This is a genomic window from Mycolicibacterium canariasense (assembly GCF_002101555.1).
GTDB lineage: Bacteria > Actinomycetota > Actinomycetes > Mycobacteriales > Mycobacteriaceae > Mycobacterium > Mycobacterium canariasense.
This window is the reverse complement of the sequence record NZ_LQOL01000049.1, coordinates 54,950-159,931: the sequence shown is the minus strand read 5'-3', so window position 1 is coordinate 159,931 and position 104,982 is coordinate 54,950. Positions and strand designations below refer to the sequence as shown.

General features: G+C 67.2%; 145 protein-coding genes and 4 tRNA genes (2 of these 149 only partly in view). 41 read left to right on the top strand and 108 right to left on the bottom strand.

Annotation, left to right across the window (positions count from 1 at the left end; translation table 11 throughout):
* A protein-coding gene (locus tag AWB94_RS13465; RefSeq protein WP_062655798.1) for a phosphatase PAP2 family protein crosses the window boundary here: on the bottom strand, positions 1-164 show its 5' portion. The gene continues 430 nt to the left of window position 1, outside the view; the window shows 164 of its 594 coding nt (coding positions 1-164); the start codon lies at positions 162-164; its stop codon lies off the left edge, out of view.
* 47 nt (positions 165-211) lie between these two features.
* On the bottom strand, positions 212-865 hold the full coding sequence (locus AWB94_RS13460) for an MBL fold metallo-hydrolase (RefSeq protein ID WP_062655797.1): 654 nt from the start codon (positions 863-865) through the stop codon (positions 212-214).
* 79 nt (positions 866-944) lie between these two features.
* On the opposite strand from AWB94_RS13460, the gene purS reads away from it, so the two are divergent.
* A complete protein-coding gene (gene purS, locus AWB94_RS13455; protein WP_062655796.1) occupies positions 945-1,184 on the top strand; it encodes a phosphoribosylformylglycinamidine synthase subunit PurS in 240 nt (79 codons plus the stop codon).
* Positions 1,181-1,858 carry a phosphoribosylformylglycinamidine synthase subunit PurQ gene (purQ, locus tag AWB94_RS13450; protein ID WP_062655795.1) on the top strand — a complete coding sequence of 226 codons (678 nt, stop codon included), beginning with the start codon at positions 1,181-1,183 and terminating at the stop codon, positions 1,856-1,858. The genes purS and purQ overlap by 4 nt, the downstream gene beginning before the upstream one ends.
* Positions 1,859-1,919: 61 nt before the next feature.
* Here the strand turns inward: purQ and AWB94_RS13445 are convergent, their stop codons facing one another.
* Together AWB94_RS13445 and AWB94_RS13440 are read right to left on the bottom strand one after the other, a co-directional pair.
* Entirely contained in the window at positions 1,920-2,717 is a 798-nt protein-coding gene (locus AWB94_RS13445; protein ID WP_062655794.1) for a family 1 encapsulin nanocompartment shell protein, read from the bottom strand.
* A complete protein-coding gene (locus tag AWB94_RS13440; RefSeq protein WP_109762071.1) occupies positions 2,714-3,739 on the bottom strand; it encodes a Dyp-type peroxidase in 1,026 nt (341 codons plus the stop codon). The genes AWB94_RS13445 and AWB94_RS13440 overlap by 4 nt, the downstream gene beginning before the upstream one ends.
* Before the next feature lie 51 nt (positions 3,740-3,790).
* Here AWB94_RS13440 and AWB94_RS13435 point away from each other — a divergent pair, with 51 nt between their 5' ends.
* Genes AWB94_RS13435 through AWB94_RS13410 form a run of 6 tightly spaced genes read left to right on the top strand, consistent with a single transcriptional unit; the run spans position 3,791 to position 11,291 of the window.
* Positions 3,791-5,065 (top strand): M18 family aminopeptidase, encoded by a 1,275-nt coding sequence (locus tag AWB94_RS13435; RefSeq protein ID WP_062655793.1) that lies wholly within the window; start codon positions 3,791-3,793, stop codon positions 5,063-5,065.
* A 16-nt stretch (positions 5,066-5,081) separates the two neighbouring features.
* Positions 5,082-5,429 (top strand): VOC family protein, encoded by a 348-nt coding sequence (locus AWB94_RS13430; RefSeq protein ID WP_062655792.1) that lies wholly within the window; start codon positions 5,082-5,084, stop codon positions 5,427-5,429.
* Between the two features lie 11 nt (positions 5,430-5,440).
* Positions 5,441-6,634 (top strand): cation:proton antiporter domain-containing protein, encoded by a 1,194-nt coding sequence (locus tag AWB94_RS13425; protein WP_062655791.1) that lies wholly within the window; start codon positions 5,441-5,443, stop codon positions 6,632-6,634.
* A 9-nt stretch (positions 6,635-6,643) separates the two neighbouring features.
* On the top strand, positions 6,644-8,941 hold the full coding sequence (gene purL, locus AWB94_RS13420) for a phosphoribosylformylglycinamidine synthase subunit PurL (protein ID WP_062656124.1): 2,298 nt from the start codon (positions 6,644-6,646) through the stop codon (positions 8,939-8,941).
* The gene (locus AWB94_RS13415) at positions 8,938-10,656 is read left to right on the top strand and encodes an alpha/beta hydrolase (protein WP_062655790.1); all 1,719 of its coding nucleotides are present in this window, start codon (positions 8,938-8,940) and stop codon (positions 10,654-10,656) included. The genes purL and AWB94_RS13415 overlap by 4 nt, the downstream gene beginning before the upstream one ends.
* Complete coding sequence (locus tag AWB94_RS13410; RefSeq protein ID WP_062655789.1) at positions 10,656-11,291, top strand: Rv0804 family intramembrane glutamic endopeptidase; 636 nt, start codon at positions 10,656-10,658, stop codon at positions 11,289-11,291. Before AWB94_RS13415 ends, AWB94_RS13410 begins: the two co-directional genes overlap by 1 nt.
* On the opposite strand, the gene AWB94_RS13405 is transcribed toward AWB94_RS13410, so the two are convergent.
* Together AWB94_RS13405 and AWB94_RS13400 are read right to left on the bottom strand one after the other, a co-directional pair.
* On the bottom strand, positions 11,288-11,701 hold the full coding sequence (locus AWB94_RS13405) for a PPOX class F420-dependent oxidoreductase (protein WP_062655788.1): 414 nt from the start codon (positions 11,699-11,701) through the stop codon (positions 11,288-11,290). The genes AWB94_RS13410 and AWB94_RS13405 overlap by 4 nt on opposite strands.
* Positions 11,702-11,742: 41 nt before the next feature.
* A complete protein-coding gene (locus tag AWB94_RS13400) occupies positions 11,743-12,954 on the bottom strand; it encodes an MCE family protein (protein WP_062655787.1) in 1,212 nt (403 codons plus the stop codon).
* Positions 12,955-12,971: 17 nt separating this feature from the next.
* On the opposite strand from AWB94_RS13400, the gene AWB94_RS13395 reads away from it, so the two are divergent.
* Entirely contained in the window at positions 12,972-13,355 is a 384-nt protein-coding gene (locus AWB94_RS13395) for a sterol carrier family protein (RefSeq protein ID WP_062655786.1), read from the top strand.
* A 6-nt stretch (positions 13,356-13,361) separates the two neighbouring features.
* On the opposite strand, the gene AWB94_RS13390 is transcribed toward AWB94_RS13395, so the two are convergent.
* Positions 13,362-14,726, bottom strand: coding sequence for a hypothetical protein (locus AWB94_RS13390; RefSeq protein ID WP_062655785.1), 1,365 nt, complete (start codon positions 14,724-14,726; stop codon positions 13,362-13,364).
* A 97-nt stretch (positions 14,727-14,823) separates the two neighbouring features.
* On the opposite strand from AWB94_RS13390, the gene purF reads away from it, so the two are divergent.
* Together purF and purM are read left to right on the top strand one after the other, a co-directional pair.
* Positions 14,824-16,419, top strand: coding sequence for an amidophosphoribosyltransferase (purF, locus tag AWB94_RS13385; RefSeq protein ID WP_234811732.1), 1,596 nt, complete (start codon positions 14,824-14,826; stop codon positions 16,417-16,419).
* A gap of 83 nt (positions 16,420-16,502) precedes the next feature.
* Entirely contained in the window at positions 16,503-17,579 is a 1,077-nt protein-coding gene (purM, locus tag AWB94_RS13380) for a phosphoribosylformylglycinamidine cyclo-ligase (protein ID WP_024450123.1), read from the top strand.
* A 39-nt stretch (positions 17,580-17,618) separates the two neighbouring features.
* On the opposite strand, the gene AWB94_RS13375 is transcribed toward purM, so the two are convergent.
* Both AWB94_RS13375 and ygfZ read right to left on the bottom strand, forming a co-directional pair.
* Positions 17,619-17,795 (bottom strand): DUF3073 domain-containing protein, encoded by a 177-nt coding sequence (locus AWB94_RS13375; protein ID WP_084395055.1) that lies wholly within the window; start codon positions 17,793-17,795, stop codon positions 17,619-17,621.
* A gap of 141 nt (positions 17,796-17,936) precedes the next feature.
* Positions 17,937-19,016: a CAF17-like 4Fe-4S cluster assembly/insertion protein YgfZ gene (ygfZ, locus tag AWB94_RS13370; protein WP_062655784.1), complete on the bottom strand. Its 1,080-nt coding sequence runs from the start codon at positions 19,014-19,016 to the stop codon at positions 17,937-17,939.
* A 41-nt stretch (positions 19,017-19,057) separates the two neighbouring features.
* Between ygfZ and AWB94_RS13365 the strand changes: the two genes are divergently transcribed.
* Positions 19,058-19,852 (top strand): aminotransferase class IV, encoded by a 795-nt coding sequence (locus AWB94_RS13365; protein ID WP_062655783.1) that lies wholly within the window; start codon positions 19,058-19,060, stop codon positions 19,850-19,852.
* A gap of 234 nt (positions 19,853-20,086) precedes the next feature.
* Here the strand turns inward: AWB94_RS13365 and AWB94_RS35135 are convergent, their stop codons facing one another.
* From AWB94_RS35135 to lmeA, 8 genes are all read right to left on the bottom strand, one after another.
* Positions 20,087-20,500 (bottom strand): hypothetical protein, encoded by a 414-nt coding sequence (locus AWB94_RS35135; protein ID WP_165605290.1) that lies wholly within the window; start codon positions 20,498-20,500, stop codon positions 20,087-20,089.
* A gap of 97 nt (positions 20,501-20,597) precedes the next feature.
* Positions 20,598-21,251, bottom strand: a complete 654-nt coding sequence (locus AWB94_RS13355; RefSeq protein WP_062655782.1) for a heme-binding beta-barrel domain-containing protein — start codon at positions 21,249-21,251, stop codon at positions 20,598-20,600.
* Between the two features lie 219 nt (positions 21,252-21,470).
* Complete coding sequence (locus tag AWB94_RS13350) at positions 21,471-21,773, bottom strand: DUF1416 domain-containing protein (protein WP_062655781.1); 303 nt, start codon at positions 21,771-21,773, stop codon at positions 21,471-21,473.
* Position 21,774: 1 nt separating this feature from the next.
* Positions 21,775-22,608 (bottom strand): sulfurtransferase, encoded by an 834-nt coding sequence (locus AWB94_RS13345; RefSeq protein WP_062655780.1) that lies wholly within the window; start codon positions 22,606-22,608, stop codon positions 21,775-21,777.
* Positions 22,609-22,637: 29 nt separating this feature from the next.
* Entirely contained in the window at positions 22,638-23,099 is a 462-nt protein-coding gene (locus AWB94_RS13340) for a DUF4395 domain-containing protein (RefSeq protein ID WP_062655779.1), read from the bottom strand.
* A gap of 101 nt (positions 23,100-23,200) precedes the next feature.
* Positions 23,201-23,293: an Ms5788A family Cys-rich leader peptide gene (locus tag AWB94_RS36275; protein WP_353961945.1), complete on the bottom strand. Its 93-nt coding sequence runs from the start codon at positions 23,291-23,293 to the stop codon at positions 23,201-23,203.
* Positions 23,294-23,322: 29 nt separating this feature from the next.
* A complete protein-coding gene (locus AWB94_RS13330; RefSeq protein WP_062655778.1) occupies positions 23,323-23,754 on the bottom strand; it encodes a thioredoxin family protein in 432 nt (143 codons plus the stop codon).
* Positions 23,751-24,566: a mannan chain length control protein LmeA gene (lmeA, locus tag AWB94_RS13325; protein WP_109762116.1), complete on the bottom strand. Its 816-nt coding sequence runs from the start codon at positions 24,564-24,566 to the stop codon at positions 23,751-23,753. The genes AWB94_RS13330 and lmeA overlap by 4 nt, the downstream gene beginning before the upstream one ends.
* 167 nt (positions 24,567-24,733) lie before the next feature.
* On the opposite strand from lmeA, the gene AWB94_RS13320 reads away from it, so the two are divergent.
* On the top strand, positions 24,734-25,504 hold the full coding sequence (locus AWB94_RS13320) for a winged helix-turn-helix transcriptional regulator (protein ID WP_062655777.1): 771 nt from the start codon (positions 24,734-24,736) through the stop codon (positions 25,502-25,504).
* Positions 25,501-26,346 carry a mycothiol synthase gene (gene mshD, locus AWB94_RS13315; RefSeq protein ID WP_062655776.1) on the top strand — a complete coding sequence of 282 codons (846 nt, stop codon included), beginning with the start codon at positions 25,501-25,503 and terminating at the stop codon, positions 26,344-26,346. Before AWB94_RS13320 ends, mshD begins: the two co-directional genes overlap by 4 nt.
* Positions 26,347-26,349: 3 nt before the next feature.
* Here the strand turns inward: mshD and AWB94_RS13310 are convergent, their stop codons facing one another.
* Positions 26,350-27,561, bottom strand: coding sequence for an MFS transporter (locus tag AWB94_RS13310; RefSeq protein WP_062655775.1), 1,212 nt, complete (start codon positions 27,559-27,561; stop codon positions 26,350-26,352).
* Between the two features lie 143 nt (positions 27,562-27,704).
* Between AWB94_RS13310 and AWB94_RS13305 the strand changes: the two genes are divergently transcribed.
* The 5 genes from AWB94_RS13305 to pstB all read left to right on the top strand — a co-directional run bounded on the left by AWB94_RS13305 (position 27,705) and on the right by pstB (position 32,242).
* Positions 27,705-28,151, top strand: a complete 447-nt coding sequence (locus AWB94_RS13305; RefSeq protein ID WP_062656121.1) for a MarR family winged helix-turn-helix transcriptional regulator — start codon at positions 27,705-27,707, stop codon at positions 28,149-28,151.
* 169 nt (positions 28,152-28,320) lie between these two features.
* Complete coding sequence (gene pstS, locus AWB94_RS13300) at positions 28,321-29,442, top strand: phosphate ABC transporter substrate-binding protein PstS (protein WP_062655774.1); 1,122 nt, start codon at positions 28,321-28,323, stop codon at positions 29,440-29,442.
* Positions 29,443-29,489: 47 nt separating this feature from the next.
* Positions 29,490-30,545, top strand: coding sequence for a phosphate ABC transporter permease subunit PstC (gene pstC / locus AWB94_RS13295; protein ID WP_062655773.1), 1,056 nt, complete (start codon positions 29,490-29,492; stop codon positions 30,543-30,545).
* Entirely contained in the window at positions 30,542-31,456 is a 915-nt protein-coding gene (pstA, locus tag AWB94_RS13290) for a phosphate ABC transporter permease PstA (RefSeq protein ID WP_062655772.1), read from the top strand. The genes pstC and pstA overlap by 4 nt, the downstream gene beginning before the upstream one ends.
* Before the next feature lie 9 nt (positions 31,457-31,465).
* Positions 31,466-32,242, top strand: coding sequence for a phosphate ABC transporter ATP-binding protein PstB (gene pstB / locus AWB94_RS13285; RefSeq protein ID WP_062655771.1), 777 nt, complete (start codon positions 31,466-31,468; stop codon positions 32,240-32,242).
* On the opposite strand, the gene AWB94_RS13280 is transcribed toward pstB, so the two are convergent.
* Positions 32,239-33,213, bottom strand: coding sequence for a quinone oxidoreductase family protein (locus tag AWB94_RS13280; RefSeq protein ID WP_062655770.1), 975 nt, complete (start codon positions 33,211-33,213; stop codon positions 32,239-32,241). The two genes, pstB and AWB94_RS13280, sit on opposite strands and share 4 nt — an antisense overlap.
* Positions 33,214-33,291: 78 nt before the next feature.
* Between AWB94_RS13280 and AWB94_RS13275 the strand changes: the two genes are divergently transcribed.
* Positions 33,292-33,801 carry a MarR family winged helix-turn-helix transcriptional regulator gene (locus AWB94_RS13275; protein WP_062655769.1) on the top strand — a complete coding sequence of 170 codons (510 nt, stop codon included), beginning with the start codon at positions 33,292-33,294 and terminating at the stop codon, positions 33,799-33,801.
* Between the two features lie 12 nt (positions 33,802-33,813).
* On the opposite strand, the gene phoU is transcribed toward AWB94_RS13275, so the two are convergent.
* The 4 genes from phoU to AWB94_RS13255 all read right to left on the bottom strand — a co-directional run bounded on the left by phoU (position 33,814) and on the right by AWB94_RS13255 (position 39,015).
* Positions 33,814-34,479, bottom strand: coding sequence for a phosphate signaling complex protein PhoU (gene phoU, locus AWB94_RS13270; protein WP_062655768.1), 666 nt, complete (start codon positions 34,477-34,479; stop codon positions 33,814-33,816).
* A gap of 85 nt (positions 34,480-34,564) precedes the next feature.
* Complete coding sequence (locus AWB94_RS13265) at positions 34,565-36,607, bottom strand: LCP family protein (protein WP_062655767.1); 2,043 nt, start codon at positions 36,605-36,607, stop codon at positions 34,565-34,567.
* A gap of 222 nt (positions 36,608-36,829) precedes the next feature.
* Complete coding sequence (gene dusB, locus AWB94_RS13260) at positions 36,830-38,008, bottom strand: tRNA dihydrouridine synthase DusB (RefSeq protein WP_062655766.1); 1,179 nt, start codon at positions 38,006-38,008, stop codon at positions 36,830-36,832.
* Positions 38,005-39,015, bottom strand: coding sequence for an acyl-ACP desaturase (locus tag AWB94_RS13255; RefSeq protein WP_062656120.1), 1,011 nt, complete (start codon positions 39,013-39,015; stop codon positions 38,005-38,007). The genes dusB and AWB94_RS13255 overlap by 4 nt, the downstream gene beginning before the upstream one ends.
* 210 nt (positions 39,016-39,225) lie before the next feature.
* On the opposite strand from AWB94_RS13255, the gene AWB94_RS13250 reads away from it, so the two are divergent.
* The gene (locus AWB94_RS13250; RefSeq protein ID WP_062655765.1) at positions 39,226-39,693 is read left to right on the top strand and encodes a hypothetical protein; all 468 of its coding nucleotides are present in this window, start codon (positions 39,226-39,228) and stop codon (positions 39,691-39,693) included.
* Here AWB94_RS13250 and AWB94_RS13245 read toward each other — a convergent pair whose 3' ends face one another.
* Positions 39,694-40,314, bottom strand: a complete 621-nt coding sequence (locus tag AWB94_RS13245; protein WP_084395054.1) for a TetR/AcrR family transcriptional regulator — start codon at positions 40,312-40,314, stop codon at positions 39,694-39,696. It lies immediately after the preceding gene.
* Positions 40,315-40,378: 64 nt separating this feature from the next.
* Here AWB94_RS13245 and AWB94_RS13240 point away from each other — a divergent pair, with 64 nt between their 5' ends.
* From AWB94_RS13240 to AWB94_RS13220, 4 genes are all read left to right on the top strand, one after another.
* On the top strand, positions 40,379-41,374 hold the full coding sequence (locus tag AWB94_RS13240) for an oxygenase MpaB family protein (RefSeq protein ID WP_201029526.1): 996 nt from the start codon (positions 40,379-40,381) through the stop codon (positions 41,372-41,374).
* A gap of 44 nt (positions 41,375-41,418) precedes the next feature.
* Positions 41,419-42,570, top strand: coding sequence for a serine/threonine-protein kinase (locus AWB94_RS13235; protein ID WP_062655762.1), 1,152 nt, complete (start codon positions 41,419-41,421; stop codon positions 42,568-42,570).
* 80 nt (positions 42,571-42,650) lie between these two features.
* Positions 42,651-43,013 (top strand): group I truncated hemoglobin, encoded by a 363-nt coding sequence (locus AWB94_RS13230; RefSeq protein WP_062655761.1) that lies wholly within the window; start codon positions 42,651-42,653, stop codon positions 43,011-43,013.
* Positions 43,014-43,111: 98 nt separating this feature from the next.
* Positions 43,112-44,101, top strand: a complete 990-nt coding sequence (locus AWB94_RS13220) for a tyrosine-type recombinase/integrase (RefSeq protein ID WP_234811731.1) — start codon at positions 43,112-43,114, stop codon at positions 44,099-44,101.
* Here the strand turns inward: AWB94_RS13220 and AWB94_RS13215 are convergent.
* Positions 44,098-44,289, bottom strand: a complete 192-nt coding sequence (locus AWB94_RS13215; protein WP_062655759.1) for a helix-turn-helix transcriptional regulator — start codon at positions 44,287-44,289, stop codon at positions 44,098-44,100. The two genes, AWB94_RS13220 and AWB94_RS13215, sit on opposite strands and share 4 nt — an antisense overlap.
* 146 nt (positions 44,290-44,435) lie before the next feature.
* On the opposite strand from AWB94_RS13215, the gene AWB94_RS13210 reads away from it, so the two are divergent.
* Together AWB94_RS13210 and AWB94_RS13205 are read left to right on the top strand one after the other, a co-directional pair.
* Positions 44,436-44,891 carry a DUF2510 domain-containing protein gene (locus AWB94_RS13210; protein ID WP_062655758.1) on the top strand — a complete coding sequence of 152 codons (456 nt, stop codon included), beginning with the start codon at positions 44,436-44,438 and terminating at the stop codon, positions 44,889-44,891.
* Positions 44,892-44,928: 37 nt separating this feature from the next.
* Complete coding sequence (locus AWB94_RS13205) at positions 44,929-45,135, top strand: hypothetical protein (RefSeq protein WP_062655757.1); 207 nt, start codon at positions 44,929-44,931, stop codon at positions 45,133-45,135.
* Positions 45,136-45,153: 18 nt separating this feature from the next.
* Here AWB94_RS13205 and AWB94_RS13200 read toward each other — a convergent pair whose 3' ends face one another.
* The 21 genes from AWB94_RS13200 to AWB94_RS13095 all read right to left on the bottom strand — a co-directional run bounded on the left by AWB94_RS13200 (position 45,154) and on the right by AWB94_RS13095 (position 63,340).
* On the bottom strand, positions 45,154-45,375 hold the full coding sequence (locus AWB94_RS13200; RefSeq protein WP_064961258.1) for a hypothetical protein: 222 nt from the start codon (positions 45,373-45,375) through the stop codon (positions 45,154-45,156).
* Positions 45,376-45,426: 51 nt separating this feature from the next.
* Positions 45,427-46,125: a hypothetical protein gene (locus tag AWB94_RS13195; RefSeq protein ID WP_062655755.1), complete on the bottom strand. Its 699-nt coding sequence runs from the start codon at positions 46,123-46,125 to the stop codon at positions 45,427-45,429.
* The gene (locus AWB94_RS13190) at positions 46,122-46,508 is read right to left on the bottom strand and encodes a hypothetical protein (RefSeq protein ID WP_062655754.1); all 387 of its coding nucleotides are present in this window, start codon (positions 46,506-46,508) and stop codon (positions 46,122-46,124) included. Before AWB94_RS13190 ends, AWB94_RS13195 begins: the two co-directional genes overlap by 4 nt.
* Entirely contained in the window at positions 46,508-47,305 is a 798-nt protein-coding gene (locus tag AWB94_RS13185; protein WP_062655753.1) for a hypothetical protein, read from the bottom strand. The genes AWB94_RS13190 and AWB94_RS13185 overlap by 1 nt, the downstream gene beginning before the upstream one ends.
* 12 nt (positions 47,306-47,317) lie before the next feature.
* Positions 47,318-48,175 (bottom strand): hypothetical protein, encoded by an 858-nt coding sequence (locus tag AWB94_RS13180; RefSeq protein WP_062655752.1) that lies wholly within the window; start codon positions 48,173-48,175, stop codon positions 47,318-47,320.
* Positions 48,168-48,533: a putative phage holin gene (locus AWB94_RS13175; RefSeq protein WP_131805236.1), complete on the bottom strand. Its 366-nt coding sequence runs from the start codon at positions 48,531-48,533 to the stop codon at positions 48,168-48,170. Before AWB94_RS13175 ends, AWB94_RS13180 begins: the two co-directional genes overlap by 8 nt.
* Before the next feature lie 26 nt (positions 48,534-48,559).
* Positions 48,560-48,748, bottom strand: a complete 189-nt coding sequence (locus tag AWB94_RS13170) for a DUF7620 family protein (RefSeq protein ID WP_062655750.1) — start codon at positions 48,746-48,748, stop codon at positions 48,560-48,562.
* A complete protein-coding gene (locus AWB94_RS13165) occupies positions 48,748-49,023 on the bottom strand; it encodes a hypothetical protein (protein WP_131805235.1) in 276 nt (91 codons plus the stop codon). The genes AWB94_RS13170 and AWB94_RS13165 overlap by 1 nt, the downstream gene beginning before the upstream one ends.
* Positions 49,020-49,283: a hypothetical protein gene (locus AWB94_RS13160; protein WP_062655748.1), complete on the bottom strand. Its 264-nt coding sequence runs from the start codon at positions 49,281-49,283 to the stop codon at positions 49,020-49,022. The genes AWB94_RS13165 and AWB94_RS13160 overlap by 4 nt, the downstream gene beginning before the upstream one ends.
* Positions 49,284-49,296: 13 nt before the next feature.
* The gene (locus AWB94_RS13155; protein ID WP_062655747.1) at positions 49,297-50,469 is read right to left on the bottom strand and encodes a hypothetical protein; all 1,173 of its coding nucleotides are present in this window, start codon (positions 50,467-50,469) and stop codon (positions 49,297-49,299) included.
* Positions 50,469-51,989 carry a peptidoglycan recognition protein family protein gene (locus AWB94_RS13150; protein ID WP_234811730.1) on the bottom strand — a complete coding sequence of 507 codons (1,521 nt, stop codon included), beginning with the start codon at positions 51,987-51,989 and terminating at the stop codon, positions 50,469-50,471. The genes AWB94_RS13155 and AWB94_RS13150 overlap by 1 nt, the downstream gene beginning before the upstream one ends.
* Before the next feature lie 33 nt (positions 51,990-52,022).
* Positions 52,023-52,229: a hypothetical protein gene (locus tag AWB94_RS13145; RefSeq protein WP_062655745.1), complete on the bottom strand. Its 207-nt coding sequence runs from the start codon at positions 52,227-52,229 to the stop codon at positions 52,023-52,025.
* Positions 52,226-52,552: a DUF7572 family protein gene (locus AWB94_RS13140; RefSeq protein WP_062656119.1), complete on the bottom strand. Its 327-nt coding sequence runs from the start codon at positions 52,550-52,552 to the stop codon at positions 52,226-52,228. The genes AWB94_RS13145 and AWB94_RS13140 overlap by 4 nt, the downstream gene beginning before the upstream one ends.
* Before the next feature lie 9 nt (positions 52,553-52,561).
* A complete protein-coding gene (locus AWB94_RS13135; protein ID WP_062655744.1) occupies positions 52,562-53,725 on the bottom strand; it encodes a hypothetical protein in 1,164 nt (387 codons plus the stop codon).
* Positions 53,725-54,822, bottom strand: a complete 1,098-nt coding sequence (locus AWB94_RS13130; RefSeq protein ID WP_062655743.1) for a hypothetical protein — start codon at positions 54,820-54,822, stop codon at positions 53,725-53,727. Before AWB94_RS13130 ends, AWB94_RS13135 begins: the two co-directional genes overlap by 1 nt.
* Positions 54,819-55,352, bottom strand: coding sequence for a phage gene 29 protein family protein (locus AWB94_RS13125; RefSeq protein WP_131805234.1), 534 nt, complete (start codon positions 55,350-55,352; stop codon positions 54,819-54,821). Before AWB94_RS13125 ends, AWB94_RS13130 begins: the two co-directional genes overlap by 4 nt.
* A gap of 259 nt (positions 55,353-55,611) precedes the next feature.
* Complete coding sequence (locus AWB94_RS13115; protein WP_062655740.1) at positions 55,612-57,327, bottom strand: Gp37-like protein; 1,716 nt, start codon at positions 57,325-57,327, stop codon at positions 55,612-55,614.
* The gene (locus AWB94_RS13110; protein WP_062655739.1) at positions 57,324-58,439 is read right to left on the bottom strand and encodes a hypothetical protein; all 1,116 of its coding nucleotides are present in this window, start codon (positions 58,437-58,439) and stop codon (positions 57,324-57,326) included. The genes AWB94_RS13115 and AWB94_RS13110 overlap by 4 nt, the downstream gene beginning before the upstream one ends.
* Positions 58,440-58,442: 3 nt before the next feature.
* The gene (locus AWB94_RS13105) at positions 58,443-62,072 is read right to left on the bottom strand and encodes a phage tail tape measure protein (protein ID WP_062655738.1); all 3,630 of its coding nucleotides are present in this window, start codon (positions 62,070-62,072) and stop codon (positions 58,443-58,445) included.
* Between the two features lie 6 nt (positions 62,073-62,078).
* Positions 62,079-62,507: a hypothetical protein gene (locus AWB94_RS13100; RefSeq protein WP_062655737.1), complete on the bottom strand. Its 429-nt coding sequence runs from the start codon at positions 62,505-62,507 to the stop codon at positions 62,079-62,081.
* Entirely contained in the window at positions 62,507-63,340 is an 834-nt protein-coding gene (locus AWB94_RS13095; RefSeq protein WP_062655736.1) for a hypothetical protein, read from the bottom strand. Before AWB94_RS13095 ends, AWB94_RS13100 begins: the two co-directional genes overlap by 1 nt.
* A 179-nt stretch (positions 63,341-63,519) precedes the next feature.
* Between AWB94_RS13095 and AWB94_RS13090 the strand changes: the two genes are divergently transcribed.
* The 3 genes from AWB94_RS13090 to AWB94_RS13080 all read left to right on the top strand — a co-directional run bounded on the left by AWB94_RS13090 (position 63,520) and on the right by AWB94_RS13080 (position 64,477).
* The gene (locus AWB94_RS13090) at positions 63,520-63,753 is read left to right on the top strand and encodes a hypothetical protein (RefSeq protein ID WP_062656118.1); all 234 of its coding nucleotides are present in this window, start codon (positions 63,520-63,522) and stop codon (positions 63,751-63,753) included.
* Positions 63,754-63,842: 89 nt separating this feature from the next.
* Complete coding sequence (locus tag AWB94_RS13085) at positions 63,843-64,097, top strand: hypothetical protein (protein WP_234811729.1); 255 nt, start codon at positions 63,843-63,845, stop codon at positions 64,095-64,097.
* Positions 64,094-64,477: a hypothetical protein gene (locus AWB94_RS13080; protein ID WP_062655735.1), complete on the top strand. Its 384-nt coding sequence runs from the start codon at positions 64,094-64,096 to the stop codon at positions 64,475-64,477. The genes AWB94_RS13085 and AWB94_RS13080 overlap by 4 nt, the downstream gene beginning before the upstream one ends.
* 54 nt (positions 64,478-64,531) lie before the next feature.
* Here the strand turns inward: AWB94_RS13080 and AWB94_RS13075 are convergent, their stop codons facing one another.
* The 60 genes from AWB94_RS13075 to AWB94_RS12800 form a co-directional block, all read right to left on the bottom strand.
* A complete protein-coding gene (locus AWB94_RS13075) occupies positions 64,532-64,945 on the bottom strand; it encodes a prolipoprotein diacylglyceryl transferase (protein ID WP_062655734.1) in 414 nt (137 codons plus the stop codon).
* A 21-nt stretch (positions 64,946-64,966) separates the two neighbouring features.
* On the bottom strand, positions 64,967-65,536 hold the full coding sequence (locus tag AWB94_RS13070; protein WP_062655733.1) for a hypothetical protein: 570 nt from the start codon (positions 65,534-65,536) through the stop codon (positions 64,967-64,969).
* 19 nt (positions 65,537-65,555) lie between these two features.
* On the bottom strand, positions 65,556-65,963 hold the full coding sequence (locus AWB94_RS13065) for a hypothetical protein (protein WP_064961257.1): 408 nt from the start codon (positions 65,961-65,963) through the stop codon (positions 65,556-65,558).
* Complete coding sequence (locus AWB94_RS13060) at positions 65,960-66,319, bottom strand: hypothetical protein (RefSeq protein ID WP_062655731.1); 360 nt, start codon at positions 66,317-66,319, stop codon at positions 65,960-65,962. The genes AWB94_RS13065 and AWB94_RS13060 overlap by 4 nt, the downstream gene beginning before the upstream one ends.
* Positions 66,319-67,023, bottom strand: a complete 705-nt coding sequence (locus tag AWB94_RS13055; protein WP_062655730.1) for a hypothetical protein — start codon at positions 67,021-67,023, stop codon at positions 66,319-66,321. The genes AWB94_RS13060 and AWB94_RS13055 overlap by 1 nt, the downstream gene beginning before the upstream one ends.
* The gene (locus AWB94_RS13050; protein ID WP_062655729.1) at positions 67,023-67,397 is read right to left on the bottom strand and encodes a hypothetical protein; all 375 of its coding nucleotides are present in this window, start codon (positions 67,395-67,397) and stop codon (positions 67,023-67,025) included. Before AWB94_RS13050 ends, AWB94_RS13055 begins: the two co-directional genes overlap by 1 nt.
* A 16-nt stretch (positions 67,398-67,413) precedes the next feature.
* A complete protein-coding gene (locus tag AWB94_RS13045) occupies positions 67,414-67,908 on the bottom strand; it encodes a hypothetical protein (protein WP_062655728.1) in 495 nt (164 codons plus the stop codon).
* A gap of 98 nt (positions 67,909-68,006) precedes the next feature.
* Positions 68,007-68,912, bottom strand: a complete 906-nt coding sequence (locus tag AWB94_RS13040; protein WP_062655727.1) for a major capsid protein — start codon at positions 68,910-68,912, stop codon at positions 68,007-68,009.
* A 21-nt stretch (positions 68,913-68,933) separates the two neighbouring features.
* The gene (locus AWB94_RS13035; protein WP_062655726.1) at positions 68,934-69,308 is read right to left on the bottom strand and encodes a capsid cement protein; all 375 of its coding nucleotides are present in this window, start codon (positions 69,306-69,308) and stop codon (positions 68,934-68,936) included.
* A gap of 36 nt (positions 69,309-69,344) precedes the next feature.
* Positions 69,345-70,778, bottom strand: coding sequence for a head maturation protease, ClpP-related (locus AWB94_RS13030; RefSeq protein ID WP_062655725.1), 1,434 nt, complete (start codon positions 70,776-70,778; stop codon positions 69,345-69,347).
* Positions 70,778-72,187: a phage portal protein family protein gene (locus AWB94_RS13025; protein WP_207626222.1), complete on the bottom strand. Its 1,410-nt coding sequence runs from the start codon at positions 72,185-72,187 to the stop codon at positions 70,778-70,780. The genes AWB94_RS13030 and AWB94_RS13025 overlap by 1 nt, the downstream gene beginning before the upstream one ends.
* Positions 72,188-72,480: 293 nt before the next feature.
* On the bottom strand, positions 72,481-74,148 hold the full coding sequence (locus AWB94_RS13020; RefSeq protein ID WP_062655724.1) for a terminase large subunit domain-containing protein: 1,668 nt from the start codon (positions 74,146-74,148) through the stop codon (positions 72,481-72,483).
* Positions 74,141-74,365, bottom strand: a complete 225-nt coding sequence (locus AWB94_RS13015) for a hypothetical protein (protein ID WP_062655723.1) — start codon at positions 74,363-74,365, stop codon at positions 74,141-74,143. The genes AWB94_RS13020 and AWB94_RS13015 overlap by 8 nt, the downstream gene beginning before the upstream one ends.
* Positions 74,353-74,712 (bottom strand): hypothetical protein, encoded by a 360-nt coding sequence (locus AWB94_RS13010; RefSeq protein ID WP_062655722.1) that lies wholly within the window; start codon positions 74,710-74,712, stop codon positions 74,353-74,355. Before AWB94_RS13010 ends, AWB94_RS13015 begins: the two co-directional genes overlap by 13 nt.
* The gene (locus tag AWB94_RS35130; RefSeq protein ID WP_062655721.1) at positions 74,709-75,041 is read right to left on the bottom strand and encodes a hypothetical protein; all 333 of its coding nucleotides are present in this window, start codon (positions 75,039-75,041) and stop codon (positions 74,709-74,711) included. Before AWB94_RS35130 ends, AWB94_RS13010 begins: the two co-directional genes overlap by 4 nt.
* Positions 75,042-75,320: 279 nt before the next feature.
* Positions 75,321-75,845 (bottom strand): hypothetical protein, encoded by a 525-nt coding sequence (locus AWB94_RS13000; RefSeq protein ID WP_062655720.1) that lies wholly within the window; start codon positions 75,843-75,845, stop codon positions 75,321-75,323.
* Positions 75,842-76,237: a hypothetical protein gene (locus AWB94_RS12995; protein WP_062655719.1), complete on the bottom strand. Its 396-nt coding sequence runs from the start codon at positions 76,235-76,237 to the stop codon at positions 75,842-75,844. The genes AWB94_RS13000 and AWB94_RS12995 overlap by 4 nt, the downstream gene beginning before the upstream one ends.
* Complete coding sequence (locus tag AWB94_RS35125; RefSeq protein WP_165605289.1) at positions 76,234-76,398, bottom strand: hypothetical protein; 165 nt, start codon at positions 76,396-76,398, stop codon at positions 76,234-76,236. The genes AWB94_RS12995 and AWB94_RS35125 overlap by 4 nt, the downstream gene beginning before the upstream one ends.
* Positions 76,395-76,607, bottom strand: coding sequence for a hypothetical protein (locus tag AWB94_RS12990; RefSeq protein WP_062655718.1), 213 nt, complete (start codon positions 76,605-76,607; stop codon positions 76,395-76,397). Before AWB94_RS12990 ends, AWB94_RS35125 begins: the two co-directional genes overlap by 4 nt.
* Positions 76,608-76,635: 28 nt before the next feature.
* On the bottom strand, positions 76,636-77,181 hold the full coding sequence (locus AWB94_RS12985) for a hypothetical protein (protein ID WP_062655717.1): 546 nt from the start codon (positions 77,179-77,181) through the stop codon (positions 76,636-76,638).
* A complete protein-coding gene (locus tag AWB94_RS12980) occupies positions 77,178-78,002 on the bottom strand; it encodes a hypothetical protein (RefSeq protein WP_062655716.1) in 825 nt (274 codons plus the stop codon). Before AWB94_RS12980 ends, AWB94_RS12985 begins: the two co-directional genes overlap by 4 nt.
* The gene (locus AWB94_RS12975) at positions 77,999-78,244 is read right to left on the bottom strand and encodes a hypothetical protein (RefSeq protein WP_062655715.1); all 246 of its coding nucleotides are present in this window, start codon (positions 78,242-78,244) and stop codon (positions 77,999-78,001) included. The genes AWB94_RS12980 and AWB94_RS12975 overlap by 4 nt, the downstream gene beginning before the upstream one ends.
* Before the next feature lie 423 nt (positions 78,245-78,667).
* Positions 78,668-78,790, bottom strand: coding sequence for a hypothetical protein (locus AWB94_RS36105; protein WP_264021026.1), 123 nt, complete (start codon positions 78,788-78,790; stop codon positions 78,668-78,670).
* A complete protein-coding gene (locus tag AWB94_RS12965) occupies positions 78,787-79,155 on the bottom strand; it encodes a hypothetical protein (protein ID WP_062655714.1) in 369 nt (122 codons plus the stop codon). The genes AWB94_RS36105 and AWB94_RS12965 overlap by 4 nt, the downstream gene beginning before the upstream one ends.
* A gap of 79 nt (positions 79,156-79,234) precedes the next feature.
* Complete coding sequence (locus AWB94_RS12960; RefSeq protein WP_062655713.1) at positions 79,235-79,621, bottom strand: hypothetical protein; 387 nt, start codon at positions 79,619-79,621, stop codon at positions 79,235-79,237.
* On the bottom strand, positions 79,605-79,952 hold the full coding sequence (locus AWB94_RS12955; RefSeq protein WP_062655712.1) for a hypothetical protein: 348 nt from the start codon (positions 79,950-79,952) through the stop codon (positions 79,605-79,607). The genes AWB94_RS12960 and AWB94_RS12955 overlap by 17 nt, the downstream gene beginning before the upstream one ends.
* On the bottom strand, positions 79,949-80,857 hold the full coding sequence (locus tag AWB94_RS12950; protein WP_062655711.1) for a hypothetical protein: 909 nt from the start codon (positions 80,855-80,857) through the stop codon (positions 79,949-79,951). The genes AWB94_RS12955 and AWB94_RS12950 overlap by 4 nt, the downstream gene beginning before the upstream one ends.
* On the bottom strand, positions 80,857-81,288 hold the full coding sequence (locus tag AWB94_RS12945; RefSeq protein WP_062655710.1) for a hypothetical protein: 432 nt from the start codon (positions 81,286-81,288) through the stop codon (positions 80,857-80,859). The genes AWB94_RS12950 and AWB94_RS12945 overlap by 1 nt, the downstream gene beginning before the upstream one ends.
* Positions 81,278-81,499, bottom strand: coding sequence for a hypothetical protein (locus tag AWB94_RS12940; protein WP_062655709.1), 222 nt, complete (start codon positions 81,497-81,499; stop codon positions 81,278-81,280). Before AWB94_RS12940 ends, AWB94_RS12945 begins: the two co-directional genes overlap by 11 nt.
* Positions 81,489-81,896 carry a hypothetical protein gene (locus AWB94_RS12935; protein ID WP_131805233.1) on the bottom strand — a complete coding sequence of 136 codons (408 nt, stop codon included), beginning with the start codon at positions 81,894-81,896 and terminating at the stop codon, positions 81,489-81,491. Before AWB94_RS12935 ends, AWB94_RS12940 begins: the two co-directional genes overlap by 11 nt.
* Positions 81,883-82,116 carry a hypothetical protein gene (locus AWB94_RS12930; protein ID WP_062655707.1) on the bottom strand — a complete coding sequence of 78 codons (234 nt, stop codon included), beginning with the start codon at positions 82,114-82,116 and terminating at the stop codon, positions 81,883-81,885. The genes AWB94_RS12935 and AWB94_RS12930 overlap by 14 nt, the downstream gene beginning before the upstream one ends.
* A complete protein-coding gene (locus tag AWB94_RS35120) occupies positions 82,113-82,505 on the bottom strand; it encodes a WhiB family transcriptional regulator (protein ID WP_062655706.1) in 393 nt (130 codons plus the stop codon). Before AWB94_RS35120 ends, AWB94_RS12930 begins: the two co-directional genes overlap by 4 nt.
* Positions 82,505-83,116 (bottom strand): RuvC family protein, encoded by a 612-nt coding sequence (locus tag AWB94_RS35115; RefSeq protein WP_062655705.1) that lies wholly within the window; start codon positions 83,114-83,116, stop codon positions 82,505-82,507. The genes AWB94_RS35120 and AWB94_RS35115 overlap by 1 nt, the downstream gene beginning before the upstream one ends.
* Entirely contained in the window at positions 83,113-83,343 is a 231-nt protein-coding gene (locus tag AWB94_RS12920; protein ID WP_062655704.1) for a hypothetical protein, read from the bottom strand. Before AWB94_RS12920 ends, AWB94_RS35115 begins: the two co-directional genes overlap by 4 nt.
* Positions 83,340-83,663 carry a hypothetical protein gene (locus tag AWB94_RS12915; RefSeq protein ID WP_062655703.1) on the bottom strand — a complete coding sequence of 108 codons (324 nt, stop codon included), beginning with the start codon at positions 83,661-83,663 and terminating at the stop codon, positions 83,340-83,342. Before AWB94_RS12915 ends, AWB94_RS12920 begins: the two co-directional genes overlap by 4 nt.
* Before the next feature lie 103 nt (positions 83,664-83,766).
* Positions 83,767-84,159, bottom strand: a complete 393-nt coding sequence (locus AWB94_RS12910) for a hypothetical protein (RefSeq protein WP_062655702.1) — start codon at positions 84,157-84,159, stop codon at positions 83,767-83,769.
* Entirely contained in the window at positions 84,159-84,479 is a 321-nt protein-coding gene (locus AWB94_RS12905) for a hypothetical protein (protein ID WP_131805232.1), read from the bottom strand. The genes AWB94_RS12910 and AWB94_RS12905 overlap by 1 nt, the downstream gene beginning before the upstream one ends.
* Entirely contained in the window at positions 84,476-84,670 is a 195-nt protein-coding gene (locus AWB94_RS12900) for a hypothetical protein (RefSeq protein ID WP_062655700.1), read from the bottom strand. Before AWB94_RS12900 ends, AWB94_RS12905 begins: the two co-directional genes overlap by 4 nt.
* A gap of 228 nt (positions 84,671-84,898) precedes the next feature.
* Complete coding sequence (locus AWB94_RS12895; RefSeq protein ID WP_062655699.1) at positions 84,899-85,273, bottom strand: hypothetical protein; 375 nt, start codon at positions 85,271-85,273, stop codon at positions 84,899-84,901.
* Between the two features lie 2 nt (positions 85,274-85,275).
* Positions 85,276-85,857 carry an HNH endonuclease gene (locus AWB94_RS12890; protein ID WP_062655698.1) on the bottom strand — a complete coding sequence of 194 codons (582 nt, stop codon included), beginning with the start codon at positions 85,855-85,857 and terminating at the stop codon, positions 85,276-85,278.
* Complete coding sequence (locus AWB94_RS35110; RefSeq protein WP_165605288.1) at positions 85,858-86,022, bottom strand: hypothetical protein; 165 nt, start codon at positions 86,020-86,022, stop codon at positions 85,858-85,860.
* Entirely contained in the window at positions 86,019-86,540 is a 522-nt protein-coding gene (locus tag AWB94_RS12885; protein ID WP_062656116.1) for a DUF1643 domain-containing protein, read from the bottom strand. Before AWB94_RS12885 ends, AWB94_RS35110 begins: the two co-directional genes overlap by 4 nt.
* A 355-nt stretch (positions 86,541-86,895) precedes the next feature.
* Positions 86,896-87,324, bottom strand: a complete 429-nt coding sequence (locus AWB94_RS12880; protein WP_062655697.1) for an ASCH domain-containing protein — start codon at positions 87,322-87,324, stop codon at positions 86,896-86,898.
* Entirely contained in the window at positions 87,321-88,565 is a 1,245-nt protein-coding gene (locus tag AWB94_RS12875) for a DNA cytosine methyltransferase (protein ID WP_062655696.1), read from the bottom strand. Before AWB94_RS12875 ends, AWB94_RS12880 begins: the two co-directional genes overlap by 4 nt.
* A complete protein-coding gene (locus tag AWB94_RS12870; protein WP_062655695.1) occupies positions 88,562-88,747 on the bottom strand; it encodes a hypothetical protein in 186 nt (61 codons plus the stop codon). Before AWB94_RS12870 ends, AWB94_RS12875 begins: the two co-directional genes overlap by 4 nt.
* Entirely contained in the window at positions 88,744-88,953 is a 210-nt protein-coding gene (locus AWB94_RS12865; RefSeq protein WP_062655694.1) for a hypothetical protein, read from the bottom strand. The genes AWB94_RS12870 and AWB94_RS12865 overlap by 4 nt, the downstream gene beginning before the upstream one ends.
* Positions 88,953-89,342 carry a hypothetical protein gene (locus AWB94_RS12860; RefSeq protein WP_062655693.1) on the bottom strand — a complete coding sequence of 130 codons (390 nt, stop codon included), beginning with the start codon at positions 89,340-89,342 and terminating at the stop codon, positions 88,953-88,955. Before AWB94_RS12860 ends, AWB94_RS12865 begins: the two co-directional genes overlap by 1 nt.
* Entirely contained in the window at positions 89,339-89,689 is a 351-nt protein-coding gene (locus AWB94_RS12855; protein WP_062655692.1) for a hypothetical protein, read from the bottom strand. The genes AWB94_RS12860 and AWB94_RS12855 overlap by 4 nt, the downstream gene beginning before the upstream one ends.
* Positions 89,689-90,057 carry a hypothetical protein gene (locus AWB94_RS12850; protein WP_062655691.1) on the bottom strand — a complete coding sequence of 123 codons (369 nt, stop codon included), beginning with the start codon at positions 90,055-90,057 and terminating at the stop codon, positions 89,689-89,691. The genes AWB94_RS12855 and AWB94_RS12850 overlap by 1 nt, the downstream gene beginning before the upstream one ends.
* On the bottom strand, positions 90,050-90,280 hold the full coding sequence (locus AWB94_RS12845) for a hypothetical protein (RefSeq protein ID WP_062655690.1): 231 nt from the start codon (positions 90,278-90,280) through the stop codon (positions 90,050-90,052). The genes AWB94_RS12850 and AWB94_RS12845 overlap by 8 nt, the downstream gene beginning before the upstream one ends.
* Entirely contained in the window at positions 90,277-91,575 is a 1,299-nt protein-coding gene (locus AWB94_RS12840) for a recombinase RecT (protein ID WP_062655689.1), read from the bottom strand. The genes AWB94_RS12845 and AWB94_RS12840 overlap by 4 nt, the downstream gene beginning before the upstream one ends.
* The gene (locus AWB94_RS12835) at positions 91,572-92,492 is read right to left on the bottom strand and encodes a YqaJ viral recombinase family protein (RefSeq protein ID WP_234811728.1); all 921 of its coding nucleotides are present in this window, start codon (positions 92,490-92,492) and stop codon (positions 91,572-91,574) included. The genes AWB94_RS12840 and AWB94_RS12835 overlap by 4 nt, the downstream gene beginning before the upstream one ends.
* Entirely contained in the window at positions 92,489-93,034 is a 546-nt protein-coding gene (locus AWB94_RS12830; RefSeq protein ID WP_064961271.1) for a 3'-5' exonuclease, read from the bottom strand. The genes AWB94_RS12835 and AWB94_RS12830 overlap by 4 nt, the downstream gene beginning before the upstream one ends.
* Positions 93,035-93,176: 142 nt before the next feature.
* Positions 93,177-93,497 carry a hypothetical protein gene (locus AWB94_RS12825; protein ID WP_062655686.1) on the bottom strand — a complete coding sequence of 107 codons (321 nt, stop codon included), beginning with the start codon at positions 93,495-93,497 and terminating at the stop codon, positions 93,177-93,179.
* Between the two features lie 160 nt (positions 93,498-93,657).
* Positions 93,658-94,440, bottom strand: coding sequence for a hypothetical protein (locus AWB94_RS12820; RefSeq protein WP_131805231.1), 783 nt, complete (start codon positions 94,438-94,440; stop codon positions 93,658-93,660).
* Entirely contained in the window at positions 94,437-94,565 is a 129-nt protein-coding gene (locus AWB94_RS36100) for a hypothetical protein (RefSeq protein ID WP_264021027.1), read from the bottom strand. The genes AWB94_RS12820 and AWB94_RS36100 overlap by 4 nt, the downstream gene beginning before the upstream one ends.
* A 67-nt stretch (positions 94,566-94,632) precedes the next feature.
* Positions 94,633-95,148 carry a hypothetical protein gene (locus tag AWB94_RS12815; protein WP_062655684.1) on the bottom strand — a complete coding sequence of 172 codons (516 nt, stop codon included), beginning with the start codon at positions 95,146-95,148 and terminating at the stop codon, positions 94,633-94,635.
* Entirely contained in the window at positions 95,148-95,558 is a 411-nt protein-coding gene (locus tag AWB94_RS12810) for a hypothetical protein (protein ID WP_062655683.1), read from the bottom strand. The genes AWB94_RS12815 and AWB94_RS12810 overlap by 1 nt, the downstream gene beginning before the upstream one ends.
* Positions 95,555-95,737 (bottom strand): MerR family transcriptional regulator, encoded by a 183-nt coding sequence (locus AWB94_RS12805; protein ID WP_062655682.1) that lies wholly within the window; start codon positions 95,735-95,737, stop codon positions 95,555-95,557. Before AWB94_RS12805 ends, AWB94_RS12810 begins: the two co-directional genes overlap by 4 nt.
* 399 nt (positions 95,738-96,136) lie before the next feature.
* Positions 96,137-96,212: transfer RNA gene (locus tag AWB94_RS12800), tRNA-Lys, on the bottom strand.
* 158 nt (positions 96,213-96,370) lie between these two features.
* On the opposite strand from AWB94_RS12800, the gene AWB94_RS12795 reads away from it, so the two are divergent.
* From AWB94_RS12795 to AWB94_RS12770, 6 genes are all read left to right on the top strand, one after another.
* Positions 96,371-96,443, top strand: a tRNA-Glu gene (locus AWB94_RS12795).
* Positions 96,444-96,479: 36 nt separating this feature from the next.
* Positions 96,480-96,553 (top strand) — tRNA-Asp (locus AWB94_RS12790).
* A gap of 47 nt (positions 96,554-96,600) precedes the next feature.
* Positions 96,601-96,677, top strand: a tRNA-Phe gene (locus tag AWB94_RS12785).
* Positions 96,678-96,923: 246 nt separating this feature from the next.
* Positions 96,924-97,238: a WXG100 family type VII secretion target gene (locus tag AWB94_RS12780; RefSeq protein ID WP_131805230.1), complete on the top strand. Its 315-nt coding sequence runs from the start codon at positions 96,924-96,926 to the stop codon at positions 97,236-97,238.
* A gap of 9 nt (positions 97,239-97,247) precedes the next feature.
* Entirely contained in the window at positions 97,248-98,663 is a 1,416-nt protein-coding gene (locus AWB94_RS34620) for an Rv0964c family protein (protein WP_131805229.1), read from the top strand.
* 314 nt (positions 98,664-98,977) lie between these two features.
* Positions 98,978-99,286 carry a hypothetical protein gene (locus tag AWB94_RS12770; RefSeq protein WP_131805228.1) on the top strand — a complete coding sequence of 103 codons (309 nt, stop codon included), beginning with the start codon at positions 98,978-98,980 and terminating at the stop codon, positions 99,284-99,286.
* A gap of 397 nt (positions 99,287-99,683) precedes the next feature.
* Here the strand turns inward: AWB94_RS12770 and AWB94_RS12765 are convergent, their stop codons facing one another.
* Entirely contained in the window at positions 99,684-100,349 is a 666-nt protein-coding gene (locus AWB94_RS12765) for a peroxiredoxin-like family protein (RefSeq protein WP_062655678.1), read from the bottom strand.
* 88 nt (positions 100,350-100,437) lie between these two features.
* Here AWB94_RS12765 and AWB94_RS12760 point away from each other — a divergent pair, with 88 nt between their 5' ends.
* Positions 100,438-101,034 (top strand): TetR/AcrR family transcriptional regulator, encoded by a 597-nt coding sequence (locus AWB94_RS12760; RefSeq protein ID WP_062655677.1) that lies wholly within the window; start codon positions 100,438-100,440, stop codon positions 101,032-101,034.
* Between the two features lie 66 nt (positions 101,035-101,100).
* Complete coding sequence (locus tag AWB94_RS12755) at positions 101,101-101,520, top strand: acyl-CoA thioesterase (RefSeq protein ID WP_062656115.1); 420 nt, start codon at positions 101,101-101,103, stop codon at positions 101,518-101,520.
* Between the two features lie 108 nt (positions 101,521-101,628).
* On the opposite strand, the gene AWB94_RS12750 is transcribed toward AWB94_RS12755, so the two are convergent.
* The gene (locus AWB94_RS12750; protein ID WP_062655676.1) at positions 101,629-102,402 is read right to left on the bottom strand and encodes a GntR family transcriptional regulator; all 774 of its coding nucleotides are present in this window, start codon (positions 102,400-102,402) and stop codon (positions 101,629-101,631) included.
* Positions 102,403-102,566: 164 nt separating this feature from the next.
* Between AWB94_RS12750 and AWB94_RS12745 the strand changes: the two genes are divergently transcribed.
* The 3 genes in view from AWB94_RS12745 to AWB94_RS12735 are tightly spaced (at most 1 nt apart) and all read left to right on the top strand, a layout consistent with a single transcriptional unit that may run on beyond the window.
* Positions 102,567-103,358 carry an inositol monophosphatase family protein gene (locus AWB94_RS12745; protein WP_062655675.1) on the top strand — a complete coding sequence of 264 codons (792 nt, stop codon included), beginning with the start codon at positions 102,567-102,569 and terminating at the stop codon, positions 103,356-103,358.
* Positions 103,355-103,633, top strand: coding sequence for a hypothetical protein (locus AWB94_RS12740; RefSeq protein WP_062655674.1), 279 nt, complete (start codon positions 103,355-103,357; stop codon positions 103,631-103,633). The genes AWB94_RS12745 and AWB94_RS12740 overlap by 4 nt, the downstream gene beginning before the upstream one ends.
* Before the next feature lies 1 nt (position 103,634).
* Positions 103,635-104,982, top strand: partial view of a sodium:solute symporter family protein gene (locus tag AWB94_RS12735; protein WP_062655673.1) — the 5' portion only. Its footprint extends 209 nt past the window's final position; the window shows 1,348 of its 1,557 coding nt (coding positions 1-1,348); it begins with the start codon at positions 103,635-103,637; its stop codon lies beyond the right edge, outside the window.

Below are 104,982 nucleotides of genomic sequence, written 5' to 3'. Positions count from 1 at the left end.
AGCGCCACCAGCACCGCGACGGCGAGCAGCACCAGCATCGCGACGCCCCAGGTGAAGTAGAGCATCCAGATCGGGGCCGGGCCGAGCACGTCGTTCATCACGTTCAGCGCGGTGGCGTCGAACGCGGTGTTGCCATGCCCGACCAGCACCCCGAGCAGCACCATGGCACCGATGGCGACGGGTGGCCACCAGCGCAGCAGTGTGTGCCCGTTCAGAACTGCGTCCCGTTCTCCGCTTCGAGCACCTGGAAGTCGGTGTCGGTCATCTCCGAGAGCCGGCCGTAGTAGATGCCGCGGGCCGACGGCTCGATGATGGCCTGGTGGATCGGGACCGCCCGGGCCGGCGCCACGGCGCGCAGGTAGTCGACGGCCTCGGCGATCTTCATCCAGGGTGCCGCGGCGGGGGTGGCCAGCACGTCGACCGGCTCGCCGGGGACGAACAAGGCATCGCCCGGGTGCATCAACCGGGCCGGGTGGTCACCGTCGCCGATCAGGTATGACGTGTTGTCGATCACCGGGATGTCGGGGTGGATGGTGGCGTGGGTGCCGCCCACCCCGCGCACCGTCAGGTGGCCGACGGTGAACGTGTCCCCGGCGTGGACGGCCGTCCACGGCTCGCCCAACTGTGCCGCGGTCTGCGGATCGGCGTACAGCTTGGCCTGCGGATTCGCCTCCAGCAGGGCGGGCAGCCGGGCGGTGTCGGCGTGGTCGGGATGCTGATGGGTGATCAGGATCGCGTCCAGGCCGGTGACGCCCTCGAAACCGTGCGAGAAGTTGCCGGGATCGAACAGCACCGTCGTCTCGCCTTCGGCGCCGTCGCGGAAGCTGGCCAGCAGGCAGGAGTGGCCGAAGTGCGCGAGTTGCATGGCTCCATTGTGGCTTGTATTCACGTCGGTAGAGTTACAGCCGATCAAGACCACATTCACCGCTCGTGAAGGAGTACCCGTGGCCCGCGTCGTAGTGCACGTGATGCCCAAGGCCGAGATCCTCGACCCGCAGGGGCAGGCGATCGTCGGTGCGTTGGGACGGCTCGGCCATGGCGGTGTCTCCGACGTCCGGCAGGGCAAGCGGTTCGAGCTCGAGGTCGACGATTCGGTGTCCGACGCGGCGCTGGCCGAGATCGCCGAGTCGCTGCTGGCCAACACGGTCATCGAGGACTTCGTCGTGAGCCGGGACCCGTCGTGACCGCGGCCAAGGTCGGCGTCATCACCTTCCCCGGGACGCTCGACGACGTCGACGCCGCCCGGGCGGTGCGACTGGCCGGCGGTGAGGCCGTCGCCCTGTGGCATGCCGACGCCGACCTCAAGGGTGTCGACGCCGTCGTGGTGCCCGGCGGGTTCTCCTACGGCGACTACCTGCGCGCCGGCGCCATCGCCAGCTTCGCGCCGGTGATGCGGTCCGTCGTCGACGCGGCCCGCGGCGGGATGCCGGTGCTGGGCATCTGCAACGGCTTCCAGGTGCTGTGCGAGTCGGGCCTGCTGCCGGGTGCGCTGACCCGCAACGCCGGGCTGCACTTCATCTGCCGCGACGTGTGGCTGCAGGTGGCGTCGAACACCACGGCCTGGACCACCCGCTACGAACAGGACGCCGACCTGCTGGTGCCGTTGAAATCCGGCGAGGGCCGGTATGTGGCGTCCGAGGCCGTGCTCGACGAACTCGAGGGCGAGGGCCGGGTGGTGTTCCGCTACCGCGAGAACCTCAACGGGTCGATGCGCGGGATCGCCGGGGTCAGCTCGGCCGACGGCCGGGTGGTGGGGCTGATGCCGCACCCCGAACACGCCACCGAGCCGCTGACGGGACCGTCCGACGACGGCCTCGGCCTGTTCTACTCCGCGCTGGATGCGGTGCTGACGGCCTGACGAACGTGGGCCCTGTGCACGGCATGCCGGCCGGCAGCGTGCACAAGGCCCACACTCGACGTCAGGCGCTCAGGGCGACGGAGGCCTCGGCGGTGTAGTTCAGGAACGTGAAGGTCTCCTGCAGGTACAGCTGTACGGTCTCCGCATCGTGGCTCAGGTACCCGATCGAGACGTCGGTGCCCAGCTGTAGATCGAAATCTCCTCCGCGGGTGGACAATACGAATGCGCCGTCGATGGCCGGGGCCCAGATGATGTCACCGTCGACCACCCGGTTCAGGTGTTCGCGCAGCGGATAACCGTGCTCGGTGGTCTCACTGACCTTGGTGTAAGCATCGGCCGACAGCAGCACCGAGTACGGGCCGTCGACACCGGCCAGCCGCAGCTCCGACAGCGCCTGGGCGATCACGTCGGGATAGTCGCGCGGATCCTCGGGCAGCGCCAGGCCGGGGTTGGAGCTGGCCGCGCGGATGCCCTGGATGTTGGCCGCCGCGTAGCCCTCGAAGATGGCCCGGTCCTCGGCGAAGGCCAGCTTCTTGGCGGCGTCCTTGACCGGATCCCAGTCCGAGTCCTGCGAGCCGCGCTCCACGTCGTCGATGGCCTCGCGGGTGATGGTGAACGGCACCCGCAGCCGCACCAGTGGACGGCTGTCGCGCAGGTGCGCGATCACCCCGTCACCGGGGGAGGCCACATCCAGCAGATGGCCGGTGGACACCGCGGCGCTGGTGGCGCCGGTCGGGCCGGTGCAGTCGACCACCCGGCGCCCGGCGATGTGCCGCTTGAAAGTCCGGGTGGCCTCCTGCTCGATCTCGGCCCACGCCTCGTCGGTGACCGGCGCCAGTTCGCGGTACAGGTTGTTCATCGGGGTTGTCCTTTCAGGCTGCCGATCGACAGTGAACCGGAGTACGTGGGCGTGCTGGTGACGACGACGGGGACGGGCTCGGCCGCCCCGGGCATGGGTGGCGGGTCGTCGAGGAAATCGGCCGTCGGGGTGAAGAACAGGCAACCCGTCACCGCGGTGGAGAAGTCCAGGATCCGGTCGGTGTTGCCGGGTGGGTCGCCGATGAACATGTTGCACAGCATCCGTTCGGTGACGGCGGCGCTGCGCGAATAGCCGATGTAGTAGGTCCCGAACTCGCCCTTGCCGATCTCGCCGAACGGCATGTTGTGCCGCAGGATCTTCAGCTCGTTGCCCTGCTCGTCGGAGATGACGTTGAGGGCCACATGCGAATTCGCCGGCTTCACCGCGTCGTCCAGTTCGATGTCGTCGAGTTTGGTGCGGCCGATCACCCGCTCCTGCTCCTCGACCGACAGCGCGTTCCACGCCGACATGTCGTGCAGGTAGCGCTGCACGTGGACGTAGCACCCGCCGGCGAAATCGGGATCCTCGTCGCCGATTTGGCTGGCGCTCACGGCCACCGGGCCGCCCGGGTTCTCCGTGCCGTCCACGAAGCCCAGTAGGTCGCGGTTGTCGAAGAACTTGAAGCCGTGCACCTCGTCGACGACGGTGATGGCGCCGTCCATCGCGGCGACGATCTTGCCCGCCAACTCGAAACACACGTCCAGCGATTCCGCCCGGATGTGGAACAACAGGTCACCCGGCGTCGACGGGGCGCGATGTCGCGGCCCCTCCAATGCGGTGAAGGGATGCAACTCGACGGGGCGGGGCCCGCTGAACAAGCGGTCCCAGGCGTCGGATCCGATCGACGTGATGACCGACAGGTGCTTGGTCGGATCGCGAAATCCTATGGCGCGGACCAGGCCCGAGATATCGCCGAGCGCGTCGTGCACGGTCTGCTCGCCGCCCTCGTCGATGGTGGCGACCATGAAGATGGCGGCCGGGGTCAGTGGCGCCAGCACCGCCTGCGGAACAAGATCGGACACATCGCAGACCCTAGCGCGGCCGGACACGGTCGCACCGGTCAAGATGAAAAGATGCCTGCTAGCCCCCAGCGCCTGTGTGAGTTCATCGACGCCTCGCCGTCCCCGTTCCATGTCTGCGCGACGGCCGCGCGGCTGCTGGAGGCTGCCGGGTACACCGAACTGTCCGAATCCGAGGCGTGGCCCGACTCGGGCGGCAAGTTCTTCACCGTGCGGGCCGGCTCGTTGGTGGCCTGGGATTCGACGCCGGGAGCGGTGCCGTTCCGGATCGTCGGCGGTCACACCGACAGTCCCAACCTGCGCGTCAAACAGCACCCCGACCGGGTGGTCGCGGGTTGGCAGGTGGTGGCACTGCAGCCCTACGGCGGTGCGTGGCTGAACTCGTGGCTGGACCGCGACCTCGGGATCAGTGGCCGACTGTCCGTCTTGGACGCAGGCCAGGTGGCGCATCGGCTGGTGCGGATCGACGACCCCATCCTGCGGGTGCCGCAACTGGCCATCCACCTGTCCGACGACCGCAAAGGGGTCAGCCCCGACCCGCAACGACACGTCAACGCGATCTGGGGGGTGGGCGAGCAGCGGTCGTTCGTCGGGTTCGTCGCCGAACGCGCCGGGGTTCGTGAGTCCGATGTGCTGGGCTTCGACCTGATGACCCACGACCTGGCACCGTCGGCGATCACCGGCGCCGGTCGGGAGTTCGTCAGCGCCCCGCGGCTGGACAACCAGGTGACCTGCTATGCCGGACTGGAGGCGCTGCTCGCCGCCGAGCCGGATAGTCACATCCCGGTGCTCGCGCTGTTCGACCATGAGGAGGTCGGTTCGCAGTCCGACCACGGGGCGCAGTCCGAATTGCTGCTGACGGTGCTGGAGCGCATCGTGCTGGCCGGCGGGCGGGGTGGCCGGGAGGACTTCCTGCGGCGCTGCGCCGAATCGATGATCGCCTCCGGCGACATGGCGCACGCCACCCACCCGAACTACCCGGACCGGCACGAACCCGGCCACCTCATCGCGGTGAACGCCGGCCCGGTACTCAAGGTGCAGCCGAATCTGCGCTACGCCACCGACGGCCGCACCGCGGCGGCGTTCGCGCTGGCGTGCCGGCAGGCCGGGGTGCCGCTGCAACGGTACGAACACCGGGCCGACCTGCCGTGCGGGTCGACGATCGGGCCGATGACCGCGGCGCGCACCGGGATTCCCACCGTCGACGTGGGAGCGGCGCAGCTGGCCATGCACTCGGCCCGCGAGGTGATGGGCGCCGCCGATGTGGCCGCGTATTCGGCGGCGCTGCAGGCCTTCCTGGCGCCGGCGGCGGGCACACGTCGGGGGTAGTGGTTACTCTCCGGCTATGGCAATTGGTGTGGAGATGATCACCGTCGATTCGCTCGATCCCGATCGCCTCGCGGCGTGGTGGGCGACGGCCGCCGGGGGTGAGTTGACCGCGGTGATGCCAGGGGAATTCGTCTTCGTGGCGCTGCCGGGCGGGCTGCGGCTGGGCTTTCAGCGGGTCGACGATCCGACGCCCGGCAAGAACCGCGTGCACGTCGACTTCCACACCGAGGATCTGGAGGCCGAGGTGGCCCGCCTGGTCGCGCTGGGCGCCACCGAGACGGGCAGGCACAGTTTCGGCCCCGAATTCCAGTGGGTGGTGTTCGCCGATCCGGACGGCAACGCTTTCTGCGTGGCCGCGTCCTGATCGCCGGCACGGTGTGGTCGGTCGTCGGGGTCAGCGCCGCGCTGGCGCTGTGGGCGTTGTTCGCCCGGCAGTTGGACCGCTGGCGCATCACGCCGGCGATGGTGCTGGTGCTCGTCGGCGCGGCGGTGGGTGTCGGCACCCATCACGCGCTGGCGGCGAGCCTCGACACCGACGTGATCCTGCCGATCATCGAGCTGATCCTGGCGATCCTGCTGTTCGGTCACGCCACCCACGTGCGCGGCGGTTTCTTCGGCGGGATGGCCGGGCCGGCCTTCCGGCTCGTCGTGATCGCGCTGCCGCTGAGCCTGGCGCTGTCGGTGCTGCTGGGCAGCTGGCTGCTGCCCGGACTGTCCTGGGCCGCGCTGCTGGCGGTCGCCTGCGTGGTGGTGCCCATCGATTTCGCGCCGGTAGCGTCCTTCCTGCACGACGACCGGATCCCGGCCCGGGTACGCAATCTGCTCAACGTCGAAGAGGGCTACAGCGACGGCGTGGTCGCGCCGATCCTGGTCTTTGCGCTGGCGATCACCGGAGGTGAGCACGCCGGCGCCGAAAGTGTGATGCATGCGGTGCGTGACGCGGTCCCGCACCTGCTGAGCGCCATCGTGCTGGGACTGGTCATCGGCGCGGCGGTGGCGGTCGCCGCCAATGCGGCGGACCGCCGCGGCCTCATGACCGACCGGTCCCGTCGGCTGATCCTGGTGTGCACCCCGGTGCTGGCCTACACGCTCAACGTGGCCTCGCACGGCAACGGGTTCGTCGCGGCCTTCGTGTGCGGTATCGCGTTCAACGGATTGCGCCGCTACTCCGATGAGCGCCGCGAACTGGAGTTGCTCGACGACGTCGCGTTCCTGCTGTCGGCCGTGCTCTGGTTCGTCTTCGGTGCGGTGGCCTGGTACGTGCTCGAAGAAGGTGTCTCGATCGGTCTGGTGGTGTTCTGTGTGCTGGTGGTCACCGTGGTCCGGTTCGTCCCGGTGGTGCTGTCGCTGACCCGCTCCGGCCTGACGCGCCCGCAACGACGGCTGGTGGCCGTCCTGGCGCCGCGCGGAGCAGCGACCATCGTGCTGGGACTGCTGGCATTCAACGTGCTCGACGACGCCGCCGAACGTGCCGTTCTGCTCTGCACCATCCTCGTGGTGCTGGGCAGCGTGCTGCTCTGGGGTGTGCTCGGGCCGGTGCTGGTCGGCCGTTATCCCGCGAACGAATAAACTATGCCGGTGACGTCTGGTAACAGCCCCGAAGTAGACACCGTCGAGCGGGCAGCCACCACCCCCGAACAACCACAGCCCTACCGCGAGCTCGGGCTCAAGGATGACGAGTATCAGCGCATCCGCGAGATCCTGGGCCGCCGCCCCACCGACGCCGAACTGGCGATGTACTCGGTGATGTGGAGCGAGCACTGCTCCTACAAGTCCTCCAAGGTGCATCTGCGCTACTTCGGTGAGACCACCACCGACGAGATGCGGGCCGGCATGCTGGCCGGCATCGGCGAGAACGCCGGCGTCGTCGACATCGGCGACGGGTGGGCGGTCACGTTCAAGGTGGAGTCGCACAACCACCCGTCCTATGTGGAGCCGTACCAGGGTGCTGCCACCGGCGTGGGCGGCATCGTGCGCGACATCATGGCGATGGGCGCTCGTCCGGTGGCCGTCATGGATCAGCTGCGGTTCGGGGCAGCCGACGCCCCCGACACCCGCCGGGTGCTCGACGGCGTGGTGCGCGGCATCGGCGGTTACGGAAACTCCCTCGGCCTGCCCAATATCGGCGGCGAGACCGTGTTCGACGCCTCCTACGCCGGTAACCCCCTGGTGAACGCGCTGTGCGTCGGGGTGCTCCGCAAGGAGGATCTGCACCTGGCGTTCGCGTCGGGCACCGGTAACAAGATCATCCTGTTCGGCGCCCGCACCGGTCTGGACGGGATCGGCGGCGTGTCGGTGCTGGCGTCCGAGACGTTCGGCGGCGACGAGGGCTCCGGCCCCGGCCGCAAGAAACTGCCGGCCGTGCAGGTCGGTGACCCCTTCATGGAGAAGGTGCTCATCGAGTGCTGCCTCGAGCTCTACGCGGCCGACCTGGTGGTCGGTATCCAGGACCTCGGCGGGGCCGGATTGTCTTGCGCCACATCCGAACTCGCGTCCGCCGGTGACGGCGGCATGCGGGTCGAACTGGAGACGGTGCCGCAGCGGGCGGCGAACATGACCCCGGCCGAGATCCTGTCGAGCGAGTCGCAGGAGCGCATGTGCGCCGTGGTCACCCCGGAGAACGTGGACAAGTTCCTGGCCGTCTGCCGTAAATGGGATGTGCTGGCCACCGTGATCGGCGAGGTGACCGACGGCGACCGGCTGGAGATCACCTGGCACGGCCAGACCGTCGTGGACGTGCCGCCGCGCACCGTCGCCCACGAGGGCCCGGTGTACCAGCGACCGGTGGCCCGGCCCGACACCCAGGATGCGTTGATCGCGGACACCTCGGCCACGCTGCCGCGTCCGGCGACCGGCGACGAACTCAAGGCCACACTGCTTGCGCTGCTGGGCAGCCCGCACCTGTGCAGCCGGGCGTACATCACCGAGCAGTACGACCGCTACGTGCGGGGCAACACCGTGCTGGCCGAGCACGCCGACGGTGGTGTGCTGCGCATCGACGAGGAAACCGGCCGCGGGGTGGCGGTCTCGACGGATGCGTCCGGGCGCTACACCCAACTGGACCCGTACGCCGGCGCGCAACTGGCGCTGGCCGAGGCCTACCGCAACGTCGCCGTCACCGGCGCCACCCCGGTCGCGGTGACCAACTGCCTGAACTTCGGTTCGCCGGAGGACCCCGGTGTCATGTGGCAGTTCTCCCAGGCGGTGCGCGGACTCGCCGACGGCTGTGCGGCCCTTGGCATTCCGGTCACCGGCGGAAACGTCAGCTTCTACAACCAGACCGGTACCACCGCGATCCTGCCCACCCCGGTGGTCGGCGTGCTCGGCGTCATTGACGATGTGAAGCGCCGCATCCCGACGGGCCTGGGTACCGAGCCCGGCGAAACCCTGATGCTGCTGGGGGACACCCACGACGAGTTCGACGGCTCCATCTGGGCGCAGGTGACCGCCGACCATCTGGGCGGCGTGCCGCCGAAGGTGGACCTGGCCCGCGAGAAACTGCTCGCCGAGGTGCTGACCGCGGCGTCGCGGGACGGGTTGATCTCGGCGGCGCACGATCTGAGCGAGGGCGGGTTGATGCAGGCGGTGGTGGAGGCCGCACTGGCCGGTGAAACCGGTTGCCGCGTGATCATTCCCGAAGGCGCCGATCCCTTCGTGACGCTGTTCTCCGAGTCGGCCGGCCGGGTGCTGGTCGCGGTGCCGCGCACCGAGGAGAGCCGGTTCCGGTCGATGTGCGAGGCGCGCGGCCTGCCCGTCACCCGGATCGGCGTGGTCGACCAGGGCAGCGACGCCGTGGAGGTCCAGGGCCAGTTCGGTGTGACGCTGGAAGAACTCCGCAGTACCTCCGAGGGTGTGCTGCCCGGGTTGTTCGGGTGACCGAGCGGACCGGTAGCCGCCACCCACTGCTGGTGTGGGTCTGGAGCCTGGTCCGCCTCGACTTCGTCGGCATCGCGTTCGGTGCCCTGCTGTTCTGTTTGTCGTTGACGCCGTCGCTGCTGCCGCGTGACTGGCTGTTCGCCGGCCTGATCGGCGGTCTGAACGCGGCCATCGGTTACGGCATTGGTGTGGGCGTCGGAAAACTGCTGTACCGGTTGGTGTTACGGCACCGGCCGTGGTGGCCCCCGGCTGCCCGGGTGACCCGCCTGATCAAGGCCGCGATCGTGATCGCGGCGGTGGGCTCGGCGCTGCTGGTGCTCATCCCGGCCGCGGCGTGGCAGCGGCAGGTGTCGGCGGCGATGGGGATGCAGGGGCCGGGCACGGCCGGCTACCTGCGCACCCTGCTCATCGCGGCACTGGTCGCAGCGGCCGGCATCGGCACCTGGCGGGTACTCGTCGACGCGGTCAAACTGCTGGCCCGGCTGTTGATCAGGCGCTGGCGGCTGCACCAGGAGGTGGCGTTCTTCATCGGCACCGCCATCGTCGTAGCGCTGCTCGTCACGCTGGTCAACGGGGTGCTCTACCGCGGTTTCCTGATCGGCGCCAGCAGTGTCTTCCAACCCCAGAACGCCACGACCCGGCCCGGCGTCAGCCAGCCGCTGCAACCGGAACGGTCGGGCAGTCCGACGTCGTTCGCGCCCTGGGACACCCTGGGCTATCAGGGCCGCAACTTCGTTGCGGGCGGACCCGATGCCGCCGAGCTCACCCGGGTGAACGGCACACCGGCCCGCGAACCCATCCGGGTGTACGCCGGACTGCAGACCGCGGACACCGCAGAGGGCCGGCTCGCGGTGCTGCTCAGCGAGCTCGAACGCACCGACGCCTTCGACCGCAAACTGCTGGTGATCGTGCCCACCACGGGCACCGGGTGGATCAACCCGGTCGCGGCGCGGGCCATCGAGATGATGTACAACGGCGACACCGCCCTGATCGGGATGCAGTATTCGTATCTGCCGAGCTGGATTTCGTTCCTGGGCGACCGGCAGACGTCCGTCGAGACCGGCCGGATGATGATCGACGCCATCCACGACCGCTGGTCCACACTGCCGCCGGAGCACCGGCCGAAGCTGGCGCTGTACGGGGAGAGTCTCGGGTCACTGGCCGGCCAGGGTGCCTTCGGCTGGCTGCCCGATATCGCGGCGATGGACTTCTCCTCGGTGCTGTGGGTCGGGCCGCCGAACGAGAGTTCGTTGTGGAGCGGGCTGGTGCAGCGCCGCGACCCGGGCACCCCCGAGGTGGAACCCCGCTACGACAACGGCCGCACGGTGCGGTTCTCCCAAGCGCAGAGTTCCGATGCGATCGCCCGGGTCGCAGCGGCCCCCTGGAACGGGACCCGGGTGTTGTTCCTGCAGCACGCCTCCGACCCGATCGTCTGGTGGTCCCCGAAACTCCTGTTCTCCCGGCCGGATTGGCTGACCGAGCCGCCGGGTGCCGACCGCACGGCCTCCATGCGCTGGTATCCGATCGTGACGTTCTGGCAGGTGAGTGCCGATATGACCAACGCCGCCGGGGTTCCGGGCGGCCACGGCCACAATTACGGCGACTCGGTGCTCGACGGCTGGGTGGCCGTCGCGCCGCCGGACGGCTGGACGCCGGCGGACACCGAACGGGTGCGGGACGCACTGCACCGCGACGAGAGCGACGACCGATACTGATGTCCGCCAGCATGATCCGGGCGGTCGCAGTCGCCGTGGCGGTGGCGGCGGGTAAGTCCGTGCTGACCCGCGTGCCCGCGCTGGCCGCCGCGGCGACGGCCGTACTGGCCCTCAGCGGTGCCACCGTCGGGGTGCGGCGCCCGGCGCTGGCCGCGGGTGTGCGGCAGGGATTGGCGGTGGCCGTGCCCATCGCGGTCGGGGTGGCCGCCTCGACGGCGCTGCCGCCGGTCCGGGCCGGGATGGCGGCCAGGGAGCTGCCCGCCGACCCGCTGCGCTGGCTGCTGTTGCGCATCCCGCTGGCCACCGTGTGGGCCGAGGAGGCGGCGTTCCGGGCCGGATTGGGCAGCGTCACCGCCGCGGCGTTCGGACCGCGCGCCGGCCGGCTGGTGCAGGCGATTGCCTTCGGGCTCAGCCATATCGGTGACGCGCGGCAGGCCGGCGGGCTGGAGCGCAGCGACTCGGGGAATGGAGTGGGCGAGCCGGTATGGGCCACCGTCGTGGCGACCGCGGCGGCCGGCTGGGGGTTCGACTGGCTGTACCGGCGAACGGGCAGTCTGGTGGCGCCGATGCTGGTGCACCTGGCCATCAACGAGGCGGGTGCGGTCGCCGCACTGATCGTCCAGCGGCCGCGCTAGACGTCGCGGATATCGGCCACCAGATCGTGCGGGTCGGTGTCCTGATCGTCGATCCCGAAGCTGATGATCCGCCGCGGTGTGACCCGGATGATCGCCGAATCCAGCTGCCCGCCCGGGTCCGACTCGCCCGTCACCTGCTCGGCGCTGCCGCGGATCTCCAGGCAGCGCACCCGCCACGGGTCGTACGAGGCGATATCGTCGACGACGAAGGCCACCTTGTTGTTGTGCGCCAGATTTCGGTATTTGCGGCTGGCCGACATTCGGTAGCCGGCGATGTCGATGGTGCCGAGCCCCTCGTTGTAGGTGAAGCCGACCGGGCTGTTCTGTGGTGCGCCGTGCGGGTCGACGGTGGCCAGCCGGCCCAACACCGCGCCGCGCAGGAAATCCAGTTCGTGCGGTTTGAAGGTCATGGCCCCCACCGTAGGAGCTCAAGAAGGGTTGAGGTCAACCCTCACGGGTTGATGGTGGGTTCGCCGACCTGACGGCCCCACACGTACTCGCTGAAAACCGGTGAGCCCCATTCGAAGTGGTTGTAGGGCGCGATCGACAGTCCGGTGTCCATCACCAGGTACGGTGCGGGCCACAGATCCCTGGTGATCTTCTGCCAGCAGCCGGGCTTGCCCTCCGGCCCGCCGTGGGCGTTCACCCTGGGCAGATTGTCCGGATAGATATAGGCGTTGGGCACCCCGAACCCGAAGACGGTGCCGTTGGAATCCAGCGAGTAGCCGTTGTCCCCGCCGAACGTCGCCTCCATCAACGGTGCCACGTCGTGGTAGTTGCGGATGGTGCAGAGCAACTGCGGGCTGTAGCGGTCGAACAGCGTCGCCGTCGGGATCAGGTCGGTGGCACCGCGCGCCAGATACGGCCCACCCCGCTCCAGGATGTCACCGCCGTCGGCGCCGAATCCGACGGCGGCCAGCAGGGCGCGGTCGATCGCGCCGCGCTCGTCGTCGAGCGTCGCGGCGGTGTGCGCCGCCCGTGTCAGCCCGTCGAACAGATCGGGAGCGGCGTCGGCGTAGCGATCGCCCAGCGCGGCCAGCGAGCGGATGTCGCGGCGGAACTCGGCGGTGCGGGCGTTGGCGTCGGCGAGGATGTCGCCGGCGTCCGACAGGGACCGGCCGAAGCTGCCGCCCATCCCGGTCAGCGCGTCGGCCGCGGCGGTCAGGGTGAGATTGAGCTTGACCGGGTCGACCCGCTCCGAAATGGCCAGCACCGTCTCGAACAGCGTGTTGAACTCGGTGCTCACCCACGTAGCGGTGATCTCGCCGTGCGGTGACATGCGCTGCGGGGCAGGGTTGTCCGGTGATCTGAAGGCGATGTACTTGTTGCCGAAGACGGTGCTGGCGTTGACGTCCGCGGTGACATCGGCCGGAATCAGGGACAGGTAGCGCGGTTCGATCTGCACCGTCACCCGGGCGTGCGGCACCCCGTCCACGTCGGCGGGTGCCACCGTGTGCACCCGCCCGATCTCCACACCGTTGAAGGTCACCTTGGATCCCGGGTCCACGCCGAGGCCGGCCCGCGGAGACAGCACCGTCAGTTCCGCCCGGTACCGGAAGTCGCCGCGGAACTGCAGATAGACGAGCACCGCCAGCGCGGTGAGCAGGGCCAGCGCGACCGCCCCGACCCCACGGTGAGGCACTGCGAAGCGGTCGGCGGCCACATTGCGACACTAATGGGATGGCGGCGCGGCGCACGGTGGATCCTGAACAGACGCGGGCCGCGGTGCTCGCGGTCGCCGACTGGTTGCGCGACGACAGTCTGCCGGCCCCCGACCGGCCGGTGCTCGCCGAGGCGGTGCGGCTCACCGCACGCACCCTGGCCGCGCTGGCCCCCGGCGCCAGTGTCGAGGTGCGTGTGCCGCCGTTCGTCGCCGTGCAGTGCATCGACGGTCCCCGGCACACCCGCGGCACCCCGCCGAACGTGGTGGAGGCCGATCCGCGGACCTGGCTGCGGGTGGCCACCGGCCTGCAGAGCATCGACGCGGCACCCGGGATGACCATGTCGGGTTCGCGGGCCGGCGAGATCGCCGACTGGCTGCCCGTGGTGCCGCTGCCGGGCTGACGGCGGTCAGCGGAAATACGGGTACTCCTGCACCCAGTGGAAGCCGCGGTTGCGCAGCGGGAAGCTGTTCGGGTCCACGCGGTCCAGCTCGATGCGCACCGGGGCGCCCCGCAGCGTCCCGGTCAACGTCAGCCGGTCGGGGCCGGGCCGCTGATAGTGCAGGTCGGCGAACGGTGCCGGGTCCGGTACGGGTGCGGTGGTGCCGTCCGGTGGCGGCAGCGGCGTGGTCAGGGCCAGGGTGTGCGCGCCTGCATCCAGGGCGGCCGGCGCGGTGTGCAGCCGCCCGTCCATCGACTGGAAGGTCACCGCCCCCGCATCGTCGAAAACAAGCCGCTGCCAACGGTTTTCATCGGTCGTCAGGGGTGCCACGGGGTGGCCGTCCAGGGCGAACGAACGGACCGACCAGATGCCGTACAGCTCCGGTTTCGGCCGACCGCCGCCGTAGCTGCCCCACGCCTGCCAGTTCTGCAACAGCAGACCGGCCAGCACCCAGATGCCGAGGGCCACCTGAACCCCGACCGCCCAGCGGTTGGCCCGCGTGCCGGCGAACAACGGCGGCACCGGGACCGGCCCGCAGGCCCGCTCCAGCACCACGGCGTCGAACAGCCGCCGGGCCTGCGGTGCCAGTAGTACGGCGCTGATCAGCAGGAGATGCGAGGACAGGATCTTCACCGGCACGTCGAAGGTCATGTTGAGCAGGAACACCTGAGCCATGCTGAGCAGGCTCAGCAGCGCCCCGAACGTGGCGGTCCGCGGCAGGAACAACAACAGGCCGGCGACCATCTCGACCGCGCCGAGCGCCATCTCGTAGGGATGCGAGCTGCCGACCTGCAACCACAGCACCGACGCCGGGCTGAACTCCCCGAACGGCTGCAACAGCGCGGTCAGCGGCGGCTCGGGCATCTGCGTCGGAATGACCTTGGCCGCACCGTAGAACAGCATCTGCCCGCCCAGGCACAGCCGCAGGAACACCCGGAACCAGACGGCCAGCTCGGGATAGCCCGTCGAGCGACGGTCCAGCAGCGACCACGCCACCGTGCCCACCGCGGCCATGACCAGCAGGCAGAACATGGCCACCCAGATGGCCGCCTGGTCACCGCTACCGGACCCCGGATGCAGCCGCGCGTCCACGCCGAACAGCTGCCGTCCCACCCATCGGCTGACCGGATCCGTGAGCAGCATCTGCCACTGCACCGCCCCATCGGGCAGCAGCATGGCCAGCGGACCGGTGAAGGCGAAGGTGATCTGGGCGAACCACAGGCAGAACAACCCGAAGTACAAGAAGCTGAATCGGAATGCGATACGCGTCAGCGGCCGCCACTGGGCGGTCCGTGCGGTGAGGGTGTCGGCACTGACGGTGTCTTGGCTCACATCCGCTCACCGTAGCCGCGCCCACGCTGGCGGAATGTGCGGACCCGCCAACCTTGTTGACGCTCACGAGGGGGCAATCGGCCGTTCGATTCCGTCAATGACGGTGGTTGCCCGTAAACTCAGCTATGTCACCCCCAGCCCCCAGGGAGCAGCCATCGTGACCTTCGAGCCGGTTGAGTCGCAAGAGTCGGACCCCAAAGAGGAATGCGGCGTCTTCGGCGTCTGGGCGCCGGGTGAGGATGTGGCCAAACTCGCGTACTACGGGCTCTATGCGCTGCAACACCGCGGGCAGGAGGCGGCCGGCATCGCCGTCGCCGACGGCTCGCAGGTGCTGGTCTTCAAGGATCTCGGCCTGGTCAGCCAGGTGTTCGATGAGCAGACCCTGGCCGCCATGCCCGGCCACGTCGCCATCGGGCACTGCCGCTACTCGACCACCGGCTCCACCACCTGGGAGAACGCCCAGCCGGTGTTCCGGAACACGGCCGCGGGCACCGGTGTTGCGTTGGGCCACAACGGCAATCTGGTCAACACCGCCGAACTGGCCAAGCAGGCCAGGGAGGCCGGGCTGATCGAGACCCGGGGCGCGCCCACCGCCACCACCGACTCCGACATCCTGGGCGCGTTGCTGGCGCACGGCGCCGCCGATGCGACGCTGGAGCAGGCCGCGCTGGAGTTGCTGCCCACCGTTCGTGGTGCCTTCTGCCTGACCTTCATGGACGAGAACACGCTGTATGCCGCGCGTGACCCGTACGGGGTGCGCCCGCTGTCGTTGGGCCGGCTGGACCGCGGCTGGGTGGTGGCCTCGGAGACCGCGGCCCTGGACATCGTCGGTGCGTCCTTCGTCCGCGATATCGAACCCGGCGAACTGCTGGCCATCGACGCGGACGGTGTGCGGTCCACCCGGTTCGCCAACCCGACGCCCAAGGGCTGCGTGTTCGAATACGTCTATCTGGCCCGGCCGGACAGCGTGATCGGCGGCCGGTCCGTACATGCGACCCGGGTGGAGATCGGCCGCAGGCTGGCCAGCGAGCACCCGGTGGAGGCCGACCTGGTGATCGGGGTGCCGGAGTCGGGCATCCCCGCGGCCGTCGGCTACGCGCAGGGCTCCGGTATCGCCTACGGGCAGGGCCTGATGAAGAACGCCTACGTGGGCCGCACCTTCATCCAACCCTCGCAGACCATCCGCCAGCTCGGCATCCGGCTCAAGCTGAACCCGCTCAAGGAAGTCATCCGCGGCAAGCGGCTGATCGTCGTCGACGACTCGATCGTGCGCGGCAACACCCAGCGCGCCCTGATCCGGATGCTGCGGGAGGCCGGCGCACTGGAGGTGCACGTCCGGATCGCGTCACCGCCGGTGAAGTGGCCGTGCTTCTACGGCATCGACTTCGCCACCCCGGCCGAGCTGATCGCCAACGGCTCCAGCGGCGACGAGGACGAGATGCTCGAGGACGTGCGGCGCGCGATCGGTGCCGACACCCTGGGCTACATCAGCCAGCAGGGCATGGTCGCCGCCACCGAGCAGCCGTCGTCGCGGTTGTGCTCGGCCTGCTTCGACGGCAGCTACCCGATCGAGCTGCCCGGTGAGAGCGCCCTCGGCAAGAACGTCATCGAGCACATGCTGGCCAACGCCGCGCGTGGCGGGATCCCGCTGCAGGACGCCAACGACAACGCGTCGGCGCTGCGACGGCCCTAGCCGCCGGCCGGCCTTCGACAGACCGGGCGACTGAGCCGCCCAGCGGTGTCCAGTCCGCGGCGCGACCGGTAGCCTTTAGCCTGATGAGTCAGGGTCGCGCCGAACAACACGGCATCTCTTATGCAACGGCCGGGGTGGACATCGAGGCGGGGGATCGCGCCGTCGAGCTGTTCAAACCGCTGGCCAAGAAAGCCACCCGTCCCGAGGTGCGGGGCGGGCTGGGCGGATTCGCCGGACTGTTCGCCCTGCGCGGCGGGTACCGGGAGCCACTGTTGGCGTCGTCGACCGACGGGGTGGGCACCAAGCTGGCCATCGCGCAGGCGATGGACAAGCATGACACCGTCGGGCTGGACCTGGTGGCGATGGTCGTCGATGACCTCGTGGTGTGCGGTGCCGAGCCGCTGTTCTTGCAGGATTACATCGCCGTGGGGCGCACCGTGCCGGAGCGGGTCAGCGCCATCGTCTCGGGTATCGCCGACGGTTGTGTCCTGGCCGGCTGCGCGTTGCTGGGTGGCGAGACCGCCGAGCATCCGGGGCTGATGGAGCCCGACCACTACGACATCTCGGCCACGGGTGTGGGTGTTGTGGAGGCCGATGACGTGCTGGGGCCCGAACGGGTGCGCCCGGGTGATGTGATCATCGCGATGGCCTCCACCGGCTTGCACTCCAACGGCTATTCGCTGGCCCGCAAGGTGTTGTTGGAGATCGACCGGATGGATCTGGCCGGTCATGTCGAGGAGTTCGGTCGCACCCTCGGTGAGGAGTTGCTCGAACCCACCTACATCTATGCCAAGGACTGCCTGGCGCTGGCGTCGGAGACTCAGGTGCGCACGTTCTGCCATGTGACCGGCGGGGGACTGGCGGGCAACCTGGAACGGGTGATCCCGAACGGGTTGGTCGCCGAGATGGACCGCGGTACCTGGACACCGGCGCCGGTCTTCGGCATGATCGCCCAGCGCGGCCGCGTGGAGCGGGCCGAGATGGAGAAGACGTTCAATATGGGCGTCGGCATGGTGGCCATCGTCGCGCCGGAGGACACCGACCGCGCGTTGGCGATTCTCACCGCACGCCATCTGAACTGCTGGACGCTGGGCACCGTCACCAAAGGTGGAAAAGGTGAAGCCCGAGCACACCTCGTCGGTCAGCATCCGCGGTTCTGATCTCGGTCAGGACCGCGGGGCTACCCGCGCGGGTGGGGGTCAGCGGCGCCAGTCGTCTTCTTCGGCGTAGCGATCGGCCAGGCCGTCGCTGAAGTCATCAGACTCGGGCGCATTTGACAGCTCACGCTGCAACCGCTCGAAATCGGTTTGTGGCGAGCTGTACTTAAGGTCTCGAGCAACCTTCGTCTGCTTCGCCTTCGCCCGGCCGCGGCCCATGGGGGACCCCCTCGCGCAATAACGGAGCGGCCCAACGAGCAGGCGGCTCCGATCTGTGTGTGTGTTTATTGTCCTGCCGTCACTTTACCGTGCCGGGCGGCGCCGCGCTGGTAGGCCCTGCCGGTCGCCGGGCCGCGACGGTCAGCGACCGGCGCCGCGCAGCCGTTCCACCGCGATCCGGCCGGCGCCGACGTGGTCGTCGGCGCTCACCGAGCCCGGGTCGATCACCGCGGCGACGGTCACCTCGCCGCCGGTACTCAGCTCCGTGTCGGCCGGAATACCCCGCTTGACCAGTGCCAACCCGATCGGGCCCTCGTCCACGTGATCCACCACGGTGCCCAGCCGGCCGACCGTGCGGCCGCCGGCGGTGAGGGGATCGCCCGTGCTCGGCCGGTCCCCGGAGCCGTCGAGTTGCAGCAGCACCAGCATGCGCGGCGGTTTCCCCAGGTTGTGCACCCGGGCGACGGTTTCCTGGCCGCGATAGCAGCCCTTCTCGAGGTGCACGGCCCCGTCGCCGGGGCCACCGATCCAGCCGACCTCGTGCGGGATGGTGCGCTCGTCGGTGTCCACACCCAGGCGCGGGCGCAGGGCGGCGACCCGGTGCGCCTCGTAGGCCCAGATCCCGGCCGGCACCACGCCCGCGCCGGTCAGCTTGCGCTTCCAGTCGTCGACGGCCGACCGTGGCACCACCAGGTCGTATTCACCGGGGAAGGTGCCGCGCAGGAAGCCGCCGTCGGCCAATCCGGTCGCGGTCCACGGTGCGGGCAGTGCGTCCACCCCCAGCGCGGACAGCACCGCGGGTGCCGACAGTGCGGGCCCGAGAAGGGACAGCACCGCCAGTTCGGCCGGCTCGACCGCCACCTCGGCCCAGAAGATCATCCTGCGCAGGAAGGTCAGCAGCGGCTCACCGCGCCACGGCTCGGTGTCCAGCACGGTGACGCCGTCGAGCTGGGTCTGCAGCCAGTGATCTTCCACACGACCCTGCCCGTCCAGGCTGAGATTCTGCACCACGGTGCCGTCGGCCAGGTCGCTGACGTGCTGGCTGGAGATGGTGTGCAACCAGGAGCGCCGCTCGCCGCCGGTCAGGGTGAGCACCGCCCGATGCGAGCGATCGACCACGACGGCGCCGGTCTCCGCGGCGCGTTGCTCACCGAACGGGTCGCCGTAATGCCAGACGGCCCCGTTGTCGGGACCACTCTCGGGGGCGGGAACTGCGGACATCACCCCAGCCTACGGCGCCGCCGTCAGTAGGCTCTGGCCTCATGCCCACCGGCTTGATCGTGACGCTCGACGGTCGGGTGCACGGGGCCGACGAGCCCCTGGTGCGCGGCACCGATCCGGCGCTGACCCAGGGTGACGCGGTGTTCGAGACCGCGCTGGTGCGCGACGGCCACGTGTGTCTGCTGCCGGAGCACCTGGCCCGGCTGGTGGCGTCGGCGCGGATCGCCGGACTGCCGGAGCCCGACGCGGGGGCGTTCGCCGCGGCGGCCGCGGCGGCCACCGCCGGGTGGCCGGGCCGGGACGCGGTGCTGCGGCTGGTGCACGGCCGCACTGTGGGTTTCGCCGCGATATCGCCGGTTCCGGACCGTGTCGCCGCGGCGCGCCGCGACGGCGTGGCCGCGGTGACGCTGGACGCCGCACCCTCCCATGCGTTGGCCGGCGCGAAATCGCTGTCCTACGCCCGGCATTGCGCCGCGCTGCGCGAGGCCGGGCGCCGGGGCGCCGGGGATGCGGTCTACCTGGATGCCGACGGCCAGGTGCTGGAGGGTCCGCGGTCGTCGGTGGTGATCGCTGATGGCGAAACTCTGGTCAGCCCGCCGCCCACCCTGCCGATCCTGCCGGGCACCACGGTGGCCGCGTTGTTCGGCACCGCGCCGCGTGTCGCCCACCGTCGCTTGACCGTCGCGGATCTCTTTGCGGCACAGGGTGTTTGGTTGCTGTCCGCGGTCACCTTGGTGGCCCGGGTGCACACCCTGGACGGGGTGGTGCTGGCGCAGGCGCCGCTGCACGCGCAGCTGACCGCCTGGGTGGATGCCGCCGTCGGGCGCCGAGCCTGACCGAAAATCGGTTGTCGGCTGTGCCCGGCGCGGGTACTTTCGTCGGTACACAGGGAAGGAGGTGGTCCGACAAATTGATTGACATACGGACATGTGAGGTGGCTGCTAGCTAGCAGCACCAGGCGCGAGGAATCCACCTGCGAGCGCTGGCGAATTCCGAGCAGCCACCCGGCCCCCGAGCCCTTGGTTTTGTCCAACCAAGAATCACGGCTCGGGGGCCGCCCCATTTCTGTACTACCTCGGGGGTGCCGGCGCGAGTGACGCGCACGCCTCGTTGGCCTTGTCCCACGTTCCCTGGTCGATGCCCGGCGGTGCCGGCGGCGTCTTACCCTCGCCGGGCTGGGGTGCGCCCGCGGGCGGGGGTCCGCTCGGCGGGGTCATCCCGGACGGCGGGGTCATTCCGGCGGGCGGACCACCCTCCGGCGGTGCAGGGACGCCGTGCTCTGTCATGCAGGCTGTGAAAGCATCGTGACCGTCCGGCGCGGCCGCTGCCGACGTCGATTCCGACGTGGCGGTCGAGGAGGTGGATGACGATGCCGAAGTCGTCGACTCCGTGGACGATCCGCCCGTCGAACAACCGACCACACCGGCGATCAAGGCTGCACCGGTGACGCCCAGCGCCGCGGTGCGGAGTGCTGTCAGACCCATGAATTCTCCGTTCTCGAATTGACGGAGACGACGGTATGGGCCGTCGATGGGCGTCCGATGTAGCCAGCCTGGGCGCAAGTTAAGCGCTGCGAAGGGGTTATCCGACGAAGCGGCTCAACCGTGCCGACAAGTGCGGCACCAGCCCGCCGTCGGCGTCCACGCGCTCCTCGACGTAGGCCAGATCGCCGTCCTCGACGATGCCGTACAAGCGCTTGGCGCCGCCGACCAACAGACCGGACTTGCTGCGCGCCAAGGCATCGGTGGCCAGTTCCCAGGAGGACTGATTGCGCGGGCGGCCGTAGAACAGCTCGACATAACCGGCCGAATGGGACAGCAGCAGCTCGATGGCCTGGGTTTCGGACGGGTCGGCCGGGTCGTTGACGAAGCGCCAGAACCCCGTCTCGCGGAAGCCGGTGGACGCGAACTCACCCTCCGGGCCCAGCCGCCAGGACCGGCTGTCCCAATTCAGGTAGTCACCACCGTCATGGGAGACGATGATCTGCTGGCCGAACCGGTAATCGCCATGGGTGTCGCGGCCCTCGCCCTCACCGCGCCACACCCCGACCAGCGGCAGCAGTGCCAGCAGGGCGGGGTTGAGGTCCGCGCCCTCCCGCAAGTTCGCCGTATCGGCCGGTAACGGCAGATCGTCGAAGGTGGGGATGTTGCGGGCTGCGGTGATTCTGGCCCGCTCGGCGGCAGCGGCCACGGCCCGGTCACCCGAGCCGGGCTCGACCCCGTCTCCGGTGCTCACGCCTCGTCGGTGATCAGACGGTACAGGGCGTACAGCGCGAACCAGGTGATGACGACGACCGCCGCCACGAGCATGAATTCGAAGAAGAGAACCACGTCAGGAGTCTAACTGCCGAGAGCCGCTGCGCTCGAACCGGAGGCCCGAGCGCAGCGGCCGTTGGCCTCAGGCGGTGCACGATGGCCTGACTTCTCAGCGGCTCGTACCTCGCCTCGATCGGCGTCAGGCGACCTTGATGTCGACTTCGTGGATGCCCGCACCCGACGGGGTCACGCTGGCGTCACCGTTGCCCGCGGGCGACAGCGCGCGCACGGTCCACGTGCCCGGTGCGGCGAAGAACCGGAAATCGCCGGTCGCCGAGGCCACCACCTCGGCGGTGAACTCGTCGGAGCTGTCCAGCAGTCGCACGAACGCGCCGCCGACGGTCTGGCCCGATCCGTCCACCACACGACCGGTGATGACGGTTTCCTTCTCCAGGTCGACGCCGGCCGGCAGCGTCACGCCTTGCTTCGGTGCAGAGCACATATCAATTTCCCAACTCGATCGGGGCGCCCACCAGGGAGCCGTATTCCGTCCAACTGCCGTCGTAGTTCTTGACGTTCTGGTGTCCCAGCAGCTCCTGCAGCACGAACCAGGTGTGCGAGGAACGCTCACCGATGCGGCAGTACGCGATGGTTTCCTTCTGCCCGTCCAGGCCGGCCTCGGCGTACAGCTTGGCCAGGTCCTCGTCGGACTTGAAGGTGCCGTCCTCGTTGGCCGCCTTGCTCCAGGGCACGTTGATCGCGCCGGGGATGTGCCCGGGACGCTGGCTCTGCTCTTGCGGCAGGTGCGCCGGGGCCAGGATCTTGCCGGAGAACTCGTCGGGGGAGCGGACGTCGACCAGGTTCTTGGCGCCGATCGCGGCGATGACCTCGTCGCGGAACGCACGGATGGCGTTGTTGGGTGCCTTGGCCGAGTAGGAGGTGGCGGGGCGGGCGGGGACCTCGGTCACCAGCGGGCGGGCGTCCAGTTCCCACTTCTTGCGGCCACCGTCGAGCAGCTTGACGTTCTCGTGGCCGTAGAGCTTGAAGTACCAGTAGGCGTACGCGGCGAACCAGTTGTTGTTGCCGCCGTACAGGATCACGGTGTCGTCGTTGCTGATTCCCTTGTCGGACAACAGCTTCGAGAACTGCTGCTGATCGACGAAGTCGCGTTTGACCGGATCCTGCAGCTCGGTTTTCCAGTCCAGCCGGACGGCGCCGGCGATGTGGCCGCCTTCGTAGGCCGAGGTGTCCTCGTCGACCTCGACGAAGACGGTGTTCGGCGCGTCGAGATTGCTCTCGGCCCAGTCGGTGGAGACCAGGACGTCGGAGCGTGCCATGTAGTGGTTCCTTTCGGGTTATCGGCTTGTCAGAGGGTTGCGCGTCGCAGGCGAGCGACGAACGGGTAGATCTGGCAGCCCAGGCAGATGCCGAAGGCCGCGTTCAAGAACGCCGCGAACAGGGCGAACGCGGTTGCGACGAGGCCCAGCGCATCCACTCCGGCCGCGAAGCCCGCGGTGCCGACGACGGCGAAGACGAAGCCGACCAGCTGGGCGAATTTCAGCGGCGGCACCGGCTCCTTCTCGGTCGCCGGGCCCAGCCGTGGCGCGACGAAGGTGGCAAACACCCGGCCGTAGGGATGCTTGCGGGGACCGAGGGTGGACCCGGCCGCGAAGACGACGGCCTGCAGGCCGAGGATCAGGGCCGCGGCGGGCACGCTGATCGGCGCGACGAGCAGCGTGACGATCAGGACCGCGGTGGTGACCCAGGCGGCGAAGCGTGGGCCGCGGACATCGACCTGATCGAGGGCGGTGGCGTTGATGGTGGACATGTGCGTGCTCCTGTTGCGTGACTGGGTGGAGGCTGAATTGGGGCACGTCCGGCCATTCAGGCCCGGCCCCGAGCGCGGCGCAGTGAAAGAGGCGCGGCTACTCAGCAGCTACAACAACAACAGCAACAACCCGCAACGCGGCACAGATCGACTGCGCGGCGCTTGGTGAGCAGCAGCTCAAGGCGGGCGGACACGACGCACACAATACCCGTTGACCCCGTGGTCAGGCCAATAGCGGTTCCAGCGCCGAACGCAGGTCAGCAGCCTTGGGAACCCCGGTGGCGCGATAGCGTTGCCGGCCCTGGGCGTCGAAGATGAACGTGGTGGGCAGCGACAACACCGAAAGCCGCCGGGCGGCCGCCGGATTGGCGTCCATGTCGATCTCGACGTGCGCCACCTCCGGCAGTTCGGCGCAGACCTGGGTGACGACGCGGCGCACGGCCGCGCACGGGCCGCACCAGACGGCGGTGAAATGCACGATCGTCGGTCCCGTGCCGGACAGCCCGAGATCGGAGGTGTCCACGTCCTCGACGGCGGCGTCCTCGGCCGCGGCTCGCAGCAGGCCGGCGCGCAGCGTCACCAGCCGGCCGACGATGTAGCCGATGCCCAGCACGCCGATCACCACGACGATGGCCAGCGCCATGGAAGTGTTCATGATTGCCGAAACCCGTCGAGCGTGATGGTTACTCCCTCGGTGATGCCTTCCACGATGACGTCGGAGCCGCGGACGCCGGCCGAGGTGGGCGCCAGACCGAAGGGCAGCTTCTGGCCGGGCACCCGGGAGGTGAAGGCCTGCAGCACCGCCGCCGACCGGTCTTGCGGGACGGTTTGGTCCGCGGTGCCGGGACCGGTCAGCACGCCGGTCGGGGTGAGCACCAGCGTCGACTGATTGGGGCCGTCGAGGGTGAGGTCGACCGACACGCTGACCCGCTTGTCGAAACCCGCGGCGGTCGGGGTGCCGGTGAACACCAGGCCGTTACCGCTGGAGATACCGGACTCGGTGGTGTTGTCGCTTGCATCGTTGGATTCCCGCGGGGGCGCCTCGATCTGCAGGTCCTTGATGCCCATGACATTGCCGATGTGCCGGGAGTCGATGATGATCCGGCTCTCCAGCTTGCCGACCGGCAGGACGGCGCCCGGACCGATCAGCCACGACGAATCATGCAGGTCGACCCGGTGCATGGTGGCTTCCAGCGACACCTTGCCGGTGACCGGGTGATCCACGCCGGCGGCCCGGATCTCCACCTCTTTGTATCGATGGTTGGCGGCCTGGGTGACAAACGGAAAGCTCAGGATGCTGGCCCACGGGTCGAAGGACAGATGGGCGGCGGTGCGGACACTGCGCGCCAGCCGGTACTCGGCGTAGATCGCCACGCCGAAATCGGCGGCGACGGCCCCGACCACCACAGCGGTGAGGGCGGCGATGAGACCGGCCAGCAGTTTGCGCACCGGGACATTCTGGCGCACCCGAGCCGTGCCGCAGTTGCCGGCGCTCATTCAAGTCAGCTAACCACCAGGTAGCACGCTATCCTCAGGTGATCGTCGGTCGTAACGGCCACGTGTCAGCCATGAATCTGGAAGATGACCTTCGACATCGTTGTCCCAGGGAATCTGCCAGGGCGCCGGAGGGCCTTTTGGAGCTATTGCTACTCACCGTAGACCCGAACCCTGAGTCCGTGCTGCCGTCGTTGTCCCTGCTGGCACACAACGTCCGGTCCGCGCCGACCGAGGTTTCCTCGCTGCTGGAGGCCAGCACGGCCGATGTCGCCATCGTCGATGCGCGGACGGACCTGGCCGCCGCCCGCGGCCTGTGCCGGCTGCTGGGCACCACCGGGACGTCGATTCCGGTGGTCGCCGTGGTCAACGAGGGCGGGCTGGTGGCCGTCAACGTCGAATGGGGCCTCGACGAGATCTTGCTGCCGGGCACCGGCCCCGCCGAGATCGACGCGCGGCTGCGGTTGCTGGTCGGTCGTCGCGGCGGGGTGTCCGATCAGGAGAGCCTGGGCAAGGTGACCCTGGGCGAGCTCGTCATCGACGAGGGCACCTACACCGCCCGGTTGCGTGGCCGCCCGCTCGACCTCACCTATAAGGAATTCGAGTTGCTGAAGTACCTGGCACAGCATGCCGGGCGGGTGTTCACCCGCGCGCAGCTGCTCCAGGAGGTCTGGGGCTATGACTTCTTCGGTGGCACCCGCACCGTCGACGTGCACGTCCGCCGGCTGCGCGCCAAGCTCGGCCCCGAGTACGAAGCGCTGATCGGCACGGTGCGCAACGTCGGGTACAAGGCCGTGCGGCCGGCGCGCGGCCGGCCCCCGGCCCCCGAGGCCGACGATACAGACGACGTCTTCGACGACGACGATTTCGGTTCCGCGTCCGAGGCGTTCGACCCGCTGCACAGTCAGTGATCTCGTGGCAGACCGGCCTGCCGGTATCCGACCAGCAGCGCATCATCGCGCTGATCGACGCGGCCACCGACACCGATGGTGTCTCCCCCGTCGGCGACCAGGTGTTGCGTGAGCTTGCCCGCGACGACACCCGGCACCTGCTCGCGTCCGACGGGGACGAGCTGACCGGATATCTCAACCTCGCCCCCGGGATGGCCGAGCTGGTGGTGCACCCGGATGCGCGGCGCCGCGGCATCGGCACCGAGCTGGCCCGCACCGCTCTGGCGGCCGGTGGCGCCGACACCCGGATCTGGGCGCACGGCAACCTGGCGCCCGCCAGAGCACTGGCCGCCGCGCTCGGGTTGACCCCCCAACGTGAGCTGCTGCAGATGCGCCGCGGGTTGGCCGACCTCCCGCCGCTGTCCCCGGTCGACGGGCTGCGCACCTATGCCGGCCCGTCCGATGACACCGAGTTGCTGCGCGTCAACAACGCCGCGTTCTCCTGGCATCCCGAGCAGGGTGGCTGGACCGAGGCCGATATCGCCGAGCGCCGAGCCGAGGGCTGGTTCGACCCGGCGGGGCTGTTCCTCATCTTCGAAGGGCCCAAACTGCTCGGCTTCCACTGGACCAAAGTGCACAACCCCCGGCTGGGTGAGGTGTACGTGGTCGGGGTCGATCCGGCCGCGCAGGGCCGGGGACTGGGCGCCACCCTGACCCTGGTGGGCCTGCACCACCTGGCGCAGCGCCTCGGCCCGCAGGCCGAAGTGACCCTGTATGTAGAGGGGGACAACACCGCGGCGGTGAAGACCTACCGGCGGCTGGGGTTCGAGGTGTTCAGCGCGGACGTGGCCTACGGGCGGTAGCGCTCATCCCTGGGAGACCGCGGGCTGGGCGGCGCCGACGGTGGTGTCCGTTCCGGGTCCCGGCGTCCGGTCGCTGCGACGATCGAGGGCCGTGGCGCCCACCAGGACGATCAGACCGACCACGGTGACGACGGCGCCCATCCAGATCGGAGAGGTGAACCCCAGACCCGCCGCGATGGTCAACCCACCCAGCCAGGCGCCGAGGGCATTGCCGACATTGAACGCGGCGATGTTGGCGCCCGATGCGAGGGTGGGGGCGCCGGCGGCGTAGTTCATGATGCGCATCTGCAGTCCCGGCACGGTGGCAAAACCGAAGGCGCCCATCAGGAACAGTGCGATGACCGCGCTCACCTTGTACTGCGCGGTGGCCGCGAACCCGACCAGCACGACGGTCAACAGTGCCAGGATCGAGATCAGGGCGGGGGTGAGCGCACGGTCGGCGGCCTTGGCTCCCAACGTGTTTCCCACGAGGAGGCCGACGCCGAACAGCACCAGCAGCCACGGAACACTCGACGACGCAAAGCCACTCACCTCGGTGAGGGTGAAGGCGATGTAGGTGAAGGCGCCGAACATCCCGCCGTAGCCGAGGATGGTGATCACTTTCGACAGCCACACCTGAGGATGACGGAAGGCCCTGAGCTCACCCCGCAGGCCGGTGTAGTCGTCGCGCTCGATATCGGGAACCAGGGCGGCGATCCCGATCATCGCGACCACACCGATGACGGTGATCGCCCAGAAGGTCGAACGCCATCCCAGCTGTTGGCCCAGCAGCGTGCCCAGCGGAACGCCAAGCACATTGGCGACGGTGAGCCCGGCGAACATCATGGCGATCGCGCTCGCGCGCTTGTTCTCGGCCACCAGATCGGCCGCGACCACCGAGCCGATCCCGAAGAAGGCGCCGTGGCACAGGGCGGCGACGATCCTGCCACCCAACATGACGACGTAGGTGGGGGCGATCGCCGACATCAGGTTGCCGACGATGAACAGCACCATGAGCCCCAGTAGCACCCGCTTGCGGTCGAATCTCGTCACCGCGGCGGTGAGCAGGACCGCGCCGACCGCCACCGAGAGGGCGTATCCGGAGATCAGATAGCCCGCAGTGGCCTCGCTCACCGCAAAGTCGGTTGCCACTTCGGGTAGCAATCCCATGATGACGAACTCGGTGAGCCCGATACCGAACCCGCCGATGGCCAGTGCGATGAGACCTATGGGCATCGCTATTCCTTTCGAGTGCATGCGTGCATACGCCGATTGCATGCGTCTGCAGTAATTGCATACGCGGGATATTAATGTTGCACACGCGCTATATCAGCGCAAGCTGGTAAGCTGTGATCCAGCCATCGACCGAGGAGACGACCGTGGGGATTGCCGACGACGCCGTCGAGATCCGTGCGCAAGGCTGGCGCACCCTGGCCGCGCTGTACGGCGCCCTGGACGGCGATCTCGAGCGGGCGTTACAGCGCACCCACACCCTGTCGGTCGTCGAGTACACCGTGCTCGACGCATTGAGCCGCCAAGACGGTTGGCATATGCGCATGTCCCAGTTGGCCAGGGCCACCGCACTGAGCAGTAGCGCGACCACCCGACTCGTCAATCGCCTCGAGGACCGCGGCCTGCTCCGAAGAATCCTGTGTGCCGAGGATCGCCGTGGCATCTACACCGAACTCACGGAATCGGGCCGCCGGTTACTGCAGGAGGCTCGCCCCACTCACGACGCCACGCTCGAGGCATCCCTGACGCAAGCGCGCGAGCTACCCGAGCTCGCACCGCTGGTGCACGCGCTCTCCGAGCTCTACGCGCGCTGAGGCGGGATCGCACCCACGATGCCGAGGGCCGGGAGTGCGCGCCGGATTCTCAGCATCCTGTGAACCCCCTGGACCTATTCACCTTCCGTTCACTTTCCATCTGCGAAGAGTCCACCACCAGCGCATACGTTGCCGGAGAGTCTGAAGCCGTCAACCGAAAGTGGGATAAGTGAAGCTCAATCGCTTTGGCAAGGTCTTTGGTGTCACGCTGTCGGCCGCGGCCGCCCTGACCCTTGCCGCCTGTGGCAGCGACAACAACGCCGGCACCGCCTCTTCGTCGGCCGCCTCCGGCAGCTCCGCCTCGGCCGCCGATTGTGCCGGGAAGAACAGCCTGACCGCCGAGGGCTCGACCGCGCAGCAGAACGCGATCGCCGAGTTCAACAAGGTGTGGGGCCAGGTCTGCTCGGGCAAGTCCCTGGCGTACAACCCGACCGGTTCGGGCGCGGGTGTGGACCAGTTCATCGCCAAGCAGGTCGACTTCGCCGGATCCGATTCGGCCCTCAATGACGACCAGCTCAAGAAGGCCGCCGAGCGCTGCGGTGGCAACGAGGCCTGGAACCTGCCGCTGGTCTTCGGCCCCGTCGCGCTGGCCTACAACATCGAGGGCGTCGACAAGCTGGTCGTCAACCCCGACGTGCTCGCCAAGATCTTCCAGGGCCAGATCAAGAAGTGGAACGACCCGGCCATCGCCGCGCTGAACTCGGGCACCACCCTGCCGGATGTGGACATCACGCCGATCTACCGGTCGGACTCGTCGGGCACCACCGACAACTTCCAGAGGTACCTGGCCGCCGCCGCGCCGCAGACCTGGACCAAGGGTGCGGGCAAGGAGTTCCAGGGCGGCGCCGGTGAGGGCGCGCAGAAGTCGTCCGGCGTGGTGCAAGCCGTGCAGGCCACCCCTGGTGCCATCGGCTACGTGGAGAAGAGCCCGGCTGCGGCCGCGGGCCTGCCCAACGCGCAGATCGACAGTGGGGCCGGCGCCATCGCACTGACCGACGAGTCCACCACCCAGGCTGTCGGCGCCGCCAAGTTCGAGGGCGACGGCAAGGACCTCACCCTGGACCTGAACGCGCTCTATGCCTCCAAGGAAGCCGGCGCCTACCCGCTGATGCTGGCCACCTACGAGATCGTCTGTTCCAAGGGCTACGACGCCGACACCGCCGCCGCGGTCAAATCGTTCCTGACGGTGGCCGCCAACCAGGGCCAGGCCAGCCTGTCCCAGGCCGGTTACGTCGCGCTGCCCGACGCCTTCAAGCAGCGCCTGCTGGCCTCCGTTTCGGCGATCGCCTGACGGCTGGCGGACGACAGTCATTTTGGTGAGGATGGACTTGCGGACCGATGACCAACAAGGTCCCTGACGGGATAACAGTGACGACACCTAATCCAGCCGATGCGGGATCGGGCGAGGTACTCGCCTCGCCCATCCCTGAGCCGGAGCCCATCTCCACCAACCCCTCCAAGGGCACGAAAGTGCGCTTGGGAGACCGCGTTTTCCACGGTCTCGCAGAAGGTTCGGGCATCCTGATCGTCGCGCTGATCGCGGCGATCGGGGTGTTCCTCCTGTGGCGTGCCGTCCCGGCACTGGCTCGCAACAAGGAGAACTTCTTCACCTACGGCGGCAACTGGATCACCACCGACACGTCGGCGATGCACTTCGGCATCCTGGACCTGCTGCAGGTGACGATCTTCGTTTCCGTCTTCGCTCTGGTGCTGGCGATGCCGGTGGCGCTGGGCATCGCGATCTTCCTGACGCAGTACGCCGGCCGACGGCTGCGCGGCCCGCTGGCCTACCTGGTGGACCTGCTGGCCGCGGTGCCCTCCATCGTCTATGGCGTGTGGGGCCTGTACGTGCTGGCGCCGGTCCTCAAACCGCTGGCCCTGTGGCTCAACAAGAACCTGGACTGGCTGTTCCTGTTCAAGACCGGAACGGCGTCGGTGGCCGGTGGCGGCACCATCTTCACCGCGGGCATCGTGCTCGCGGTGATGATCCTGCCGATCATCACCGCGGTCACCCGCGAGGTCTTCGTGCAGACCCCGCGCGGCCAGATCGAGGCCGCGCTGGCACTCGGCGCCACCCGCTGGGAGGTCGTGCGCACCACCGTGTTGCCGTTCGGCCTGTCCGGTTACATCAGCGGTGCCATGCTCGGCCTCGGCCGAGCGCTCGGTGAGACCATCGCGCTGCTGATCATCCTGCGCGGCACGCAGACGGCATTCGGGTGGTCGCTGTTCGACGGCGGCTACACGTTCGCCAGCAAGATCGCTGCCACGGCAAGCGAATTCAACGACCAGTACAAGGCAGGCGCCTACATCGCGGCGGGCCTGGTGCTGTTCATCCTGACCTTCGTCGTGAACTCACTGGCCCGCGCCGTGGTCGCCGGAAGGGGCGCGAAATGACCTCCACGCTCGAACAGCCGGTCAAGGCGCCGGTCTTCCAGGGCGTCAGTGCGCGCCGGAAGCTGACCAACAACGTCGCGACCGTACTGGTGACGGCGTCGGTGCTGGTGGCCCTGGTGCCGCTGGCGTGGGTGCTGTACTCGGTGGTCGTCAAGGGCTTCAAGGCGATCACCTCGCCCGTGTGGTTCACCAACTCGCAGGCCGGGATGACGACGTTCACCGCGGGCGGCGGTGTGTACCACGCGATCGTCGGCACCCTGCTGCAAGGGCTGGTGTGCTCGCTGATCTCCATCCCGATCGGGGTGATGGTGGCGGTCTACCTGGTCGAGTACGGCGGTGGCACCCGGCTGGGCAAGGTCACCACGTTCATGGTGGACATCCTCACCGGTGTGCCGTCCATCGTCGCCGCGCTGTTCATCTATGCGCTCTGGGTGGCCACGCTGGGGTTCGAGCGATCCGGTTTCGCCGTGTCGCTGGCGCTGGTGCTGCTGATGATCCCGGTGATCGTGCGCGCCACCGAGGAGATGCTGCGCATCGTCCCGATGGATCTGCGCGAGGCCAGTTACGCACTGGGCGTGCCGAAATGGAAGACCATCATGCGCATCGTCATCCCGACGGCGTTGTCGGGCATCGTCACCGGCATCATGCTGGCGCTGGCCCGCGTGATGGGTGAGACGGCGCCGCTGCTCATCCTGGTCGGGTACGCGCAGGCGATGAACTTCGACATGTTCGGCGGTTTCATGGGATCGCTGCCCGGCATGATGTACGACCAGATCTCTGCCGGCGCGGGTGCCAACCCGGTGCCCACCGACCGGCTCTGGGGAGCGGCGCTCACGCTGATCCTGCTGGTCGCGCTGCTCAACATCGGCGCCCGGCTCGTCGCGAAAATCTTTGCCCCCAAGAAGGTTTAGGAGCTCGTCATGGCAAAACGGCTTGATCTCAAAGACGTCAACATCTATTACGGCGCGTTCCACGCGGTCTCCAACGTCTCACTGTCGGTGCAACCGCGCAGTGTGATGGCCTTCATCGGCCCGTCCGGCTGCGGCAAGTCGACGGTGCTGCGCACCCTCAATCGCATGCACGAGGTCATTCCGGGTGCCTACGTCGAGGGCTCGGTGCTGCTCGACGGGGAGGACATCTATGGCGCCGGGGTGGACCCGGTCGGCGTGCGCAAGACCATCGGCATGGTCTTCCAGCGCCCGAACCCGTTCCCCACCATGTCGATTCGCGACAATGTGGTGGCCGGTCTGAAGCTGCAGGGCGTGCGCAACAAGAAGACCCTCGACGAGGTCGCCGAGCGCTCGCTCAAGGGCGCCAACCTGTGGAACGAGGTGAAGGACCGCCTCGACAAGCCCGGTGGCGGCCTGTCCGGCGGTCAGCAGCAGCGTCTGTGCATCGCCCGGGCCATCGCGGTGCAACCCGACGTGCTGCTGATGGATGAGCCCTGTTCGGCCCTGGACCCGATCTCGACCTTGGCCATCGAGGATCTGATCGCGGAGCTCAAGCAGGACTTCACCATCGTGATCGTCACGCACAACATGCAGCAGGCGGCCCGGGTCAGTGATCAGACCGCGTTCTTCAACCTCGAGGCCACGGGTAAGCCCGGCAGGCTGATCGAGATCGACGACACCGAGAAGATCTTCTCCAACCCGACCCAGAAGGCCACCGAGGACTACATCTCCGGCCGCTTCGGCTAGGGGACCAGCACCACCCGGGTACCGGATGGCTCGGCGGCGGTCCAGGCTTCGGCCACCTGCGCCAGCGGCCGGACCGTGGTGTCCAGTTGCAGCCGGCCGTCGGCCACCATGTCCAGCAGCAGCGGCAAGGCCTCCGTGCGGGCGCGACCGAACACCTCGGGTGGGACACTGCCGAAACCGATGCCGGACAACGTGATCGCCGTGCCCCGCAGCACGCCGGCGGGCAGCGCGATATCCGGCCCCGCCATCGAGCCGATCTGCACCCAGCGGGTGGGGTGATAGTGCGCCGACGGATGGCTGCCGGCCAGGGCCCGCAGCGCGGTGGCGGCCGGTTCACCCCACAGGTAGTCCAGTACGGCGTCGAACGGCCGCTCGGTGTGCAGGGCGGCGACGCGGGCGGCGAGGTCGTCTTCGCGCATGGCGATGGCGTCGTCGGCGCCGACGGTGCGCAACCAGTCCAGGCGAGCGGTGTCGCGTCCGGCGACCACCACCCGGCCCGCGCCGAACAGCGACTTGGCCAGCTGGACGGCGGTCGCGCCGGTGACACCGGTGGCGCCGAGCACCAGGACGTGCTGGCCCGGCTGCAGTGCGGCGCCGTGCTGCAGCGCCATCCACGCCGATGCACCGGGGTTGGGAACGGCTGCGGCGGTGACGGAGTCGACGCCGTCGGGCACCTCGAAGGCGCCCTGGGTTCTGATCGCGGCGCGTTCGGCCATCAAGCCGTGTGCTCCGATCGCGCTGGCATAGACCCGGCGACCATCGGCGAGCCGGACCACGCCGTCCACCCCGGGGATGGCCGGCAACTGAATTTCCTTGCTGGCGTAATGCTGTCCCGAGACGATGCCGCGGGTGAGATTGGTCAGCGCCGAGGCTTCGACGGTCCCGACGACCGTCCCGTCGCCGGCTTGGGGCTCGGCGAACTCGGTGTAGACGGGCACTTGGCCCCATTCGGTCACGACGGCGGCTTTCATCCGAGCTCCTGTTTCCGTAGAAATCGTTTCTATGGAAACAATGTACGGGGGTGCGCCGCGGATGGCAATATGGTTTCCATGAAAACCAAGTTGGCCTTGATCGACGCGGTCAACACGCTCATCGACGCGGTCGGGGACAAGTTCGACACCGATGAGGACGGTGACCCCGAACGCGATTTCATGGTGCATCGCTGCCCGAAGCGGTTGGAGCCCGTCATTCGCGGGCTGCCGACGTTGTCGATGCACCTGTTGGCCGCCATCGCCGACGAGCCGAGCGGCCTGGTGGGGCTGGCCGCCCGTTCGGGCCAGCTCAAGGGCACGGTGTCCAAACACGTGCAGCGCCTGGTGGACGCCGGTCTGGTGCAGCGCTCACCGGTGCCGGGTAACCGCAAGGAGATCCAGCTGGGACTCACCGCCGACGGGGAACTGCTGACCGCGGCGCACGCCGAACTGCACGCCGAAATGGACCGTGGCCGGCGCGAATTTCTGCGGCGTTACAGCAATGCGGACCTGCAGGTGCTGGAGACCGTGCTGCGCGACCTGCTGGCCGCGCGCAAGGACGGGGTGCGGATCGTCGCAGGGGAGTAGCGGTGGCGGCCCTCAGCGCGCGTCGAGGTCGTCGTCCTCGGGCAGCTGACCGGTGACCTGGAAGATCACCCGGCGCGCCACCTCGACCGCGTGGTCGGCGAAGCGCTCGTAGAACCGGCTCAGCAGTGTCACGTCGACGGCCGCGGTGACACCGTGCTTCCACTCCTTGTCCATCAGGACCGAGAACAGGTGGCGATGCAGGTCGTCCATCGCATCGTCTTCTTCGCGGATCTGGGCGGCCTTCTGCGGATCCAGCGTGCGCAGCACGTCCTGCGCGCTGTTGCCCAATTCGACTGCGACACGCCCCATTTCGGCGAAGTATCCGTTCACCTCTTCGGGCAGCGCGTGCTGCGGGTGCCGGCGCCGGGCGATCTTGGCGACGTGCAGGGCCAGCGCGCCCATCCGGTCGACATCGGCGACGATCTGGATGGAACTGACGATCGCCCGCAGGTCGCCGGCCACCGGCGCCTGCAGGGCGAGGATGACGAATGCCTCCTCCTCGGCCAGCTTGCTGACCTCGGTGATGCGCTCGTGATCGGTGATGACTTGTTCGGCCAGCACCAGATCGGCTTGCAGCAGGGCCTGGGTGGCGCGCTCCATGGCTTGACCTGCCAGGCCGCACATCTCCCCGAGTCGATCGTTGAGGCCGTCCAGCTGCTCGTGGTACGCGGTACGCATGGGTTAAAGCCTACGGTTGAGAACCCGGATCGTCACGATTGTGCAGGTGAACGAACGATGAATGCCGGAGGCTTTCGCGAACCGGCTATTCGCAGGTGGTGTCGGCCGCGTTGGTGACGGTCAGGTCCTCGGGCAGGTGCGTCGGCTCGGCGGCGGTGCCCTGCACCAGGTGCACCTTCACCGCCGAACCGCTCGGCGACGGCGGCGCGACGGCGCGGTAGTCGGAGCCCAGCACCACCCGCACCACATTGCCCAGTCCGGTGGCCCGCTCGATGGTCGCGTTGGCGAACGACGATGCCACGGTGGCGGCCGCCTGCTCGTTGCCCGGCGCGAAGAACACCGTCGTCGCGTCCAGCGGGCCGGGGTAGTCGTCGGGGGTGTCGACGTTGAATCCATGCTGCTGCAGCGCCGCGGCCGCGTCGGCGGCGAGTCCGTTCTCGCCGGTGGAGTTCGACACCCGCACGGTCACCGAACCGGGATCGGTGGCCACCGCGTCGACGAGCTCGGCGTCGACCGCCGCCGCCGGACCCACCGGCATCTCCGGGGTCTGCGGCACGGGCGTGTTGTCGGAGTTGCGTTCCTCGGGCAGCGGGTCGTCGTTGATGATCGCGTCGAACAGGGCGTGCACGTCGTCGGTGCGGGGTGGCTCGTTACCGTCGGCGTCCGTCACGCCGGTGGTGGGCACCGTGATGAAGCTGATGCGCCCGGCGTTGACGCCCTGGATGGACTGGCCCAGGTCGACCAGGTCTTTGGTCTTGATGTTGTCGACGTAGCTGTCCTGGATGAACATGTTGACGACGTTGTTGAGCTTGCTCAGCGAGAAGAACGTGTCTTTGGAGATCAGCGACCGCAGCAGTGAGGACAGGAACAGCTGCTGGCGTTTGATGCGGCCGTAGTCGCCGTTGACCTCCGTGGTGACCTGGCGGGCGCGGACGTACTGCAGCGCGGTGTGCCCGTCGACCATCTGCCGTCCGGCGTGGGCCAGCACCGTCCCGAGTTCGTAGTCCTCCAGCGGGGTGGTGCTGCACACCTCCACGCCGCCGAGCGCGTCGACCATCTTGGCGAAGCCCGCGAAGTCGACGGCCATGAAGCGGTTGATCGACAGACCGGACAGCTTCTGGATGACCTTCACCAGGCACTTGGGCCCGCCGAACGCGTACGCCGAGTTCAACTTGGTCTCGGTGTAGACCTCGTCGGGCCCGTATTCACCCGTGTCCTCGTCGTACACCGGGCCGTACTGCCCGGTGTCGGGATTCCACGCCTGGCATTGGGTGGGGGTGATGGCCAGGTCGCGCGGGAAGGACACCGCCACCACTCGTTTGCGGTTGGCCGGGATGTTCACCAACATCACCGTGTCCGACCGCGCCCCGGCCGCGTCATCGGTGGTCCCGGCGCCCATATCGCTGTTGGCACCGATGCGGCTGTCCACCCCGACGATGAGGAAGTTCTCGTCACCGAACTGGGCGTTGGGGTCGATGATGTCGCGGGAGTTGAGATCCAGCGCCGACACCTTGTTGAGGCTGTTGTTCTTCATCGACTGCCACTGCCAGGCACCGCCGGTCAGTACCAGCGCGGACACCGCGATGAGCGCCGCCGCGACGCGTCCCATGAGGCGCACTCGTGGGTGCCTGCGCCGCGGGGCGGGCGTGGTGGTCGGGGGCGGTGTCGGTGTCGGGCGATCGGGATGGGTGAACAGCGCCAGATCCGGAAGTTCGGACGCGTAACCGGCGGCGAAGGCCGGTGCGACGTGCAGGACCTCGGTATCCGAATCACCCGGCTCGTCCGGCTCGACGGTGTCGGCCGATACCGGTGGCTCGATGTGCTCGACCGCTGGTTCGGCGGACGGTTCGGGTGCCGGTTCGGCTTCCGGTTCGGTACGGCGCCGGCGCCCGCCACCCGCGCCGGATTCGTTGGCGAGTTTGGCGATGAGGTCGGCGACCGCGACGCCGTCGGTGTGGTTACCGGTGCCCGCGGCGTCGGGCCGGGGATCGGGCGGCAACACGCCCTGGGCGCGCTCCCACGGCGCGGCGCCTGGTGCCGGCGGCGTCGACCGGGTAAGCCTCGGGGTGGACGGTGTTCGATCGGGGGGACCCCAAAGACCGGGAGTGGCGTTGTCGCCGTCACTCATGTCCTACCGGCCTTCGACTTTTCGCGGGGACGTGCGCGCCGTTGCACACGCGGGGGTCGTGGGGGCTGCATTGTTGTCTAGCAGTCCGGCACCCGCTTCCGCCAACCGGAAGCGGTCAAGTGGGTCCCCATCGTACTGAGACAACCCGAGCCCCAGCCAGTCCGAAGATGTGACGAGGCCGTCTCGATCTTGTTTCGGACGCAACTATCCAGCGGCCTCGATTCAGCCGCCCGAATGCATCACATCGGCCCCTTCGGGGACGGTGATGTCGTCCGGATCGTCGAGCCAGCCTTCGGGCAGTGTCACCGACGACGGCGAGCCCTGCCTGCCGCGCGGGCCGGCGGCGTGCGGCGGGAACGGCACGTCCGCGTCGAGCTGACGTAGCAGGGTGTCGAGCTCGTCGAGGGTCTTCACCAAGGCCAGCGCCCGGCGGGTGTCGGCGCCGGCCGGGAATCCGTGCAGGTACCAGGCGATGTGCTTGCGCATATCGCGCATGCCTTTGTCCTCGCCGAAGTGGGCGGCCAGCAGCTGACCGTGCCGGCGCATGATGTCGGCCACCTCTCCGAGCGTGGGCGGCGTCGCGACCGGCCGGCCGGTGAAAGCGGCCGACAGTTCGGCGAACAGCCAGGGCCGGCCCAGGCAGCCGCGGCCGATGACGACACCGTCACAACCGGTCTGCCGCATCATGGCCAGCGCGTCGTCGGCGTTGAAGATGTCCCCGTTGCCCAGCACCGGGATCGAGGTGACGTGCTGCTTGAGTGCGGCGATCTGGCTCCAGTCGGCCGCGCCCGAATAGCGCTGGGCCGCGGTGCGGGCGTGCAGGGCCACCGCCGCCGCACCCTCTTGTTCGGCGATCCGGCCGGCGTCCAGATGGGTGTGGTGGGCGTCGTCGATCCCGATGCGGAACTTCACCGTGACCGGGATGTCGGTGCCTTCGGTGGCGCGCACCGCGGCCGCGACGATCTTGCCGAACAGCCGGCGCTTGTACGGGATGGCCGAGCCGCCGCCGCGCCGGGTCACCTTCGGCACCGGGCAGCCGAAGTTCATGTCGATGTGGTCGGCCATGTTCTCGTCGACGATCATCTTGGCCGCGGCGTAGGTGGTATCCGGGTCGACGGTGTAGAGCTGCAGCGACCGCGGCGACTCGGTCGGGGCGAAGGTGGTCATGTGCAGGGTTACGGGGTGGCGTTCGACCAGCGCTCGTGCGGTGACCATCTCGCAGACGTACAGGCCGCTGACGGTTTCGGCCCTGGCCAGCTCCAGCTCGCGGCACAGCGTGCGGAACGCGACATTGGTGACGCCGGCCATCGGTGCCAGCACGACGGGGCTGTGCAACGCGATCGACCCGATCCGCAAAGCTGCGGATCGGGTCGGAAGCGGTTGGACTGCGGTCAGCGTCATCCGGCCGCGGAGGAGGTGACCAGCAGGTTCTTCATCGCCTTCTTCTCGGCGACCTTGCGCTCGCGCTCCAGGCGACGCTCCTTGGCGATCTCGAACTTCACGCAGGTCTCCTCGAGCTCCTCGACATGCTTGCCGACTTCGTCGCGCAGCTTGGCGGCCTCGCCGGTGAAGTCCTCACGCTCGAAGATGCGCCACTTCTTGAGCACCGGCATGACGATGTCGTCGAGGTGGATACGCGGGTCGTAGACACCGCCGGTGGCGATGACGACGGCCTTGCGGCGGAAGTCCGGAATCGTGTAGCCGGGCATCTTGAAGTTGGTCAGCACCTTGTGCAGCGACTTCATCGCCTGGTTGGGGGCGATGTCCAGGCCGGCGGCCGACACGTCCCGGTAGAAGATCATGTGCAGGTTCTCGTCGGCCGAGATCCGGCCCAGCAGCTGGTCGGCGATGGGCTCGTTGCAGGCCTTGCCGGTGTTGCGGTGGCTGACGCGGGTGGCCAGCTCCTGGAACGTCACGTAGATGACGGAGTCGAACAGGCTCTCGGCGAACAGTTCGTCGCCGCCCTGCTGGTTCTGGCCGGGCGAGAAGCCGCGGGTGACCTGCTCGACGCGCAGCTCCTCGAGTTCGATCGGGTCGATGGAGCGGGTCACCAGCAGGTAGTCGCGCAGCGCGATGCCGTGCCGGTTCTCCTCGGCGGTCCAGCGGTTCACCCAGAAGCCCCACGGGCCGTCCATGGTGAAGTTCATCGCGATCTCGCGGTGATAGGAGGGCAGGTTGTCCTCGGTCAGCAGGTTGGTGACCATCGCGATGCGGGCAACCTCGGACAGCTTCGACTGCTCGGGATGCCATTCTTCGCCGCCCAGGGCGTAGAAGTTCTTACCGTCCGACCACGGGATGTAGTCGTGCGGATTCCAGTCCTTGCGCATGGACAGATGCCGGTTGATCTGTTTTTCGACCACGGGCTCCAGCTCGTGCAAGAGTTGGAGATCGGTCAGTTCCTGTGACACGGTCACTCCCAGTTATCTGTACCTGTTGGTTGCAGTCAATATATCTGTGGACTCCGGTTACATCAAGTTTGTTGCCGGGCCCGTCATGTAACGGTTGCCACACGTTTTCAGGATTCAAACAGGCTCGGCAGACGGGCTGCGGTCGGTTGCGCAGCGCGTTACGATGCCCCGCATACATCAAGACCCTGAGTAATGGGAGTAGGGCCACACGTGAAAAAGCTGATCGTTCTGGGGTCGGGCACCGTCGGTGCGCTGGCAGCCGCTACCGCGTTGTTCGGTACGGGTGTGGCTGCTGCCGACAACTACGCCGGGCAGACCTACAGCGATGCCAGCTCTGCGGCCGGCGACGCCGGTCAGACGGTCGTCGTCGCCGCCCGCGTCGGCGACAAGCTGGATCAGGGCGACTGCATCGTCACCCGCTCCCAGACGGCGCCGTTCGCCAGCGCGAACGACGGTGCGCACGTGTCCAACACCGTGCAGTTCTACCTGAACTGCAATGGCGGCGTCGCGACCGCCACCAACCCGGGCGCCTCCGTGGCCAGCCCGGAGGGCCGGGCCGCCAAGGCCGCCGCCGACGAGGCCGAAGCCAAGGCGCTGGCCGAACAGCAGGCCGCCGAACAGCTGGCCGCCGACCAGCAGGAGCAGGAGCTGGCCGAGGTCAGCACGCCTGACCAGTAGTCAGTGCGCTCCGGTCCGGTCCGCTTCTGCGGCCCGGCGGAGCACCAGGTCACTGCAGTAATCGACGAACTGTTCCCGCGTCGCGCTCAGCCGTCCGTTGAGATAGCCGGTGAACAGTGCCGTCAGTGCGCCCACCAGACCGGTGGCGATCATCTCCTGGCGGGCGGGATCGCTCACATGGATCAGCCTGCTCTGCAGCAGGCTGATGAATGACGGCATCCAGTCGGCACCGGACTTGGTGAGCACCGGTTCGTGCTCCGGTGCCAGCAGGAGCACCCGTCCCCGAGTGGGGTCGTCGACCATCAGGGCGACGAAGCGTTCCACCGCGTCGCGGGGCGTGGCCGCGGACGCCAGTGTGGCCATCGCCGTCGTGCACACCTCGTCATATACGGCGCGCACGAATTCGTCTCTGTCGCCGAAGCTTTCGTAGAAGTAGCGCTCGGTCAGCGCGGCCGCCCGGCATACCGCACGGACGGTCAGGCGCGGGCCCTCCGGGCCGCCGAGCAGCCCGATGCCGGCGGCGATCAACTCGGTGCGCCGCAATGCCTGGCGATCGGACAGGGGGACACCCGACCACCGGCCGCGTCGTTGACCGGATGCCTCGCGACTCCTAAGCTCCATAGTGACAACGAGTGTAGTCAGAATTCGCTCGACGGCGAAGGGAACAGCGCCCGTGACGCAGGACATGTCGCAGTCATGCCCGGCGGCCGAGGAGCAGGCGCCGGCCGCGGGGTGCCCGGTGACCTCCGGCGGGTATGACGCACCGCCTGCCCCGCTCGGTCCGGACTCGCTGACCTGGAAGTACTTCGGACAGTGGACGGGGTTGTTCCAGGGCACCTGGGCCGGCTCGATGCAGAACATGCATCCCCAGCTGGGCGCGGCGGTGCAGCAGCACTCGATCTTCTTCATGGAGCGGATCCCGCGGCTGCTGCGGTCCATCTACCCGATCGGCGGTGTCGTCTTCGATGGCGATCGGGCGCCGCAGACCGGTGCCGAGGTGCGCGACTATCACATCGGGATCAAAGGGGTGGACGAGCAGGGCCGGCGGTACAGCGCGCTCAATCCCGACGTCTTCTACTGGGCGCACGCCACCTTCTTCAAGTCGACGTTGCTGGCCGCCGAGAAGTTCGGCGGTGGCCTGACCGAGACGGACAAGCGCCAACTGTTCGACGAACACATCGCCTGGTACCGCATGTACGGGATGAGCATGCGGCCGGTGCCCAAGAGTTGGGAGGACTTCCAGGCGTATTGGGATCACATGTGCCGCAACGTGCTGGAGAACAACTGGGCCGCGCGTGAGGTGATGGATCTGTCGACCATGCCCAAACATCCGTCGCTGCAATGGATTCCGGATCCGTTGTGGGCGCTGAACCTGAAAGTGATGCAGCGCTTCCTGACCTTCATGACCGTCGCCCTGTATGACCCGCCGGTACGCGAACTCATGGGGTACACCTGGTCGCCTCGGCAACAGTGGTGGCACGACCGGCTGTGCAATGTGATCACCCTGGTGTCGAAGTACGGACCCAAGCGCCGGCTGATGCATCCGCGCAAGCGCTCCGCGATGGACCGCGCGACGGGCCGGCTGCCCGCCGACGCGCCGCTGGTGCACACCCCGGCGCGCAACCTGCCGCCGGTCGAGTACCGCGACAGCCCGAATTTCTACTGCCCGAACGTCGGCTGATCCCGCCCGCGCTGCTTGCCCGTGGACGGGCTAGCGTTGTCGGCATGCAGGGGCCGGAACTTCTCGGCGGCCGATATGAACTGCGGGGGGTGCTGGGCCGCGGCGGTATGGCGGAGGTCCGCGCGGGCTGGGATGTCAGGCTCGGTCGCGCGGTCGCCATCAAGATGCTGTATCCGCAGCTGAGCGCGCAGCCGGACAGTCGCAGACGGTTCGCCGTCGAGGCCAGGGCGGCCGCCGGACTGAGCCATCCGCATGTGGTCGCCGTGCACGATGTCGGCGAACACCGCGCGACGCCGTACATCGTCATGGAGCGGCTGCCGGGAGGCACCCTGGCCGATATTGTCGACCGCGGCCCGCTGCCCGAGCCGCACGTGCGTGCCGTGCTCGATCAGGTGCTGTCGGCGCTGTCGGCCGCGCACGGCGCCGGCGTACTGCACCGGGACATCAAACCGGCCAACATCCTGCTCACCGAGGACGGCTCGGCGAAGGTGGCCGACTTCGGCATCGCCAAGAGTGTGGAGTCGGTGGACACCGTGACCGGCGAGGTGATCGGCACCGTGGCCTACCTGTCCGCCGACCGGATCGCGGGCCGGCCGGCCACGGTGGCCGACGATCTGTACGCCGTCGCGGTGGTCGGCTACGAGGCACTGTCGAGCCGGCGGCCGTTTCCGCAACAGAACATCGCCGAGCTGGCCCGCGCCGTGGCCGAGCGCCGGTATCAGCCGTTGGCTGCCCTGCGCCCCGACGCCGACCCGGCCTTGGTGTACGCCATCGAACGCGGATTGGCCGGCGGCTTCGGCAGCGCTGCCGAGATGCGGGCGGCACTCGCGGGCGGGGCGCCGGTGCGCCCGCCGACGCGGGTACTGGAGCATCCGCTGCCCGATCCGGCGACGACGGTGCTGCCCCGGCGGCGTAGGCGCCGGCGGCCGGTGCTCGCGGCGATCGGCGCGCTCGTGGTCGTGGTGTTGGTGGTGCTGGCCTTCGTCGTCGATGCCGCGTCGCGCACGGTGGCGCCGCAACCGGCCGGCACGGCCACCTCCGAGCCGCCCCCGCCGCCGGTCACCACCTCGGTCGCGCCGCCGCCCTCGCTGGTGCCCGCTCCCGTCGACCAGCAGGGCCCGCCGCCCAAGGGGCCCGGCAACGGGAACGGCAAGGGAAACGGCAACGGGCACAAGCCCAAACGCGGTGAGGGCTGACCGCGCGTTGTGAGTTCCTCGTAGCGTGGCGTGTACGCCGGCGAAATTGCCGGGCAACGGCGCCGCGGTGTGCTGGTGGCATGAGTATCTACGAGCAGATCGGCGGTGGCGCCGCCATCGAAGCGGTGGTGGCGGACTTCTACGTGCGCGTGCTCGCCGACGACGAACTGGCGGGGTTCTTCACCGGCACCAACATGGCTCGGCTGAAGGGTAAGCAGGCGGAGTTCTTCGGCGCCGCCCTCGGCGGTCCGGAGCCCTACACCGGCGCGCCGATGCGGCAGGTCCATCAAGGCCGGGGCATCACCCTGCATCACTTCGACCTGGTCGCCGGGCACCTGTCGGACAGTCTGACCGCGGCCGGGGTGCCCGAGGAGTTGGTGGCCCAGATCATCGCGGCCGTGGCGCCGCTGGCCGACGAGATCGCCACCGCGCGGAGCGCGTGATCGTGACCATGTGTGGTGCCCCCACCAGGGCTCGAACCTGGGACCTGCGGATTAAAAGTCCGTAGACGGCCACCTTTGGCGTCCGTCAGTTTCGCGGCATGACCGCCGACGGCGCGCAACGGAATCGTTTCGGTGTGGCGACGGAGCGGTCACTATTTGACGTGGTGAACCATACGAGCAACTTGTTTCCTGTGAAATCACCTGGTATGAGCCCAGCAACCACAGTGATTACGACCGGTTCCGACGATTGGAAGCTTTGGCAAGTAGCTAAGCGCCTCTCCCGCCGAACCATCAACGAGCGCCTTCGAGTTATCCGACTGTTACACAACGAAACTGGAATCCAGCCAATATCTATTACGGCGATCGACATCGTCGAGTGGATTGCTGAGCACGACGGAGATTGGTCCGACTCGACGGCAGCGACGTACACCAGCTATCTTTCCGCGTGGTTCAAATGGCTACAGATCGTCGACCGGCGGATCGACAATCCGATGGTGAAGGTCGGCACGCCACGCGTGCCGGAGCGCGAGCCGCGGCCGGTCGCTGACACCGAGGTCGTGAAGCTGCTTCAGGCCCGGATGTGGACGTCGACGCGCCGCATGATCCTGCTCGCACTGCTCGCCGGTCTCCGCGTGCACGAGATCGCCCAGATCCGCGGCGAAGACGTCGACTTCAACACCCGATTGCTGTGGGTCAAGGGCAAGGGCCGGCGGCTGAAGTCGGTGCCGCTGCACCCGATCCTGCTCGAAATGGCGAGCGAGATGCCCGGCGCCGGCTGGTGGTTCCCGATGCGCGGATGCGAGTCCGAACACGTCCTCTCGAAATCGGTGTCCGACATCATCGGCCGCACCATGCGCCGCGCCGGCGTCCGCGGTACGCCGCACGCACTGCGGCACTGGTACGCCAGCACGATGCTGGACAACGGCGTCGACATTCGCGTGGTCCAAGAGCTGCTGCGCCACAAGTCGCTGGCCACGACGCAGATCTACACGAAGGTGCCCGACGGTCAGCGGTTCGACGCGATCGCGGGACTGGACCCGTGGCGGGCCCTGCACGCCCGGCCGCGCGAGCTCAAAGCGGCGTCCTAGCTCTGCTTCTCGGCTCGCCGCTCGATCCACCTGTCGATGGTCTCCGGGAACCATCCCTTCACCCGGCCGATCATCACGTCAGGTTGCGGCATCCGGCCGGGAATGTTGGCGTAGCTCTTGACGGTGTTCGGTGACAGGCCGGTGCGTTCGGCCACTTCGTTCACTCCAAGAGCCCTGATCATGACCACGGGCCAGACGGTATGAATACCGAGGTATATATCCCGATCGGTGTGCCCGTACGGGTGTGCCCGTTGGTGGTGTGATGGCGACGCGCGGCGGCAGTTCTCGGGGTGTAGCTGCGAGTCGCCTGGTGATGCCGCTAGCGTGATCGGCTATGACCGTTCCGTCTTCGCCGGCTGGCTGGTATCCGGACCCGACCGGGAAGCCGATGCAGCGCTATTTCGACGGCGTGCAGTGGACCGAGCAGTACGCGCCGGCCGCGCCGGCTGTCGCGCCGCCGATGGTGCCGCCGCCCGCCGGCGGGGTCGTGGTGTCGGGCCCGAACCACATCCTGCATCTCATCCTGACGGTGCTCACGTTCTGGGCGTGCGGCGGGTGGATATGGATTTGGCTGATCGTCGCCCTGGCCAACAACAAGCGCGTGCAGACCGTCGACGCGTACGGCCGGGTCATCACGCCGCCGCCGGCGCGCCCGGCCGGGCCGGCGGGCCCGTCGTTCATCGATCGCGTCAAGGCCGGCGATCGCGAAGACACGTTGATGTGGGTGTCGCTGGGCGTCGCCGCCGCGGTCGTGGTCATCATCGCGATCGTTCTCATCGCGGCGGCATAGACGGGGATTGGTCGCAGCTCTCGCCCTTGGGTGGTGCGTGGACCGGCTGGTCGCAGGTGGTGCAGCGCCAGGTCATGTGTCGGTCGCCGCACGCGCATGGGTAGCTGCCGACGATCACCTGGCCGGGGCCGAGCTGGTGGCCGTTCGGGCATTGGGCCGGCCGCTGGACGTGCATGCCGCCGCGGCGGTTCGGGACCAGGTCGCCGACCTCGGGCATGCGGTGGATCGTAGCCGCGGCCGCTGACATGCCCCGGGCGGTCGGCTACTCGGCGGCCGGGTCCGGCACCTGCGCGGCCGCGATCGCTTCGTCGGTTGGATCCGGGTCGTGCGGGTTGTCGATCCAGTCGGCCCGGTTCAGGTGCGCCCACGCGCCCGGGCCGTCGACGCCGGCGGGCGGCGGGTAGTGGCGCACCGCGCCGGTGCACACCTTGCAGGTGCCGTTGCGCACCGGCCGTGTCGACGTCGAATCAGGATGTCCGGGCATGCATCCGATCGTGCCGCGTCTCGCCTTACTCCACGCGGGAGCTGGCCGTGGTCAGGCTGCGGGCAGCAGGCGGGCGCCGACGCTGTTGTACGTGCCGCCCGTCGCCGAGAAGTCCTTCGAGCCCGACGCGTCGCCGGCGGCGTCGCCGGCCAGCCCCCGCAGGGTGTTCGCGACGGCGCTCGCTGCGCGTTGCGTCTGGCTGTAGTTGCCCAACGTGTGGCCGGCCGACATCGCGTTGACCGCGACTTGGTTGGCGCCGACCGGGATGGTGATCGCGGTGCCGGAGCTGATGCCGGGCGCCGACACCACATTGTCGTACCCGCCGACGTTGGACCACAGCCACGCCATCAGCCAGATATTGCGGCCGGTGTTGGTGCCCGAGCTCTGGATTCCGGCCAAGGGGTGCGACCCGTCGGTGGGCGGGTTGGGGAAGATCCAGAGCTGCGAACCGTAATTCGCGCCGCCGCTGCGGTCCTGGCCGCCCATCAGTGTCGCGGCGACGCCGTTGTACGAGCACCCGAACGTGGTGGTGCCGCCACCGTTGGCGTACCAGTTGAGCGCCATAACCAACGCCAGGTTGGGGATGCCGCTGTACGCCGACAGGTCGACAGCGCCGCTCGCGGTGGTGCTTGTGCCGAAGCTGTTGCTGTTGGTGAACTGGCCGAACGTGGTCTGAAACAGGACCGGCGCAGATGCGGCGGCCGCCTGTGTGGATGCGGCGATCGCGCCGCGGCGCGACACCCGGGTCACGTCGACAGATCCCCGGTCGCAACCCACTCGTTTGAGCCGCGGTAGCGCAGCGCGACCGACGAATACTGGCCGGTGAGCTTCTTCTTGCTACCGACGCTGCGGATGGTCACGCCGGCACCTTCGACGAGGGTCACTTGACCGGCGCCGTAGGCGAAGATCTCACAAACCCCGGTCGCCGGGAACGGAACGGTGCTGCTCGGCGGGATGGTCACCGTGTTGGCCGCCGCGTTGGTCGTCTCGACGACCTTGCCGAGGTCGGTCAGCGCGAGCGTATAGGCCGTCTCGTTGGTGGGCCGGGTGTTCGGGGTGATCGTGTCGACGTACAGCTTCGTGACGCCGTCGGACGGATCCGATGGCGCGGCGCCGACCTGCTTGCGGGCCATCAGCCGAAGACAGCCACGCGGTAGGCGCCGGACGCCGGCGCGGCGGCGAAGCTGACGGTGACGGTGTTGGTGGTGGCATGCACGACGTCGGCCTCCACTTCCTCGTACGTGGTGGCGTTGTACACCACAACGTCGACGTCACGGGTGCCGAGGTTGTGCGTGACCGTGATGACCGACGCGCTGCCGTCGCCGATCGCGGTGGCGTACTTCCGGGTGACCACCGATGTGTCGATCGCGATACCGCTGGCCCCGACGGTCAGGCCGCCGGACGGCGCCGCAACCGCGGTGATCACGCCGCTGCTGATGTTGATGCCGTTGCCGGCGGTGTAGTTTCCGGACCCGCCGGTCTGTGCCCACACCGTCGCGGTGGTGCCCGGGGTGATGGTGCCGTTCGTGGTGCACGTCCACTGCGTGTCGGCCTGCGTGGTGCCCGCGGAGACGTAGACCGTGGCGTTCGGTACGAGTTCGCCGGCGCCGTCGGCGTCGGTGGCGCGGGTCGGCGCGCCGGACGCGTTCACGGTGTAGATGCCGTTCTCGGATCCGGTCGTCTGATTCTTGATCAGGATCCGGTTACCGGTGGCCAGGGTGACGCCGTCGATAACCTGTCCGGCCGCGAATGCTGTTGCCAGGGCGCCGTTCGCGGTCGTCGCGGCGTCGACCGCCTTCTTCCACGACAGGCCGGCGATCAGGTTGTCGACGTAGTCCTTGTTGACCAGGTCGGTGCCCGCCGACGGCGATGCGGCGTTGATGCCTCGCTGATTTTGGAGGTCGATGCCGGTGAGGAACTTACGAGCCATGACGTGCCTTCCTTAGATGATCTGCGCGCGGCCGGATTGGGGGGTGGCGAAGACGACAGCGATCGGGGTTGTCGCGTCGTCGGGCATCGTGACGTCCGCTTCGACAACGACGTTGCCCACGAGGACCGTCACGGAAGTGGCCTTTCGTCCAAGGGGGTTGGCGATAGTCCATGTTGCCGCCGGGGCGCTTTGTGTGTGCGTGAACCCCTGCCAGGTGTTCGACGATTCGACCGCGGCTTCGATGGCCGGGCCGAGGTCGAGCCCGTCGCCGAGGTCCACCCCGGACGCGGACAGCACGAGTGTCGCCATGCCTTCGATGCGGGCGTCGTCGGGGATGAGCCGCAGCACGAGTTGGTTGTCGCTGCTGGGCGGCAGGTTGATCCGCTCCACCGAGGTCAGGTTGATGCGGGTCGCCGATGTCGGTGCGGCGAAGTCGAAGTCGTCGAACTTGTACTGGCCGCCGTTGATCTTCATCGGCTCGAAGTGCACGCGGTAGATCAGGTGCACGCCGGCGGGCAATTCGAGCGCGGGCGTCTCAGCGATCAGCGGCACGCCGACCGAATCGACCTGCTCGTTGTACTGCTCGGCCGTCGGGGTGTCCGGGCCGGTGGCCGGCGCCGGCCCGCGGACCGCCTTCAGCACACCGGATTCCAGCCGCGCCGCGATCGGCAGCAGCAGCAGCGACATCATCGGATCCTGATTCAGGATCGCGATCTCTTGGGAGTCCTGCCCGATCAGCTTCGGCGTGAACAGGATGTCGCACCACGGCTTGAACGCGTCCGGGTTGAAGCCGGGATCGAAGGTGTCGCCGATGATCCCGCGCGCTTGCCAGTCGACGAAAAACGTTGTGAGGTATGAAAGATCAGCCATTGTCGGATGACTCCTTATCCCGCCTTCGGACCGTCTGCTGGTGGACCAGCGCCGCAATCATGGCGACAGCGGCGAGCGCGCTCAGACTGTAGATCGCGAACCGGAGTTCTTGCCGGCCGGGAAAATCCGGATCCCACCAGGTCGCCAACGAGATCTGCCACAGCAGCAGTGACCACATCGTCTTCATCGCGAGGTACGGCGGTCCGACCTCGCTGGTCCACCACCTCGACCAGAACGCATAGCGCACAGTGAAAATGGTGGTCAGCAGGGCCACGATGACCAAGACGACGTTGGCCGCGATTCGGAAGTGATTCGGATCGAGCCACCAGATGTCCGAGAATAGCGCCCCGCCGATCAAGACGATGCACGTGACGATGAGCCGCCTCACGCCTGCCGTCTCCTCATCGCGAGCTGGATCGATTTGCCGAACCCGTTGAGCGACGCTTCTTGACGCAACCGCGCATCTGCCTCTCGTGAATACTGGATCAGTTCGCCGATGCCCTGCGTGGCTTCCTCGGCGCGTGCAAGACGCTGCTCGGCTTCCGCGGTGCGGCGCCGCCATGGCCACCACATCACGTCCCCTCTCGGGCGAGCGCGGCGATCTCTTTCCGGAACGACGAAACCATCTCGGTCGCCGCGATGGTGCCGGCGGTGTTCTCGATCAGCGCCTTTGTGGCCTCGTGATAGCTCTGCTCGTACTTGTCGCCGCGGGCTCGCTCGGCGCGGTAACGGCCGCCGGGCACAAGGCGTTCCGTAGCGATCGCCCACATGAAGATGATCGCGATGAGAGTCGCCAAACCGGGCCCGGTGAGACCGGCCCAGAATTCGGGGTTTGTCCAGCCCATCACTTCGGGTCAATCGGCGACGGCGTGGCCTGGCCCGGATCCGGTGCGCGCCGGCGGCGGCGTGGCTTAGGGCGCGGTTTGTTGGCCGGGCCCTGCCACACGACGTACGTGCCCAGCGCAACGGTCGCGAGGAAGCGCACCCACTGGCCGCCGTCGGTCGGCCACGGCACGCCGCCCTGCTGAAGCTGCATCGCGACGTTCGTCAAGAACAACGCGAGAAACGCCAGCAGCGCCTTCCAGCATTCCTTCAGGACAGCCAGCATGATTCGGCCTTTCTCATTGCAGCCGGAGGGCGACGTCGAACTGGAATCCCTGATTCCACATCGCCCACGAGCCGGGGAAGAGCAGCAGCGTCGCACCGTTCGGGCAGGTCTCGCGGATCGTCTTCACCGCGTGATCGACGGCCGTCATCCCGTCCCAGAACGCGTGATTCAGGTCGGCGTACATGCCGTGCGCCTGCGTGCCAACGAACTTCACCGCGTCGACCATCAGGTTGATGAGCGACGGCAGCAACGCGAGCAGTTGCAGCGGGTTGACCAGGTTGCCCAGCGGGTTGGCCGGCACGAAGTTCACCGGGCCCGCCGTGACGAAGCCGACCAGGCCGGACAGGATGCCGGCCACACCGGTGTCGTCGGACGAACCGACCAGGCCGGTGAGTTCCTGCATCGCGACCGTCGGCATCTTCGTCAGCAGCCACGACGCGAAGTCCAGCGTGAGCTCGGCGCGCGAGATCACCTCGTAGAAGAAGAACAACAGGCCGCGGGCCCGCGGGTACCAGTCGCCGTCGATCGAGTACGACCAGTAGCGGTCGGCGACGAAGTCGGGGTGCGGCTGCCGGCTGATTCCTTCGCCCGGGTCGTTGCCGAGCAGTGAGCCGTCCGGCCGCATCGACGGGTCGCCGAAGTTGATCGACATCAGGTAGCGGGCGCGCTGCTCGGCGGTCAGCGTCATCTCGTAGTCGCGAAGCGTCTTGGCGCCCATCGAGTAGCCGATACCGATGATGTCGCCGTCGATGGTCTGCGTGAGCCGCTGGCCTTCGCGGGCGCCGGCCGCGGTGTCGCGGTTGAAGCTCGGCGCGTCCGGCGGCATCAGGTAGGCGCGGGTGTCGTGCCAGACGCCCTGGATCCGGTACTTCGGGCCGAGCACCGGCGGGATGTAGGCGCGGATCGCGGTGCGCAGCGCCAGATCGGCGATCCCGTCGGTGCGCAGCGGCTTGTCGCCGCCGGTCATCTTGCGCAGCAGCGCCGGATCGGAGTTGATGTGGATCGCGAGCTGCTGCACCGAGCGGCGCGTCGCATCATCGAACACACCGGTCTCGAGGACACCCATCTGCACGGCGAACGAGTTCTTCGGGTACGCGTACAGAAGCCGGTGCTGCACGCGGGCGACCTCGGATCCGACGTCGCCGAGGCCGTACCCGATCCACTTCCCGCCGGCGTCGTGCGCCATCAGGCCGCACCCATCTTGAAGACAGCCTGAAACTTCGGCTTGAACGCGACGAGCGCCTTGCACATGTCCTGGCCGAACTCGGCGACGAAGGGGTTCGTCGCGGCATAGGAGTCCGGCGCCACCCCTTCGCGGGCGACGCGCTCGACGTGCTCGACGGCGTAGGGCACATCGAGCAGGTAGGCCAGCGTGTTCCGGCCGTCCCACACGTTTCCGTCGATGTTGTAGATGAAGCCCAACATCGTCTCGATGTCCTTGCCGTCCTCGGCCAGGGCGGCGCGGGACGGGCCCCGCTTCATGATCTCGTCGTAGAGCTCTTGCTGCTGCTTGTCGGTCAACGCCATCAGAAAGCCTCCGGTCCTCGGTTTACGGTTGATCTGCGCCTGGATGTCGGCGCGCAGGATGTCCATGTCGATCGCGCCGGGATCCCACTTGCCCTCGGCGGTGGGTGGGTCGCCCTGGTCGTATTCCTTGTGCGACAGGCTGTGTGACGCGTCAACGTCGATACGCCGGTTGATCGCGGCGTTGACCTTCACCAGCGCGTCATACTGGACGTCCGGCCAGGACGAGCGGTGCGGCTTGCCGGGGGATCCGCCGCCGTCGTTCTGGCATTCGATCCCGATCATCCGCTGGTTGGCGTTGTGGCGGCCGAGGCCGGGCCAGTACCCGGTTCCGCCGTGCCAGCACACCCCGACGGCGACCAGCTCGACGACGCCGTCGCGGCGAAGGTGGATGTTGGCCAGCGGGCCGGCCAGGTCGCTACGGCCGTAGCGGATCGACTGCCACGTCGACCCGTTCGATCCGGTGTGGTGATTCAGCACACCCCACAGCGATCCCATGTCGCCGTGCCCGGATTCCAGCCAGCCGGGCGTCTCGATGACCGTCAGGCCCTCGGCGCGAAGGACATCGGCCAGCCACACCGGGTCGCCGGTCCACGGGCCGTGCTCGTACTCGATCGCGTCCGGGGGCGGCGGCACGGTGACCGGCCCGCCGGCCTTCACCTCGTTGTACAGGCGGATCGCGTCGCCCCACCACTGTGCGTACGCCTCGGGGACGCCGGAGCGCTGCACGCCCTGAACGACGTCGTTGGCCGACTTGGCGGCAGCGATGAAGTGGCCGGCGTCGATGCCGTCGTTCGCGTGGAATTCCTTGGGCAGCCGCGACATGAAGTTGCGGATCGCGGTGCGCGGGTTCATCTCGTCGGCGACGGTGCCCCACCACAGTTCGCCGTTCGGGCCGCGCTGCTGCTGGCAGATGCCGACGCTGCGGCCGTCGTCACTCTCGCTGTCGTGCGGGTAGTTGACGCTGGTCGGCTCGCGGGTCGGGTTCGCGGGCAACCATATCCGCCGCTCGAAGGGCGGATCGTTGTCCTTCACGCCGACTTCCTGCAACGTGCACATGCCGGCGAGCACCGCGGCGGGCTTCTCTTCAAGCCCAAGTTCGTTGGCAACCTCGATGAACAGTCGCATGTAGTCGGCCCGCGTTCTCAGCGGGTCGTCTTGGAGGAAGCGGGTAAAGCTCACGCGTTGAGCACAACACGCACCCGTGATCCTGAGCTAACCGATCGCGGCCGGCCCGACATCGACCACGGGCACCATACGGGTCCATCCCGCAAGGCGTTCCGCGCGCGGGTAGCTGCCGCCGCGGTCCAGCGTCATCGCCCCGTAGTCGCCGAGCGTGCTCCCGTCCGGCAGCTTCACCGCGACGGCGCCGAACGTCGGCGAGTCCTCGCGCAAATCCTGATACACCTCGGGCCGGTTCACGGCGTCACCAGCTCGTAGCCGGCGGCGGCCAGCGCGTCAGCGAAGCTCTCACACCCGGGCACCGACACGAGCGGTGTCATGCCGTTGGCAGGGTCGCCGTCGGCGTCGAGCACCACCGCGTCAGCGTCGGCCAGGAACACGTCGGCCTTGTCCGGCAGATGCATCTTCACGATGGGCACGCGGACACCCAACATCTCCTGCACCGTGCTCGCGTCGAGCCGCGGGATCGTCACCAGAAGGTGCTTCCCGTCCGAGCATTCGTAGTGATTGGTCACCGGGCAGAACTGCGAAAGCTGTTCGCCTACCAGGGTTGCTGTTTCCATCTGTCCCACCTACTTGTAGTAGAAGATCACCATGCCTGGCGCGCCCGGGCCACCGCCGCCGGCCGCGGCGCCGTTCGACGCACCGCCGCCACCGCCACCACCGCCGGGGTATCCGCCCGCGCCGCCCTTGCCGCCGGTGTTGAGGGCCACCGACGCCGCACCACCACCACCGCCACCGCCGCCGCCGCATTTCACCGCGGCCCCGGCCGACACCGAATCGCCCGGCTGGCCCGACGAACCGAAGGTGCCCGTGGCGCCGCGCGCCCCGCCGGCGGCCAGCAGCGACGGCGACCCGGGCGTGCCGTTGCCGGTGTTGTAATCGCTGCCCTTGCCGCCGGACCCGGGGATCGACGCCGACGGCGAGTAGCCCAGCGGTGTGGACATCCCGCCACCCGACCCGTGCGCGGCCGACTGCGCCACCACCGTGCCCGTATGCGGGGTGGCGTTGTGCACCCGCACGTACGACAGGTTGTTCGCGGCGCCGACCCGGGTGTCCAGCGCTGCGATGCCGGTCAGGTCGACCCGGTTCACGATGTAGGAGCCGTGCAGGCCGCCCGCGCCGCCGCTTCCGCCGCCCGACGATCCGCCGTTGCCGTCCTGGCCGCCGCTGAACATGCCGATGTTGAACTCGACGGGGAGGGGCGACGGGACAACCCAATTCACCTCGTCGGAGGTGACCACGTGCACGTTGTAGCCGTTGAGCACGGCGTCTTTGATCTTCTCGATCGTGTACGTGACCTCGGCCGCGGTGCCCGAACCGCCGCCGCCAAACCACCCGTTGAAGATGCCCGTCGCGATATCGACGACGTTCTCGAAGAGCCCGGGCAGGTTCAGGATCTTCGACGGGTCCAGAATCGGTACCTGGAAGGGATCGAGCAGACCGCCGATCAGCCGGCCGAACCGGTTGCCCAGCTCGCCGAGGAAGTCGACGGCGCCACCGATGACCGTGGCCACACCGTTGGCGGCGCCGGCCAGGATCTCTTGCGGCGACGGCAGGCCGAAGATCGACCCGAGCGCGCTGAACAGATCGTGCCACTGCCCGCCGATGGCATGGGCGTCGTCGCCGATCGCCGACAGCGGATCCTCGTACGACGACACACCCTGGCGCAGCGGATTGAAGATCGCGTTGCCGGTCCCGCGCGACTGCGGATGCTTGTCAACGGCTTTGGGCATCAGCTCACCGGGATCAGCTCGATAGACAGATGCGAGTCGTTGGTCACGTACTTGTAGCTGCCGGATCCGCCCTGGCGCACCAACATCACGTAGATGTCGATGCCCTGGTCCTTCGAGATGCGGCCGACCGCCGACTCGGGGTTGACTGCCCGGGTCGGGTCCGCGGCCGACGACCAGTGGTCCCGGATGTGGGCGACCGTCTCGGTGTCCAGCGTGGCCGGGTCGTAGATCGCCTTGCCGATGAGCTCGCCGGACTCGGGCGCGTCCGTCGATCCCTGCGGCAGCATCCGCACTTCGACGCACACCTGCGCGGAGTTGAACAGGCCGTACCGCTGCCAGCGCAGGTGCCCGCCGACCTTCGGATAGAACGCGTAGTCGAGCGGCCCGACCGACGGCGCCGCGATGACGGTGCGCGCCGCCGAGTACGTGCCGGCCGGCCCGAAGCTACCCTGCGGGATGGTGATGTACTGCAACGTCTGCTGCGTCGGATCACCTGGCACGAAGCGGCCTTCGCCGTTGTGCGCGGACGCATCCCAGATCAGGGTTTGCCCGTCCTGCATCTCGCCTTCGAAGTCCAGCGATTCGGCGATGCGGGAGTTGTCGCCCTTCGGCCCGACGATGCCCGGGATGAGCAGGTGGAACGTCGGGTTCTCGTCGGTGCCGCCTTCCTGCACGACGATCTCGCCGTACGGGGTGGCCCCGGACATCACCACCTGCTCGGCCGTCATCGAAATGTTCGGGGTCGGCCCGGGCGGGCCCGGGATTGCGCCGAGCAGCACCTGCCAGTTGTCGCCGTCCCAGATGTGCCAGAACCCGGCGATGTACCAGGCGCGGCCGGCGTCGCCTTCGCCGAGCCCGTCGGGCAGGTCGGCGGGGTTGGTGATGGTGGACTGGAATTCCGGCCGCCAGAACGGCGCCGGCAGGCCACGCGGACCTTGCGGTCCGATCAGCGCGTCGAGCGTCAGCGCGGCCTCGTCGGGCATCAGCGTCAGCGTGCCGGCGATCATCTGCGGATCCCCCGGGTTGCGGGGCATCGCGTAGAACTTGATGTTGACGAAACGCGTTCCGAGGTAGATCGGTTCGACGGGGATCGTCATAGCTGGCCCTTCTCTCTGAGTGCCTGCGCCTGCTCGCGCAGATAGGTCGCTTCCGGGGTCTCGTCGCCGGCCGGTGCCAGGTGGTCGGCCATCTGCTGGCCGCCGACCTGGAAGGCTTTGCGCGCCGCGGGTTCGAACATCCGCCGATAGGCGCGCTGCGCTTCGGGCGTCATCTGCGCCATCGCCACGTCGTGAGCTGCCTTGCGGCGCCGCGCTTCTTCCTCGGCGTCGGCCTGGCGGGCTTCCTCGGTGTCGAACCGCTTCACCACCCACTCGTGCGAGTCAGCCAGCCGGCCTTCCTCGTCGGGGAGCACCTTCGGCCGGATCAGCGCGATGTCTTCGTCTTGGGTGACGCCGGCGAGCGCCGCGTGCAAGACGAGCAGTTGCAGTGTGGCGTCGTCGATTCCGATGATCGTGCCGTCGGTCACCTTCACCGCGTCGCGGAAGAACCGCATGAGGCGGTCCTTGCGGGCCATGACCTCGTCCCACTCAGCTTTCGTGAAGGCGTCGACGTAGGGCGAATCGCGCACCCCCGGCATCGGTGGCCGGGTCCGACGCTTCAACCGTGCACCTTTGCCCATCAGTTCGTCCCTAGCGCCATGAGACGATCGGCCTCGGAGTCGCTGACCGGCACTGTGATGACCGCCCACTGACCACGCGCGGCCGAGCAGTCCGGATCGACGCATGCGTGCCGGTGGACCTCCAGCGTCGGGAGTTCTTCGGCGGCGATGCTGAGTGGAGCACAGCGGCCATCGACTGGCCGTGGTGTCACCACGATGTCGACGTTGATCAAAAGAGGTCCCCGCTTCCTGCTAGTAGGGCGGCGAAGTTCGCGACGTTGCCGATCGTGCGGAAGCCGCGGGCGATCGGGTTCTCTTCGCGGGAGTCATCGCCGAAGCTGACTTGGATGTCGCCGGCCAGCTCGCGTGTTCCTTCGCCACGGGCCGCGAGAATCTGGTCGGTGTACAGGATTCCGCGCAGCTCCGCGCCGACCCGGTCGCCCAGCTCGTAGTCCTGGCCCCACACGTACGGGCCGTTGCCGATGTCGAACTTCATCGACGAATAGGCCTTGACCTCTTCGTCGGCGATCGCGATACCGGATATCGCGTTCAGCACGTAGGCGGTGCCGGTGTTCTGCGCGAAGTGCTCGCGGAACGCATACGAGCCGGCTTGCGCTGAGCGCAAAGGGTTTACGAAGCGTTGGAAGGCCAGGAACACGTCGTCGAGCTGGCCCTGATACAGGTTGTCCAAGCCTTCGACGCCCGGCGCTTCGACACCCATAACCACCTGGGCCAGTTGCGATATCGCATAGCGGATCGCGAAAGTGATTGCCTGGTTGACCCATTGGGGGCTCTTGCCGCCGACGATGATGTCTGTTGCCTGAGACTTGTGTATTACTCGCCGTTTTCGCTTGATGTTGCCGTAGCCGACATCGCGGTACACGATGGGCGGCGGCTTCGGCGCGACCATCAGCAGCTTCCGGAAGAACGGATCCGTCTCACCGTCGCGGTCGGCGTCGAGCGGGATCACGGTCTCGGTGATCAGGTCGTCGAGCGTGGCGGCGATCAGGTTCAGGCCGCCGTCGAGGATGGTGCCGGTCGGGCCGCCAACACCCGACTTGTCTTCGAAGGACAGGATCACGCACGCCCGGGTCGGCTTCAGCGCCTCGGCCAGCGGGCCGAACATGGTGTACGGGGCCGGATCCCCGGGTAGCCACGTGTAAGCCCGGCAGATCACGCCGGCGTCCTTCATCACCGGGCCGAGGACCGTCTGCGCGTCCTTCCACCGCGACCCGATCGTGCACCAACGCGACTGATCGGTGATCGGGTTGATCGGCATCACCTGCACCGGCCAGTTCAGCGGCGAGATGTTCTGAAGCCACGTCTCGGGCGCGAAGATGTTCCGCGGGATCGGGAACCAACCGTTCAGCGTGTACAGCCGGAACAGGTTGATGAAAACGCTGCTCGCGCACGTGAAAGCCGTTGGGCCACCCCAGAGATACATCTTCGGAAGCTGCACTTCCATGGGGAAGATGGGGTTCGCGGCCAGGTAGATTCCGCGCATGTGGCGTCGATTCGAGACGCACTTGATCGTGGTTTTCGGTGCCTCACCGGCGGTTTCGTCATCTTCGAGGGTGACGACCTTGCCGCCCCACCGGTTCTTGTAGTCGGTCGGATTGTCCGGATCCGGGTCGATCGTGATGTGCAGGTCAGCTTCGATCGGCGTCTCAACCATGAGAATGTCGCGAAGCCAGTCCTGGTGACTGCCAGAGAATGTGATCTCTGCGGATCCGTCGTCGGTGGCCAGCTCTTCCCACATCCACCGGTCAACATCTTCGATGGTGCAGATGAACTGCATTTCCTTGTCCCACAGGCGGATAAGTGGCTTCTTCACCTTCCGCGACATGTAGGCGTGGCGGCGTTCGAGCAGTTGCATGTAGACCTGCTCGGTCAGCTCGCCGTCGAGCGTCTTCGGCTGAATACCGGCGTCCAACGTGACGGTCATGCGAGCGCCATTTCGAATCGCTGCGGCACCTGCACCCAGATCTTGCCGCCGGCCTTCGAGTGCTTGATCGGAAGCGTGGCCACGCTGCGCGGCGGGATCGGCGTCGTGAAGCCCTGCCCTTTGAACCGGCGCAGCAACGGGATTCCCGTGTCGCCGTACTCGCCGAGGATCCACGACAGCAACTCGCTGTTGCGGATGAACTTCTTCACCAGCGTGTCGACCGGATCTTTCGCGGTGATCGCGAGCCGGTGCGTGGGATCGGTGTCGATGATCGCGTGCTCGCCGGGCTGCAACTCCGGCACATCGATCATGCGGGTGTCGGTGCGCTTCCGGGTCAGCGATCCCAGGATCTCGTCGACGATCGGGATGCCGTACAGGCGGCCGAGCTGCGGCCAGTCCGACAGAATGTCCGACTCGAGAACCGGTGTCGTGAACGCGCTCGGCCCGTCAGGTAGCGAGATCTTCCCCGGCGCGCTGATCACGAAGATCGGCCAGGCCGGTTCGGTGCCGCGGTTGACCGCGCGCAAGATGCCAGAGTTCAGCTTCGACGACGTGCCTTGCGGCCGGATGAACGGGGCCGGCCGCACATCGGGGCGCCGCCAGCACGGGTCGCCGTCGACCGCCAGGACGATGTCGTGGATCGAGAACCGTTGCCGCGCCGGGTCGTCGGCCAGCATGCACTTCGCGCTGAGAAGCTGCATCGGCAGGTACAGCTCGCCGAATCGGCGCGTCGTCACTGTGAAGAACCCGGTCGTGTCCTTCTTGCAGCCGCGCCAGAACCGGGATCCGGTGTCGTACCAGCCCAGCGACGTGTCCGACATCAGGCCGAGCGGAAACGAGATCTCCTTGCGGCCGCGGATCGCGCGCTGGAAGCGCGGGGGCCCGTATGCCGGGTTGGTCCAGATCGTGTCGAAGGGGATGTGCACGAGACCTTCGATGTCGCCGGCGATGAACGCGCCTTCGACGCCGCCGTCGAGCCCGGCCAGCGGCCACACGGTGCCGTCGCTGCCGATCCACTTCAGCGTGACCGCTTCGTCGCGGATCTCGGCCGGCAGGCTGTGCCACGGATGATCGCCGGTGATGGGGAAGCCGGGGAGTTGGACTGTGGTCACCGCTCACACCCCCTTCGGTAGGTAGGTGTTGAGCCGGTCGACGTTGGCCACCTCGCGGCGCACGACGTTCCCGATCTCGCTGCTGGACGGGCCGGAATCGACTTGGATCGACACGTTGCGGCTCATGTCGAGCGGGCCGGGCGCCGGGCCTAAGCCGACGCCGGATGCCGGCGTGCCGGGCGGCGCCATACCGGGCTGGCCGAAGCCGGCGATCTGCCCGGGGGACGGGATCATGCCGAACGGCAGACCTGACGTCCCGCCGCCGCCCTCACCCGGGGATCCGGCCGCCGCGAACGGTGAACCCGACCACGGGGTGCCGTCGCCGTTGGCGTAGCCCGTCTGCCACGGGAACCCGTGACCCTGCGGGGTGTACTTGATCCCCATCAGCGCGTTGGCGAGCTGCACGATGCCGAGCTGGGAGATGTCGGGGAAGACGGATCCGTCGAGGCCGAACGTCTCTTTCAGGAACGATCCGAAGATGCCGCCGACCGGGTCGAGCTCGTTGCCCTTGCCGTTGACGCCCTTGCCGGCCTTGTTGGCTTTGAACTTGCCCTTCTGCGCGGCCGCGAGGTCGTCGCGGGCGTCCTGGGCGTCTTCCTTCGCGTTCGCGATGTCGTTTTCGAGTGCCAGGCGTTCGGATTCCTTGGCGTCGGCCTTCAGCTCGCGCTTGCGCTGTTCAAGCTCGGCGACCCTCTGGTCGGCGCGGGTGACGCGCTGCGTGGCCTCGCGGACCTGCTTCGGATCCTGCGTGTAGGTGCCGGACTCGCCGGTCTCCGGGTCGATGCCGGCCGTGCCGCCGAGGTTGTAGCCGCCGCCAGGCGTTCCGGTGAGGCCGGCGGGCATGACGTACTGCTGGCCGGCCGCCGGGGCGCCACCGCCCTTGCTGTGCACGTGCACGTGGTCCATGTGGTTCTGTGTCGGCGACCCGCGGTCGGCCATCGGCTTGGACGAACCGTCGGCGTTCCATTGCGTCTGCTGCCACAGCACGTAATCCGCGAGACCGGACGACAGCGCGAAGCGGGCGATCTGGTCGCCGAGCGCCCGGCCGTCCGGGGTGCCGGCGTTGGGCACCATGACGTCAACGGCGCTGCCCGACGAGTGCTCGTTGAAGCCGTCCGGCGGCCGCCACCCGCCGATATTCGAGATCTGCGGGAACGCCGACGAGATCGCGCGGGCCAGCCAGATCGTGTCGGTCTGCAACCCGTGCTCGGAACCGACCGAGGGCGGCAGGAAACCCCCGGCATCCATCGCCCAGACACCGAGGCGGCGGCCGGTCTCTTCCCAGATGTCGACCGACCGCTGGCCGCCCTTCAGGGGGATGTACGCCTCACCGCCGGTCGACGGCTCGCGGTAGCGGACAAGGCCGTTCGGATACTCGGGTGAGCCGATGTGCGCGGTGCTGCCGATCGAGTCGATGCCGCCCTGTGCGCGCGGCGCGATCGGGATGCCGGGCGCCAGGATCGGGCCCGTCGGCGACGACTGCCCGGGAACGCGGACCTCCGGCTTGATCACCGCGTTTGACCACGTGTCGAGGAACTGCTTCATCTCGGCGTTGGCCTGGCCGAGTTCCGGGTGCACGGTCGGGCTGATCGACTCGCCGGACTGCTCGTAACGCCACGCTTCGAGCTGGTCGGTCGCTTCCTTCGTCATCGGAAGGATCCGCAGGTGCGTCGGGTCGTCGGCGATCGCGCCGAGCTGTAGGTGCATCGCGTCGAGCCGGGCCCGCACTTCCGGCGTGTTGTCCTTGACGTCGAGCAGGACGTTTTCGCCGTCGGCCTTGAGGTTCTTCACGGCGTCGCCGAGTCCGTCGGTGAACTTCTTCGCCTCGGCGGTCCGCTTGCCGTACAGCTCCAAACCCAGCCGGGCGCGGCCCATCGCATTGACCGCTTCGTCGGACGACTGAGCCACGAACTTCAGCGACTGCGACATGTCGTCGAGCCCGACGGCGCCGGCGAGCGTGCCGAGGACGCCGGCCGCGTCGCCGACCGCGCCGGCGACGATCTGGCCCATCCGCAGCGCGGCGTCGCCCATCGTCACGAAGAACTGGACGACTTCGCCCTTGTGCTTGGTCAGCCAGTCGACGAATGCGTTCAGGCCGCCGGTGAGCGCCGGGCCCAGCGCTTCGAACGCGTCGAGCTTGATGGATTCCGTGGTGTTCTTGAATGATTCGACAGCGCCGGGCAGACCCTGCATCTGCGCGTTGGCCATCTCACCGGCCGCGCCGACCCGTTGCAGCTTGCCGATCATGTCGTCGAACGCCTGGGCGTTGCCGAGCATCGCCGACCGCATCGCGTCGGATCCGAACAGGATGTTCGTCTGCGCCTGAAAGATCTCGGGATCGTTGATCCGCTTCTTCGCCTCATCGAGCTGGCGGAACAGTTCACGGAAGCCGACAAATTGGTTCTGCCCTTGGTCGTTCAGCTTGTAGAGCTCAAGACCGAGCGTGTGAATCGCTTCCTGCGCCGGGGCGCCCTGGTCGGTGATCGACTGCATCGTCGTCTTGAGCAGCGTTCCGGCGTCGCTGCCCTTGATGCCGGCGTTCGCGAACATCGCCAGCGCGGCAACGGTGTCATCGAGGTTTTCGCCGAATCCCTGTGCCACACCGCCGACCTGCTGCAATGCCTGCGCCAGATCGGGAATGTCGGCCGACGATGCGATCGCCGCGTTCGCGAGCACATCGGCGGTGTGCGCTGCCGAATCGGCCGACAGCCCGAACGCGTTCATCGCGTTCGCCTGGATCTCGGCGGCCTGCGCCGATTCGATCTGGCCAGCCGTCGCGAGCTCCAAGGTTCCGCGTGCCGCGCCGATCGCCTGGTCGACGGTGAACCCTGCTTTCGCGAGCTCGGTCATCGCCTCGGCCGCGCCCGACGCGGACGCGCCGGCCAGCGTCGTGTCCGCGCCGAGAGCCCGTGCGGCGTGCTGCATCTTGGCCATCTCTTCCGGGGCGGCGCGCGTCACGCCCTGGAAGTTGTTCATCGTCTTCGAGAAGTCGAGACCTTCGTCGATGATCGATTCGAAGCCCTTGAGCACCAGCCCGGCGGCCTTCTCGCCAGCTTCGAGCAGCGCGCCGGCGCCGATCGCGGCCACCGCGCCGACGACGAACGCGCCGCCCGCACCCTTGCCGAACATCTCGAATCGGCCAGTGACGCCGTCCATCTGCGAGCCGAGACCGGACAGGAAGTCGGTGTCACGGCCGAACGGTGACCGGATGTTCTTCGCGTCCTGCGCGTCGTTGAGGGCCTTCTGCGCCCTGGTGAGCGCGCGGGTCTCCGACTCGATATCCGAGATCGCCGACTTCTGCGCCCGCAGCGCTGAATTGCGTTGCGCCTCGGCCCGGGCCAGCGCCGAGCCGCCCTTCTCCCGCGTCTCGTTGATCCGCTCTTCGGCGACCCGTAGCTTGTCGACCGCCGCCGCTTCCTTCTCGCGCAGCTTCGCGATCTTGCCCGTCGACTTCTCGACAGCGGCCTCGGCCGCCTTCACACCGTCAGCGACGCCGTCCGCGATCGCACGTGACGCCGACTTGCTCACGCCTGCGAAGGCGCGACCGAGCGTCCTGTCGATGTTCGGACCGATGCCCTCGATCGAGGGCATGATCGGCAGGACATACCGGCCGACTTCTGCACCGCTGGCCATGACGCGCTACTTCTTCGCGTCGTCGATCTTGTCGGCGTCGACACGCTGGAAACCCAACGCCTCGGCCAGGATCGGAAAGAACTCCCAGAAGTCGCCGACCAGCGGGGCGACTTCGTTGAAGCTGTCCCACTGCGTCGGGCCGAGCATCAGCTCGACGGCATCGGGAAACCGTTCCATGGTGCCGCGCTGGAAGATCTGCATCGCGCGCGTCGGCCACTGGGCCCGGGCCCGCGGGATCGCGAACTTCCGGCCGCGGAACGTGATGATGTGCTTCGTGGTGGTGCGCTTGATCAGATGCGCGTAGGGCGAAGGTTCCTGCTCGTCGTCACCGCCAGCCGCGGTGTCCGTGGGCTCGGCGGCGTCCGTCTCTTCGACGTCCTCGCTCGGGGCAGATCCGTTGCGGGGCTGCCGTGTCGTGGTGGTCCCTGTAGCCATCAGCCGGCCTTCCGTGGGGTGTGGGTGAGGTCGCGACGGCGGGTAGCCATCGCCTTGTCCAGCGCGGACATCGCCGCCGCTGGGGGTTCATCGAGGCGGCCCGCGGCGACTGGTGACGCGGCGACAGCCGTTGCAATGGCGCGCTTCTTGGCCTCGGCCGCCTCGCGGCGGGCCAGGCTCGCGGCCGGCGACCAGTAGTCCTCTTTCGCGGCGAGCTTCGCCATCGTCTGTTCGTTCTCGCGCTTCTTGGCCAGCGCCGCGTCGAGCTCTTCCTTCGTCATCGGCCGGCCGACGTACACCTGGCGCGCAAGCTGCTCCCACACCTGCGCGGTGAGGATGTGCTGCTTCGTCCACAGCTCGTGACCGCCGTTGCACGCCCGCGCCAGCGATGAATCCGACGGCAGGCGCCGGATGTACACCCAGATCTGGCGCAGCGTCAGATCGCCGCGCCAGCGGTCGAGATAGTCGACGTTGCGGTACGTCTTGAGGTCGGATGCGACGTCATCCTCGTAGTCGTCGAGGAACGACAGCAGCAGCGGGACAGCGCCGAACGTGCCGAATCGGTTGTCGGGATCGACTTTCGACTCGGGGAGTCGTTCGACGCCGACCGCGGCGGCCATGGCGTCGGCCAGGTCCATGACGTCGCCGTAGAGCGGGATGGGGGCGGTTTGGCCGGCGAGCAGGGTGACGGCAGCGTCGACGTAGTGGCCGTTGCGGATGGCCTCTAGCGGCCACTCTTCGAGGGGCCGCGGTATTTCGAGTTCGTGGTTACGCCAACGGAACCGGGCTACCGGCTCGCCGAGCGCTTCCAGTCGCGCTGCGTCGCTGCTCACCTATCGACATAGCTCCAAGCTTTCGCTTCCGCCGTGTCCTCGCTCCGGTCGCCAGCGTGCGCGACCGTGCCGGGTAGGTCTCCGAGCAGGACGATAGGGATTGCGGCTTTACTCTGCCGACGAACTCACCGTGTAAACGGTTGTTGACACGGTGAGCGTGTAAACGTATTATGTACAACATGGAGATCAAAGACAGCGCCCGCAAGCACGGCATCGCGGACGCCGACATGCTCCATGCGTTCGACAACGCACTCCGCTACGTCGAACTGGAATACCGCGGTGAGCTGCAATTCCTCGTGATCGGGCCCAGCCGCACCGGTGCGCTGTTGGAACTGATCGTCCCCTGCGACGAACCGCAGCGCATCATCCACGCGGACAACCTCCGCGCGAAGTTCTACCCCTACCTGCGGTAGGGCGTGACGGCGGCAAAGTGCCGCTGACACACAACAGGAAGCGGGACCGCACCCGCCGACACGGCAGATGAGAGCCGAGGTAACACAACATGGCAAAAGTGAAGGAACAGAAGGATCTCGAAGACTTCCTCGACAACGTCGAGGTGAAGCCGGCCGATGCGCGCGACGCGACGCACATACGCCGGATCATTGCCGCGAAGAAGGCGGCAACCGACGCGGACGCCGAGCTGGTCGCCGCGGTCCGCGCCGCCCGCGCGGCCGGCGACACCTGGGACGCGATCGGGATGGCGTTGGGCACCACCCGGCAAGGCGCGTACCAACGATTCGGCAAGGCGATGTCGTGACATCCGCCGATCACACTGACGTCGCAACCCCACGCGACATCATCCGCGCGGCGGTCGGATCGAACATCGTTGACGGCAGTTGGGAGACGTCAGAATCCGACCTCGAAGATGCTGCGGACGGTGTGCTGACCGAGCTAGATCGGGCTGGCTACGCCGTGGTCAATCGCGTGTGGGTCGCACAGCTTGAGCTCGTGGATGGCGCTGGTGGGTGGGTGAGTGTGCACACCACGCCGGACGGCGCGGCCGGTGCGCTCGTCGCGTGGGCACAAGGCGTCGGTATCGACATCGACAATTACGATCCTGCCGCCGGCTCGCGGATTCTCGACGACCACCCCGATGTCGAAAGCTACGGTGTCTCGCACGTGGAGGTTCAGCGATAGGAGCAACAGAACGGGCCCGGATCCGCAATGGATCCGGGCCCGTCTGTGTTCGGTCTACGCCGGGGGTGCGGGTGCGGGGGGCGTCTCCGGCTGACCGACGTTCTCGGCCGCCTTGCCCCGCTTCGAAGCGGGAGTGTCGGCGGGCTTCTCGTCCTTCTTCTGCTCGCTGTCAGGGGCCGGCAGCTCGCCGGTGTGCGTCTGGCCGTCGCCGTCGACAACCTCGGCCGCGGCGCCCTTGGCATCAGCATCGACCGGCTCGCCGACAACGGCATTCGGATCGTCTGCGTCGGCGACCTGCACTACCGCGACGTTGCCGCGGCGGGCCGCCGTCCGGGTTGCCCCGTCCCGGCTGTCGACGATCTCACCGACGCCCTTCTCCACCAGCGACGCGGCCGAGCCATCATCAACGCGGATGACCTCGCCTTCCTGCCTGTTGCCGACCTGCTGATTCAGCTTGACGTACTTCATCGTTCAGACCTCCCGATCCGGTTAGGCGGCTTCGCCGTGCTGCCACGCGAACAGTTCCCGCGCGCTGTTCGGGAAGATGCGCGCCGACAACTCGCGCGGCGTGCTGTCGCCCTCGACGTCCTTCTCGCCCGGAATCCACAGGCGCGACGGCCGCTTCGTGATCCGGCGGTCGATATAGCCGTCGGCCGTGCGCTTCTCGAAGCCGAAGAACAGGTGCGCCGGATCCGGAACGACCAACGTGGTATCGGACGAGCCGGGCCACAGGATCGACTGCACGACGGGATTGTCCTCCCGGGCGTTCACCGTCACCGTCGCCTTGAAGTCCTTCGACGCGACCAAGATCGTGCCGTAACCCCAACCGGTGATGTCGGTTTCGTTCCATTCGCGCTGCGTGTCGATACCGTCGGCGCCGACCAGGATGCCGAGGTAACCCCACTTGACACTCGCCTGATTGACGGCGTCCCACGCCACCGTCGTGTTGAAGGACTCCGTCACGTCGGCGGGGATGTCCTCGGCCGCGAGAACGGGCTGCTTGTAGACGAATACGTCGGCCTCGGTGTAAAGCCGGACATTGCTCGGGTTGCCCGCCATGTTCCTGTCTCCCTGTCTTTCAGGCGATGATCTCGGTCCGAATCACCACGTTCACAGTCCCGGACGCGAGGTCCGCCCCGGTCGCTCGGTGCTGCGTTCTCGTGATCGCTGTCCCGAATGGCTGGATTGCTGCTAGTCCTTCGGGAAGGTTAGCGAGAATGTGACCTAAGCACCGACGAGCTATTCGGCTGCTCGTCGGCACGTCATCGGAGCCGACCGTGATGCGGATTATGTGCTCCGACTTCACCGGCCAGTCGATGTCGCCAGGATCGTCTGCGATGAGCACCAGCGGCCGCTTCTCGTCCAGCGTCCAATCTTTCGGCCACTTGTGTGTGGCGATGCGGGGAACGGGCGCCTCGTCGGCCAGCAGCGCCACCAGCGCCGCCTTCACCGGCCCTACCGGATCCCCTTGCACGCGTGTGCTCATTCCGCCCTACTCCGCTCCGGCAGACCGCGGTAGCCCTTCGTGGTGGCCTTCGCGCGCTCATGCGCATCGTCGTCGCCCTCGGCGAATGCCCTGCGCCACTGCCGACGTGACCGGAACGCCGCGGCGGCCTCGTTGACCGCACGCGTGCCGACGCCGTCGATCGCCTGCTCTTCGGCGTCCACTTCGAGCGACACGACATGGCGGTCGGTGGTGTACTCGCGCAGCTCGGCGTCACCGCCGGCCCGGTTCTTCGCGTCGTCGCCGATCGAGCGCAGCGCCGCGACGACGCCGGGGTCGTTCTTCAAGATGTCGCCGATCACCTTCCGGTTCGGCTGGAATCCCTTCCGCCGCGCCATCAGCCACCACCGCCCCGGAACCGGGCCAGCACCACGTCCTCGTTGCGTTCGGGGTGCTGGCTGAAGTTGCGCTGCACCCGGGCCACGCACTCGCGGCCGCGCACCAGAATCCAGTCGCCGTCGCGGATACCGGTGCCCAGCGGCAACACGACGGTGAAGTCGGCCTCGTCGACCGTGCCCGTCGCGCCATACCGTTCGGCCGTGTTGCCTGGGTCGATCGCGGTGGCCACGACGGTCACGGGTGCGCCGTCGGGCAGGCGGCGGCCGTCGTCGTCCTGGCCGCCGCGCGGGGTGATCGTGACCGTCTCGCCGACGCCGGCGACGTGCTCTTCGCGTGAGCACGTGACACGCACGTGGTGCTCGATGCCGTCGATCAGGGTGCGTTTCACCCGGGCGTCCGCAGTCAGTTCATAGACCTTGCCGTCGTGCTCGATCGCGTCCTTTTCGGCCAATGCCCGTGCGTCGTCGTCGACTCGCAGCGCAGCCTTCGCGTTGTACACCGCCACCGGCACGGCCGGCCGGCGTCCGGTGGCCGACGTGTGCGAGATCTCGGTGATCGTGAACTTCGCGCCCGTCTTCGTCACCCGCCGGTCGGCGAACACCGGCCGTCCATCAGCGTCGAAGGTCTGTTGTCCGTTCCCGTCGAGCACCGGGTCACGGAAGATCAGATCGACGGTGTCCCGGCCGAGCAGGAACGCGGTCATCAGTAGTCGTTCTCCGGGAAGCACCCGCGCGGGCTGGCGGTGACGTCGATGCCCAGCCGCTTCCACTGCGCATCGGTGATGTCGAGCTGCGCCAACGCGTTCGCGAGTACGCGCTGCTCGGTGGCGTCGTCGGTCGTGATGGTCACCGACGAGTAGCCGGCGAACTCGCCCGGACGCAGCACCGCGGCGACCACTTCCCAGATGACCAGGTCGACTTCGTCGTCGTCCTCGTCAAGCTGCACACCGGCTTCGGCGAACTTGCGCCGGATCCGCTGGGACACCGCCATCAGCAGCTTGTCGGCCAGCGCATCTTCGTAGCCGACCAGCGGCCGGAACAGGGTGATGAACTCGGCTTTCGACAGGATCGGTTGCACGACTCCTGCCATAGGATCACTCGCCCTTCGGCTTGACCGCGGCCCTCAACTCGTCCTTCGTCATGTCGTCGACCTTGTCGGCGAGATCCGGACGAACCGTGCGCACGTAATCGCGCCAAACATCCACGCTCTGTGCGGTCTTCGGTCGCTCGACGGCGCCCGGCTCGGTGACCGCTTCCGTCTTGACGATCTCGGGCTGCGCACCGCCGACGGCGGATTGCTCGATCGGCGCCAGGATCGGCCATGGCTCGGGCTCGTGCTCGGGCAGGTCCACGCTGCCGGTCACGTCGTGCGGCGGAACCGGGGCGGGGCCGCCCGACTGCTCCGGTGCGGGCGTGTGCTCGATGACAGCGTCATCCGGGAGGTCCGCAGAGCCGAACACGCCCTGGGCCTCGCCGCGCTCGATCTCCGACGCAGGCACGTCGACTTCCTGGCCGAAGAACGCGCGGCGGCGCTGTCCCTTCGCGTCGCGGTACTCCCACAGTGCGGCTCGGACAACTCGCTTCGCCATTCCCGATCCCCTTCCGAAAGTAGTTGCCCTGCTTGCGGCTTCTTGGGTGCAGGGCGACCCTCAATGAGCGCACCAATAGCGCTGGCCTAGTCCAATACCTATCCGGCCAGGCCGGTGACCTTCTTCACGGCGTACGGGTCGGTGACGCCCATGATGGGCAGAACCGAGGACTGCACCCAGTTCTGCTTCGTGGCCGGCGTGCGCCAGGTCTCGGTGGTGAGCATCTGCTCGTAGCCGAGGAAGCCGACCCCGGCGCGCACGGCGGCGTACGCGGTGCCCGCGGTGACCCGATTGGACCGGAACATCGAGATCTCGGCGTCGGCCAGGATCGCGTCGATATCGGGCCCGTAGGCGATGCGCAGGTCGGCGTACTGCTGCGGGTTGACCACCCACACGTTGTAGACGTAGCCGAGCTCTTCGACGTCCGCGGCGAGCTGTGCGCGGATGATGTCGGCGAAGGGCCGCTCCGCGTTCGGGGTGGGCGTGTTGCCGGTGAGGGTGACATTCGACCAGTCGGATCCCGGGATGGTGCCGGCGCCGCCAAGATTGGTGATCACGTCGTCGAGCACCGCGACCGTGCGCTGATTGACCTTGCGCACGATGGTGTTGGCGAGCTGCGTGACGAGCCGGTCCATCTCGGCGGAATCGTTGCGGCGCACCGCGGCGTCTTCCATCCAGAACTTGCCGCCCCAGTCTTCGGACTGTGCGACCTTCGGCTGCTGCCGCTCGCCCTGGACGATCGGGTACTCGTCGCTCGGCCCACGCTGCTCGACGTCGTTCTTCGTGTACAGCTCGTTGATCGTGATGACGTCGTAGATGATCGCGCCGGTCGACGTGGTGGTGCCGGCCTCGCCGAAGATCTCAGCAGCGATGAACTTCTGCTTCGTCAGGTCGGACAGCCGCTTGTTGATACGGCCGGGCTGCTTCAGCGCCATGTCGACGGTGATGCCGTTGTTCGCGACGACCGGGGCGCCCAGCGGGTAGGCGACGGGGGAGATAGCCATGGTTCAGAGTGCCTTTCCTGGTCAGTACAGCGAAATTTCGGCGTCGGCGCCGTCGGCCGCCGCGGTGAGTGCGTAACCGACGGCCTTGCCGGTACCGATCGTCTTCGCCTTGCCGGCCGCGCCGACTTCCACCTCGGCGAACGCTGCGATGGCGCCGTCGGCGGTCACCGGTACCACGCGGTCCTTGCCGCGGGCCACGCCGACGACGGCACCAGACGTGGCGTCGTACTTTGCCACGCCGCACGTCCGGCCACCCGCGTCGGCCGGCGCCACGGCGATGTTGCCGCCGCTGCGATTGCCGGAGATCTTGAGGAAGCGCTTCCCGGTCACCGCTGCGGTGGCGCGACCGGTGATGTCGGTGCCCGGCTTGTAGATGTCGACCAGTTCGTTCGCCATGTCGAAAGTCCCTCTCGTGTCTGAGCGCTGGTGTTGTTACTCGCCGGCGCTGCCGGTCGTCGACGGCTCGGTTGCGGCGGTGTCGAACCACGACAGGTCATCAGGGGCGACCATCGACGCACCGGGATCCGGGTTGAATGAGTGACCCGCTTCCTGCACCGGGAAGACCGCCTCAGCCTGCTTCAGCGCTTCGGCGAAGCCGAGCTTGCCGCCCGAATCGCGGTCCAGCTTCAGGTTCTTCGTCCACTTGTCGCGGTCGGCCGGGCGGATCTTGCCCGCGCGAATCGCCTCATTGACAGTCTTCAGGTCGTTCTCCGCGGCGATCGTCTCGAAGGCGGCGGAACCCTGCTGGCCCTGCTGCTTGAGCGCGTCCAGCGCCGAGGTCTCGATGACAGCGAAGCCGAGGTTCTTCAGCGTCGCCGCGGCCGCGGCCAGGTCGCTGTCACCGGCCGGGGCACCCGCAGCGGGGTCGCCGCCAGCGGGATCACCTTCGGGGGCGTCATCGCTGGCGACTGCGGCTTCGAGTGCGGCCGCGAATGCGTCGTCGTCGAGACCGGCATCGACGCCGTACTTCTCGGCGAGCTGTTCCTTCAGGCCCATCGTGGCCGCCTTTCGTTGATCGTCCTTGGTCGTCTGCTTCGTCTGATTCCGGATCTGCGGCGGCGGTGCTGCCTGGCGCCCGGCGTAGTTGAAGACGGACAAGTCGAATCGATTCTTGAGCGATTCCGTTTCGTCTGCTGCTGAACTCTCGTCGGCCGGCTCAATGACGGTGTCGGCCAGGCCCGCGGCGATCATCTCGTCGGCGGTGAACCACGTCTCGTTTTTCATCAGCTTGAGCCAGTCCTTCAGCTCACCGCCGGCCCGATCCTTGTACACCCCGGCGATCGTCTCGTTGTGACGTACCAGCAGGTCAAGCATCTCTTGCATGTCGGCCGCGGTGCCCGAAACATAGCCGCGCGCTTCGTGAATCATCATCTCGGCGTACTTCGACGTCTGGATCTCGTCGCCCGCCATAGCGATAAAGCTCGCCGCGCTGGCCGCGACGCCGTCGATGCGGGTGATGATGTTGGCCGGGTGCCGCTTCAGCGCGTTCATGATCGCGATGCCGTCGAAGACGAGGCCGCCCGGGCTGTTGATGCCGACGACGATCTCGTCGACGTCGAGCTCGTTGAGCGTGTTCGCGAAGTCGCCCGCCGACACGCCCCACGGGTCGATGATGTCGTAAATCAGGATCTCGGCCGACGTCTTCGCCTTGCCCGCGGCGTTGGTCGTCTTCATCGCCGAGTTCTTCACGCTGAACCACTGAATCGGCGAAGCGCCCTCGTCGATACCCAGCGCCGCCCGGGCCGCCTTACGCGCGTCCTCGTCGAGCATCTTCGGCAGCGCGGCATTGAAAATGCCGGGCATCAGCATCTCGATATCCGCCATCATCCGGTGGATTGCGGAACGGGTTCGCATCAGCGGATTCATCAGAACAACACTCCCTGCTTCGCGGTCAGCGCCATCTTCCCCAGATCCGGTTTGCTCTGCTTGCGAGCGCTATTCGACGCCGGCGGATCCGCGGGCGCATCGGCCGGGGCCGGCGCCGGCTTGTAGTTCGGATCGAGCGCCGGCGCGCCGAGCTGCTGCCGGATGAACGCCTTCAGCGCCGCGTCCGGATCGAGTAGGCCGGCCTGCACGAGCAGCGCCAGCGCGGAAGCGGTTGCGTCCTGGCGGGATCCGATCTCGTCGCACACCAGCAGCGGGCAACCGACATCGATCGAGTAGTTCGAATCCAGCAGGTCTTCGATCACGTGCTGGTTGAAGACGTCGGCGAAGTCTTCGGCGATGGCCTGCACCGACTGCACGAACACGTCGGCCTGCACGCTGGCCAGCGCATAACTCCCACCGCGGTCGAGGTTCAGGAAGTGGGCCAGCCCGGCGAGCGCGATCTGCTTGTCGTGGTACTCGATCGCCTGCTGCATATCCGGCAAGTTGCCCTGCACGCCGAGGATTTCGAGCTTCGCGCCAGCGGGGAACGCCGCGCCGGCCGACATGCCGCCGCGGAACCGCGACGCGATGCGCTCGTACTCGTCGATCTTCTTCTGATTGCCCTTGTCCTGGTCATTCGTGTAGGCGACCGGGACACCGATGCCGTTGCGGCGAGCCGCGGCGGCCTGAATCCGCATCAGCTCGTCCTTCAGCAGCCAGTGCTTATAGCTCGGCCGCAGCAGCGACGTTCCGATCCACACCCCGGGTTCGGGCTCGTTGCGGTACACCACCAGCCGCGATACGTCGATCACCTTCAGTTCGGTCGCCGACAGTCGGCCGTCGATGATGTCGTCCTGAACGATCGACATCAGGCCGCCGTCGCGCGCCACGTTGAACGCCCGAATCGTGAACTGCGGCCGGGCAGCGAGCTTGCGCAGACGGAACTTCCCCGCGAACGGGCCCCCGGTGTCGTCGTAGCGGTAGACCTGCTCGAACACGCTGTGCCCGTACCGCAGGCAGGACAACGATTCCCGAAGGTGCGTCTTGAAGCTGAACCGGTCGCGCTGCCGGGGGATCGGCTTTTCGCCGCCGTTGTCGCCGACGATCGGCAGGCCGGTGTCGGCGGCGATGTGCGCGACGACCCAGTCTTCGGCGCCGTTTGGGTTGATGCGCCAGGCGGTGCGCCGGATCGGCAGGCTGATCGCCGACAGCAGGGACCAGCAGCGGGCGTCCTCGCGGGGCATCCGCGAGTAGGTGACCAGCGATGTCGGCCAGCGCAGTTCGGGGACCTGCTCGGTGAGCTCCCACCACCACATGTCGGGCACCGAGCCGGGCAGCCACGTCACCGGGTCTGTGGGGCTGGGGTTGATGTAGCCGACTTCTGTTGTCAGCGCCGGGGGTCGAGCCATACCCGTCAGTTTGGCGGGTTCAGCGAGTTAGCACCGGTGAGCTCCGCGCGCCTGCGACAATCGAGTGCGTGACTCCGCAACAGATGATCGACGCCGCCAATGAAGTCGCTCGACGGTGGCCGGGCGCAATCATCCGAGGCGTGCCCGGCAACGCGACTGTCGTGCTCGACGTGGTTGTTGGTGATCTCACCGTGGCACACATCGGGTGTGGCGACGGCGCCCTTCAGGTACGTTCGGCACCCCTTCGCGTCCGACGAACGGGCGACGGCAGTTCCCTCTGCATACCGCTTTGATCAGAACGCGGCTTCGAGGACATCGAACGCGTCGAGATCCTGCACGTCCGCCGACGCCGCCGGCGACGCCGATTCGCCCTGCTCTTCGGCGAACATCAGCACACCCCAATGCGCCAGCACCACCGCGGTCCACTGCGGCACACCGGCCTCGGCATCGTTGAAAACGAAGTCCTTCATCGGCAGCTCGCGCTTCTGCACCACTTCCAGCGCAGCTTCCAAGATCGGCTGGCCGGCGTGCGTGATCTCCGCGGGCTCGGACAGCGCCGCGTCGATGAAACCACCGCACGCCTTCGCCATCTGCGGCGTGTTCGCTTCGAACACGTCGTAGCCGAGATCCTTCATCCGGGCGACCAGCACATTCGCCGGGCCGCGGCCGTCGACTATCACCGCGGCCGGATCCCACAATTCGATCAGGATCGCCAAGAACACCGCCACCTGCGGCAGCGACGCCCGCCGCAGATACCCCACCTCGAGATGCACCTTCCCCGACGCTGTCCGGCAGCCGCCGGCGATCGCCCACGTGTGCCGGTCGATGGTGCGGTGCACGGCGATGACACGGTCGCCCACGTAAACCGGTGCGGTCTCGGTCATGTCGCGCCACTTCCCGATCGGGATTACCTTCTCGCGTTCCGAATCGTCCGGCGGATACAACCCCCAACCGAGGTAATCCGCGTCGAACAACTCGATCTCGTCCGGCGTGTTCGCCGCCCGCCGCTCGCGATCCATGTCGCGCTGGCGATGGATCACCCCGTGCGACGGATTTCCCAGCCGAGCAGCGTCCGGATGGTCACGCGCCTCGGCCAATGCTCGCCGGTCTCGCTCTGGATCGCCGGTCAACTGCGGCCTCGGCGCCATCCACTCGGCGAAGAACAACTCCGGCGATTCCTTCAAACCCATCCGCCGGTACGACGCGAGCACACCACAGTTCGCGTACTTCGGAGCCGTGTACACCGGCGGCGTCGACAGATAAATCGTCTGCGGGTTCGGCGCGGCGAGCTGCGCGCCCGTCAGTCCCGTCTTCTGCGCCGGCGTCAGCTTGTACGCCTCGTCGAAGATGACCAAGTCGAGCTTGGTCATGCCGACGCCCATATCGTTCCCGCGTAGGCCGATACGGATCTCCGCGCCGTTCGTCAGCTCGATGACGCCGCGGTCCTTGTCCTTCGAATAGCCGTACGGCAGGCCCTTACGCGGTTGGAGCCGTGACTTCAGATCCTCATCGCCGAGGATGATTGCGATCAGCCGGTCATAGACGTCTTCAGCGGTCGCCCAGCGCTGCGCCGAGTAGATGATCGACTCGCCCAGCACGAACATGCCGAGCAGGATCCGGATCAGCGCGATCTCGGTTTTGCCGTTCTGCCGCGGGACAATCAGGCAGACGTCGGGGTGCGTCCAGAGCCGATAGCCGTCCTCGTCGGGCTCTAGCCGCGAGCAGATCTTGCGCAGCGACCACCACTGCCACGGCATGCACCGGATGCCGTACTCGAATGCGATCTTCGCGGCCAGGTCGCCGTCGGACTCGTCACCGTCGAAGCCGTGCCAGTTCTCGGGTTCCTGACGGCCGGTGAGCCGCGGCCAATCACCGACGAACTTCGGCCACGGCTTCGGCAGGAAGTCATCACCGAGATCCGCCGTGCCGCGGGCCGGTGCCCCGACGTCGAGATCAGCCACGGCAGCGCACTATCCGGCCATGGTCATCACGCTCTAGGTTGTTGAGCATCCATTGCAGACGGGCGCCAGCGGCCGGGTCGGTTAATTCGACAGTCCAGAGCGATTCATCAGTCAGGCAGTCCGTCTTCGTGACTATCTCACCGGCGCGGAACCGCTCAAGTATGTTGATCGGCCCGCAGTACAGCCCATCCGGGATGACGAACATCAGTCCGGCCACACCGCGAGATACACCGTGGGCACTTCCCCGTCGGACCACACAGCCGGAAACAGTTCGTACACCCAGGATCCCGCCGCGGACGTCAACGTCATCAGCCCATCCGGGCTTACCGTGCCGAGTATCCCGTTGTGTTCCCAGCCGCCGGGGCGGCAGCACGCTCCGACGACATCGGGCGTCGTCAGGAAGACGGGATCCATGCCGATCGTCTCGCGGTGGGGATGAGCGTCGGTGCCAGACCATACTTCGCGTGGCGGGCCGCCGACCGGTCCCCACGGTGACATCAGCTCGTCGCCGCACGGTGGCCAGTCCAGCGTCACCACCCGCCGCTCACACCTGGCCGACTTCACGCACGCTTCCTTCCGCCGTAGTGGTTCGCGACGATCTCGGCCAACCGATCCACCTGTGGGCCGCCCTGCTCCCCGGCGTCGTCGCCGCCGAGCTTCTGAATGTCCATGATGAGCTTTCTCAGTACTTCCGACTGCTGACGTTCCTCGCGGACCAGATCGGTCACCACCACCGTGGCCACCTGGCCGGCCACCTTCACCGCCAGCCACGCACCAGCATCGCCAGAATTCAGGCGCGCCAGCACTTCCAGCCGATCCGCCAACCGCGCCGCCTGCGCGATGAGCGTGGTCCGCGCGAAACTGTCGTCTTTCCGCGCGAACTCGCGCGTCAACTTCGCGCCGGCCGTCGGTTGCCGACCCTTACGGACGAGTTTCGCCGGCTTCGGGGACGCCGAAGCTGCCTTACGTGGGGCTTTTGGGGCTGATTTCGCGGGTTCGGGCTTGATCCGGAGGTCCCAGGTACCCCGCTCTTCAGCGGGTTTCGCCGTCGGCTTACGTGGCGCCATGGCCAGCCGATCGCGAAAGTTGCGAGGTACAAAAAATAAAATCCCGACTCACCCCGATGGGAGTCTTGGGGGGTGGGGGGCCTGAGAATCCTCGACGGGGGTGCATCACCGCAGGTCAGAGCCCCGAAGGCCATCAACCGAGGCGGCCAGCGCGAGCAGTTCATCGTCCTGACCTGCGGTTATGTTGAGCACCTTGCCGTTCGGGGCGAAGTGGATCGGCTCACCTGCGGGCTGTAGCCGAAGGACTTCAATGAAGGTGACGTGGTCTAAGTCGCCGCACGGGCCGACGGTGCGAGCGGTGACGTCGTTGGGTCCGGCGTTGGACTCGGACCATCCGGTGAGCCCTGGTGTGCTGGTGCGGGTGTAGATCCACTGGCCGGTGATGTCGTCGCCTACCCATGCGTAGTAGGCGGGCCAGGTGAGTGGTTTGACGCATTGCCAGATCGAGTTGCGTTCGTTCGGGCCGAGTGTGTGGACGGTGCGTGCTGCTGGCTGTGGCTGTGGTTCAGGGTCGTCGAGTACGGCGAGGATGTCGCGTGCTTCGACGACGTCGATGTCGAACACCTTGACCGATGATGTGGTGACGATACGGCGGATGCGGTCGAGCTTGGCCTGTGCGTGTGCGCTCATCGCTGCTTCCTGTCGTGGATGATGGCTGCTGCTCGGTGTATGACGGCGATGGTGTCGGCGAGTTGGTCGGCGTAGATGCGTGACCCGTCGCCGAAGCCGTCGTCGTTGGGTAGCCAGATGCCGGGGTCGTCGCCTGCTGCTGGGCTGACGATGGTGGCGTTGATGTCGCGAGGGTTGGCGAATACTTGGGTGCTGCTGTCGGGATCGTCTTGCTCGACGCTGACTGGCTCGCCGTCGAGGACGTCGGCCATCTCGTCTTCGATGAGTGCGCCGAGTCGTGCGATTGCGAGTCGGAGTTCGGCTCGGGTATCGACGATGGCGTCGGCTTCGTATGCGTTGCCTTCGGTGGTGGTGACGTAGATGCGTACCGATGCGATGCGGTCGTTGCTCATCCTTCGGTCCTTCTGATGACGGTGAGTGTGCTGCCGAGTGGGTAGTTCTCGGTTCTGGTGTTTCCTCGGTTGTTGCGCATGGTGAGTGTGCGGCTTCCGTCGTCGTGTTCTTGGATGGCGGTGACGGTCCAGATGTCTTCGGGGCGTGGGCCGGTGGTCATGTGTCGCTCCAATTCACCAGCCGCGCGGCGGTTGCGAGTATGGTGTCGCGTTCGGCTTGGGTGAGTCTGTATGGGTGTAGGAGGTCGAGGGTGAGTTGTACGTGGCCGGCGATGCCGAGGTCACATCGGTAGGTCCAGAGGACGCGGTGGGTGGTGGGGTCGGCGAATGCTTCGAGTAGCGCTTCGAGCCCCGTGTCTGTCGCGGTCATTGGTCGCCGCCGATTGTCCGGGGCTCGATCATCGGTTGTCCCAGCTTGGCCGGGCGTCGCCGAGTACGAAGACGCGCATCTCGGATATCGCTTGGCGTGCTTCGTCTTCGGTAGCCCAGCATCCGATGATGGCGTGGTCGCTGTTGCCGCCGCCGGGTAGGCCGATGCCGTAGCCGCGGGGTGGGTAGATGGTTTCCGGTTTGGGGTGGTTCCCGGTTTCCGGTTTGGGGTCTGGCGGGGTGTGGGTGTGCGGGGCGGCGTTGATGATGGTCAGGCCGCCGGCTTTGAAGTCGAAGGCTGTGACGATGCCGCCGCGGCGGGACTCCCAGTCGTTGAGGTTGTTGGGATCCGGGTCGATGGTGATGTGCACCTTCAGGACGTCCGTGACCACGCCTTCTCCGCGGCGTAATCGTTCGATCACGTTGTGCATGGCGCTCGCGAGCGGGCTGGCGAGTTCGCGGTGTTCGATGCGGATGCTGTCTGCGGTGATGGTGATTTCGTCGTCGGGGATGTCTTCGGTTGCGAGGTGGCGGAAGTATCCGTCCCAGAGTCGGACTGTGCTTGTGGTGGTCATCGGTTTCTCCGGTTTCTGGTGTGGTCGGGTCCGGCGGTTGGTGGTTGTTCGTCGGCTAGGTGGCTGAAGTCGTAGCCGGGTGATTCGGGGATGGGGTAGTCGGGTGCGGTGAAGTCGGGCCAGAGTCGGTTCACGTCGGCTTGTAGCGGGGTCATCAGGCGGTAGGTGCCGAGTGATCGCGGGAATTGCAGTGTCGGCGGTGGTAGCCGTTGTATTTCGTGGATCCAGTTCTCGGGCCCGAACTTCACGTCGATTTCGGGGATGTGTTCGAGGTCGGGGCAGGCGGTGGTGCGCCAGATCGGTTGGAAGCACTGGTCGTAGAGCGTGATGGTTGGGCCCAAGATGTCTCGCGTGATGCTCTCCAAATACTCGCTGAGTTGGCGAAACATTGCTGCCCAGCTGCGCATCGGGCCGGGGTCGGGTCTGATCACGATGGAGAAGTGGCCGACGCCGACGGTCGACCACTGCGGGTAGACGGGGGTGTCGTCGGCGTGGATGTGGAGCGGGATGTGGACGAACCGCCCGATGGGTACCCACATGCCGTGGCCGCCGGCCGGGGCGCGTTGGGGTCCGATGAAGTCGGATCCTTCGCAGACGACGGGTGAGTCGTCTTCGGCGAGTGTGTATTCGGGGTCGATTCTGCCGATGTCGTACATGGTGGCGATGCGTTCGGTGATGGGTAGGCCGTGCCAGTGTCGGCCGCAGTGTGGGCAGCGCGGGTATTTGTGGTCGCCGGTGAGGTAGTCGGATGCGTGTTCGCCTTCGGCAAGTTGTTCGTCGACGAGCGCGTCGATGCGGTCGATGATGTCGGGGTCGGTCACTCGGTGTCCTGTAGTTCGTGGTTCTCGATGCGGGTGCGGTCGTAGACGTGCTGCCGCAGGGCATCGCGGCGGTGGGTCGGCCGGCTCGTCGACCCTGCGACGTCGGCGGCGTACTCGGCGCGTAGCCGCTCGGCGCCTTGCTGTCTCGCGCTGACGCCGACGATGTGCATTCGATTCCAGTCGACGACGACGTAGACGTCGCCGGATGGGCCGAACAGGCGTTGCAGCAGCCTGCGGATCATGTTTCCTCCGTGGTGGTTTGGCGCCGAGAATGGCGTCTTATGTCAACTCGTCAACGCAGTCTGCGCATAGCCCTGAGTCGTCACTACTGCCTTCGTTGACGTTGCCGCACAGCCAGCACAAGGCCGACTTCATCGCTGGTAGTGGTGTCGATTCCGGCAGGTAACCGGACGGGTCGGCGTCTGGCAATATCGGGTCATCGCCGGGTTTCCACTCGCGTGATTCCATCAGTCCTCCGTGCCGATAAGTGGGCGTTCCGCCGGTGTGCTTGAGTGCGTCGTCGTCGAGTAGGTCGCCGAGGACGTCTGTGATTGGTGTGAGCCGCATTTCGAGTAGGCGGCAGGTCTGGCAGAACCACACGCGGTGGTGGTGCTCGGCGGTTTCTGGGCAGAGTCGGCGGGCCTGCGCCGCGAACGGGCGGCCGGTCACAGCGCGGGCCGCTCGGTGAACTGTGTGCAGTCGCATCCTTCGACGTCGCATTCCTGGTAGCCGTGAATGAAGCTGTCGACGTGCACGATGTCGGCATGCCCACAGGTGCAGTAGGTCACTTCTGACCACCGCCTTTGCCGACTTCCTGTGTGTTTGAAACGCGCTCGGTCGATCCGTGGGTTGGTGGATCGATGCCGAGCATGCGGAAGTTGAGGGCGAGCCGGTGGCCGATGTCTTCGGTGTGTGTGAGCTCGCCGTCGGCGTTGCGGTGCTCGGCGTAGTACAGGCCGTCGCGCTCGACGAGCGTGATGCTGCCGAGGTAGATCGCTTCGGCGGGGATGGGTTTCGGCTTTGGCCAGAACTCGTCGACGGGAACACTGTGGATCCGGACCTGCGTGGGAGTGACGCAAGCCCAGTTGTAGAGTTCGCGGCCGTCGTCGCTGAGTGATCGGCAGAGGTAGCGGCAGCGTGTGCGTTCGGTCATGATGCGAAGAACGACGCTAGTAGGACGGCGATCGCGATCGTTAGTGCCGGGTATTGCTGTGTGAAGTGCAGGAATTCGGTCATGCTGCGGGCCATCCCATCGTGAGGTTGCCTAGTGGGTGTTCGGTGCGGACGAGTCGGAGCGCGGGCCGTTCGTCGTCGCGGTCGCCGTTGCCGCGCTGCTTGTTGCAGAGTCCGTGCATCAGTCGCTCGGGGAGTTTCCCGCCGTCCTTGCCGTCGGGGTGTTCGCCATGGAGCTGCCCGGACGTGACGTCTGGCTTGCCGTCGCGGCGCATCGCGTTGGGGTCGTAGTCGGGATTCTTGGTGCGGTCCCGGAACATCGGTAGTCCGCACCAGTAGCAGGGGGTGCCGTCGATGTGTGCGGATATGAGTCGGCGGACTTGGGCGCGGTGGGCTTCGTCGTAGCCGCGGGCGGCCGGCGACGCGCGCCTACGCGTTGGCGCCATGGTTCGGCCGTTCGTCGCCGCTGCCTTCTCTGCTGCATTCTGGCCAGAGTTCTTGCAGGTTGCAGCGGTTGTAGACGTCCTGGCTGACCTCGACGGTGCCGACCCACTCGGGGTTCTTGAGGTCGGTGATTTCAAGTCGCCATTCTTCGGGCACTGGGGTGATGAACGGGCCGGTGCAGATCGGCGGCTGCCCCACGCACGTCATCGGCTGCACGATGACCGTGGCCGGCGAGTACCGCGCATCGGTGACGCGTCCGTGCTCGGGCACGGGGTGGTCGCCGCAGCCGGCGACGGTCAGGATGATGGCGATGGCCAGCGCGGCGGTTCTCATGTTGCGCTGCTGTCGTTGTCGTCACGGTTGGCGTCGGCGTGTGCTTGGCGTAGCGCTTCGTCGATCGCGGACTGCCGGGCGGTGTCGATGTTGTCGATCCGGTCGGGTGCGGGCGCAGGATAGCGGTCGGCTACGGTGAAGTCGCGGCCGAGCTCGTACGGCGGCCCGTCGTCCGGCGTGTAGCGGGGCGCGTCGAGCTTGTCGGAGATCGCTTCGCTGGCCTGCTCGGTGAACTTGTCGAGCACGTGCCGGTTATGCAGCTCACCAGCGCGCTCGTACACCTCGGCCAGGCGCCGATTCGCGTCGTCGAGCGCGTCGCCAGCCTTGCGCACCTCGTCGTGCGCGGCGGCGAGTTCCATCGCGGCCAGCCTGCGTGCGGTGTCTTCGTCGCCCGCGCCGGCGGCGAGCTGGTCGAAGACGGTGTCGGGCTCGGGCTTCGCGTGCCGGCCGCCAGATGCGCGTTTCTTCCCGGCCGGGTGACGGGCGATCGCTGCGTCGAGTTCGGCGTCGGCGTCCGGTGTGACATTTCCGGTGAGAACTTCATCAGGATTGTCACATCCGGCCCGGGCGGCGGCGTCGGTGCGTTCCTGCGCGATCCGCAGCCGGGCCGGATCGTTCGCAGTCTGGCGGGCGATGGTGCCGATGTCGGCGATCGACGCATCGACCGGGGTCGCGCCGCGCACTTCGCAGTAGCCGAGCACGCCGCGCAGTTGCAGGCACATGGTGGTGAAGAGCGGCATTTCGCGATCGGTGACCTTCACGACGAACGATTTGCCTTCGGGCAGTTCGACGATGTGGAACTTGCCGGGCTGCTTGAGCAGTGCCTTCATCTGCTGGCTGGGGGTGTCGCCGGCGACGGGGCGGTGGTGGACGCGGGCGCGGCGCTGGCGCCGATTGAGTGCCATCAGATGACTCCGATCGTGAGCAGGAACAGGGCGAGCAGCCAGACCGCGGCGACGATGAGCGCGAAGGTCTGGATGGCGATTCGGCGCCAGTGAGTTTCGTGTGGGCCGTCGTGCCAGTCGTCGGGGCAGATCAGGCCGATGACGACGGCGCGGTCGGTCGAGTAGCAGGTGCCGCAGCGGCCACCGGTGGCGATATCGGGGAACACGGCCACGGCATCGTCGGGGTGCAGGATGCGGTCCTCCGGCCGCCGCGGGACGAGCTCGTTGATCATGCGCGTCGCGGCCGGGTCTGGCGGGACGAACTTGACTGTGACGTAGGTCCGTCCGAGCTGGATCGGGGTGGCGTCTGCGCGGATCATGCCGCCGCGGTGCCGGCGATAGTCGATCAGGCCAGCGACGTCACCGGACAGTGCACCAAGGTCAGCGGCCATCGCTACCGCTCTTGAGGTCAGCGCGGACCAGCTTGACGACCGGGCCGGCGACCATCCACCAGGCCATAGTGCTGACGATGATCGTCGCGGCCAGGTCGAAGCCGGCACCCCACACCGCCAGGAATGCGATGCCGATGACGGCGGCGGTCCACGCAGACACGATGCTGGCGCCGGTCAGAATGGGGATCCACTTGGGTTCTCTACCGCGCATCGGGGGTTCCTTTCAGGGTGGGTTCGTTGCGCAGCACGACGCGCTTCCACTCGACGTAGGGAACGCATTCGAAGTGGTAGGCGCCGACGATGTCGCGGCTGAATGAGAGCGGCTGCCAGATCAATTCGGGCGTGGCCAGGATGGTGAAGGCGATCTGGTGGGGGATCGCGGATGCGACGACGTCGACGGCGTTGCGGCCGGACGGTTCGGCGCCTTGGCCGATGACGACCATGCCGGGCATGGTGATCTGCTCGGCGTCGAGTGATCCGGACACGCGGGCTTGGAAGGTGATGTCGCGGCGCACGGTGGTCCCGGCGAAGCGGGCGCCTTCGTCGCGCAGGTTCGGCTCCCAGACCCGCACGAGCACGTCCGACGTGATGGCGTCAGGGGCGTTCAATTCGGATCCCCTCCGCGTAGATCGCGCGCAGCGTCTCGGCGATGTCGATCAGCGCCCACACGGTCGCCCATGCGGGCGCTTCGGCGTCCTGGCCGTGCTCGGCGATACCCCGCGCCTCGGGCAGCGCATCGATCCGCTTTCTGTCGGGCCCTGCGGGCGCCTTCGCGAGGAGATTGTCGAGTGCTGCCTGTGCGATCTTCTGGTCGTGGTTCTGAGTCATGCTCGTGTGCTTCCTTCGTGTGATGAGTGGAGACGGGTTTTCGGTGGTGTCGTAGCGGTTGTGCGGGTGCGTTCTCGGTCGAGCTCGTCGCGGCCACCCCATACGCCGTTGTCGTCCTGCAAGCTGGCCCGGTACTGCTCGCAGTTCTGCTTCACCGGGCACTGATTGCAGATCGCCTTCGCCCGGGCGATGCGCTCTTGGTAGATGCGTTTGTCCTTGTGCGAGCGGCCGTTTACGGCGAAGAACATCTCGTCCACTTCCGACAGCGGGATCTTGTGACACAGGGCGCGGCTCATCCATTCGCGGTCGAGGTCGCCGAGGATGGCGCGCAGGAATCCGGGGCGACCGCGGCGCGGTAGCCGTGTTCTGTCGTAGTGGCCGGCGGGCATCAGCGACGCACCAGCCGCGCGTTCGTCGCCCGCACCGCGGTATCGATATCGCCCGGCCACACCGTCGACAGCCCGGACCAGTGCCGGCGCCGCGGCAGAAACGGAAGTTCCCAGCCGAGCTTCATCGCGCACATCGCCGCCGCACCGGCCGAGTCGGCGACATCGTGGTTCGGGATGGTGAGATCCGGCCACCACTTGCGTGTCTCGTCCAGCACCATGTCCTTGTCGGCGCGGCCGGACCCGGTCACCCACAGCTTCAGCGTGGTCGGTGACACGGTGGCCCGGGTGATGCCGCGGGCCTTCAGCACCGACCAGATGCCGACCCACAGAGCGCCGCGGTCGAGGTAGGACGGCAGCACTTCGGACGGGAAGATCGGCGCTTCGATCATGGCCAGCTCTGGCTTGGCTGGTAGCCGGTCGATGATGTGGGCGACTTCGTGCGTGTTGGCGATGATCCGCTCGGCGCGGTCGTCCCAGTCGGCCCCGTTTTCGAGCGAGTATCCGCAGTAGCGGAGCACCTTCGGGCGGCATGGGCCGTCTTCGATGTGGCGTAGGACGGTGATGCCGGTGCGCACCAGGGATGCGTCGATGCCGAGCACGTATCGGTTCATCGGCGCCTCTCGTTGTGGGTCTCGCGGCCGACGATGGCGCCGCAGGCGTTGCAGTGGATTTCGGTGGTGACGCGGACGATGGCGGTGGTGTTGCCGCCGCGGATGTCTTCCTCGGTGCGTTCGATGCGCTGCTGTGGCCGCGGGTGCCGGCACGGTGCCGCGGCGGCCGGTTGCTGGTCGGCGAGCGTGCCGCGCAACCGCGCGTACATCGGAATCAGGTCGCTCATGACTGCGCCCAATCCGGGTGCCAGATCAGCAGCGCCGGCAGGCTACTGGCCGTGACGGCGTGCCGGAAGTACGGCTGACTGCCGCGGACGATCAGCACCGCGGCGGCCGGCAGAGCGGCGAGTTGTTCGGCGGTGCGGATGGTGCACGCCTCGCGGAGAGTGGCGAGCGCGGCGCGAGCATCGCGTAGGCAGTCCTGGCGCATCATCTCCGAGGTGCGCTCCCACAGGCCGTCGTTGACGCGCTCGTCTCCCACGACGTACGCGGCCATGAACATCCCCCGGGCGACGACCTCGTCCAGCGTGGGGAGGTCGGCGCTCATCGGACGACTCGCTTGCACTCGGTGCACACCTCGGCGTGCGCCTCGGCCGGCTTCGTGCAGATGCAGCACGCCTGACGCGACGGGTACACCCGCGGCCGGCGCTTCACAGCGGCCGCCGAACGGGCACGTAGTCGTCGAGGACGGCCATCGGCCGTCCGCACCCGAAACCGGCTGGCAGCGGCGGGCACACAGCGCGGGGCGGCAGCTTTGACATCTGCAACTGCGCCAACGCGATGCCGGCCTCGAAGCAGTCCGCGCACAGGTACGCGCACTTGTCGCCGTCCGCGGTGACATTCGGGTCGGCGATCGAATTCGGATGCCGACACAGGCCGAAGGCGTGAACCTCGACGTAGAACGTGGCCTGTCGGGTGCAGTGCGCCTTGCCGTGTGGTGTCGGGAATCGGTCGCAGGGGCATTCGCAGAGCTGCGCCGCGTCGAGTTCGGCGTCGAGCTGCGACAGCGGATCCACCTCCGGCGGCTTCGATTCGAGTGTCATCATCGGTTCGCCTTCCTCGCGTTGTTGATCCGGGCCGGATGCCCGGGGAAGTGCTTGAGCGGGTGTTGCGTCTTCACGTCGACGCAGGCGTCGCCGACCGGCTTTCCGCAGCCCTGCGGGGGCGGCGGGCACGGCACCGTCTTCGCGAGCTCGCGGAGCTGGTCGCGTTCCTTGCGGGCGTTGGCCTGCCGTGCGTGCCACTGCTGGCCGCCGGTGCGGGACTGGCCGCCGGTGCGGGACTGGCCGCGCGAGGTGCCGCGCCGGTAGTCCGGGGATTCGCCGTCGCCGTGCATCGGGATCACGTTGTCTGGCATGCTCATCGGCCGCCCTCGGGGATCCGCTTCATGGCTTCGGCGTAGGCGTCGGTGAGTAGCTTCCGGATTGCTTCGGGCCGCTCGTCGGGTGACCAGTTGCCTTTGACCTCGAAGATTGCCTTCACGCCGGGCTCGCGGACTCGGATGTGGAAGTCGTTGTGCCGGCCCGGGTCGACGCCGAGCTCCGGGCCGTTCATCGTGCCGCCATCGGGCCGCGCGAAGCGGCGGCCTGTCGTGCGTGGGTCACATCAGCCGGGGCGAATCGTGCTACCCCCCTGCGCGCGTTTCTCAGCGTGAGATGGTTACGCAAGGTGAGTAGGTGTTGGTAAGTACGTAGGTACGTATGTGCATTACCCGGGGCATTGCTCGGGCAATGCTTGAGCATCCGCGGGGCACCGTGCTCGGTCGGATGCTCGGGCATGTGCTCAAACCGCTTGGGCATCGCCGTCACCTCTCTGGTCGCGCCAACGCTTCTCGGCCGCTCGGCGAGCCTTCTCGCTGCGGGCCATCGCGGCATCGTCAACGGGGTTGTGCTCAGCCCAGCCGTTGATCTCGAAGCCGCCGCCGCGGCTCGGCACCCACAGGCCGGATTCAACGGCGATGCCGGCGTCCTTCTTCGTGATCGCGTACCGGCGCAGCGCACCTTCGGCGAAGTAGCCGTCGGTCAGCGTCTTCCCGACGTGGCACATCATCTCGATGTGAGCGAACGCCACGCGGTGCAGGTTCCGATCGACCAGGTCCATGATCTTCGGGTTGTCGGGGAAGGTGGTGTCGAGCCGGATCCATTGCAGGCCAGCCATTGTCAGATCGCTCCTGATTCGATGAGTTGCCGAGCGACGGTCTGCCGCTCGCGGATCATTTGCCATGCGACGCCGCAGAAGTACTTCCAGCGGCGGCCGTCAGGGAGGTTGCGTGCGCGCATCGCCGCCGCGGCCGCGACGATGTCGTCGCGGGTCAGTCCTGCATCGCGGAACTTGAGGATGCTCTGCCCGCAGTCCGGAGCGATGTCGTAGTTGCCATCGGCGCGACGGAACTGCTCGGTGATCGCGCCGTCGTAGGAATTCAGCAGTTCGAACACGAAGTCGTGGTCGTCAGAACGCCGTTGCCGGTCCAGCTCGGCAGCGCGCCTGATCGCGGCCGCCCAGCGGAGCGCGTCAGCGGCGACGTCTTCGACGATGGGTGAGTCGGGTGCGATCGCTGCCTTGCCTGTGTTGCACGGCTCGCAGGCGGCGACCAGGTTGTCGGGATCGTCGCCGCCGCCGAGGGCCGTCGGGATGACGTGGTCGACACGCAACTCGGCTTCGGCGGCGGTGTGCCCGCAGTAGCGGCACCGGTATCCGTCGCGGCGCAGAATCTCGAAGCGGAGCCGTTTGGTGATGGCCATCTAGGTCGACGCCCCCGTTTCGGGTTGTGGTGCTGTGCAGTCGGCGCGGTGCTTCCCGGTGACGACGCGGTGGTATCCGCAGCCGGAGCAGAACGACTTCGGCCGGTCGGCGGACGACGCGTCGAGCTGGCGCCACCGATCCCGCGACTTCGATTCCTTGCTCATGGCCGCCTCGGCGGGATGTCGGCGCGCATCGGCGGGGTGTCAGCCCGCACGTAGAGGGGGTGCCGAGGCTGGCCGCTTTTGGTCCAGCCGAGCGCAACGACGTGCGAGTTGGCCAGGATCCGCATGACGTCGGCGGCACGGCCTGGTGTCGCGTTGGATCCCCATGCGATGACGATGAGCATGCGGTGGTCGGCGGCGACTTTGGCGATCTCGGCGTCGTTCTCGGGCCCGATTGGGTCCGGGTGCTGCCAAAGCTGTTTCGGATCCGTGGCTCGCAGTGCGTACAAGTTGATGACGGTGATGCCGCCGAACCCCCAAGCCTTCGCGAACGCAATGCACCGCCGGATTGTCGGGTCGTCTGTGCTGGCGTCGGCGGTCGACGGGTTGAGCATCACCCACGCGAGGATCGGCTTCGACTTGTCCCAGATCCGCGTGAGGCGGTAGCGGTAGGTGCCACAATCGCTGATCACGGCCGACGAAATGAGGCCGGTCAGAATGGTTCCTGTGGGGTTGGTCATCGGCCGCATCCCTCACCGGGGGCGTGGACCAGCCAGCAGGTGCGACAAACCGTGGCGCGGCCGCTGGGCAGGGGCCGGTGCGCGAGGGGCGGCTGCTGACGCACCGGTGTCTCGGCTAGCTTGCGCGCCTTCGTTCGTCGCGCCCGAATCGGTCGCGGTCGGATGCGCTTGCGGGGCGGTGTCCATGCTGATGCGGGGGCCGGGGCGGCGGGTAATCGAGTGAGTCCGCATCGTGATCTCAGCGCGTTGTGGATCGCCTGCACGTACTCGGCGCGGGTCCATCCCATCGCTGTTGCCAGGGTGAGGTCGGTGCCGGCGGCCTTGTCGGCGATGTCGATCAGAAGCAGCGCCCTGTTCATGACCGGGCCAGCGCTTCGGTGATGTCGGCGGGTGGTGTCCACAGGCCGAGCGCGCCTTTGCAGGGGATCGGTTCGGCGAGCTGGCGGGGGTTCTCGAGGACCAGGTGTGTGATGCGCCGGCCTTGGCGGCTGGCGGCTGCGTAACCTTGCTCGCCCCACGGTGCGCAGCATCCGGCGGTGTAGTGGCAATCGACGAGGTCGACGACGCCGATGATCGCGCCGGCTTCGTCGGCGAGCCGAGTGTCGTCGGCGTGCTGCCGGAAGGCCGCGCGGACGAGCGGACTGTTCTCGCCGCGGTCGGACCAGCGCATGCCGGCGTGGATGGCCAACGGGCCGCGGTACTTCCAGAGCTGCGTCCGGTTTTCGATGTTCTTGCCGTGGAAGATCGCCCACGCCCACGGCTGCTGCACGGTCAGTGCCTTCATGCTGCGACCTCGCTGATCGGGATGAGATGCCACAGCGCCGCAGCGGCCTGCTGCGGGCAGACGCCGTTGCCGATGATGCGGAGCATGTCGTTGCGGGAGATGCCGGGCACGGCGGTGACCCAGCCGGCGGGCCAGCCCATCATCCACTCGGGGAACGGCGCGGACAGACGAGGATTCCCTTTGGTGTTCGGCTCTGTCGGTGATGGTGCGGGGCGGGTCAACGACGCCCATCGCGTGATCGCGGGGGCGTATTTGCCCCACTGGTCGGTCCCGTGTAGCAGCGCGAAGTCGATCAACTGGCGACTGTGTCCCTCGCGTTGATCAGGGTGCTGGCCGCCCCCAGACCCGTCGCTCGCGTTCGGCGTCGGCAACAAGTCTGTGATGCTGTCCAACGACGGCCGGACCGCAGCATCGTCACTCGCTGAGCGGTTCCGGCCTGACCGTGATGCGGCGGGCGTCGGCAGCAGGTCTAAGGAAACAGGCTCGCGCCCAGCACTTCCGCCAGCGATCCATTCCCGTCCGCAACGTGCGCCCGGGCTGCTGGCGCCGTCATCGACGCATGTCCGTCCATCGCACGCGGACTCGGCAGCAGCGCAACTTCCGCGCCGAGATTCCGTGCGTGTCCGTTCCCCGTCGCCGGTTGCGTGACTGGTGTCGGCAGGAGTTGCGACGACAAACACCCGCTCCCGGAAGTGCGGAGCTCCGACACTGGCAGCGGATACAGTCGCCCACTGCGCGTCATACCCGACGTCGCAAAGGTCTCCGAGTACGGCTCCGAGTGCTCGGAGAACAGGCTTAGCGTCGCTGTCTCCCATAGCTGTCGCTTGGGGTTCCACTGTGCGATTTGCTTCGACACTGAGCAGGTTCCTCACGTTCTCGATGACCACTACGCGCGGCCGCAATTCATCGATTGCCCGGGCGAATTCGGACCAGAGACCTGATCGCGTACCGGCGCCCATGCCTGCGCGCTTTCCCGCAGCGCTGATGTCCTGGCACGGGAACCCGCCGCACAGCACGTCGACGGGTTCGACGGTCGACCAGTCGACGGTGCTGATGTCGCCGAGGTTGGGCACGCCCGGCCAGCGGTGCGCGAGCACCTTCACGGCAGCGTTTGGCCTCCGGCGGCCGTTCTTGTCCTCGATGAAGTCGAGCTCGCAATGCCACACGGTGCGGCCGCTGAAGACGTGCTCGACGGCGATATCCAGCCCGCCGGCGCCAGAGAACAGGGATCCGACCTTCACTCGTGGCCGCCTTGGAATCGCAGGCGTTGGCCGGTGACTTCGAGCTTGCGGGTGGTGACCTTCGTGGTGTCGGTGGCTTCGTCGTAACGGGCGCTGGTGATCTCGTGCATGACGCCGTGCGCGTCGGGGCCGAGCCGTGTGCCGGGTGCGAGTTGTTCGGTCTGGTCGCCGCGGTAGCTCATGAGCGCTTCACGAATCTGCCGTCTGCGCCGCGGTTCCGGACGATCTCGGCGCGTGTCCAGTGTCCTGGCGCGTACACCGCGACCGAACCGCAGCGGCCTGTCGACAGGATGAGCACGCCTTCGGGCGTCACCGTGTAGTCGTCGGCGAGCGGGTGCCGGTGCGGCTCTTTCGGGCTGGTGTAGCCGGTGTGCACGTGGACGGCCATCAGGCGTCCCCTTCCCATGGCATCGCGGCCCGGGTGATGCCCGGCAACTGAGTCACCGTGAACGGGGCGTGGTACTTCACGCCGAGCTGCACGAGCCACGTGACGACTTCCGCTTCGATCGACGGGTCGCTGACGTCCGGCCAGACCGGTTCCGGCTCGGCGGCCAGCTCGGGGAACAGGGCGGCGAGATGGGGGCGGCAGCGTTCGATCGCTTCGCCGATGCTGTCGACGCCGTCGATGTCGTTCGGCTCGGATGTCGGGACGTCGCCCGTCATGAAGCCGAGGATGTCGTACACCTGCTGTAGGGGGCAGAAGATTTGGTTCTCGTCGCCGTGGAGGACGGTGACGACGGCACCGATTTCGAACTGGCGGGTGAGCGGAGCGGTCATCGGGGATTCCCTTCTGGCCTGGCGGTTTTGACCGCTTCGATGACTTCGACGCCTCGCTGGGCGCCGAGTGCGCCGAGGTCGGCGAAGGGGTCGGGGCGGGGGCCGGCCAGCGGATCCGGGTGTGCGACGACCGTGGCGACCTTCTGCTGGGCCGCGGTCAGGAACATCGCGAAGGTCTTCGCGGCCAGGTGACCACCGGCCAGCCACGAGACGATGGCGGTCGGTAGCAGCCACCACGCCGAGTAGATGATCGCGGCGGCGATGATGGTGCCAAAGGCGATGAGCGAGAGCAGCAGCGCGACGATGGCCGCGCGCTGCCGCTCCGCAAGAGCCGGGGTGTGTCGCATCAGTCTTCGCCACCCCCGGTGTCGACCGAACCGTCTTCCTCCGTGGGCCCGCCGGTGACCGGGTCGGTCGGGTAGAGCTCGCCCTGATTGGGGTCGGCGCCGTTGGTGGGTTTCTTTCCGGGCTCCCAGCCGTCGAGGATCTTGACCGTGCGGACTGGGATCAGTTCGCCTTGCGCGTTGCGGGCGTTGCCGTCTCGGGTGACCTGCGCCTTGAGCATGATGATGAACGTCTCGTCCATCTCCGGCACGGTGTCGAGCCGAATGGTGCGAGATCCAAACGAGAATCCGATCGGGGTGCCGCCGGTGTCGATGTCGTCGAGCGCGTTGGTCGACTTGTGATCCGACGCTGTCGTGGCGTCTTTACCCATGTTGTGTTTCTCCTTCGGTGGTGGTGTCCTGCTGCGGCGCAGCAGCGTTCGGGGGATGCCACCGCTGATCGGTGACAGTGAGCGTGACCTGCCGGCGGTCCGGGCCCATGGGGGTGCGGACTTCGACGATCTGCGAGTCGTCACCCTTGGCGGTGTAGGCGATCTCGCGGATGTCGCCGAGCGTCAGCGGCCCTTCGGGCGTGAACGCGTCGCCGCGCCTCACTTTTCGTCCTTCGTGGCGTCCTCGGCGGCTTGCTGTGCTTCGTACTCGGCCACGGTGGCGGCGTTGATCCACTCGGTGACGTCGGCTTGCAGGGTGCCGGCCTGCTTGCGGGAGATCAAACCATTTCGGAGCTTCTGAAGCTCGTCGTCGGTCAGTTCTTTCGTCGACGCGAGAGGGCGGCCAACGATCTCGCGGCAGACGATGAGGCGGTCGTCGCGCTGGTCGTCGCCGTTCAGGTCGAGTTCGCCGAACGTCGCGAATATCGCCTTGTTGTGCTGGTCGCGCATCGACTTGCGCAGATCCGAGGTCGGCGCGTCAGCGGGGGATGGCGCGGTGGCCTGTTCCGGTTCCGGATTCGCGCCCGGATCCGAGGGCGATTCTTCGGATATCACTTCGCCGTCGACCACCTGGCCGCGCTGCTGCGTGCGGCGTTCACGGGCCGCCCGGGCGGCGGCCGCACCGGAGCCGGGCCGCCGTGGCTCGGGTGTTCCTTCCTGCTCGACGTTCCCGTCCGGGTCGATCACGGTCGGCTGAGCGGCGTCTTCGAGGATGAGCCCGGAGAAGTCATCTGGGTATGCGCGCCGCCAGGCCAAAGCTTCGGCGCACTTCGCGATCTGATTGCGGGGCATCTTGCGCCACATCGAATTCGGCTCTTCGCCAACGATCTTCCGGTTGCGCCCTTCGCCTTCCCAGATCGCGTTGGTCTGGACGAACTCGTCGAAGTGGGCGATGCCTTCGAACGGTTCGTCGTTGCGGTAGATGACGTAACGCGCGGCGTGCGGGACGCTGCCAGCCGGCCAAACTGTGCGCCAGTGCTGGATCACCTGTCCGTCGTCGGTGACGTGGAAGTCGTCAGCACCAGTGAAGTACGGGCCCTCGAATCGCAGGCTGTCACCGAGAGTCTTCGCGGCTTCGCGGCCGTTGCGTCGGTACCCGTCGATGCCGGTCTGGATCGTGTACTTCGTGACCCACTCTTCAACCTTGCGCCGGCCTTCGCCGCTCGCGTTGTCGACCCACCTGGTGATCTTCGTGTTCCGGCCGATCATGTAGATCTGCTTGCGGAATGGATCCAAACCCGTTGTGCGGCAGTAGTGGAAGAACAGATTCAGGTCGCCGTCGGATGCGTCTTCGACACCGAGCGCCCGCAGGATCGCGAGCTGGTCTTCGTTGAAGCGCACCTGCTCCGGCTCGATCGTGGCGAGTGTCTTCGCGCCGGCTTCCCGCTGTGCGCGTTCCGCTGCGGCGAGCAGATCTTCGGCCTGGTCCTCGGCTGTGGCGGTGGTGGTGTCGGTCATTTCTTCCCTTTCGCGGAGTAGAGCGCGACGGATCCGCGCGATGACGGCTGCCGGCGGGCGATCAGCGCGCCGTTGCAGGTGGCGAACTGTGCCTTCTTCATGGCGTCGAGCACGCGGGACTTCGCGAGCCGCGCTGTCTCTTCGGCTGTTTTCAGATCGGTTGTGGCGGCGACGAATTCCTCGGCAAGTTCCGCGGTCAGCTCAACTTCGGTGTCCCGTTCAATCTCGGGATGTTGGGCCCGGATCGCCTCGTACGTCGGCACGCTTCCGTCGAGCTCGGGCGGGATATCGCCGGCCAGCGAGTCCCAGAAGCGGCGGCACTCGTCGATGATGAACACAACTTCCTGCTTCGCTGTGCCGTCGTACCAAACCTCGTAGATGCGGTCCTGGTAGTACGGGCCGAGGGCCAGCAGGTGCCCGGGCTGATCGGTCCAGCCGGTGAATACCATCTCCATCAGCACCTGTGTCCAGTAGTCGCCGGGCAGGTCGCCGGTGAAGTCGTCGCCGAACTTCTCCATGTCGGTCAGGTCGCGGGCGAGCTTGATCTGAAGGACACCGCGGGAGCGGCCGCGGACGCGCCGGCGGTCGAGCGTTGCGAGAGCGGGGAATCCGAAGTGCTCGGGGTCGACGACGAACTGCACTTCTCCGGGGGACAGGCGCCAGCCCGGCATCCGGCGGCGGTAGACGTTCGCCGCGTACGGCTCGATGTCATGCCCTGTGTCGAAGGCGTCCTTCGGTTCCTCGGCCGGGATCAGGCCCTTCATCCGGAGCCAGAGCGATCGCGGCGATTCCCAGCGTGACAGACCCATGATGGCGCCGACCTTGCTCGGCGAGATGGTGTGCAGATGTGCGTCGGATCCGGGCTGAATCCACCCCGGGTCGCGGGGCGTGTTGACCGCGATGTGCTTGATGCTCACCAGTGATCACCGCCCGTGATGGCGATGTAGAGGTCCCAGCACCATTCGACGTCGCCCATGGCGGTGTGGCGGTCGTAGTCGGCCGGGTTGATGCCGACCGCCCGGGACAGGGCGTCGGACTTCCACGGCCGGGGGATGAGCTGACCGCGGGCCGCGAGCCAGCCGACCGCGTTCCCGGGCACGTCGAACGGGTGATAGTGCCAGCTCGGGGTGATGCCGCACCGGCCGAGCAGGCGGTCGATCTTCTCCATGTCGAATGCCGGGTTCGATCCGGCGATCACCGCGTCGTCGCGGACGATGTCGGCGATCGCGTTCGCGGCGAGCTTCGGCGGCACGGCGTCGCTCTCGTTGTAGCGGCGGGCGTAGTCGTCCCGGAACGACTGCGGCAGATCAGGATCGATCAGCTTCGGGTCGTGGATGATCTGGAAGTGCTCGCTGGCGACCTGGTCGCCGTTGTCGTCGACGCGGACCGCGGCGAACTCCCAGATCGGCGCCCGGCGCGATGTGCCCAGCGTCTCGGTGTCGAGGAAGACGGTCGTCATGGCCGCACCGCCCGGCGTGCGCGCAGGGGCCGGCACTTCGGGCAGCGCCGTTCGATCCGGGCAGGCTCCCTGGACTGTGCGTGCACCGCGCAGCGGGGATCCGATGCGTCGTGGAACTCACGGTTTCCGTGCGGCTTCCGGCTCATGCGTACACCCGCCCGCGCACCGAAATGTAGATGCCCCACCGCCAGAAGATCAGCGAGAACGAGTGGACGTCATACTTCGCGTTCGGCCGGTCGGGTAGGTAGAACTCCGGGATGTCTTCCTGCGCCAGGTCGAGCGAGAAGCCGAACTGAAGACCGCCGTGCGAGCCACCTTCGTGCTCACTCTCGGCCAACAGATCACCGACAATGAGGCGGATCCGAGTGCCGCTGTACTCGTAATGCGCATTCCACCAGGGGTGTTCGTAGGTGGACTCGTCTTCGGGATCCTCGGGGAGGATCGAGAACAACTGTTTCAGCATGCGATGGCGTCCTTCACGCGGTTGATGTCGAGTGACTGGTCGGGCACGGGCTCGCCCGACATGGGGCAGTACGGGCGGCGGCCACGGATCCGGCGGCCGGAATGAAGTTGGTATCGGCCGTCTTTCGTCAGTCGGGCTTCAAGTCCGCACATCACGCACTTCATGAAGCGCTCCGCTCGATACGGCGGATCCGCAACTTCAGCGTCTCGGTCGTGATGCCGAGACGCTTCGCGATCTCGGCGTCGGTCCGGCCGACGTGCTCACGGTGATCAGCGACGATGTCGAGGAAGTCGGAAGGCACCGAGCGGGACGGCTTCAGCACGACGCTGGGATCGCCTTGCGCGTCGGGATCGTCGATCTCGCCGTCCTGCCATGCGAGCGGCGGCAGCCATCCGCGAGCAGCAGCAATCCGGCGGGCAGTGTCGGCATGTGGGCCCTGTGGCAGCGGCTGCGCACCGAGCGTCTGGTATGCGGCATCAATCCGATCGAAGGTCTCCGGCCGTACCCACGCGGCCGACCCGGTCAGGTACTTATGTAGGTTGATCTGGTAATTCGCTACTGCGCCGGCGATTTGGCTGCGCGTGTAGCCGAGCGCGGCGAGCGCGCGGATCCGACGGATGGCGCCGATCGGGTTCATGTGAGCCGGGCGATCGACATCCGGGTTCACCGCGAGAATCGCGCGGGCGATGCCGGCAGTCGTCCGGATGCCGTAGCCGCTCGTGATGCGCCGGACTGTGCGGGCCTGCACGCCGGACAGTTGGCCGATCCGGATTACACCCATGCCTGCGGCCCGGCAGCGTTCAATGTGGGCGCGGACGATCTCGTTGTCTACGGGCCGGTTGTAGGCGAGCCACGCGCGGTAATGCTTCTTGCACATCCCACGTGACCACTCGGCCGGCGCATTCTGGCAGCGCTCCGTCGCGCTGCATGTCGGGTCGGTCACGGGAGTGCTCCGACGCCGAGCATGACTGTGCGGGAGTACATTTCGACGAGCTCGCCGAGCGTGTACGTCGGCTGCGGCGGCTCTGCGGGCGTGTTATCGGCGATGTCGTCTACACTCTTCGGCATTGGGGTTACCTCCCATGGATGGTTAGGAACGCCGGTCTCGATGCAGCGGGGCCGGCGTTTCGCCGTTTCAGTTGGAGTCGGACGAATCGTCCGGATAGACCAGATGCCCGGGGCATTCCATTTCGGAGCAGCGGTAGGTCTCGGGGCGCGCCGGGCCGGAAGGATCGCCCGGCCCGGCGCTGGCATCTCCGGCTTCCCCACCGGTGATGCCCTGGTCCCGAAGTCCATACGACGCTCGCGCCATTCGGACGAATAACTCGCGCAGGCCGCCCGGAATCGGCGTCAGCGGAAGGCTTTCCCACGCGCGCGCGTGATCACCGTGCGCGGCGTAGTACAGGCACGCGGCCCGCTCTTCGATGTCCTCGTCGGACACGGCCCGCTCGGATGCGATCTCGCGCTCGTTCATCGCGACGAACACTTCGGCGATCGCCGATAGCGCAGTGGCAGCTTCGCGCAGCACGTCGATGGCCTGTTGCTCGTAGGCCGACATCTGCCGGCGCTGGTCGACGCGGGCCGCGGCTTCGCGCTGCGCCTGCTTCTCGGCCTGCTCGTCCGGCGTCTCGTACGCCGCACCCCACGCCATCAGCGGGCCTCGGCTGCGTCGCGGACGTCGCCGAGCGTGGCCGTGTTGAAGCAGCTCGCGCAGACGTGCGTGTTCAGGAACGGGACGACGCAGTCGGTCGACGTGCACACGACGCACGCGACCAGCTCGACGATGGCGGGGCGGTAGGTGCCGGTGTAGACGTCCCAGCGGGCCGCCCACGCGCGCGCTTCCTCGATCGCCCGCGCGAACTCAGCAGGCAGCGCGGCGACCTCGTCGGGCAGCAGCCGCCCTGACCATCCGTCGCCCATGTTGATCTCGATGAGTCCGCCGTTCACCCACACAGTGAGATAGCTCGCCTCGTCGCGCCAGATCGGCGCCGGCGGCGCATCGGCCGGCGGCGTGTCGGTGAGGGTGGTCGGCACGTCGAGCGCGTTCCGGGCCGCGGTCACGCGCTGGCCTTGCCGGTCAGCAGCGCGTCGATGTCGTCAGGGTGGAATCGGTAATGCCCGCCTGGTGTGGCGACGGCGGGCTTGAGCTTGTTTTCTGCGACCCACTTCCGCACAGTGGAGGGCAGCACTCCGAACTTGTCAGCGACTTGAGAAGTCGTCATATACGTGACTTCGGGCATGCGGATAGGTCTACATGACGTGAGAAGTCGCGTCAAGCGCGAATTGCGGGAATTAAGCGCGGAACATCACGCATGAGCACCTGTTGCGCGGTATGCGCGAGTTGTGCGATATTCGCCGTATGACTACTGATGCGAGTGTGGAACGGTGGGTGCCGGATGCGAGCACCTTCGGTGCGCGCTTGGCGCTGGTTCGTCAGCGCATGGGCTGGAATATCAAAGAGGCCGCGATCGCATGCGCTCTACCCGCAGGCTCGTGGCGTGAATGGGAGCTGTCCGGCCGTCGTCCGCGCGACCTCGACGAGGTCTGCCTGAAGATCGCAGACCGGACGGGCTGCAACGACTACTGGCTGATGACCGGCCGCACATCGCCCAACGGCGGGGGCGACGGCGGTCCTCGCATGGTGCCCCCACCAGGGCTCGAACCTGGGACCTGCGGATTAAAAGTCCGTAGCTCTACCGACTGAGCTATAGGGGCGTGGAGGAACAGGATACTGCCTGCCGTCGCGGGGCCGCCGCAGGGCCGGGGTGAGCAGCGCGAGGGGACCCCGTTTGGGATTTCTGGCGGCCGTGTCCTAAGCTATCGAAGCTCCCAACGGAACGAAGTTGCGAGTACCCCGGAGGAATTCGGATTAGGCCCCCATCGTCTAGTGGCCTAGGACGCCGCCCTTTCACGGCGGTAGCACGGGTTCGAATCCCGTTGGGGGTACGCAACGCGGAAACGCGGAGCACGCAGGAAAAGCAAGGCCCTGTGGCGCAGTTGGTTAGCGCGCCGCCCTGTCACGGCGGAGGTCGCGGGTTCGAGTCCCGTCAGGGTCGCAGTATTGCGGCGTAAGGCTTGCTCGGTCGAGAGACCGGCGCCTTCCGGCCAGGTAGCTCAGTTGGTACGAGCGTCCGCCTGAAAAGCGGAAGGTCGCCGGTTCGATCCCGGCCCTGGCCACCATATGTGAACCCCGGCTGGCGCAGCGGGTTTTGTTTCGTCCGTGGTCGGGCTCCGCTTCCGGCTGCTGAATCGTTCAACACTCGAAGCCCCCTCCACCAGCGATGGAGGGTAGTACCCGCCGAATTGCCGCTTGTTCTGCCGCGCGCGTAACGGATCGTGCTGGCGTCTTAGAACCATTCACCGCCCGATTGGCGGGCAGTGGCGGTGTGATCTTGGACTAAACTCTGCTTTCGGGTAGGGGGAAAGTTGTCAAGAACATTCAAACCATTGCAGGTAGATCCAACTGAGCTGCACCTTGTAGCTGGTCAGATTGAGGGTCACGCAAGCGATTTCATGGCAACGCATCACGCCGTGCACGCGCAGGCGAGCCAGGCGGTCTTGGGCACCGGTTTGGCGAGTGCAGCCCTGCCGGCGATGCTTGCTGCCTGGGACGCTGACAGCGTTCGCTATGGCGAACATTTCGCCACGCACGCAAGTGGCCATCGTGAGGCTGCGGTTTCCTATTTGAAAACCGATGGTGACGGCGCCGGCGCGATCGACGGCGCTGGCTCGGCGCTTTAAGGCGGTCGGATGCCGCTGACGTTGAAAGAGCTTAAAGATTGGCCACCCGAGATCGCGGACCTTGCGAGCTCTGCTCGCGAAGCCGCAGGGAACCACACGAAATCGGCCGAGTTCTACCGTTCACTGATGAAGGCGTCCACCTGGGAAGGGGACGGTGGAAACGCGGCCCGGGTAGGGATGGAGACAACCGCCCGGGAACACGAAGCCACGGCGGAAGACCTGGCCAAAGGCGCCACGGGAATGGAGCACGCCCACAAAGACGCCGTAGATGTGGCGCGAAGAATCAAGAGCATCCTCGACTACGCAGCCGAGAGCCCTCCGGTGGAAGTAAACGAGTCCACCAATGAGGTGATACCGCCGGACGTAAGCCACATGACGAAGGAGTACGCCGCGCGGGTGGCAACAAAGGTTGCAGACTTGCGGGCGGAGATTGCGGCCGTACTTGCGGCTGGTGAACTTGTAGACGCCGATCTGGCTCGGGCGATTGCGGCCGCGACTGGCGGTTCAACCCCTGATTTGAAGGATGGTGCCCCTACGCCGTTGCCCGATGGCACGGTGAGGCGCGACGACCCGGCCCGGGTGCGTGCCTCAGCGGAGGCATTCGAGAAGGTGTTTGGCCGATTGCCTACAAGTCCGAGTGACTGGTCTACCGCTGAGGCGCTCAACCCGAACAGTTATGACCCCAAGTACCAGGGCGTTGGACCCCAGATCAAAGTGGTGAGAATTAATCCAGTACCTGGCCAGGGGGTCGTCCGCGCCTCGCAATATATCGAGCAGAGAGATGTGATCAGCGGGCCAGGCACTCGGGATTTTGGGAATAACAGGACGGCCAGCCCGAGCTTTGACCCTGAAGACACGAAGGTTACGACTTATATCGATTATGAGAACGGCATTGTTGTCATGCGACAGAATCCGTCGGTCGAACTTAGTAGCGAGGGCGGGCCGGGCCAGGTCAAGATCGGTACACCGGAGGGCAAAGTATGGCAGACACCGGACGGGGCGGTTCGCATCCAATATGACGCTGCGAACCCATTTGCGCCAGGCATTGCCAAGGATCCGCCTTGGCCAGCCGGCGATCACGCCTGGACTGTCAACGGCGATCTGGTGTTCACTCCGCAACAAGGGGGTGTCCGCGTGGACGGAACGCGAACGGATTATCCCTCTTTCGAGGTCTATCAAGACCTGCCGAGTGGGTCAACGCGAACGGTCCTCATCGATCCAGCGGCCAGCGGTGCAGGGTGGGGGCCGATCGCTAACCTGCCCTACCACCACGACGTTGGTGCGGGAGGAAGCGCGTTCGCGCCTTTTGATACAGGTGGATGGAATCCCAAATACGATGTCAAGATCCCGCTGCCGTCAACGCCCTTCGGCTCTGCGGCAAACCCTCCGTCAGTGCCCATTCCGACTGGGCCCGCGCAATTCTGAGCAAGGATCATGACAGCCTCCACCGCTCAACCAGATAGCTCCCGCGTGTGGTCCTCCGCGACGTGGTCGGCACCCTTCACGGCCCAGCTTGTCCTGGGCGCGATGCTCATCGCTCAGTGGGCGCTGGGAAAGCTATCCCTGTTTCCAGAACACGAACGCGCTTGGTTCTTGACCGGTCTGGCCGTCAGCACGGTGGTGATGGTCTTGTTCGGGGGTGTCTTGCTCACCCGACGGTCGCCGCGAGCTCGGGGATTCGCGCTTAGCGTGATCGGCTCGTCCGTTGTCGTTCTTCTGGGGGGAATCATCTTCAGCTTATGGGTATTGAGATGGTGACTGGGGCATCAATGACACTGAAGTACGGGCCAGCCAGTTTTGTTGCCGCACTTGCCAATATCCTTCTCGTTAATCTTTGCATTTGGCTCTTTGTCTTGGGCATGTTCGGCGGGTACCAGTATTACCTGCCGCTCTTGACTCTCGATTTAGTCATCTCGTACGTATTGACGTTACGTCGCGGAACATATGCCCAAGTGGGCCGCGGAATGCTGATCGGTTGGCTATCGGCCCCCCTGTCACTGGTCATATTCATAGGCGTGTTCAGTATCGGCAAGGCGATCGGAATCTAGCCGGCACAGAGTCGAAGATTCTCACAATGGTGCAAGTCACGGGCAACGCTCTGGACTGGCACAGCGTCCGTCCCACACTGCGGCGATGCTCGGACGACGCATCGTCGACGGCCCCCGATCCGCTTGGCGGCTGCGCAGGAGATCCCCGCCAGAGATACGCCGCCGGGGGCTCGGCGGCCGCTGTGGATCGACCGTGGGCAGTATTGGCGCTACCGAAGGCGGCGCTAACACGATGGCGCGTATCTCGCGCGTGTGCGACAGCTTGTGCTCCGACGCAGCGCTGGTGTCGATCGATTCCAAGTGGCTGCACCGAAGACAAGGCCGCCGGGTCGTCTATCAGGCGGTCAGACGACGGCGTTGGTGCCGGTGACGAGGAACGCGTTGTCAGCCAAGGGTTTCAGCTGACCGCGTCGACGGCGGCCAGGATGTCGGGCACCTCGCTGCGGGTGGTGTAGTTGGGGTGCACGTCGATCCACCGGATGATGCCCGCCGCGTCGAGGACGACGACGGTGGGCATCGGCAGAGCCTTGCCACCGTCGGCATTCACCTCGGTGAGGTCCAGCCCCAACGTGATTTGTGCGGCAATTGTGTCGGGCGAGGGTTCGGTCAAAATCCCCAGAGCGGTGGCGATCTGATTGCCTGGATCTGACGCCACCGAATAGGACAGGTCATTGGATTCGGCGGAAGTCAGCGAACCGTCGGGCTTCTGTGGGCTGATCGCGATCAACTCGACGCCGCGCTCGCTGAGCGCGGGAACCAATTCAGATTGGTAGGTGCGTAACGCGATGTTGCAGTAGGGGCACCACGCCCCGCGATAGAACACCACCACCGCCGGGCGGCCGTCGCGCAATCGCGTCAGCGACGTCGGGGCACCGTGCACGTCGAGCAGCTCGCCGTCGGGCATACCGGTTCCCGCGGCAACGACATCGAGCGGAACGCCTCGAGCCTCCAGTGCGGCTTGTTCGGCGGTGAAGGCGGATACGACGTCTGCGGGCAGCCTCGCCGCGGAGCCAGCAGCCACGGCGTGGGCCTGCTCGCTGATCGTAGGTGTGTGCGTAGTCATCTCGGCCTCCGCCTGGTCTATTGGATCAATCACTCCAGAAAACTCCGCTGTTTTTGGATTGTCAACTCCAAAAAGATAGAATCGTCAGATGACCACCCCGAAGGGGCGGGCCACCCGCGATCGCATCGTGGCCACCGCGGCAGCGCTGATGTATGAGCGAGGGGTCGCCGGGACCAGTACTGAGGATGTTCAGGCCGCGGCCGGAGTCAGCGCGTCGCAGCTCTACCATTACTTTGCGGACAAGCGCTCGCTCACCCGCGCGGTCATCGACTATCAGGCAGACGCGATTCTCGGGTTTCAGGAGTCGATGTTGGCGCGGGTCGACTCTCTCGACGGGCTGCGCAACTGGGCCGCGGCCATCGTGGACATCCAACGTAGCAACGGGTTTCGCGGTGGATGCCCGCTGGCCTCGCTGGGTAGTGAGCTGGCCGAAAGTGACAGCGCCGCAAGGGAAGATGTCGAGGCTGGCTATCAGCGTTGGCAAGCCGCGATCCGCAGCGGCCTCGCCGCCATCCGCGACCGCGGCGGGCTGGTCGACAGCGCAGATATCGACCAGCTGGCCACGGCGCTGCTGACCTCACTGCAAGGCGGACTGCTGCTCGCGAAAGTGCAGCGCGACGGCACACCATTGAAGACCGCACTCAGCACCGCTATCGACCACGTCGCGACATTCGCCGCCGCATGACCATCCCAGGGTGGTCACGCCTTGTGTTGACCGCTCCGCGATCAACCGACAGAAGTGGACACCGCCATGGACGAAGCCCCGACGTTGTCACAGTTCGCCTTGCATGCCTACGACAAGTTGCGTTACGCCGATACTGATCGGCAAGGGCACGTCAACAATTCGGTCTTTTCGACGGCGCTGGAAACCGGTCGCGTCGAACTTCTCTACGCTTCCGACGGTGGCATCGTCGAACCGAACAAGTCCTTCGTCATTGCCCGTCTGGAGCTGGACTTTCGGGGGGAGTTGATCTGGCCAGGCGAGGTCGCGATCGGCACGAGCGTTGAGTCGGTCGGCCGCACCTCATTCACGCTGGCGCAAGCCCTGTTTCAACGAGACCGATGCGTAGCCATCGCGCGTACGGTCATCGTGCAAGTCGACGACGAGACTCACCGCGCGACACCCCTGAGTGCGGTCGCGGCTACCCGCCTCGTGAATCTCCAACCCTGAGGATGACCGTGGTGACCAACACGGCACGGTTGCGTCCAGCAGAATGCTGTATGAGTCGGACTTGATCAGCGGTTCCCGGTGTGTCGATCCACGCGTGACTTCCTCGCGTCACATCGCCTGCGCGGTCACCGGCGACTGCGTCCGCACGTGCAGCCGGGTGCGGTCGGCGCGGAACAGGTCAACCGAGTACTCGAAGGCACGGCCGCGCTGGTCGAATCCCCGGCGTTCCAGTTTCAGGACCGGCGTGCCGGCGGGCCGCCCGAGCAGCTTGCCTTCCGCGCTGGAGACGCTGGCCACCTCGATGGACTCGTCGGCGACGCAGATCTGCAGCCCGAACTGCGTATGCAATGTGCGGTAGACCGAGGTCATCCCGGTGCGCAACACGCCGGCCAACTCGGGCCGCAGATACATCTGCTCCAGGGAGAGCGTCTCCCCGTCGGCATGCCGCAACCGCAGCAGCGACACCACCGCCTCGCCGTCGGCGACCCCGAGGGCCGAACTGACCGGTTCCGGCGCCGCCACCAATCCGGCCCGGATGACGGTGGTGCCGTCCCGGAAGCCCTGATCGTGCAGGATCTCCGGGATACCTTTCACGGTGTTCAAGCTGCGCACGATGCTGTGTGACTGGCAGAACGGCCGGGCCGCCTGCGGTGACGCGTCGCGTTGGGTCACGTTGGTCAGGTAGGCGCCGCCGGCACGGCCCTTGACCCGGCGAATCCGCTGCTCGCGTTCGAGCAGATCAAGTGCCCGGCGCACCGTGGTCCGCGACATTCCCAGGCGTTCGGCCAGCGCGCGTTCGGTCGGCAACCGGTGCTCACCGCGCTCGGCGAGTTCGTCGGTCAGCCGACGCAGGGCCTGCTGCGCTTGCTCGTGCACGAGCATGACGTACCCCTTCCTGCGCTACCCGCGCGGAGACCGTCATGTCACGCTAGCCCGGGCATGTCGTGTCCGCGTGTTCGCGATGTAAAGATCCGCGTCGGATGTGTTACGCAACGTTTACAAGTGGCTCGATGAACCAGAAATGGTTCATCCCAAGGGTGTTACGTGTGAGCGACAACCGTGCTGATCGTGTCCGGCTCGCCCTCGAGCTGGCCGAGGTCGCCGGCGATATCTCCCGCCGGTACTTCGCCACGCCGGACCTGTCGGTCCAGGCCAAGACCGATGGATCGCCGATCACCCGGGCCGACCGGGAGATCGAGTTGGCGATGCGCGAGGCGGTGGCCGACGCGTTTCCTTCGGACAGTTTCACCGGCGAGGAATACCCCGACACCCAGGGCACCTCGGCGTATCGGTGGATCGTCGACCCGATCGACGGAACCAAATCCTTCATCCGCGGCGTACCGCTGTATGCCAATCTCATCGCCGTCCAGGAGCATGACGAGATCGTCTTCGGGCTGATCAACCTGCCCAGCGCCGACACCCTGGTGCACGCCGAGCGCGGTGGCGGGTGCTGGCGAAACGGCGCGCCGGCGCGGGTTTCGCGTCACGACGCCCTCGACGGCGCGTACGTGATGGCCACCTGGCTGGAGGACTGGGATCCCGGAATCATCGACGGCCTGCACGGCCAGGGTGCCGTGGTGCGCACTTGGGGCGACGCCTTCGGATACGCGATGGTGGCCTGCGGACACGCCGACGCCGTGGTGGACTACCGAGCGCAACCCTACGACCTGGCACCGATGCCGGTCATCATCGAGGAAGCCGGCGGCCGCTTCACCAGCCTGGACAGTCGACGCGTATTCGACGCCGGCAACGGAATCGCCAGCAACGGTCTTCTCCACGACACGCTGTTGTCCCATGTGGGATCCGAAACCCCCGAGCGACAAGGAATTCCATTGTGAAAGATTTCATTCGCGGGCTCAGCCGCCGGTCGATCGTCATCTTCTTCGGCACCCTCTATGCCGTCGCGCTGCTGTTCGCCATCTTTCCGCCGCTCTACCTGTGGGGCAGCGGTAGCACCGCTGTGGTGCTCGGCATCCCGTTCGCGATCATGTACTGGATCATCGACGCCCTGGTGCTCGGGCTGACCTTGACGGCCTTCTACATCGTCGAAGACATCCGCGGCGAACTCGACGACGACTCGCTGGAACCGCTCGCAGAAACCCTCGGAGGCTGACATGTGGACCATGCTCACCATGCTGGTGGTGTTCTACGCCATCGTGATCGCCATTCTCTATGCGACCCAACAGAAGACATCGCCGACCTTCGACGAGTACGCCGTCGGTGGCCGCAGCTACGGACCGTGGTATGTCGCCATGAGCTACGTCAACTCATGGTGGCCCGGGTCGACCTTCATCGCCTTCTTCGGATTGGCCACCGGCGCCGGGGTGTTCGGCCTCTACGGCCTGGCGTACTCCAGCCTGGGTGTGGCGATGATGTACTTCATGGCCACCCGCGCGTGGCGCTGGGGTAAGAAGTACGACCTGCGGTCCCAACCCGACCTGCTGGGCAAGCGCTTCGACTCACCGGCGGTGCGCATCATCGCCAGCGTCATCGGCATCGTGTCCCTGTTCCCCTGGGTGGTCCTCGGAATGCAGGCCCTCGGAACGGTTTTCGAACTCGCCAGCGACGGCGCCTGGTCGGTCACCACGTGCCTGATCATCGGGCTGGCCGTGATCCTGATCCGGCAGTACTGGACCGTCCGGATGGGTATGCGCGGCCTGATCATGACCGACGCCTTTCAGGGCACCGTGGCCTACGTGTTCTCGGCCCTGGTGTGCGTCGTTCTGCTCTCCGGTGTCGCCGGCGGTCCGATCAGCATTGCCAACCTCAACGATGTCGCCCACCAGTACCTGGTGCTGCCCGGTGACGGCGACAAGTACGGGCCGCTCTACATCTTCGCCCTGATCTTCACCGGCGTCATCGGATCACTTTGCTGGCCGACGAGTTTCCAGCGCATCTACACCGCCTCCAGCGTGCGGTCGGTGAAATCGGGCACCTTGTGCACGGTGCTGATCTCCGGTGTCTTCTACACCCTGCTGATGCTGGTGGGTATCGCCGCAACGGTCATGCCCGACGTCGCCGCGAGCCCGCAGGCCGGTTGGTTCACCATCATGAGCGACTACGGCGGCACCTGGCTGCTCGGCCTCGGTATCACCATCGTCTTCGCGGCCTCCATGGGCCACATCGACGGCAGCGTGCAGGTGTGCGGCCTGCAGATCGCCAACGACCTCGTCAACACGACCAAGCGGCCGCTGTCGGATAAGCGGCTGACCCAGGTCGCCAAGACCTCGATGCTGGTCTTCATGATCGCCGCGGGTGTCGTCGCCTACGCCACCTTCAACATGACCCGCCTGCAGCTGCTGGCCCAGATCTCCTATCAAGGCGTGATCCAGCTGGCGGTGCCGCTGTTCCTGGGCATCTTCTGGCGGGGCGGCAACAAGCAGGGCGCGGTCGCCGGAATGCTCTCGGGTTTCGTGGTCGCGATGGTCATGACCTGGATCTACCCTGACGACGTGCGGTGGC

What these genes read in the sequence shown, in the direction of transcription:
- AWB94_RS12830 (WP_064961271.1), bottom strand. Translation starts at nt 93,034, where the DNA reads ATGACGACCGTCTTCCTCGACACCGAGACGCTGGGCACATCGCGCCGG.
- AWB94_RS13115 (WP_062655740.1), bottom strand. Translation starts at nt 57,327, where the DNA reads ATGACCGTCACGTTGGACGCCGGTATTCAGCCGAAGACGCTCGACGGC.
- AWB94_RS12880 (WP_062655697.1), bottom strand. Translation starts at nt 87,324, where the DNA reads ATGAAGGCACTGACCGTGCAGCAGCCGTGGGCGTGGGCGATCTTCCAC.
- AWB94_RS12985 (WP_062655717.1), bottom strand. Translation starts at nt 77,181, where the DNA reads ATGACCACCACAAGCACAGTCCGACTCTGGGACGGATACTTCCGCCAC.
- AWB94_RS13025 (WP_207626222.1), bottom strand. Translation starts at nt 72,187, where the DNA reads ATGGCTCGACCCCCGGCGCTGACAACAGAAGTCGGCTACATCAACCCC.
- AWB94_RS13435 (WP_062655793.1), top strand. Translation starts at nt 3,791, where the DNA reads ATGCCTGCTAGCCCCCAGCGCCTGTGTGAGTTCATCGACGCCTCGCCG.
- pstB (WP_062655771.1), top strand. Translation starts at nt 31,466, where the DNA reads ATGGCAAAACGGCTTGATCTCAAAGACGTCAACATCTATTACGGCGCG.
- AWB94_RS13040 (WP_062655727.1), bottom strand. Translation starts at nt 68,912, where the DNA reads ATGGCTATCTCCCCCGTCGCCTACCCGCTGGGCGCCCCGGTCGTCGCG.
- AWB94_RS13430 (WP_062655792.1), top strand. Translation starts at nt 5,082, where the DNA reads ATGGCAATTGGTGTGGAGATGATCACCGTCGATTCGCTCGATCCCGAT.
- AWB94_RS35125 (WP_165605289.1), bottom strand. Translation starts at nt 76,398, where the DNA reads ATGACCACCGGCCCACGCCCCGAAGACATCTGGACCGTCACCGCCATC.
- AWB94_RS35120 (WP_062655706.1), bottom strand. Translation starts at nt 82,505, where the DNA reads ATGCCCGCCGGCCACTACGACAGAACACGGCTACCGCGCCGCGGTCGC.
- AWB94_RS12900 (WP_062655700.1), bottom strand. Translation starts at nt 84,670, where the DNA reads ATGAACGGCCCGGAGCTCGGCGTCGACCCGGGCCGGCACAACGACTTC.
- AWB94_RS12950 (WP_062655711.1), bottom strand. Translation starts at nt 80,857, where the DNA reads ATGGCACTCAATCGGCGCCAGCGCCGCGCCCGCGTCCACCACCGCCCC.
- AWB94_RS12770 (WP_131805228.1), top strand. Translation starts at nt 98,978, where the DNA reads ATGGGTATTGAGATGGTGACTGGGGCATCAATGACACTGAAGTACGGG.
- dusB (WP_062655766.1), bottom strand. Translation starts at nt 38,008, where the DNA reads ATGACGCTGACCGCAGTCCAACCGCTTCCGACCCGATCCGCAGCTTTG.
- AWB94_RS12885 (WP_062656116.1), bottom strand. Translation starts at nt 86,540, where the DNA reads ATGACCAACCCCACAGGAACCATTCTGACCGGCCTCATTTCGTCGGCC.
- AWB94_RS12805 (WP_062655682.1), bottom strand. Translation starts at nt 95,737, where the DNA reads ATGCCCGAAGTCACGTATATGACGACTTCTCAAGTCGCTGACAAGTTC.
- AWB94_RS13375 (WP_084395055.1), bottom strand. Translation starts at nt 17,795, where the DNA reads ATGGGCCGCGGCCGGGCGAAGGCGAAGCAGACGAAGGTTGCTCGAGAC.
- pstA (WP_062655772.1), top strand. Translation starts at nt 30,542, where the DNA reads ATGACCTCCACGCTCGAACAGCCGGTCAAGGCGCCGGTCTTCCAGGGC.
- AWB94_RS13445 (WP_062655794.1), bottom strand. Translation starts at nt 2,717, where the DNA reads ATGAACAACCTGTACCGCGAACTGGCGCCGGTCACCGACGAGGCGTGG.
- AWB94_RS13220 (WP_234811731.1), top strand. Translation starts at nt 43,112, where the DNA reads ATGACCGCCGACGGCGCGCAACGGAATCGTTTCGGTGTGGCGACGGAG.
- AWB94_RS12755 (WP_062656115.1), top strand. Translation starts at nt 101,101, where the DNA reads ATGGACGAAGCCCCGACGTTGTCACAGTTCGCCTTGCATGCCTACGAC.
- AWB94_RS13160 (WP_062655748.1), bottom strand. Translation starts at nt 49,283, where the DNA reads ATGCTGGCTGTCCTGAAGGAATGCTGGAAGGCGCTGCTGGCGTTTCTC.
- AWB94_RS13245 (WP_084395054.1), bottom strand. Translation starts at nt 40,314, where the DNA reads ATGGAGCTTAGGAGTCGCGAGGCATCCGGTCAACGACGCGGCCGGTGG.
- AWB94_RS12815 (WP_062655684.1), bottom strand. Translation starts at nt 95,148, where the DNA reads ATGGCGTGGGGTGCGGCGTACGAGACGCCGGACGAGCAGGCCGAGAAG.
- AWB94_RS13340 (WP_062655779.1), bottom strand. Translation starts at nt 23,099, where the DNA reads ATGTCCACCATCAACGCCACCGCCCTCGATCAGGTCGATGTCCGCGGC.
- AWB94_RS13230 (WP_062655761.1), top strand. Translation starts at nt 42,651, where the DNA reads ATGAGTATCTACGAGCAGATCGGCGGTGGCGCCGCCATCGAAGCGGTG.
- ygfZ (WP_062655784.1), bottom strand. Translation starts at nt 19,016, where the DNA reads ATGTCCGCAGTTCCCGCCCCCGAGAGTGGTCCCGACAACGGGGCCGTC.
- AWB94_RS13410 (WP_062655789.1), top strand. Translation starts at nt 10,656, where the DNA reads ATGTCCGCCAGCATGATCCGGGCGGTCGCAGTCGCCGTGGCGGTGGCG.
- AWB94_RS12760 (WP_062655677.1), top strand. Translation starts at nt 100,438, where the DNA reads ATGACCACCCCGAAGGGGCGGGCCACCCGCGATCGCATCGTGGCCACC.
- AWB94_RS36100 (WP_264021027.1), bottom strand. Translation starts at nt 94,565, where the DNA reads ATGCCGAAGAGTGTAGACGACATCGCCGATAACACGCCCGCAGAGCCG.
- purF (WP_234811732.1), top strand. Translation starts at nt 14,824, where the DNA reads ATGACGGTGGTTGCCCGTAAACTCAGCTATGTCACCCCCAGCCCCCAG.
- AWB94_RS12960 (WP_062655713.1), bottom strand. Translation starts at nt 79,621, where the DNA reads ATGGCGCCAACGCGTAGGCGCGCGTCGCCGGCCGCCCGCGGCTACGAC.
- AWB94_RS12765 (WP_062655678.1), bottom strand. Translation starts at nt 100,349, where the DNA reads ATGACTACGCACACACCTACGATCAGCGAGCAGGCCCACGCCGTGGCT.
- AWB94_RS12825 (WP_062655686.1), bottom strand. Translation starts at nt 93,497, where the DNA reads ATGCTGAAACAGTTGTTCTCGATCCTCCCCGAGGATCCCGAAGACGAG.
- AWB94_RS13140 (WP_062656119.1), bottom strand. Translation starts at nt 52,552, where the DNA reads ATGGAAACAGCAACCCTGGTAGGCGAACAGCTTTCGCAGTTCTGCCCG.
- AWB94_RS12870 (WP_062655695.1), bottom strand. Translation starts at nt 88,747, where the DNA reads ATGAGCTACCGCGGCGACCAGACCGAACAACTCGCACCCGGCACACGG.
- AWB94_RS13135 (WP_062655744.1), bottom strand. Translation starts at nt 53,725, where the DNA reads ATGCCCAAAGCCGTTGACAAGCATCCGCAGTCGCGCGGGACCGGCAAC.
- AWB94_RS13065 (WP_064961257.1), bottom strand. Translation starts at nt 65,963, where the DNA reads ATGAGCACACGCGTGCAAGGGGATCCGGTAGGGCCGGTGAAGGCGGCG.
- AWB94_RS13055 (WP_062655730.1), bottom strand. Translation starts at nt 67,023, where the DNA reads ATGACCGCGTTCCTGCTCGGCCGGGACACCGTCGATCTGATCTTCCGT.
- AWB94_RS12955 (WP_062655712.1), bottom strand. Translation starts at nt 79,952, where the DNA reads ATGAGAACCGCCGCGCTGGCCATCGCCATCATCCTGACCGTCGCCGGC.
- AWB94_RS12750 (WP_062655676.1), bottom strand. Translation starts at nt 102,402, where the DNA reads ATGCTCGTGCACGAGCAAGCGCAGCAGGCCCTGCGTCGGCTGACCGAC.
- AWB94_RS12855 (WP_062655692.1), bottom strand. Translation starts at nt 89,689, where the DNA reads ATGCGACACACCCCGGCTCTTGCGGAGCGGCAGCGCGCGGCCATCGTC.
- AWB94_RS13240 (WP_201029526.1), top strand. Translation starts at nt 40,379, where the DNA reads ATGTCGCAGTCATGCCCGGCGGCCGAGGAGCAGGCGCCGGCCGCGGGG.
- AWB94_RS13060 (WP_062655731.1), bottom strand. Translation starts at nt 66,319, where the DNA reads ATGGCGCGGCGGAAGGGATTCCAGCCGAACCGGAAGGTGATCGGCGAC.
- AWB94_RS12865 (WP_062655694.1), bottom strand. Translation starts at nt 88,953, where the DNA reads ATGGCCGTCCACGTGCACACCGGCTACACCAGCCCGAAAGAGCCGCAC.
- AWB94_RS12905 (WP_131805232.1), bottom strand. Translation starts at nt 84,479, where the DNA reads ATGAGCATGCCAGACAACGTGATCCCGATGCACGGCGACGGCGAATCC.
- AWB94_RS12850 (WP_062655691.1), bottom strand. Translation starts at nt 90,057, where the DNA reads ATGGGTAAAGACGCCACGACAGCGTCGGATCACAAGTCGACCAACGCG.
- AWB94_RS13105 (WP_062655738.1), bottom strand. Translation starts at nt 62,072, where the DNA reads ATGGCCAGCGGTGCAGAAGTCGGCCGGTATGTCCTGCCGATCATGCCC.
- AWB94_RS13100 (WP_062655737.1), bottom strand. Translation starts at nt 62,507, where the DNA reads ATGGCTACAGGGACCACCACGACACGGCAGCCCCGCAACGGATCTGCC.
- AWB94_RS13310 (WP_062655775.1), bottom strand. Translation starts at nt 27,561, where the DNA reads ATGCCCATAGGTCTCATCGCACTGGCCATCGGCGGGTTCGGTATCGGG.
- phoU (WP_062655768.1), bottom strand. Translation starts at nt 34,479, where the DNA reads ATGCGTACCGCGTACCACGAGCAGCTGGACGGCCTCAACGATCGACTC.
- AWB94_RS13265 (WP_062655767.1), bottom strand. Translation starts at nt 36,607, where the DNA reads ATGAGTGACGGCGACAACGCCACTCCCGGTCTTTGGGGTCCCCCCGAT.
- AWB94_RS12945 (WP_062655710.1), bottom strand. Translation starts at nt 81,288, where the DNA reads ATGGCCGCTGACCTTGGTGCACTGTCCGGTGACGTCGCTGGCCTGATC.
- AWB94_RS13000 (WP_062655720.1), bottom strand. Translation starts at nt 75,845, where the DNA reads ATGAGCGCACACGCACAGGCCAAGCTCGACCGCATCCGCCGTATCGTC.
- AWB94_RS12860 (WP_062655693.1), bottom strand. Translation starts at nt 89,342, where the DNA reads ATGACCGCTCCGCTCACCCGCCAGTTCGAAATCGGTGCCGTCGTCACC.
- AWB94_RS12915 (WP_062655703.1), bottom strand. Translation starts at nt 83,663, where the DNA reads ATGAGCGCCGACCTCCCCACGCTGGACGAGGTCGTCGCCCGGGGGATG.
- AWB94_RS12840 (WP_062655689.1), bottom strand. Translation starts at nt 91,575, where the DNA reads ATGACCGACACCACCACCGCCACAGCCGAGGACCAGGCCGAAGATCTG.
- AWB94_RS13130 (WP_062655743.1), bottom strand. Translation starts at nt 54,822, where the DNA reads ATGACGATCCCCGTCGAACCGATCTACCTCGGAACGCGTTTCGTCAAC.
- AWB94_RS13235 (WP_062655762.1), top strand. Translation starts at nt 41,419, where the DNA reads ATGCAGGGGCCGGAACTTCTCGGCGGCCGATATGAACTGCGGGGGGTG.
- AWB94_RS12920 (WP_062655704.1), bottom strand. Translation starts at nt 83,343, where the DNA reads ATGAGCGACCTGATTCCGATGTACGCGCGGTTGCGCGGCACGCTCGCC.
- AWB94_RS12975 (WP_062655715.1), bottom strand. Translation starts at nt 78,244, where the DNA reads ATGATCCGCAGGCTGCTGCAACGCCTGTTCGGCCCATCCGGCGACGTC.
- AWB94_RS13075 (WP_062655734.1), bottom strand. Translation starts at nt 64,945, where the DNA reads ATGAAGTACGTCAAGCTGAATCAGCAGGTCGGCAACAGGCAGGAAGGC.
- AWB94_RS13180 (WP_062655752.1), bottom strand. Translation starts at nt 48,175, where the DNA reads ATGGCTGATCTTTCATACCTCACAACGTTTTTCGTCGACTGGCAAGCG.
- AWB94_RS35135 (WP_165605290.1), bottom strand. Translation starts at nt 20,500, where the DNA reads ATGGGTCTGACAGCACTCCGCACCGCGGCGCTGGGCGTCACCGGTGCA.
- AWB94_RS13070 (WP_062655733.1), bottom strand. Translation starts at nt 65,536, where the DNA reads ATGGCGGGCAACCCGAGCAATGTCCGGCTTTACACCGAGGCCGACGTA.
- AWB94_RS13395 (WP_062655786.1), top strand. Translation starts at nt 12,972, where the DNA reads ATGGCGGCGCGGCGCACGGTGGATCCTGAACAGACGCGGGCCGCGGTG.
- purM (WP_024450123.1), top strand. Translation starts at nt 16,503, where the DNA reads ATGAGTCAGGGTCGCGCCGAACAACACGGCATCTCTTATGCAACGGCC.
- AWB94_RS13345 (WP_062655780.1), bottom strand. Translation starts at nt 22,608, where the DNA reads ATGGCACGCTCCGACGTCCTGGTCTCCACCGACTGGGCCGAGAGCAAT.
- AWB94_RS35115 (WP_062655705.1), bottom strand. Translation starts at nt 83,116, where the DNA reads ATGAACCGATACGTGCTCGGCATCGACGCATCCCTGGTGCGCACCGGC.
- AWB94_RS13460 (WP_062655797.1), bottom strand. Translation starts at nt 865, where the DNA reads ATGCAACTCGCGCACTTCGGCCACTCCTGCCTGCTGGCCAGCTTCCGC.
- AWB94_RS13190 (WP_062655754.1), bottom strand. Translation starts at nt 46,508, where the DNA reads ATGGCCCGCAAGCAGGTCGGCGCCGCGCCATCGGATCCGTCCGACGGC.
- AWB94_RS13405 (WP_062655788.1), bottom strand. Translation starts at nt 11,701, where the DNA reads ATGACCTTCAAACCGCACGAACTGGATTTCCTGCGCGGCGCGGTGTTG.
- AWB94_RS13035 (WP_062655726.1), bottom strand. Translation starts at nt 69,308, where the DNA reads ATGGCGAACGAACTGGTCGACATCTACAAGCCGGGCACCGACATCACC.
- AWB94_RS13090 (WP_062656118.1), top strand. Translation starts at nt 63,520, where the DNA reads ATGGAGATCAAAGACAGCGCCCGCAAGCACGGCATCGCGGACGCCGAC.
- AWB94_RS13030 (WP_062655725.1), bottom strand. Translation starts at nt 70,778, where the DNA reads ATGAATCCGCTGATGCGAACCCGTTCCGCAATCCACCGGATGATGGCG.
- AWB94_RS13155 (WP_062655747.1), bottom strand. Translation starts at nt 50,469, where the DNA reads ATGGCGCACGACGCCGGCGGGAAGTGGATCGGGTACGGCCTCGGCGAC.
- AWB94_RS13185 (WP_062655753.1), bottom strand. Translation starts at nt 47,305, where the DNA reads ATGGCTCGTAAGTTCCTCACCGGCATCGACCTCCAAAATCAGCGAGGC.
- AWB94_RS12965 (WP_062655714.1), bottom strand. Translation starts at nt 79,155, where the DNA reads ATGACCGAACGCACACGCTGCCGCTACCTCTGCCGATCACTCAGCGAC.
- AWB94_RS12990 (WP_062655718.1), bottom strand. Translation starts at nt 76,607, where the DNA reads ATGACCGCGACAGACACGGGGCTCGAAGCGCTACTCGAAGCATTCGCC.
- pstC (WP_062655773.1), top strand. Translation starts at nt 29,490, where the DNA reads ATGACCAACAAGGTCCCTGACGGGATAACAGTGACGACACCTAATCCA.
- AWB94_RS12910 (WP_062655702.1), bottom strand. Translation starts at nt 84,159, where the DNA reads ATGACACTCGAATCGAAGCCGCCGGAGGTGGATCCGCTGTCGCAGCTC.
- AWB94_RS13200 (WP_064961258.1), bottom strand. Translation starts at nt 45,375, where the DNA reads ATGCCCGGACATCCTGATTCGACGTCGACACGGCCGGTGCGCAACGGC.
- AWB94_RS13045 (WP_062655728.1), bottom strand. Translation starts at nt 67,908, where the DNA reads ATGGCGAAGCGAGTTGTCCGAGCCGCACTGTGGGAGTACCGCGACGCG.
- AWB94_RS13365 (WP_062655783.1), top strand. Translation starts at nt 19,058, where the DNA reads ATGCCCACCGGCTTGATCGTGACGCTCGACGGTCGGGTGCACGGGGCC.
- AWB94_RS12930 (WP_062655707.1), bottom strand. Translation starts at nt 82,116, where the DNA reads ATGACTCAGAACCACGACCAGAAGATCGCACAGGCAGCACTCGACAAT.
- AWB94_RS13330 (WP_062655778.1), bottom strand. Translation starts at nt 23,754, where the DNA reads ATGAACACTTCCATGGCGCTGGCCATCGTCGTGGTGATCGGCGTGCTG.
- AWB94_RS12995 (WP_062655719.1), bottom strand. Translation starts at nt 76,237, where the DNA reads ATGAGCAACGACCGCATCGCATCGGTACGCATCTACGTCACCACCACC.
- AWB94_RS13275 (WP_062655769.1), top strand. Translation starts at nt 33,292, where the DNA reads ATGAAAACCAAGTTGGCCTTGATCGACGCGGTCAACACGCTCATCGAC.
- AWB94_RS12940 (WP_062655709.1), bottom strand. Translation starts at nt 81,499, where the DNA reads ATGCGCGGTAGAGAACCCAAGTGGATCCCCATTCTGACCGGCGCCAGC.
- AWB94_RS12890 (WP_062655698.1), bottom strand. Translation starts at nt 85,857, where the DNA reads ATGGCCATCACCAAACGGCTCCGCTTCGAGATTCTGCGCCGCGACGGA.
- AWB94_RS13085 (WP_234811729.1), top strand. Translation starts at nt 63,843, where the DNA reads ATGGCAAAAGTGAAGGAACAGAAGGATCTCGAAGACTTCCTCGACAAC.
- AWB94_RS13170 (WP_062655750.1), bottom strand. Translation starts at nt 48,748, where the DNA reads ATGTGGTGGCCATGGCGGCGCCGCACCGCGGAAGCCGAGCAGCGTCTT.
- AWB94_RS34620 (WP_131805229.1), top strand. Translation starts at nt 97,248, where the DNA reads ATGCCGCTGACGTTGAAAGAGCTTAAAGATTGGCCACCCGAGATCGCG.
- AWB94_RS13280 (WP_062655770.1), bottom strand. Translation starts at nt 33,213, where the DNA reads ATGAAAGCCGCCGTCGTGACCGAATGGGGCCAAGTGCCCGTCTACACC.
- AWB94_RS13350 (WP_062655781.1), bottom strand. Translation starts at nt 21,773, where the DNA reads ATGTGCTCTGCACCGAAGCAAGGCGTGACGCTGCCGGCCGGCGTCGAC.
- AWB94_RS35110 (WP_165605288.1), bottom strand. Translation starts at nt 86,022, where the DNA reads ATGAGCAAGGAATCGAAGTCGCGGGATCGGTGGCGCCAGCTCGACGCG.
- AWB94_RS13210 (WP_062655758.1), top strand. Translation starts at nt 44,436, where the DNA reads ATGACCGTTCCGTCTTCGCCGGCTGGCTGGTATCCGGACCCGACCGGG.
- AWB94_RS12895 (WP_062655699.1), bottom strand. Translation starts at nt 85,273, where the DNA reads ATGGCTGGCCTGCAATGGATCCGGCTCGACACCACCTTCCCCGACAAC.